Origin of the sequence: Streptomyces erythrochromogenes, assembly GCF_036170895.1 — a bacterium.
Classification (GTDB): domain Bacteria; phylum Actinomycetota; class Actinomycetes; order Streptomycetales; family Streptomycetaceae; genus Streptomyces; species Streptomyces erythrochromogenes.
This window is the reverse complement of record NZ_CP108036.1, coordinates 4,035,363-4,145,186: the sequence shown is the minus strand read 5'-3', so window position 1 is coordinate 4,145,186 and position 109,824 is coordinate 4,035,363. Positions and strand designations below refer to the sequence as shown.

Genomic DNA, 109,824 nt, shown 5'->3' with positions numbered 1-109,824 from the left:
ACAGCAGGGCGCGAGACGCCGTAGGCCGCCGCCCGCCCGGAGCGGCGCCGGGGAGGGGGTTTGCCGGAATGTGGACGAGGATCTCCGCCGCCGCCGTGCCGGCGGTGGAGCGGTTCGAGTGGTTCACCGACATCATCGCCAACTCCCTGATGCCGACGGCCCTCAGCAGCGAACGCTCCGCCGACTTCCAGGCGGCCGCGGCGGTACTGGACCTCGGCACCGCACAGGTCTCGTCCTTCGACTACTCCCGGGTGCGGTCCCGGCGCACGCCCGCGCTCATCCGGCGCGGCGACCCCGAGCAGTACCACCTGGCCCTGCTCACCCGCGGCCGCATGTGGATGTCCCAGTGCCGCAGCGACGCGGAGCTCTCCCCCGGCGACATGATCCTCTGGGACACCTCGCACCCCTTCGAGGCCGACTGCCGCCCCGGCGACGGCACCCTCAACGCGCTGGTCGTCCAGCTCCCGAGGACCGCGCTGCCGCTGCGGTCCGGCCGCGCCGACCGGCTGCTCGGCCGGCGCATCGCCGCCGACAGCGGCATGGCGGCCGTCCTGGCCGGGTTCCTCACCTCGCTCGGAGCACACGGCTCCGAATGCGGGCCGCAGGAGCTGCGCCGACTCGGCGGCGTGGTCGCCGACCTCGCCGCGGCCTGCCTCGCGCAACACGTCGACAGCTACGCGGAACTGCCCGCGGAGACCCGCGCCCGCGCACTGCGCGAGCGGATCGACGCCTTCATCGACCACAACCTCGCCGACCCGGCGCTCACCCCGGGCCTCGTCGCCGCCGCGCACGGCATCTCCGTACGCGGCCTGCACCTGCTCTTCCGCGACGAGCCCGAGAGCGTCGCCGCCACCGTCCGGCGGCGCCGCCTGGAGCGCTGCCGCACCGACCTGGCCCGCCCCGAACTCGCCGGCCGCCCGGTCCACGACATCGCCGGCCGCTGGGGCTTCGCCAACGCCCCCGCCTTCAGCCGTGCCTTCCGCGCCGCCTACGCGATCAGCCCGGCCGAATTCCGCCGCACGGCCGCCCGGGCCGTGCCGCTGCGCACCGCCTGAGCGGTCCGCCGCCCGGACAGGCCTACGGGGTCACGGAGAACTGCGTCAGGATGGCCTCCGCCAGCTGTGCGTCGCCCTCCACCTTCACCCGGTCGGCGACCGTGCGCGCCCGCACCCGGCCCGCCGCGAGCCGCACGTACGTCTCCCAGTCCAGGGTCAGCGTCACCGCCGGGCCGAGCGAGGGGGACTTGTCCACCGTGCCACGGCCGTCCGCGTCCACCCGTACCGTCCGCATGAACTCCAGCTGTCCGTGCACGTCGATCACCACCGCCGAGTTCGCCGGGGCCCCCGCCCGCTTCGCCACCACCTTCGGCAGCCCGGCCAGCAGGATGTCCCGCGCCACGTACGCCCCCGGCGAGTCCCAGTTCCCCGGCGCCCCCAGCGCCCACCGCAGGTCCTGCTCGTGGATCCACACGTCGAACGCCCGCAGCCGCAGGGCCTGTTCCAGGGTCACCTGGTCGCCCAGCGGACCGCGCACCATCGTGTCCGGGTCCCGCTTCTCGTTGCGCAGCTGCCGCGCGCGGCGGATGACGGTGTACTCCAGCTCCGAGGTCATCTCCGGCGCGGTGTGGTGGCGCCGTACGTCGACCTGCACCTCCATGTACCGGCTGAACTCGTCCACCACGTGCCGCAGGTCCCGCGCCACGGTGTGGATCGGCCGGGGGTCCCCGAGCTGCTCGCACTCGATGCCGATGATGTGGGAGACGACGTCACGGACCGACCAGCCCGGGCACGGCGTCGCCCGGTTCCACTCGCCCTCCGCCAGGGGGAGGACCAGCTCGGATATCGCCTCGATCGAGTGCGTCCACGCGTCGGCATAGGGCTGAAGACTGGGATGCGGATGGACGGTCAACGGGACCCCTCGCGGTGCTGTTCAGTGGCGTCGTTCAGTGGCGCGTTTCGGATGCAGTGGACTCAGTTTCCAAAACTACGCTGCCTGTGAGCACCCCGGCAGTGCTTTCGTGTGACGATTCGTAGGCCCGAGTTGACGGCTTGAACGCCAGGACGGTGGTAATGTGCGCGCCTCGCTGATCCAAATCGCAGTGAACGAGGGCGAGTCGGTGTCTTCCCGACGTGCCCGCGTGGCCGATCTCGTACGGGAACAGGACGAGTCCGATCTCGTCGTGCTGCCCGAGCTGTGGACGGTCGGCGCCTTCGCCTACGAGCAGTTCGAGACCGAGGCCGAGCCGCTGGACGGGCCGACCTACGAGGTCATGGCCAAGGCGGCACGCGACGCCGGGGTCTGGCTGCACGCGGGCTCGGTCGTGGAGCGCGCGGGCGACGGCTCCCTCTACAACACCGCGCTGGTCCTCTCCCCGGCCGGCGAGCTGGCCGCCACCTACCGCAAGATCCACCGCTTCGGCTTCGACCAGGGCGAGGCGGTCCTGATGTCCGCCGGCGATTCCCTGACCACGGTGGAGCTGCCGGAACAGACCCTCGGCATCGCCACCTGCTACGACCTGCGCTTCCCGGAACTGTTCCGCGGCCTGGTCGACGCCGGGGCCACCACGATGATCGTCGCCGCGGGCTGGCCCGCGCGCCGCCGCTCCCACTGGACCCTGCTGAGCCGGGCGCGCGCCGTGGAGGACCAGTCGTACGTCCTGGCGTGCGGGCTGGCCGGCACGCACGCGGGAGTGGAGCAGGCCGGGCACAGCCTGGTCGTGGACCCGTGGGGCGAGGTCCTGGCGGAGGCGGGCCCGGGCGAGGAGGTCCTCACGGTGGACCTGGACCCGGCCAAGGTCGCCGACACCCGCGCGCAGTTCCCGGCGCTCAAGGACCGCCGCCTGGGCCGCTGACGTTCAGCCGGTGAGCTGGTGAGCCTGTGACTCAGCCTGCGAGGAACCAGAGCCAGAGCGCGAGGGCGGTGGGAACGGGGCAGGCCACCGCGCCGAGGAGCAGCATCCGCGTGGACGCGGCCATCTCCCGGAGACGGGAAGTGCGGGCCAGGGCGGTGATCCCGGCGGCTCCCGCCGGCATCAGGAGGAGCAGCAGGAGCATGCCGCCGGCGGCGTCCCCGGCCGCGGCGGTCCAGAGCAGCGCGATGCAGGCGAGGCCGCCCACACAGGAGACCGAAAGGACGGTGACCGCCCACAGCAGGCCCGCGAGCACGACGACGGCGGGCCGCTCCTTGCGGACCGGCTTCGCGGGCTGCCACGGCCCGTAGAGGGCCGCGTAGGTGCTGGGGTTCACCCTGGTTCCTTCCGTGGTGCCGAGGGTCCCTCCGGGGACGTACCGATCCTCGCCGCCGGCCCGCCGCCACGGCATGGGCGCGGATGCTCAGCTTCCGGTGGGCCGGGTACTCAGTTCCGCTCAGTCCGGGAGGGCGTCCTCCCGCTCCTTCTCGGCCATCCGGATCACGCACACGGCGACCGCGACCAGCAGCGCGGCGTCCGCGTCCTCCCGGACCACGTCCACCGCGTACGTCTCCCGCACCCGGTACCACTGCCGGGAGACCAGAGCGAGCAGCTCCCCGTCGTACTCGACCTTGAACTCCCGGTCCAGGATCCGCCCGCTCACGTCGAGCTCCGTGCCCTCGACCAGGGTCACCCGGAAGTGGTTGCGCAGCAGCGAGAAGCGCTTCCTGCGGATCACCGCGAGCCGCTGCTCGTCCCGCTCCAGGGTCATCGCGTCGCGGAAACCGAAGAGCTTCTCCCGCAGGGTGATCAGGATCCGGCCGTCCGGATCCTTCAGCTCCAGGGTGTCCCGGAACCGCAGGGCCTTCCCGTCGACGAGGAAGGCGTGCCGCCCGTCCTCGTCCTCGATCCAGTAGTCGTCCCCGATGGCCAGCATTTTGTCCCGAACGAGGTATTTCATGCGCTGATCAGTGCCCGCGATAGGTTTCCCTCATGCCACTCCTCTACGTGACCGACCTGGCGTACCCCGCACGCGGCCGCCGCTACTGCGACGAGGACATATTCCTCACCTCGCGCCTGCGCGAGCACTTCGATCTGGCCCTGTGCCATCCCGCCGACGCCCGCGCCCTGATGCCCGGCTTCGACGCCGTGATCGTCCGCAACAGCGGCCCGGTCCTGCACTACCAGGAGGAGTACGACGCCTTCCGCGCCGCCGCCCTCGCCGCCGGCACGCCCGTCTACAACCCCCTCACCGGCCGCGCCGACATGGCCGGGAAGCAGTACCTCCTCGACCTCACCGCCGCCGGCTACCCGGTCATCCCGACCGTCGACGACCCGGCCCGGCTCGCGGAGCTGCCGCAGGTCCCCGAGTACGTGGTCAAGCCGAAGCAGGGCGCCGACTCCATCGGCCTCACCTTCACCGCGACACCGGCAGGCGAGGCCGGGGCCGTGCTGATCCAGCCGCGCATCGACTTCGCGTACGAGGTGTCCTTCTACTTCGTCGACGACGCCTTCCAGTACGCGCTCCACGCCCCGGATCCGGCCCGCCGCTGGGAGCTGAGCGTCTACGAACCGACCGGGGAGGACCTGGCCTTCGCCCGCGCCTTCGTCGAGTGGAACACCCTCTCCCACGGCATCCAGCGCGTGGACGCCTGCCGGGCGCCCTCCGGCGAACTGCTCCTCGTCGAGCTGGAGGACCTCAACCCGTACCTCTCCCTGGACCTGCTCCCGGCGGCGGTCCAGGACGCCTTCGTCACCTCGTTCACGGGATCTCTCCACTCCTTCCTCGGCTGATGTCAGTGCCGGGTGCCAGGCTCTTCCCATGGACAAGCAGACGTTCTGGCAGTTGATCGAGACGGCCCGCGCGGAGACGACGGCCGGCACGGACGACGTGGTGGCGCAGCGGGCCGCGGAGCTGCTCGCGGCCCGTCCGCAGGCGGAGATAGCCGCGGCCCAGCAGGTTCTGTGGGACCTGCTCGCGGAGTCCTACCGCAGCCCGCTCTGGGCCGCGGCCTACATGATCAACGGCGGCTGCTCGGACGACGGCTTCGACTACTTCCGCGGCTGGCTCCTCACCCAGGGCCGGGCCGTCTTCGACGCCGCCCTGGCCGACCCGGACTCCCTCGCGGAGCACCCCGCGGTCCGCGAGGCGGCGGCCGAGGGCCTGGAGCTGTGGGACGAGGAGGCCCTCTCGATCGCGTGGAGCGCGTACGAGAGCGCCACCGGCCGCGAGCTCCCGGCGGAATCCTTCACGATCAGCTACCCGCCCCTGGACCCCTCCTGGGACTTCGACTTCGACGACGCGGCCGAACTGGCGACCCGGCTGCCGCGCCTGAGCGCCTTGTTCGATGCCCAGGTGGGAGCGGGCGGCTAGGCCGTCTCTTCCGGATCTTGCCGGGGCGCCGCCCGCTCGACCGACAAGATCCGAAAGAGACGGCCTAGAGCCCGCTGGTGTCGAGGTCGATCCCGAACGGCTCCGGCAGCCGCACGGCAGTCCCGAACGGATGCGGCCCGTCGGCCTTGGTGTACCCCAGGCTCCCGGGTTCGGCGAACAGGGTGACGGACCGCTCCATCCGGTCGACCAAGAGATAGAGCGGCGCACCGTACTCGGCATATCGCCTGCGCTTCACGACCCGGTCGGTTTCGGCACTGGACTTGGAAGTGATCTCCCCGATCAGCAGGGTCTGATCGGGCAGCAGAGCACCCCCGCGGTGGGCGAGTTCCTCGCGCACTACGGCGATGTCCGGGACGAACCAGTTGGCCGATCCGGGCAGATCCGGGTTTCCAGAGCCTTCGACGCAGCCGAGATCGTCCACCCTCGCCTCGATCTGGCGACGTACGAGTTTGGCCGCTCGCTCGTGGTCCCAACTCGGCGTCACGTTGGTGATGACCCCTTCGACGATCTCAGTGCGGTCTCCGTCGTGCGCGGTGGTCATGCCGGAAGCCTCCTTCGCCGCCCGTCGCCAGGCTTCCACACACCCGTTCGTTGCGGCCGTGTGGCGGCGGGCGGTCACCCGTGGGGGTGGTGGGGAAGGAATGGCAAGCTTGAAGGATGAACGATGCTGCCCCGGCGCCCACCCCTGCGCCCGCACCCCGCAAGCGTGCCCGTGTCCGTGCTCCCGAGCTGATCGGCAAGGGGGGCTGGCTCAACACCGGTGGGAAGGATCTGACCCTCGCCGACCTGCGGGGACGTATCACGATCCTCGATTTTTGAAAATCGACAACGGGCCACCGAACTCTTCGTCACACTGAGTGTGTGCACCAAGACACGATCTGTGACCTGTACCTCCGGCTGTCCCTCGACAGGGACGGCAAAACCGCAATCGAACGGCAGGAAGCCGACTGCCGTGCCTGGGCCGAACACAACGGGCTGACCGTCCGCAAGGTCCACATAGACAGAGGGCGCTCCGGCTACAAGACCGTTGAGCGCAAGGGCTTCGACGCCGCGTTGGCAGCTGTCACGGCGGGCGTCGTCGGCACGCTGATCGTCTGGAAGCTGGACCGTCTGTCCCGCAAGGGGATCGGCCAGGTGGGCAAGGTGCTGGACGACATCGAGAAGGCCGGCGGCCGTCTAGTCTCGGTCGTGGACGGCCTCGACACCTCGAACGACTCGGCGCGCATGGTCGTCGCGATGCTTGCTGAACTCGCCCGGTCCGAGTCGAAGAATCTCGGCACGCGCGTCGGACACGCAAAGCGCTACCTCCGCAGCAAGGGTCAGTGGATCGGCGGACAGCCTCCGTACGGGCTGCTCATCGACCCGCAGACCAAGAAGCTCGTTCATGACCCGGAACACGCCGTCTACGCCCGTCTCATCGCGGATGAAGCGCTCGCCGGAATGTCGCTGGTCAGGATCGCCCGACTTCTCAACGAGTACGAGATTCTTTCACCCAGAGGCGGGCAGTGGAACGCGGCCAGCATCATGCAGCTCCTGCGCTCCCCGGCGTTCGCCGGCCTGATGCCGGAGACCGAGACCGTCGAGACGGACGACGGCGAGCGGAAGTACACGGGCAGGGTCTTCCCGTACCGCGATCCCGAGACTCTGGACACCGTCGAGATCGGCGAGGGGATCATCACGGTCGGAGAGCGTGAACAGATCTTCCACAGCCTGGAATCCAGGACGTTCGTACACGCAGGAAAGCGGCGGCCGAAGCCCGAGGGGACGGCGCTGCTCACGGGACTCGTCTACTGCGCGGTGCCCGGCTGCGGTCGCCGGATGCACCGCGTGGGAGGCAGCTACCAGTGCATGGCTCGCCGCGCGGGCAACCAGTGCATCGGAGCGTCGGCGCTGGCTGAAGCGGTTGACCAGTACGTGACGGAACAGTTCCTCACGAAGCTCCCAGCGCTCGAACCGGACGACCCGTTGCTTGTCGCGATCGCAGACCGCTGGGTGCACCGCGTGGACCCGGAGACCTTCGCGAAACGTGATGCGCTTACTGCTGAGATCCAGGATGAGGAAGCCCGCCTCGCCGATCTGGAGGACGCGCGATACGTGCGCGGTGAGTTCAGCGGCGCAGCAGCAGTGGAGCGTTATAACCGGCTTGCGGAGCGCCTGAGAGGACGCATCGAGGGGCTTAGCGCCGATCTCCGAAAGCTCCCCATGCCGTCCGTGGACGTGTCTCCGATGCTCGACGCCCTCACCCTGCGTGAAGCGTGGGCGGATGCGACTAGCGAAGACCGGCGTGGCCGGTTGTCGCTTGCCATTGACCGGGTTGAAGTGACGAAGGGGGTGCGCGGCCAGCGGATCATTCCAGAGCAGCGCATCCAGATCCAATGGGCGAAGCTGGGCGCCGACGCCGCCACCTGAGCACCGCGGTAAGCCCCCTGCTGTCGGCAGCGGACACGCGTGACGAAGTGACGAAATGACGCTCTCGCCCGGTTACCTCTTATAGAAGTGTTGTTGTTTCCATGAGTGGATCAGAAGTAATCGTCATTCCGTCACTTCGTCACCAGAGATGTCCAAAGTTCAGGCGCAGCCCTCACAGCGATCCCGGCCCCAGCTCGGAAAACACGTCCTGGGTACGGCTCCATTTTTGGGCTGCCGACCCTTGCAGCCACTGGCCAAGGTCTCCTCTTAGCCCCTGAGAACGACCCCGTTAACGAGTCGATAAGCCGTGCGAGGCATCGCTGAAGCCCCCGATGGCTGCCCGTACTGGGCGGCTGTAGGGGGCTTCGTCGTACCCGCACCCTGAACCAACAAGCTTGTCCTGACGCCCTCTTGCGCCGGTCAGCCACAGGAGTGAGGCTCGTGCACATTCGTGCAACCGACTCGACACCTGGAGTGATCGTGAACCTGAGGTTCCTCGGCATCATCCCGAACACGCCAACCGACGAGTCCCCCACCATTTGGCTTGATGAACAGACCGGTGACCTGCTGATCCAGTCGTACAAGGCGACGGCGGAAGAGGTGAAGGCCTGCCAGGAGATCGGCTCGATCCCCGGGCACTCCACGGATGTACCGGACCACGAAACGATCATCAGGCTCCCTGCGGTGATGCTGAAGTACATCCCGCGCCCGAACGAGAACGGAGAGGCTGGAAGTGCAGCCACCCGCGCGTAACGCACTGGCCCGCGCGCAGCACTCAGCCGTGCATCTTGAGTTGCGTGACAGCTACATGCTCGATGATCCGGAGTTCCTTGCCTGGCAGCAGGGCAAGCGGCTGGACCCGGCTGATCGGTCGTCATGGTGGGGCGGCTGGCACGATGCGGTGAGCGCTGCCACGGCGCGCGGGGTGGTGGTCCGCCGGGTCCGCATCGTGTCCGAGCCGATCAGTGACTACGTGCGCTACGAGTACGACTGCACGTTCACCAATCTCGCTGCGGGTGAGTTGGTCCGGTGGCTGCCCCGCCGGCGGACGACGGACTTGGCGTTGCCAGGTGCGGACTTCTGGGTCTTCGACGGCAACCAAGCCCTCTTCCACCACTTCACCGGAGAGGGTCAGTTGGACGAGGACGGGCGGGAGTACACCGACGATCGTGCACGGGTCCACCTGTGCGCCAAGGCGTTCGAGGCCGTCTGGCAACGAGCCATCCCGCACGAGGAGTACAAGCCGCGCTGATCGGTTACCACCATGGCTGTCTCTCCTTCTTCGAGTGCCCAGCATGCCCGGCAGGCTCTGGCGAACCGACTCGCTGAGCTCTGCCGGGACTCCGGGCTGAACGGGCGCGATCTCGCCCGGATCTGCGGATGGCACCCGTCCAAGTCATCCCGGATCATGAACGCCCGTACGCCCCCGTCCGCCGACGACATTCGGGCTTGGTGCCGCGCGTGCGGCGCCGAAGGGCAGACAGAGGATCTGATCGCCTCACTGCGGACCGTCGAAGACATGTGGATCGGCTGGCGACGCATGGAGCGCGCCGGGCTCAAGCAAGCACAGGAAGCCCGTCTGCCGCTCTTCGAGCGAACCCGCCGGTTCCGCTCCTACTCCTCGTGGTTCGTTCCGGGCCTGATCCAGACCTACGGCTACACGGAAGCCGTCTTGCGTGCCGTTCAACGCAGAAGGGTCGAGGTCGATGACGTGGCCGATGCCGTCGCCGTGCGCATGGAACGTCAGCGCGTCCTCTACGAGGGCGACCGCCGGTTCGCGTTCCTGGTTGAGGAGTCGGTCTTGCGTAACGGTCTCGGTGGGCCGGACGTGCAGGAGGAACAGCTCAGCCACCTCCTTATGGTCGGTTCCCTGCCCAGCGTCAGCCTGGGCGTGGTGCCTACACGGACCGATCGGTCCCGGATGCCGGTGGAAGGGTTCTGGATCTTCGACACGGCACAGGTCAACGTCGAGCTGGTCTCCGGCTACCTCACGCTGACCCAGCCGAGCGAGGTTGCCGCGTACGCGGACACCTTCACCGAACTGGCCGACATGGCCGTCTATGGAGTGAAGGCCCGCGCGCTGATCACGAGCGCCATTCAGTCGCTCAGGTGATGACTGTGCAACCTTGTGCAATCTTCTGGGAGTTGCAGCTCCGGCGTTCCTAGCGTGGTCGCTACGGACGACACGAGGAGCGGGGCCGTGAAGGCGATCACGTATGCGCAATCCCCGGTAGAGCTGCCGTTGCGAACAGACCCGGAGCCCGTACCGGTGGCCGGCTGCGGGGTCTGCGCCGCCCCGGCCGCACAGCGCCGGGAAGCCCGTCTCCGGGGCGACCACTCCACGGTCAGCGATTGCAACGTGGAGCTCCGGAACCACCCGCACCCCAAGGAAGAGGCATGACCGTGAGAGCCGTGCTCCGGTATGTCAGCTACGTCATGCACCGCCACCCTTCGGCGGAGACGACGGCCACAGCGCGGTGCCTGAACCCGGACTGCCGCTGGACTGCCGCGCCGACCGGGAACGCCGACGTGTGTACGGATATGTGCATCGAGCACACGGGCCGGACCGGTCATATGACCTTCCTGCGGGAGTTCTCGGAAATCGCCGTGGTTGAGCGCGCCCAGTGAGGGCGTCAGTCACCGACCTGGTGTTCCACGCGGTGGCGGATGTACTCGTCCGGATGGGACCGGGCTATCGCCACGGCCGCGTCCACCAGGTCGTGCAGTTCCGGCGGATAAGCCGACTTCCGGAGCGGCAGGCCCGGCAGGATGCAGCGCCGGACGTCCAGGTGCTCGTTGCTCACGAACTCGCGCAACGCGGTTTCGTACCACTCGGCCCTCACGGTTGCGGCGTCGTAGGGTTCCGCCGGACCGGTGGCTGCGGGGTGCTCCGCCCGTACGGTGGGCATGCGCAGGGGTAGAGCCGACCAGTACCAGGCATTCGCCGCGCCCGCCCGCTCGAGGTCCGTGCCGGCCCGCAGGTATCCAAGCAGCGAGGCCTGGACCCGCCTGTGCCCGAACGCGTTCAGCGCCGGCTCGAGGAAATGGCGGTTGAAGCTCGGGTCGGGGTCGTAGACGGCTGCCTTGATCAGCGTCTGGAAGGACTCCTCGGAAAGGATCAGCTCCCGGCGGCAGGCCTTGTACAGCGCCGTCCGAGCATGGTTCACCCAGGTTCGTGGATCGCCGGGCTGCGGCTCCCGAGCGACATCGAGCCCGAGGACCCGGACGACCTCCGCCACGCATCCATCGAACACCTCCCTACGGTCCTCCACCGGCCCCGGCAGCGCCAGGAACCCCTGGACCGTCCGCGCCGTCTCGCCGGCAGTCTTCTCGTCCTCGTCCGTAGCCAACCTTCGGCCCCCTGTCGTAGGTCCTGCCGTACGCGTGTGATCCGGCGTTCATACCCGGATGGCAAGCTTGAAGGATGAACGATGCTGCCCCGGCGCCCACCCCCGCGCCCGCACCCCGCAAGCGTGCCCGTGTCCGTGCCCCAGAGCTGATCGGCAAGGGCGGCTGGCTGAACACCGGAGGCAAGGGAATCACCCTTGCCGACCTGCGAGGTAAGTGTGTTGTTGTCGATTTCTGGACCTTCTGCTGCATCAACTGCCTGCACGTCCTCGACGAGCTGCGCGAGCTGGAGGAGAAGCACCGCGACACCGTCGTGATCATCGGCGTGCACTCGCCGAAGTTCGTGCACGAGGCCGATCACGCGGCCGTCGTGGACGCCGTCGAGCGCTACGAGGTGCACCACCCCGTCCTGGACGACCCCGAGCTCGCCACCTGGAAGCAGTACGCCGTGCGCGCGTGGCCCACGCTCGTCGTGATCGACCCCGAGGGGTACGTCGTCGCCCAGCACGCCGGCGAGGGGCACGCGCACGCCATCGCGAAGCTGGTCGAGGAGCTGGAGGCCGAGCACGAGGCCAAGGGCACGCTGCGGCGCGGGGACGGGCCGTACGTGGCGCCCGAGCCCGTCGCGAGCGACCTGCGCTTCCCCGGCAAGGCGCTGCTCCTGCCCAGCGGGAACTTCCTGGTCTCGGACTCGACGCGGCACCAGCTGGTGGAGCTGGCCGCCGACGGGGAGAGCGTCGTGCGCCGCATCGGCAGCGGCGTGCGCGGCTTCGCCGGGGACAGCTTCAGCGAGCCGCAGGGACTGGCCCTGCTGCCCGACGGCAGGGTGGTCGTCGCCGACACCGTCAACCACGCGCTGCGCGTCCTGGATCTGGAGACCGGGGCCGTGGAGACGGTCGCCGGCACCGGGCGCCAGTGGTGGCAGGGCTCACCGACCTCCGGCCCCGCCCTGGAGGTGGACCTGTCCTCGCCGTGGGACGTGGCCTGGTGGCAGGGCAAGGTGTGGATCGCCATGGCCGGTGTCCACCAGCTGTGGACCTGGGACCCGGCGGAGGGGACCGTCGAGGTCGCCGCCGGCACCACCAACGAGGGGCTGCACGACGGGCCGGCCGCCGAGGCCTGGTTCGCCCAGCCGTCCGGGCTCGCCGCCGCCGGGGACCGGCTGTGGATCGCCGACTCCGAGACCAGCGCCCTGCGGTACGTCCACGCCACCGACACCGGCTACGCGATCACGTCCGCCGTCGGCACCGGCCTGTTCGACTTCGGGCACCGGGACGGGGACGCCGCCGAGGCCCTGCTCCAGCACCCGCTCGGGGTGACGGCCCTGCCCGACGGCTCGGTCGCGGTGTGCGACACGTACAACCACGCGCTGCGCCGCTACGACCCCGCCACCGGGCAGGTCTCGACCCTGGCGACCGACCTGCGCGAGCCCAGCGACGCCGTGCTGGTCGGCGAGGACATCGTGGTCGTCGAGTCCGCCCGGCACCGCCTGACCCGGCTGCGGCTCCCGGAGGAGGCGGTACGGGTGGACGCGGTCGCCCACCGCACGCAGCGGGCCGCCACCGAGGTGGCGTCCGGCACGCTGCGCCTCGACGTGGTCTTCCGGGCCCCGAGCGGGCAGAAGCTCGACACCCGCTACGGGCCCTCCACGCGCCTGCTCGTCTCCTCGACCCCGCCGGAGCTGCTGGCGGCCGGCGAGGGCGCGGGGACCGACCTGTTCCGGGAGCTGGAACTGAACCCGGACGTCACCGAGGGCGTGCTGCACGTTTCGGCGATGGCCGCGTCCTGCGACGACGACCCGGCCAATGAGTACCCGGCCTGCCACGTCCACCAGCAGGACTGGGGCGTGCCCGTGAAGGTCACCGCCGACGGCGCCGCCCGGCTGCCCCTCGTCCTCGCCGGCATGGACGACGAGGGCTGAGACCGCTCCCCGCCTTCCTGGAGGAGCGGCCTGCGGGCCCAGCACCCGGGCTCAGCCCTCCAGGAAGGCCACCAGGGCGTTGGCGAGGAGGTACGGGTCGTCCGCGCCGCACAGCTCGCGCGCGCTGTGCATCGAGAGGATCGCGACACCGATGTCCACGGTCTGGATGCCGTGCCGGGCGGCCGTGATCGGGCCGATCGTCGTGCCGCACGGCATCGAGTTGTTGGAGACGAACGTCTGCCACGGGACGCCGGCCCGCTCGCACGCGGCGGCGAACACCGCGCGCCCGCTGCCGTCGGTGGCGTACCGCTGGTTGACGTTGACCTTCAGGATCGGGCCGGCGTTGGCGCGCGGGTGGTGCGTCGGGTCGTGCCGCTCACCGTAGTTGGGGTGCACGGCGTGACCGGTGTCGGAGGACAGGCAGATGGTGCCGGCGAAGGCCCGCGCACGGTCCTCGTACGAACCACCGCGGGCGAAGACTGAACGTTCCAGCACGTTCCCCAGCAGCGGGCCGTCGGCGCCCGTGTCCGACTGGGAGCCGTTCTCCTCGTGGTCGAAGGCGGCCAGCACCGGGATGTGGTCGAGCTTCCCGGCACCGGACACGGCGGCCAGCGCCGCGACCCCGGCGTGCACGGACAGCAGGTTGTCCATGCGGGGGCCCGCCACGAGCTCGCGGTCCCGGCCCAGGTAGGAGGGCGGCTCGATCGAGTGGACCATCAGGTCCCAGCCGGCCACCGAGCCCTGTTCCAGGCCTTCTTCCTCCTCCAGGAACGCGATGAGGTCGCCCTCGTGCGGATCGCCCAGACCCCAGATCGGCTGCATGTGGCGCTGCTTGTCGAGCTTGAGCCCGTCGCTGTTCACCGACCGGTCCAGGTGCACGGCCAGTTGGGGCACGCGCAGCAGCGCGCGGTCGATGTTCACGAGGCGCTCGGTGCCGTCGCGCAGGGTCAGCCGCCCGGCCAGGCCCAGGTCGCGGTCCAGCCAGGTGTTGAGCAGGGTGCCGCCGTAGATCTCGACGGCGATCTGCCGCCAGCCCTGTGAGCCCATGTCGGGGAGCGGCTTGACCCGCAGGTTCGGGGAGTCGGTGTGGGCGCCGACGATGCGGAACGGGGTGTGTGCCGCGGCGCCTTCGGGGACGTACCAGGCGATGAGCGCGCCGCCGCGGAGCACGAACTTGCCCCCGGTGCCCGAGTCCCAGGCGTCCGTCTCCGACAACTGCCTGAAGCCCGCCTTCTCCAGCCGCTCGGCCGCGTTGGCCACGGCGTGGTACGGCGACGGACTGGCCGTCAGGAAGGTCATCAGATCGTCGGTGTGGCCGCGGTCGAAGCGGGCGGGAGAGCTCATCGTATTTCCCTTGTGTGGAAGCCCCCGGCTTCAGCCGGGTGAGGAAACGCAGTTCCGGCTCGGAGCCTCGCTGCGGTGGTGTGCCGCGGCGTGAGGCTGTGACCTGTGCTGGTGTTCGGATCGTGACCGACCGTCGCGTCGGGGGTGTGGGTGTTCCTTCCGCGCAGCGGTCGTGCAAGTACCGTTTCTATCCGACGGACGCGCAGGCTGTGGAACCGTCGCGGACGTTCGGACGGCTGCGGTCGATGCGCTCGGTCCGCACAAGCGCTCCGGGCCGGTACGGGAACGCCGCGATCGGTCGTCCGGCCGCCGGGGCAGCGGCTGCTGCTGCCTGTGGAGCGGGTGCGGGACCTCATCGGGCGTCCTCCTCTCGGTCGGGGCGGTTCGTGGCGGAACAGGGATCCTCACGCGTGAGTTTGGGACTCGCCCCCGTCAGGGGAGGGAGGAAGCCGAGTGGTTCACCTTAACGAGGGTCGGGTGCGTGTTCGTCATGGCCGGACCTGGCGGGTCGCGGGCAGAACCCGTTCCGTGGCGGGCGGGTGATCCGCGGTCCCGTTCGTCCTCAGCCGGGCGGACGTTCGAATCTGCGCTGCAGTTGCCTGCGCTCGCCCCGGCGGATGCGCGGGAGCATCTCCGGGGTCTGTGGGGAGCGCTGCGCGCGTCTCCTGCGTCCGGCGCAGAAGATGCAGCCCTCGCCGGGAGGTGCGTCGGGGTCGATGGGGGCGCCCGGGTGCTCGGAGCAGCCCGAGGCGTTGCGCGGGCGGGACAGTTCGCGGGCCACGATGAAGGCGCGGTGGAGGTCGTCGGCGATGCGGACGAAGTCCTCGGCGGGTGAGGACAGGCCCAGGTGGAACCGCTGGTCCTCGACGGTGCGCAGGTGGGCGCGGAGGGCGTGGAGCGTGTAGGGGCCGTCCGGTACGGGGTAGCCCAGGCGCCGCTGCTCGCCGGCGGGGGCGGCGGCGGGGCCGCCGCGGTGGCGCTGTCCGAGGCGTCGGCGGTCGTTGCAGATGAGGCAGCGGCCCCAGCCGTCGGGGGCCTCGGGGTCGAGGGCGCCGTTGGGGTGTTCGGGGCAGCCGGTGTAGCTCTTGGCGGGGGCCAGTCCGGCGGCCGTCTGGAACGCCACGTACAGAGCGTCGGCGATGGTGTCGTACTCGGCGGGGTGGGCGCCGTCGTAGAGATCGCGCAGGTGGTCGCCGAGGCTGCCCAGGCTCGCCTGCAGCTCCTTGAGGGCGTACGGCCGCCCGGTGGGGACGGAGTACCCCCTGCTGCCGTGCTGATCCTGTGGACTCATGCGTACGAGCGTCCCATGAACGACTGACATCGGGGGAAAGCCGCAGTACAGGGCCCCGGTGACGGCGGCGCGGTGGTGGCGGCGACGACGGGCCGGTGCCCGGGCACGCGGCAGCGGCCGGGTCCCTGTGCGGGGGACCCGGCCGCTGTGCGGGTGCGGCGTAGCGGCGCTACGGGCGGGGCGGGGCGCCTTAGAAGGCGGCCTCGTCGAGCTCCATGAGGGAGTTGTCGACGGCCTCGGCCAGCTGGCGCTGGACCGAGACGCCCGGGAGGACCTCCGCGGCGAAGAACTTCGCGGCGGCGATCTTGCCGGTGTAGAACGGGACGTCCTTGGCGGAGGCCGTCGCGAGCTTCTCGGCGGCGACGGCGGCACCCTTGAGCAGGAGGTATCCGACGACCACGTCGCCGGAGGCCATCAGCAGGCGGGTGGTGTTCTGGCCGACCTTGTAGATGTTCTTGACGTCCTCGCCGGTGGCGGTGAGGTCGACGATCATCTGGCCGACGATGGCCTCCAGGTCCACGGCGGCCTTGGCGAGCGCGTCGCGGGCGCCGGCCAGCTCCTCGCCGCCGACGGCCTCGGCCAGGAACTTCTTGATCGTCTCGGAGACGATGTTCAGCGAGGCGCCCTGGTCGCGGACGATCTTCCGGAAGAAGAAGTCCTGGCCCTGGATGGCCGTGGTGCCCTCGTACAGGGTGTCGATCTTGGCGTCGCGGATGTACTGCTCGATCGGGTATTCCTGCAGGTAGCCGGAGCCGCCGAAGGTCTGCAGGGACTGCGCGAGCTGCTCGTAGGACTTCTCCGAGCCGTAGCCCTTCACGATCGGCAGGAGCAGGTCGTTCAGGCCGACGAGGGCGGAGGCGTCCTCGCCCGCGGCCTGCTTGACCTGGATCTCGTCCTGGACGGTCGCGGTGTAGAGGACGAGGGCGCGCATGCCCTCGGCGTACGCCTTCTGCGTCATCAGCGAGCGGCGCACGTCGGGGTGGTGCGTGATGGTGACCTTGGGCGCGGTCTTGTCCATGAAGTTCGCCAGGTCCGGGCCCTGCACGCGCTCCTTGGCGTACTCCAGCGCGTTGAGGTAGCCGGTGGAGAGGGTGGCGATGGCCTTCGTGCCGACCATCATGCGGGCGAACTCGATGATCATGAACATCTGGCGGATGCCGTCGTGCTTGTCGCCGATCAGCCAGCCCTTGGCGGGGTGCTGGTCGCCGAAGGTCATCTCGCACGTGTTGGAGGCCTTGAGGCCCATCTTGTGCTCGACGTTCGTGGCGTAGACGCCGTTGCGCTCGCCCAGCTCGCCGGTCTCCCAGTCGAAGTGGAACTTCGGGACGAGGAAGAGGGACAGGCCCTTGGTGCCGGGGCCGTGGCCCTCGGGGCGGGCGAGGACGTAGTGGAGGATGTTCTCCTCCATGTCGTGCTCACCGGAGGTGATGAAGCGCTTCACGCCCTCGATGTGCCAGGAGCCGTCCGCCTGCTGGATCGCCTTGGTGCGGCCGGCGCCCACGTCCGAGCCGGCGTCCGGCTCGGTGAGGACCATGGTGGAGCCCCAGCGCTTCTCGACGGCTATCTGCGCGATCTTCTTCTGGGCCTCGTTGCCCTCTTCGTGGAGGACGCCGGCGAAGGCCGGGCCGGAGGAGTACATCCACACGGCCGGGTTCGAGCCGAGCAGGAGCTCCGCGTAGGCCCAGACGAGGGAGCGCGGGGAGACGGTGCCGCCGATCTCCTCCGGGATGCCCAGACGCCAGTACTCGGAGTCCATGAAGGCCTTGTAGCTCTTCTTGAAGGAGGCCGGGACCGGGGCGGTGTTGGTCTCCGGGTCGAAGACCGGCGGGTTGCGGTCGGCGTCCGCGAAGGACTCGGCCAGCTCGTTCTCGGCGAGGCGGGCGATCTCGGACAGGACGCTCTTCGCGGTCTCGGTGTCCATCTCCTCGAACGGACCGGTGCCGTACTGCTGGTCGCGGCCGAGCACCTCGAAGAGGTTGAACTCGATGTCGCGGAGATTCGACTTGTAGTGCCCCATGGCGACGGCTCCGTTAAGGCTCGGGGAGACAGGTTCCTCGTACATACCAATCGGTAACAACATGATGCTACCCGCCGGTAATAACGGCAACCCTTCCGTCCGGACTGTGACCAGGGTCAAGCTCGCACCACACCGTCTTGGCGCCGTGCCCCTGCGTGACTCCCCAGCGCAGCGCGACCGCGTCGAGCAGGGCGAGCCCCCGCCCCGACTCGTCGCCCTCGCCCGCCGGCTGCGGTACGGGCCACGCGTGCGGGTCGGGGTCGGTGAGCTCGACCCGTGTCGGGTTGCCCTTCCGTTCCCGGTGACGCGCAGGGTGACGGGCGTGCCCTCGCCGAGGTGGCGGACGACGTTGGCCAGCAGCTCGGTCACGCACAGTTCGGCGTCGCCGGACCCTGCGCCGAGGTGCTCCCGCACGGCGTGCCGCAGCATCGGGGCCGCCCGGGCGGTGGCGGGCAGCCGGATCACGAGCTCGTTCACGGCTTCGCCAGAGCGGCGGCGATCCGCTGCGCGGTGGCCGGGTTGCAGTTGCCGAGACTGATCAGGGGCGGCGTGCCGCACCGGGCGGCGTAGGAGGGGAGGTGAAGGTCCAGCGAGGGCAGGGTGATCCCGTGCGCGGCGAGCGCGCCGCGCAGTGCGTCGAGGGCCGCCGTGGCCTCGCGGTCGTGGGGGTGGTCGCTCATGCGGTTGCCGTTCCTGAGCCAGATCGAGCGCGGCGAGCGGCGCATGCCGCTGGACCTGGCCCGGCACGTGGACGCGAAGCTGGGCACGGACGGCTTTTTCGAGCGCCGCTGTGAAGACGCGCGCCGCGCGAGGCAGTCGGGGCACGCGGAGTACTTCGCGGACGTCGCGGAGATGGAACCGTTCGCCGAGACCATCGAGGACTGGGCTCCGATGCTCGTGCCGGGGCTGCTCCAGCACCCCCGCGTACGCGCGGGCGATCAGCCGCGCCGCCATGCCGCGGGCGGCCGACGAGACGATCGAGACGCTGGTGGCGGCCCGGATGGGCCGGGCGAAGCTCTTCGACGGGGAGTGCCCGCCCGACTTCTGGGCGGTGCTCGACGAGTCGGTGCTCCGCCGCCCGGTGCTGCCCGCGCCGCAGATGGCGGAGCTGCTGGAGTACATCGCGGCCGTGGTCCGCCGGACCAGGTCCATTCTGCAGATCGTCCCGGAAACGACCGCTGCGCACGCGCTCATGATGGGCATGGCGAGGTTCATGACCTTCCCGGACGCGCCGCCCGTGGTCTACGTGGAGAGCCTGCACAGCGGCCAACTCATCGACTTTCCCGCCCTCGTGAAGGAGTACCGCAGGTCTTACGATCTGTTGAGGGCCGTCGCCTTGCCGCCGGAGGCGTCCCTGGCCCTCCTCGACGCTGCGGCAGAGGACTACCGAGATGGCAAGCAGCGGAATTGACCTGAGCGCCGCGACCTGGCGTAAGAGCAGCTACAGCAACGGCACGGGCGGGGAGTGCGTCGAGGTGGCCGAGGGCTTCCTCGGCGCTGCCCAGTGGCGCAGGAGCAGCTACAGCAACGGCACGGGCGGCGATTGCGTCGAGGTGGCTGACGGCCTCACCGGGGTGGTCCCCGTGCGGGATTCCAAGCGGCCCGACGGCGGGGTGGTCATGATCGGCGCCGCGGCCTGGGGGCCCTTCGTGGCCTCGCTCAAGGGCCGCTGACCGCACCCCGCAGGGGAGCCGCAGGGGATCGGTGGCCGGTACCGGCCGGTACGGGCGCAGGCGCTCGGTAGGCTTCGGCCCATGTACGGCTACGACCAGAACCCGGGTGCCCAGCAGCAGTATGCGCAGCAGCCCCCGCAGGGCTACGCGCAGCAGGCGCCGCTGTACCCGGAGCCGTCCCCGCCGTCCCTCGCGGACGCCGTGCGGGCCTTCACCACGGGGTCCCTCTCCGCCGAGGACTTCCAGCAGGTGTTCGCCACGTCGAAGGTGTACTGCCCGCGCGGCGACACCCCCGGCTTCCTGGCGCTGCACAACACGCAGCAGCCGGTCATTCCCATGTTCACCACGCTCAAGGAGCTCCGCCGGTACGCCGGCAAGGAGTCCAAGTACTTCGTCATCACCGGCGCCGAGGTGATCGACCTGCTGCCCACCGGCTACGGCTTCGTCCTCGACATGGAGGGCGACCACCGGATGGTCTTCGACGCGAAGGCGGTCGAGCAGATGGTCGACTTCGCCATGCGCCGCATGTACGGCTAGACGCCGGACCTGACGGGGGGCGGCATTGCTGAGGGTGCACTTCACGGCCGAGGACCTGTTCAACGTCACCTTCGCCGACGGGCCGCTCCCCATGGTGGAGCTGGCGATGGCCCTGGTGGCCTGGCAGCGCACCGACGAGGCGGCGGTTTTCGGCCGCTGGCGGGCGCGCGTCGGCCAGGAGCTCCCCTCCCGGGTGCAGCCCCTGCTGGAGCTGTTGCGCCCGGACGGTGACAACCCGCCGTTCGTCGAGCCGTACGCGCGCACCCTGGAGGAGGGCCTGGCCGCCGTAAGGGAGGCCGCGCCGCTGTTGACCGGCGAGGAGCTGGCCCGCGCCGCCGCCCGGGCGCCCGGACGCGACTCCTGGCTGCGGGCGCTGTGGGGCCAGGACCGCGAGGCGTGGGACCAGCTGGGCGGCGCGCTCACGGCGGCCCACGAGAGCCTGGTGGCCCCGCACTGGGCCCGGATCCGGCAGTCCTTCCAGGCGGACGTCGCCTGGCGCACGCGGCTGCTGGCCGCCCACGGCATCAGGGCGTGCCTCGCCAGTACGCACCCGGCGGCCGACTGGTCCGGGACCGTCTTCGAAGTGGCCCGGCCGCCGCACTACGAGGTCCACCTCGGCGGGCGCGGGCTGATCCTGATGCCCTCGCCGTTCTGGACGGGCCGGCCGCTGGTGGCCGAGCACCCGGACGGGCCGCACGTCCTGCTCTACCCGGCGATGACCCCGCTGCCGCTGACCTCCCCGGGCCCGGCCGAAGGCGCGCTGGACGCGCTGCTGGGACGGACCAGGGCGGCGGTGCTCCAGAGGCTGGTGCAGCGGCGCACGACCAGCGAGCTGGCCCGGGAACTCGACATCAGCCTCCCCTCGGTCTCGGAGCACACCCGCACCCTGCGCGCGGCCGGCCTGATCACCACCGAGCGGGACGGCAAGGCGGTCCTGCACGCGGTGACGGGCCTGGGCGCGGACCTCCTGCACAGCGGCGGCTGACCCTCCCTTCGGCCCTGCCCGAAAGGATCGCGGGCCGTGCACCCCTTGCCGGAGCATCGCTGCCACGGGGGCCCACGGGGGAGCCCCCGTCCGCCGGGGGGCCCGTTGGGCCCCCGGCGGCCATCACAGACGAGGGAGTCCGACGTGACAGAAGGTCGTACGGCGAGGCCGCGCGGGCCGTGGCGGATGGTTGTCGCAGCGTTCGGTGCCATGGCCATGGCCGTGGTCGGGGTGACGGGAGCCGACGCCGCTCCGGCGGCCGGGCCCTTCGCGGTCCAGGCCGAGCGGGCGGGGCTGAGCCCGGCGCAGGCGAAGGAGCTCCAGGCCCGGGTCGACGGGTACCTCCGCCGCACCGGAGGAGTTCAGACCGCGGCGAACCAGATCGGTTACGACGGTGCGAGGCTGACGCTGCCCCTGCCGGGCCAGGAGCGGGCGCAGGTCATCACGGCGGCCGGCCCCGCGCCGCTCAGCTGCGCGTCCACCTACTTCTGCGCCTACCAGGGACGGAACTTCACCGGCGCGATGCTGGACGTGTGGAGGTGCAGCGACAACCTGTTCATCCCGTGGCTGGAGACGGACGGGTCCTGGTACAACAACCAGACCCGTGGGACGCAGGCCCGGTTCCAGAACGGTGGGGGCGGCTCGTGGTACGTGGGCGGGGCCCTTTCGGAGCAGCGCACGGGAGTCAGATGGAACGACATCTACTACATAGACCCCTGCTGACCTGCGCGTGAGCACGAGGCGGACCCCCGGGAATGGTTCCCGGGGGTCCGCTGTTCTGTGGTGTGTGGCAGAAAGTTCGAGTTTCAACTAAACTCGGATCAGAAGGAGGTCCTGACCATGCCCGCAGTGACTGTTGAGAACCCGTTGACGCTTCCGCGCGTGGCCGAGCCGCAGGCCGTCGCCCCGCGCAAGGTGCTGGCCGTCGTCTCCGCTCCGAGTGGGTTCGAGGGTGAGGGATTCCCGGTGCGGCGCGCGTTCGCCGGGATCAACTACCAGTACCTCGACCCGTTCATCATGATGGATCAGATGGGCGAGGTGGAGTATGCGCCGGGCGAGCCGAAGGGCACGCCGTGGCACCCGCACCGAGGCTTCGAGACCGTCACGTACCTGATCGACGGAACCTTCGTCCACCAGGACAGCAACGGCGGCGGCGGAGTCATCAACGGCGGCGACACCCAGTGGATGACGGCAGGTTCCGGCCTGCTGCACATCGAGGCCCCGCCGGAGTCCCTCGTCGTCAGCGGCGGCCTCTTCCACGGCCTCCAGCTGTGGGTGAACCTGCCGGCCTCCGACAAGATGATGCCCCCGCGCTACCAGGACATCGGCGGCGGCAAGGTCACCCTGCTGTCCACCCCGGACGGCGGCTCCCTGCTCCGGGTGATCGCCGGTGAGCTCGACGGCCACGAGGGCCCGGGCATCACCCACACGCCCATCACGATGATCCACGCGACCGTCGCCCCGGGAGCCCAGATCACCCTGCCGTGGCGCGAGGACTTCAACGCCCTGGCGTACGTGATGGCCGGGCGCGGGTCGGTCGGCGAGGACCGCAGGCCCCTCCACACCGGACAGACGGCCGTGTTCGGCGAGGGTGGATCCCTCACGGTGCGGGCGGACGAGTCCCAGGACTCCAACGCCCCGGACCTGGAGATCGTCCTCCTCGGCGGGCGACCGATCCGGGAGCCGATGGCGCACTACGGGCCGTTCGTCATGAACAGCAAGCACGAGCTCCAGCAGGCCTTCGACGACTTCCAGGCGGGTCGGCTGGGCCGCATCCCCACCACCGCCCGCACCGGTCTCGGCCACCGCGGCGCGGGCCGGGCGGACGAGGAGTAGGGCCGGAAGGCCACGACGCACCACGGGCCGCGCCCCCTTCCCGGGGGCGCGGCCCGTGCCGTCGTACCGGCGTCCCGTCCGGCGGCTCCCGCAGGGTCGCGGGCACCGGTCGCGGCTGCGGCTGCGGCTGCGGATCCGCTCGGGCGTGGCGGGCGCGGAGCTCCGCGAGGACGCCCGGGAGCCGGCTCAGGCCGTGTCCGGCTGCTTCGACTGCTCGTACAGCTCGAACCAGATCGACTTGCCCTCGCCGCGCGGGTCCACGCCCCACGCGTCGGCCAGCATCTCCATCAGCAGCACCCCGCGGCCGCTGGAGGCCATCTCGCCCGGGTGCCGCTTGTGCGGGAGCTCGTCGCTGGAGTCGGCGACCTCCACGCGCAGCCGCCGCTCGCCCAGCTCGCCCACCGCCTCCGCCACCAGCAGGGCGTCGCCGTCCGTGTGCACCAGGACGTTGGTGACCATCTCGGAGACCATCAGCACCACCGAGTCCAGCTGCTCCTCGTCGGCCCAGTCGTGCAGCAGCTCCCGGACCTGCCGGCGGGCGCCCGCGATGCGTTCCGGCTCCGCCTGGGCCACGGTCAGCATCGTGCGGCGGACCGGGCGTACCGGGTGCGCCACCGGGGTGCCGCAGCCGCAGCCCGCGCCCTCGCGGCACAGCAGGACCACGGCTATGTCGTCCTCGCGGCGGTCGGCCAGCGGCCCGGTGGTGTGGTGCGAGGACGGTCCGTGCACGGCCTGGACCAGCAGGTCGGCCAGCGCTTCGAGGTGCCCGGCGGGGTGCCCTCCGCCGACCTCGTGGGTGTCGGCCTCCAGGACGGCGCGCAGTCGGGCCCAGCCGGTGTCCAGGTCGTGCCCGCCGGTCTCGATCAGCCCGTCGGTGCAGAGCATCATCGTCTCGCCGGGTTCCAGGGTGAACCGGGTGGTCGGGTAGTCGGTGTCGGGGACGATCCCGAGGGGGAGCCCGCCGGCGGTGGGCCGCATCAGGACGGTGCCGTCGGTCATCCGGACCGCGGGGTCGGGGTGGCCGGCGCGGGCCACCTCCAGCGTTCCGGTCTGCGGGTCGCACTCCACGTACAGGCAGGTCGCGAACCGCGGGCTCTGGGCGTCGGAGTCGTCCTCGGCGCCGGACTCCGCGGATGCGCACAGCCCGGCGAGGAAGCGGGAGGCGCGCGAGAGCACCGCGTCCGGCCGGTGCCCCTCGGAGGCGTAGGCCCGTACGGCGATCCGCAGCTGGCCCATCAGCCCGGCCGCCCGCACGTCGTGGCCCTGCACGTCGCCGATGACCAGCGCGAACCGGCCCGACGGCAGCGGGATCATGTCGTACCAGTCGCCGCCGACCTGGAGCCCGCCGCCCGTGGGGACGTAGCGTGCGGCGATCCGCATGCCCGGGATCTCCGGGCCGAGCTGCGGCATCATCGACCGTTGCAGGCCGGTGGTGAGTTCCCGCTCGGATTCGGCCACACCGGCCCGCTGGAGGGCCTGGGCGAGCATCCGGGCCACGGTCGTCAGGACGGACCGCTCGTCGGGCGAGAAGGACGCGGGCTGCTTGAAGGCGGCCATCCAGGCGCCCATGGTGCGCCCGGCCACGATCAGCGGCAGGAAGGCCCAGGACACCCGGTCGAAGCGCTGTGCCAGCGGCCAGGTGGCCGGGAAGCGCCGTTTGTAGTCGTCCGGGGTGGCAAGGTAGATCGCCCGGCCGGTGCGGACGACCTCCGCGGCCGGATAGTCCGTGTCCAGCAGCATGTCTGTGAAGGGGCCCTCGTCCCCGGCGTCGTGCCCGTGGTGCCCGATGACCGACAGCCGGTCCCCGGCCACGCCGAAGACGGCCAGCCCGTCGGGATTGAAGCCCGGCATGGACAGCGAGGCCGCGACCCGCAGCACCTCCGCCGTGGACCGGGCCTCCGCCAGCGCCCGCCCGGCGTCCAGCAGGAAGGCCTCGCGGGAGCGCCGCCAGTCGCCCGTGATGGGCGTGTGCGCGGCGGTGGTGCCCGGCTGCGGCTCGGCGATCTCCTGGATCGTGCCGATCAGCTCGTAGTCCAGGCTTCCGTCGGCCGACCACCGCTCCAGCGGTTTGGAGCGGCTGCGCACGGTCCGCATGACCCGCCCGTCCACGTCCATGATCCGCAGCCTGGCCTCGGCGAGGGTGCCCTCGGCGACGGCCAGGTTCACGATCCCGTTGATCTCGTTCCAGTCCACCGGGTGGAAGCGGGACCGCACGGCCACCTCCGGCAGGACCACCGGTTCGGCGGGCAGCCCGAGGAGCCGGGCGGCCTCCCCGTCGAGGGAGACCGTCCCGGAGGCGTTGTCCCATCGCCACAGACCCGTCGCGACTGCGGCCAGGACATCCTCGGTGCGCACCCGGTCATCTTTACAGGTCATATCCGATACGTGCCTGTTCGCCGCTGACCGGACGCATTTGCGCAGGCTGACGGCAGTGCCCGACCCGGCATCCTCCCGGACGGTAACCTTGGGACGGTTGAATCCACCCTGGTATCGCGAAGAACTGGATGACTGATGCATCGGTACAGGTCCCACACCTGCGGCGAGCTCCGCGCCTCTGACGTCGCCGCCGACGTCCGACTGAGCGGCTGGCTGCACAACCGTCGAGACCTGGGCGGCATCCTCTTCATCGATCTGCGTGACCACTACGGCATCACGCAGCTGGTCGCCCGCCCCGGCACCGCCGCGAACGAGGCCCTCAGCAGCGTCTCCAAGGAGACCGTCGTCCGCATCGACGGCAAGGTCGTCTCCCGCGGCGCGGACAACGTGAACCCGGACCTGCCGACCGGCGAGATCGAGATCGAGGTCTCCGAGGTCGAGGTGCTCGGCGCGGCCGCCCCGCTGCCCTTCACGATCAACACCGACGACGGTGTGAACGAGGAGCGCCGCCTGGAGTACCGCTTCCTCGACCTGCGCCGCGAGCGCATGCACCGCAACATCATGCTGCGCTCGGCGGTCATCGCCTCGATCCGCTCGAAGATGGTGGCCCTCGGCTTCAACGAGATGGCGACCCCGATCCTCACCGCGACCTCCCCCGAGGGCGCCCGTGACTTCGTGGTGCCGTCCCGCCTGAACCCGGGCAAGTTCTACGCCCTGCCGCAGGCTCCGCAGCAGTTCAAGCAGCTGCTGATGATCTCCGGCTTCGACCGGTACTTCCAGATCGCGCCCTGCTTCCGCGACGAGGACGCCCGCGCCGACCGCTCGCCGGGCGAGTTCTACCAGCTCGACGTGGAGATGTCCTTCGTCGAGCAGGAGGACGTCTTCCAGCCGATCGAGCGCCTGATGACCGAGCTCTTCACCGAGTTCGGCGGCGGCCGCGAGGTCACCTCGCCGTTCCCGCGGATCCCGTTCCGCGAGTCGATGCTGAAGTACGGCAACGACAAGCCCGACCTGCGCGCGAAGCTGGAGCTCGTCGACATCACCGACGTGTTCGAGGGCTCGGAGTTCAAGGCGTTCGCCGGCAAGCACGTGCGCGCCCTGGCCGTCCCGGACACCGCCGGCCAGCCGCGCAAGTTCTTCGACGGCCTCGGCGACTACGCGGTCTCGCTGGGCGCGAAGGGCCTGGCCTGGGTGCGCGTGGGCGAGGACGGTTCGCTGTCCGGCCCGATCGCCAAGTTCCTCACCGAGGAGAACGTCAAGGTCCTCACCGAGCGCCTGGGCCTGGTCCCCGGCCACGCCGTGTTCTTCGGCGCCGGCGAGTTCGACGAGGTCTCCAAGATCATGGGCCCGGTCCGTGTCGAGGCCGCCAAGCGCGCCGGCCACTTCGAGGACAACGTCTTCCGCTTCTGCTGGATCGTCGACTTCCCGATGTACGAGAAGGACGAGGAGACCGGCAAGATCGACTTCTCCCACAACCCGTTCTCCATGCCGCAGGGCGGCATGAAGGACCTGGAGGAGAAGGACCCGCTCGACATCCTGGCGTGGCAGTACGACATCGTCTGCAACGGCATCGAGCTGTCCTCCGGCGCCATCCGCAACCACGAGCCCGAGGTCATGCTGAAGGCCTTCGAGATCGCGGGCTACGAGGCCGAGACCGTCGAGCGCGAGTTCGCGGGCATGCTGCGCGCCTTCCGCCTCGGCGCCCCGCCGCACGGTGGCATCGCCCCGGGCGTGGACCGCATCGTGATGCTGCTGGCCGACGAGCCGAACATTCGCGAGACCATCGCCTTCCCGCTCAACGGCAACGCGCAGGACCTGATGATGGGCGCGCCGACGGTCCTCGAGGAGGCCCGTCTGCGCGAGCTGAACATCGCGCTGCGCAAGCCGGTCGAGACGAAGGCCGCCGACGCCAAGCCGGTCGCGGAGTCCGTGCACCCGGACGCTGCGCGCTGAGCGGTGGCCGGCTAGCCGTGTAGCCATGCGAAAGGGCCCGGGGTCGACGACCCCGGGCCCTTTCGTCGTGTCTAGAACTTCTCCAGGACGCCCTTGAGGAGGGCCGCGGAGGTCAGTTCGGCGGGGGCGGGGCCGGCGTGGAAGAAGCCGGCGTTCTCGGCGTCCAGCTTGCGCAGGAAGTCGAAGGCCTTGGAGTCGTGGTCACCGAAGGCGACGAACTGCCAGTGGATGCCCGGGGCCGCGGTGGCGGCCTCGGTCAGTGCCTGCCGGGCGGGCTGGCGGTTGTCGGGGGCGCCGTCCGTCTGGAAGACGACCAGGGCCGGGCCCTCGCCGCCGTCCTTGCGGTAGTGCTCGACGACGGCCTCGACGGCCACGTGGTAGCTGGTGCGGCCCATCCGGCCGAGCTCGGCGTGGCGGCCCTCGACCCAGGAGCCGTAGTGGGTGTCGAGGGTCAGGTCGGCCGTGCCGTCCACCTCCGTGGAGAAGAACACGGTGTGCACGGTCGCCTCGTCGTCGAGGTGCGCGGCGAGGGCGAGGGCGTGGTCGGCGAGGTACTGGGCGCTGCCGTCCTTGTAGAAGCCGCGCATCGACCCGGAGCGGTCGAGGACGAGGTAGACCTTGGCGCGGGCGCCGGCCTTCCCCTTGCCGCGGAGCACCTGGCCGGCGGCCTTGTACGCGGTGGCGACCTCGGGTGCGCGTCGCCGTACGGCTGCCGCCGCATGAGCGGGCCCGGCCTGAGCGCCGGCCTCCCCCTGCTCCTCCGCCTGCGGCGCGTCCGCTGCCGCCTGCTCGTCCTGGGCCTCGGCCTGCGGCGCTTCGCCTGCCGCCTGCTCGTCCGGGGCCTCCGGCTCGGTGGCTTCGGCCTCGGCTTGCGGCGCGGGCTCGCCCTCCGGCTCGGCCGCCTCGTCCTGCGCCTGCGGCGCGTCCGCTGCCGCCGCCTGAGGCTCCGCCTCGACGACTGCGTCGGCCCGTGCCTCGGGCTCCGCCGCAGCGGGGGCGGTGTCCGGCTCCGCCGGGGCCTCGCTCTGAGCCTGCGGCTCCGCCGCGACAGCGGCTTCGGCCTGCTCGGCGGGAGCGGTGGCGTCTGCCTCCGGCTCCGCGGCGGCGGCCGGGGCTTCGTCCTGCGCCTGCGGCGCGTCGGCTGCCTGCTCGGCGGTCTCCGCCTGCTCCGCAGTGGCGGCCGGGGTTTCCTCGTGTGCCTGCGGCTCCGCCGCCACAGCGGCTTCGGCCTGCTCCGCGGGAGCGGTGGCGTCTGCCTCCGGCTCCGCGGCGGCGGCCGGGGCCTCGTCCTGCGCCTGCGGCGCGTCGGCTGCCTGCTCGGCGGTCTCCGCCTGCTCCGCAGTGGCGGCCGGGGTTTCCTCGTGTGCCTGCGGCTCCGCCGCCACAGCGGCTTCGGCCTGCTCGGCGGGAGCGGCGGCCTCTGTCTCCGGCTCCGCAGTGGCGGCCGGGGTTTCCTCGTGTGCCTGCGGCTCCGCCGCCACAGCGGCCTCGGCCTGCTCCGCAGGAGCGGCGGCCTCTGCCTGCGGCTCTGCCGCGACCGCGGCGGCAGCCTCAGCGGGCTCCGCAGGAGCGGGGGCTTCGGCGGCAGCCGGTTCCGCAGGACCGGCGGGGGATTCCGGGTCGGGCTTCGCCGCAGGCGATCCCGCAGGCGAGTGGCGGCGGGCCTCCGGGACCGTGGGGTCGGCGGCCGGGGCAGGGGCCGTCAGCACCGTGCCGGGCTCGCGATCCCGCGAGGACTGCGGAGGAACCGTCGGATTGTCGAAGGACGCCGCCACGAGTTCGGCGGCGACATCCAGGGGGGTGCGTTCCGCCTGGTTCGGCACAGCCGCCGAAGTGGCGTCCGAATTTTCCGGAACCGGTTCCGCAGACCGTCCGAACACCTTGCGCAACAAGCTCCGAATACCCATGGGCCAGGCCTTTCGCATGAGTGCGTGCGTCATTTGTCCGTGCTGCGCGGTTGATCCCTGCCCAGAGTGGACACGTAAGGTTATCGGCCGCCCGGCTGGATCTTCGGCAGGGGCGCCTTTCGTGGCGCCCGGCTCCCAGAGGTGATCACGCGGCTCCCGAACTGCCGCCCCGACGTGCCGGGTTCACCCATCGTTCATCCCCGCGCCGCCGCTTCGGCGCAACCCGGGCCTACCGTCGCGGCTGGATTGTTCCGACACGTTGTCGGCGGCCACGCAGCTACTCGGAGGACACTCGTGCGCAAGCTTCTGCCGTTCATCGGCAACCCGCATGGGAGCGGCCGTTCCGCTCTCACCTGTCGTTACCGCTGTGGCGACGCCTGCTTCCACGAGGTGCCGAACACAAGCGACAACGAGTACGCGGGCGACGTCATAGCCCGTGCCTACTCCCGCCGCTCGATGCTGCGCTCCGCCGCCGTCGTGACGGTCGCCACCGCCGCCGGATCCGCCGTCGCGCTCAGCGCCCCGGGGCAGACCGCCAACGCGGCCCCCGCCGTCGACGCCGCGGCCGCCGGTGCGGGCAAGAGCGGCGAGGCCGCCCGCGGCCTGCGCTTCAAGGCCGTCGCGCCGAACACCGACGACAAGGTCACCATCCCCGAGGGCCACGAGCAGAACGTGGTCATCCGCTGGGGCGACCCGATCATCAAGGGCGCCCCGGGCTTCAACGCCGACAAGCAGACCGCCGCCGCGCAGGCCGGTCAGTTCGGCTACAACAACGACTTCCTGAGCCTCCTCCCGCTCGGCGGGGACTACGAGCGCCAGCAGCTGCTCGTGGCCAACCACGAGTACACGGACGAAGTCCTGATGTTCAAGGCGTACGACCCGGCCAATCCGACCCGCGAGCAGGTCGAGATCGCCTGGGCCGCGCACGGCCTGTCCGTGGTCGTCGTGCAGGAGGACCACCGCAGTGGCAAGCTGACCGCGGTCTCCCGCCACCAGCTCAACCGCCGCCTGACGGCCACCAGCGAGTTCCGGATGACCGGTCCGGCCGCGGGCGGAGCCCTGCTGAAGACCTCCGTCGACCCCACCGGCACCAAGGTGCTCGGCACCCTCAACAACTGCGCCGGCGGCACCACCCCGTGGGGCACCACCCTCCACGGCGAGGAGAACTTCAACCAGTACTTCGGCAACGCCGGCCAGGTCACCGACCCCACCGCCGCCGCCCGCCTGAAGCGCTACGGCGTGACCTCCGGTGCCACCGAGCGCAAGTGGGAGCGCTTCGACAAGCGCTTCGACGTGGCCCAGGAGCCCAACGAGTCGCACCGCTTCGGCTGGGTCGTCGAGCTGGACCCGTACGACCCGAACTCCGTCCCGCGCAAGCGCACCGCGCTGGGCCGCTTCAAGCACGAGGCCGCGCAGCCCCGTCTGACCGAGGACGGCCGCCCGGTCGTCTACATGGGCGACGACGAGCGCTTCGACTACTTCTACAAGTTCGTCTCCTCGAAGCAGATGAAGAAGGGCAATTCGCGCGCGGCGAAGGAGCACAACCTCACGCTGCTCGACGAGGGCACCCTCTACGTCGCCAAGCTCACCGGTGACACCCCGGCCGCCGAGCTCGACGGCTCCGGCAAGCTGCCCTCCGACGGCGAGTTCGACGGCTCCGGCGTCTGGATCAAGCTGGCCACCGGCAACGTCTCGCACGTCGAGGGCATGACCGCCGAGGAGGTGTACGTCTTCACGCGCCAGGCCGCCGACAAGGTGGGCGCCACCAAGATGGACCGCCCCGAGGACGTCGAGCCCTCCCCGCGCACCGGCCGCGTCTACGTCGCGCTGACCAACAACACCGACCGCGGCAAGGCCGGCAAGGAAGGCGCCACCGAGGCGAACCCGCGCAACCTGAACAAGCACGGCCAGATCCTGGAGCTCGCCGAGAACTTCGACGACCCGGCCGGCGACGGCTTCGCCTGGCGGCTCTTCCTGGTCGCCGGCGACCCGAACGACCCGGCGACCTACTTCGCGGGCTTCCCGAAGGACAAGGTCAGCCCGATCTCCTGCCCGGACAACGTGGCCTTCGACCCGCACGGCAACCTGTGGATCTCCACCGACGGCAACCAGCTCGGCTCCCACGACGGCCTGTTCGGCGTCGCGACCAGCGGTGAGCGCCGCGGCGAGCTGAAGCAGTTCCTGACCGTGCCGCGCGGCGCCGAGACCTGTGGCCCGCTGATCCAGGACAAGCGCGTCCTGGTGGCCGTCCAGCACCCGGGCGAGATCGACGGCGCGTCCGTCGAGAAGCCGCAGTCGGTGTGGCCCGACGGCCCCGGCAAGATCGTCCGCCCGGCCGTCGTCTCGGTCTGGCGCAAGGACGGCAAGAACATCGGCGTCTGATCCCGATCGTGATTCCGTGAGTCGGGGCGGTGTTTCACGTGAAACACCGCCCGGACGTGGTCAACTTCCCTCCGGCAGACGCCCGACGGGAAGCCTGAGCGTCGTCGACGCGCCCCCGTCCGGGGCGTTGGCGAAGCTCAGCGCGATCTCCAGGACCGCCGCCTGTCCCGCCACGATCGTCAGCCCCAGTCCGTGGCCTCGCCCGCGTCCGGGGTCTCCGGTGCGGAAGCGCTGCGGGCCCTGCTCGATCAGTTCCGGCGGGTAACCGGGCCCGTGGTCGCGGACCGTGACCACCGGGCCCTCCACGGTCACCTCGATCGGCGGCCGGCCGTGCTTGTGGGCGTTGACGAGCAGGTTGGTCAGGATCCGGTCGAGCCGGCGCCGGTCGGTGAGCACCGCCGCATCGCGGATCACCCGTACCGAGACGGCGGGTCCGGCTCCCGCCACGGCCCGCTCCACCGCCCGGCCGAGTTCCACCCGGGCGAGATCGGCCTGCTCCACGCCCGATTCGAGCCGGGAGATCTCCAGCAGGTCCTCGGTCAGCAGGTGCAGGGCCTTCAGCCGGCCGTTGATCATCTCCTTGGGGCGGCCCTCGGGCAGCAGGGCCGCCGCGGCGAGCGAGCCGGTGAGCGGGGTCCGCAGCTCGTGCGCCACGTCCGCCGTGAAGCGCTTCTCCGCCTCCAGCCGCTCCTGGAGCGACGCGGCCATCAGGTCCAGTGCCTGCGCCACGTCGCGTACCTCGTCCCGGTCCCGGGAGCGGCGGCCCCGCCGTCGATCGTCCGCGCGGGTGGGGAAACCGACCCGGGCGTCGAGGTCCCCGGCGCTGATCCGGCGGGCCACTGCGGCGGTCGTCGCGAGCCGTCGGCTGATCCGGTCGGCGAGGAAGAGGCCGGCCAGCGCCACCACGCCGGCGGCCAGCACGGCGGAAGCGAGGATCGCGGTGTCGATGTCCCGCAGCCGGTCGCGGGTGCCCTCGAACGGGATCCAGACGGCAAGGGCCTGCTTGTCGGCGGGGGCGGCTCCCCACATGACGGGCTTGCCGTCGTACGCGCCGACCATGCTGCCGGTGTCGCCGCGGGCGACCAGGTCGCGCAGCGGGCGGGGCAGCTGGGGCGGGTCGAGGACGATGTTCACGTCGCCGTGCGTGGTGCCGTACTCGTAGTGGCTGAGGGCGTGCTCCAGGGCCGCGCCCGCGTCCTTGCGGACCTCGCCGACGATCTGGGCGGCGACCACGTTGTGCACCAGGATCCCGAGCGCGGCGGCGACCATGCAGCACACCGCCGTGGTGGTCAGGGCGATCTTCCAGCGGAGGCTGCTCAGCGCGTGCATCGCTGCGCGTCCGGGCCGAGCGGCGCGCCGGTGGAGGACGCGCAGTCGTCGAGGGTGAGCTGGGTGAGGTTCATGATCCCGGCCTTCGGGTCCCACACGTAGTCGGAGACGGCGACGTGGTCGGGGTTCGACGTCGGCTCGCGGACCGCCAGGTGTTCGGCGGCCACCTGCACCCCCTCCAGCACCGCCCGCCGGGACAGGATCCGGGCGATCCTCCCGTCGTCCTGGACGGTGTAGACGCGCAGCTCGCTGAGCCGGCCGTCGAGGTCCAGGGCGGTGATCAGCTCCTCCCGGCCGTTGCCCGTCAGGTCGTGGAAGACCGGGGGCCGCACCGGGCAGTCGGGGCCGCCGTCCGCAGCCTGTGTGCAGAGCGCGAGCCGCTGGACGCCCCGGGGGTCGACGAGCCGGCCCGTGCCGCCGTCCTGTTCGGTGGCGGAGGTGACGTCGGCGCGTACGACGCTCACCGGGTTCACCGTGCGCATGCTGAGGCCCGCCACCTTGGGCAGGTCCGGCACCACGGAGGCCGTGCCCGGCTTCTGGGCCGGGTCGGGCGGGTCGGGGTGGATGTCCTTCCACAGGCTCTGCGGGGCGTGCACCGTGCCGAGGTCGCCCTCGCTCTGCAGCCCCTCCACGTCGGCGCACCCCGCCAGGGCCAGGGCGAGGACCAGGACGGCCGGGGCGCGGTACATGCTCCGATGCTCCCCCGTCCGGTCCCGCCCGGCCCGGTCAGCGCTCCGGCTGGGTGATGGCCCGGGCCGCCGCGAGCTCCTGGTGGACGGGTGCCAGAACGCCCGACTCGTCGCCCTCCGGTTCGCCCTCGACGCGTACCGGGGTGGTGCTGCTGCGCACCCGGCCGGCCAGTTCGCGCAGCTGTCGCGCGATGGCCGCCACCTCCTCGGCCGCCGGGGGCGGGGCGCCGTGGTTGACGCGGACCCGGGCGGCGGTGGACGCGTCCACGATCCGCTCGACGGCGACCACCAGCGGCCACCACGCGGCGGCCCGGGTGCCGGTCGGCGGCGGCTCGGTCAGCGCCCGCTGGAACTCGCTGCGTACGCCCGACAGGTCGCGGTAGAGCCGCCGCCGGGCCTGGAGGCGGGCGGTCCGGGCCGCCGCGAGCGCCGCGTCGTCCGCGGCCGGCGCGAAGGCCCGTTCCACGTAGCGGGCGGCGTCGTCCACGGTCTCGGCGAGGCGGTCCCCGATCCGGGTGTGCCAGCTCTCGGGCCACAGCAGGTATCCGGCGATCAGGGTGATGGCGCAGCCGATCAGGCTGTCCAGCAGCCGGGGGCGGATCAGGTCGAAGCCCTGGTGGTTGAGCAGGTCCGAGAGCAGCAGGATCACAGGGGTGATCGCGGCGGTCTGGAAGGCGTATCCCTTGGCGGAGAAGACCGGGATCAGCGCGCCGAGCACCACCATCACCGGCACGTCCCACCAGCCGCGCGGTACCTCGGCGAGCACGGCGGCGGCGACGACCAGCCCGATCGCGGTGCCGAGGGCGCGCAGCAGGGCCCGGGAGAACACCGAGCCGAAGTCCGGTTTGAGGACGAAGGTGACGGTCAGGGCGATCCAGTAGGACCGTTCGAGCTCGACGACCGACACGAGCGACTGGGCGAGGCCGATGCACAGGGCGAGCCGCAGCCCGTAGCGCCAGGAGGCCTCGGACATCATCATGTCGCGCACGGCCCGCCGGGCGCGCACCTTCAGTGCGGCGGGCCGGCCGAGGCGGTCGTCGACGTTGTACGGGTCCGCCTCGGCGAGGTGCACGATCGTCGCGGCGTGGCGCAGCGCCGCGTCGACGGCCCGTTCGGCGGGGGTGCGGGCTTCGGGCAGGTCGAGTACGGGCGCTGCGGTGCGGCCCTCCTCGACGGCGGTCGCGAGCTCCCGTACGGCGGCGGGGATCTCGGGGGGCAGCGGCCGGCCGCGCAGGTGGGCGGCGGGTGCGGCCTCCACCAGCGGGATCACCACGTTGAGCTGGGCGAGCATGCGGACGAGCGACTGGCTGCGGCCGTGCACGCGGGCCCGGCGGCCCAGGATCAGGTCGTAGGCCTGGTCGAGTTCCTTGGTGACCCGGCGGCGCCGCTCGTCGTAGAGGTCGCCGGGGCCGCCGGCGGCTTCCAGGGCGTCCGCCAGGGCCCGGTAGGTGGCGGCGACTGCCGCCCGTTCGGGTCGGCGGCCGCGCAGCGGCCAGCCCAGCAGGGTCAGCGCGAGGACGAAGAGCCCGCCCGCGCCCAGCAGCAGCGGGGCGATCCACCAGGGCTGCGGCATCGGGAGCCCGGCGCCGACCACGGCGTTGAGCAGGAGCAGCAGTCCGGACACGGAGGCGACCGTGCCGATGGAGGAGATCATCCCGGAGACCAGGGCGATGAGGGTGAGCACGCCGACGGCCACCCAGCCGTGCCCGAAGACCAGGGTGCCCAGGGCCACGCCGACGGCACCGAAGAACTGCGGGACGGCGATGTTCAGGACGCGCATCCGGTAGGCGTCGGCGGTGTCGCCGATGACCCCGGACAGGGCGCCCATGGAGGCGAGCGCGCCGTATTCGGGCTCGTTCAGGGCGAAGCCGACGGCGAGCGGGACGGACAGCGCGACGCCCGCTCGTGCCGCTGCGGCCCAGGGGACGGGCGCGGTGGTCGGCTTCAGCCCCTCGAGCAGCCAGGCGGGCGGAGCCAGCGGATGGTGCCGGGCTCGCCGCGACGATATGTGTTCGGTGCGTTCGGTGCTCATTCCCGCTTCCGTGCGGCCGCTCGCGAATCGGTTCTTCTGGGCTCTTCTGCGCCGTTCTGCGCGTGTTGTACCTTCCGAGCTTATGGGGTGCGGCGCAGTCGTCCCATCACCCATGCGGCGAGAGCCGCCGCGAGCCCGATCAGCAGCACGACCCAGGCGGTGGTCCGCAGGAACGCGGTGAGGGCGTCGTACACCGCGCCGGCCGCGGCGCGGTCGATGTCGGCGGGCAGATCGTCGAGGGTGAGGCGGCGGCACACCTCCACCGTGAGCCACAGCAGTCCGGCCCCGACCGCCAGTCCCAGCCCGGTGGCGATGACGGCGCGGCGCCGTCGGACGGCGACCGCCACGGCCGACACGGCCAGGAGCAGGGTCAGTACGGGCAGCCAGACGCCGGCGATCTGGAGCATGCGGAATCCCTTCCGGAGGGCGCCGAGGTTGTCGTACTCCATGACCTCCACGGACAGCCGCGTCACCGGGATGCGGTCCGCGAAGGGCACCTGGTCGGCGACGAGTTCGCTCTTGATCTGCTCGACGACGGGCGCGAGGTCGATGGTGACGGCGTTGCCGCGGCCGGTGGTGAGCGCGTGGAGGAAGGCGGCATGGGCGGCGCGGTTGGCCGCTTCCCAGGCCGTGCGGTAGGCGGGGGTGTCGGCGAAGGAGTGCAGGGCCTCGCCGAGCAGGGCGTCGACCCCGGCCTGGAAGGGGCCCGCGTCGATCTGCCCGGTGAGGGCGCGGGCGGTGTGGGTGACGACGACCTCCTGCACGGCGGGGTTCTCGGCGAGGGGGGACATGGCCGCGGTGTAGCGGTCCGCGTCGCCCAGGTCGCGGTCGGCCCAGTACGCGACGGCGCTCGCGGGCACGAGGAGGGCCACGAGCACGATGAGTACCGCCGACAGGATGGTGCGCACGTCACCAGGGAAAACGCGGACGGTCCCGGGCGCGAGCGGTGTTGCTGCGGGCGGGTGGTGGGCCGCCGGACGGCGTGGGATCCTTGCCTTCCTGATTCTGGACATTTAATATCCAGATTATGAAGATGAGCGAGGGCGTCGAGTGGGCGCTGCACAGCTGCGTCAACCTGGCCTGGAGCGGACCGGACCGTGCGGTCTCGGCGGCGCGGCTCGCCGCCTGGCACGACCTGCCCGCGGCCTACCTCAACAAGCAGCTGCAGGCCCTGGCCCGGGCGGGCATCCTCAGCTCCAGCCCCGGCCCACGCGGCGGCTTCCGGCTCGCCCGCCCGCTCGCCGCCGTCTCGCTCATGGACGTGGTCGCCGCCGTCGAGGGGCCCGAGGAGGCCTTCCGGTGCGCGGAGATCCGCAGGCAGGGGCCCGGCGCGGGCGAACCGGCGGCCGACGGCGCGGCCGCCGCCGACTGCGCCATCGCGCACGCCATGACCCGGGCCGAACTGGCCTGGCGCAAGGCCCTGGCGGCCCAGAACCTCGACGAGATCCGGCAGCAGGCCGAACGGCAGGCCCCCGAGGCCCCGCGGCGGCTCCGCGCCTGGCTCGCCGCGCAGTAGCAGCAGGCACCGCACGTACGGACACGGACACAGGAAGCTCGGCATGACGCGCAGCATCATCAACCCGGCAGGACTCCCCACCCCGACCGGCTACGGCTACAGCCACATCGTCTCCGCCCCCGGCGAACAGGTCTTCATAGCCGGCCAGTACGGCTCCGACGAGAGCGGCCACGTCGTCTCCGACGACTTCGCCGACCAGGTGGAACGGGCCTTCGCCAACCTCCGCACCGCCCTCGCCGCGGCCGGCCTCGGCCCCGCCGACGTGGTCCGCATCGGCACCTACGTCGTCGGCCACGACCAGCGGAAGCGGGAGGTGCTCCTGAAGCACCTGCACGCCACCTGGGGCACCGAGCTCCCCGCGCAGACCCTCATCGGCGTCGCCGCCCTGGCCCTGCCCGGCATGCTCTTCGAGATCGACGCGGTGGCGGTGCGCACGCCCTGACCGCTGATCCACTTGCCGGTCGGAGGCGGCGGGTGTGCCCTGGAGGATGGGAGAGAGGAGCCCGTCATGGCACATGCGGCACCCGCTGCCCCCAGGCAGCACCGGCAGATGGCGGACATGACCCACCTGAGCAAGGGCGCCTACGTGAGGCCGCTGCTCCTCGGACTGGTCTACGGGGTCTGGTGCGCGTTCATCGAACGCCAGGAGGGCCCGGTCACCGCGGCCAACGTCTTCTACGGCATCCTCTGCGGCGTGATCTTCGCGGGGATCATGTTCGGCCTGGCCAGGGTCGGCCCCCGGATGATGCGCGAGCTCCACGCCGCCGCCTACGGAGCCTTCGGCGGCATCGCGGTGGGCTACCTGCACAGCCTCACCGACGAGTCCATCCTGAAGTCCGTGGTGATAGGCCTGGCGGTCGCCGTGGGCGTCGGCGCCACCGCCTTCTACCGCTACTACACGCACGAGGACTGAGCAGGACCGCCCGCCCGGCTCTTCGCAGGGGCGCCGGCCTCTCCCGCCCGTGGTCGAGGGTGGGGAGCCGGCGCCCCTCCATGTCCGCGCGCGGCCGCTACGCGGCCGAGTCGCCGGCCGCCGCCCTCGCACTGACCGTCCGGGAGGCCACGGCCGTCTGTGCGGCCGTGGCCTGCTGCGGTTCACTCTCGTCCTCGACGGACGGGGCCGGGGTCTTCGGCGGGGCGATCGGCTCGGCCTGGCGGACGGGCGGCGCGAAGCGGGAGACCTCGGCGCGGAGCATGGCGTTCAGTGCGGCGTACGGGTCGATGGGCATGGCGGAACCTCACGGTGCTCAGGGGGGTGTGGGGGATGCGCTGGGGACTCGGTCCGCTCAGCAGCGCAGCACCATGCTCCGCACCGTCCGCAGGGACAGGGCCGGTTCGGCCGCTCCCGTGCGGGGCCCGCGCCCCGGGGCATCGCTCTGTTTCACGTGAAACATCGCGAGCGGGGTCCGCTGCACGCAGACCGGCCCGCGCGCGGCCGACCGTACGGCTGCGCGTGCCTCGGGATCGGCTGCGGGATCGGACTGGCCCTCCGTGGGTTCGGCGGGCTCGCCGGGGGCCATGGGCTCCACGGGGGCCGAGGAAGCCGGGCGGTACTCCGCCGCGGCCGCACCGGCCGGACCGGCACCGAACACGCACAGCAGCACGACGCAGGCCGCGGTGAGCGCCCTCGTCAGTGCCGTGCGTGCGTGTCGCCTCCAGGTCATGCGAGGGGTGTGCCCCGCCACGCCGGAAGACTCCCGGACGGACCTCGAGAAGCCCCCGACCGGGGGACGAAGACACTCCCCTCGGCTGACAGCCCGCCAGAGGTCAACTGCTGCTGCGGTGTCCTGTCAGCCGAGCCAGCACGGCGGTCTCCCCGTCGATCACCCGCAGTTGGGCGCGGCCGGGCGGCTCCTCCCACTCGGAGGCCCTGCCGGGCGAGACCCGTACGACGGTGAACACGGCCGTACGGCGGTCCGTGCGCAGGATCTCGACGGTCCGGCCTCGGCGCAACTCCCCCAGTCGCAGCGCGGTTCCGGTGACCACGGCGGTTCCGGCGGCACCCGGCGCCGGCCCCGCGGAGTCCCAGGACGCCTCCTCGTCCTGGCCGCCGAACGGCACGTCGACGTCCGTGCTCGGGATGCGCAACCGCAGCGGCCGGGCGGCCCGCAGGGGCCCGGAAACCGTCCTCAGCGGCCCGGCGGCGACCCTGCGCGGCCGGGTCGCCTCCCCGGGACGGTTCTCGCCGGACTGCTCCAGCTCCCGCACGAGACGGCGGTGGCCGGACAGGCCCAGCGCCCGCGAGGGCAGTGCGTCGTCGGTGGTCGAGGCTGCGGGCGCGGCACCCTCGGTCCGCTGCAACACCACGACGGTGGTGGACAGCAGAGCCACCGTCAAAGATGCGACGACCCACTTGGCGCGGGGCATGGGATTCCCTCCTGTCCGGCTCGTGCGGCCGGGTCATGTGAGCAGTGGACACTTCCTCTGCCCATCGGCACACCGTGAAACACGAGGGACTGACATGGAGTCACGGGCGTGTCTTCGCACGATCGGGGAGTCTTCGCAGCTCGCACCGGTTCGGCGCACCGGCGGCCGGGGCCGGCGCGGATACGCCCGAACGGGTGAGGGGTCGGTGGCGCCCGGTGACCCCGGCCGGCCCGGTCACAGGACGACGGCCGCCGTGCCCGCCCCCATGAGCGCGGCGGCCAGGTGCATGGCCGGATGGCCGTAGTCGCCGTACCAGAGGTGGCGGGCCAGGCCGCCGAGCGCGGCCAGGGCGGCGATGATGCCGATCTGGCCGAACAGCGTCACGGCGCAGCAGGGGGCCAGGAGCAGCAGGAAGGAATTCAGCCAGAAGGGTGCGGCACCCGTCCAGCCCCGCCATTCCCTGATCGCCGTCGCCATGGACTATCGGCCTTTCATCGTCAACTCGTCGGCTGCACAGCCTCCTTGGGTGCGGGGACGGGCACAAGGGCCCGTTCGGCTAGAAAACCGAAGGCCAGGCCGAAAGTCGTCCACAGCGTGGTCTGGATGGCCAGGGACGCGAGGCGGAAGTCCCAGATCAGAGCGGCCGGGAAGCCGGCCGGGACCTCGTTGATGCCGGGCAGGGCGGCGTATGAGATTCCGATGAGTACGACGAAGGCCGCACCGGCGGTGACCGACGCGTTCCAGTTGCCGAGTTTCGGCGCGAGCCGCCGCCCGAGGATCACCGCGCCGGCGGCCAGCAGCGAGCTCAGGACGATCATCAGGAGGTAGAGGGCGGTCCGCCGGGCCGCCGTGTCGGGGTCGCCGACGGCCGGCGGGTTGGCGGGGTACTTGAAGAAGGGCACCAGGGTCACGGTGACGAACAGGCCCGCGGTGACCAGCGCCGCCGTCGCCCGCGGGCCGAAGCGGCCGATGCGGCCGAGCGCGAAGCAGTGGACGAGCGCGGCGATGCCGCCGAGCGCGACGCCGTAGAGCACGACGCCGGTGCCGAGACCGGCCGTGGCCTGGAGGGCCCGGCTGACCGGGGCCTCCCCGCCGTGGTCGTGTCCGGCCCCGGCGGCGGCCTCTTCGATGGCGATGGCCGCGTCCACCTTGGACTCACCGAGGAGGTACGCGACGAGGAAGGCGGCCACGCCGGCCAGCAGGCCGGCGAGCATGCCCCGGACGAGCAGGGTGCGGGGGGATGCGGAGTTCATGGTCGGTTCCCTTGCTGAGACGGATCCCGTGCCGAGGGGTGGTCGGTGGCAGGGGAAGCGGATCAGTGGCAGGGGAACCCGAGCAGGTGGCGGCCGTCGTGCAGCCACTCGTGGATGGTCTCGCCCTCGAAGACGGCGGTGGCGCCCTGCTCGGCGCCGACGAAGTAGAGCAGGACCAGCATCAGGACGCCGACGAACACCGCCCAGGGGGCGAGTGCGGAGAGCGAGATGGGGGCGATGGCGGGGGCGTTCGTCGTGGGCACGGCGGAGTTGGCCATTGCAGAACCTCCAGAGGGAACACGCGTCCCGGTCAGTGGTGCGCTCGACGACGGTGGCGGGTCTGACTTGCCTCCCCCTCCGGGAGGATTCACAGTGGCGCGACCGTGCCGGATTCTCACCGGTGCTTCCGTCGTACCGTCGTCGTGGACTTGTCTCGTTCGTGACGGTACCGCGCTTACGCTCCCCTTATGAAGAGTCAGTCGGTGCGTGTTCACCTCGTGCGCCCCCCATTGGACGCAGCGGCCCGACAGGGCCGTTTCGGTCACGCACGACCCTGTCCCGGCTACGAGGGCCTGCGCGGTCAGAACACCGGGGAGTGGGCCGGACGCACCCTGGACGAGGTGGCGGCCCAGGCCCCGGAGGCCCTGCACGCCTGGCTGACGGACCCCGGGTACGCACCCCCGGGCGGGGAGTCCGTGGACGCGCTGATTGCCCGCGTCGGGGCGGAGCTGGCCGCACTGGCCCCGGGCACGCACCGGGCCCAGGTCGACCAGGCCGTCGTACGGGCGGCCGTGGTCCACGCCCTGGAACTCCCGGCGGCGGCCTTCTGGCGGCTCGACGTGCGGCCGGAGTGGGTCACCACCCTGACCGGACGGGCCGGGCGCTGGAACCTCCTCGTGGGCCGGCCGCAGGACGAACTGCCCGGGACGTAGCGGGGCCGGGCCCGGACCCCGCGACGCGGTCCGGGCCCGGCCCGCGACGGGCGCGGGCGGGCTACGCCACGATCCAGTCGGACGTCGCGATCACCGGCTGCACGCCGTCACGGTGGACGGTGCCCTCGATCAGGCCGTACATGCGGTCCGCCGCGAAGTAGACCTCGTTGTCGTTCTTGAGGCCGAAGGGCTCCAGGTCGACGAGGAAGTGGTGCTTGTTGGGGAGGTTGAGCCGCACCTCGTTGACCCTGGGGCAGTTGTCGAGCACCCGCTCGGCCATCTGGTTCAGGGTCTGCTGCAGCGAGTACGAGTACGTCTCCGCGAAGGCCTCCAGCATGTTCTTGCGGACCTTCTTGTACGACTGGTCCCAGTCGTGACCGGGGTCGTCGGCGGCCAGCGCCGAGTGCGCCCAGCGCGCGGTGACCTTGGTCGCCAGGATGCGGTCGTACGCCTCCTTGAGCGTCGTGTACTTGTCCTTGATGTAGCCGTGGAACTCGGAGTTCGTCGAGTTCATCACCGTCAGGTCCTTCAGGCCCGAGATGACCTGCAGGCCCGTCGTCTCGCTGTAGGTGATCTGCGCGGTGCGCACCTCCTGGCCCTTGAGGGCGAAGGAGTGCTGCTCCTTGCGCGTGGGGACCGGGATGCGCTCCCAGGCGAATTCCTCGATGCGGATCTGGGCCTCGCGGATCGGCGCCTGCGAGGAGACGAAGTGCTTGGCGAGCAGGATGCCGAAGGCCTCCGGCGACTCGATGCCGTGCTCCTTGCCGAAGGCGTACACCGTGTTCTTGGTGGTGTCGGTCGGCAGGCAGTTGGCGTTGTCGCCGGTGAGGTGGACGTCGCGGAACTCACCGCGGAGCGCGACCGAGACGTTGAGGTCGCGGATCTCGTGCCAGGAACCGTCGTTGCCCTTGCGGGTCACCTTCACGATGCGGTTCTCGGCCTTGCCGTACTGGTTCTGGGCCAGGACGTGCTTGCTCATGCTGTCTTCCTTCGGGTACTCGGGAACACGGAGTCCGTACTTCTGGATCCCGTACGCCCGGCGTCCAGCGGTCATCCCGCTCCCCGCCGTTCGGCCCCGAGGGGGCCGCCCCGGGACTGACGTGCATCCCGGTCCGTAGGTGCTTGGCCTGATTCGACGTAGGTGGCCTGCACGGATTGCAGCATGTGTACGGCGGCTTAACCACCGCACGGATCCTCCGAACACCGGCACCAGCGGATTGGGCGACCCCACAGATTCGCAGGTCAGACAGTGTGCGCGTCGGCCACCGTCAGGGCCTCGTCCAGGATCTGCAGCCCCTTCGCCACATCCTGCGGCGAGATGTTGCAGGCCGGCGCGACGTGGATCCGGTTGCCCGCGATCAGCGGCCAGAGCCCGCCCTTCTTGCACGCCGCCCCGAACTCCGCCATCGGCGCGTTGTCCGCCCCGGCCGCGTTGTACGGGACCAGCGGCTCGCGCGTCTCCTTGCTGCGGACGAGTTCGAGGGCCCAGAACGTGCCGAGGCCGCGTACCTCGCCGACCGAGGGGTGGCGCTCGGCGAGCGCGCGCAGGCCGGGGCCGAGGAGTTCGGAGCCGGTGCGCGCGGACTGCTCGACGACGCCCTCCTCCTCCATCACCCCGATCGTGGCGACGGCGGCCGCGCAGGCGAGCACGTGCCCGGAGTACGTCAGCCCGCCCGGGTAGGGCCGACGGGCGAAGGTCTCGGCGATGGCCGCCGAGATGGCTACCCCGCCCAGCGGTACGTAGCCGCTGGTCACGCCCTTGGCGAAGCAGATCAGGTCGGGGGTGACGTCCCAGTGCTCGGAGGCGAACCACCTGCCGGTGCGCCCGAAGCCGACCATGATCTCGTCGAGGATGAAGACGATGCCGTAGCGGTCGCAGAGCGCCCGCACCCCGGGCAGGTAGCCGTCGGGGTGCACGAGCACGCCGGGGGCGCCGCCGACGGTCTCCAGGATGATCGCGGCGATGGACTGCGGGCCCTCGAAGACGATGGTGTCCTCCAGGTGGCGCAGGGCCCGCTCGCACTCCTCGGCCTCCGTCGTCGAGTAGAAGGGCGAGCGGTAGGCGAAGGGCCCCCAGAAGTGCACGACGCCGGCGGTCGCGGAGTCGTTGCCGAAGCGGCGGGCGTCACCGGTCAGGTTGATCGCGGTGGAGGTGGCGCCGTGGTACGAGCGGTACGCGGACAGCACCTTCGGCCGCCCGGTGTGCAGCCGGGCCATGCGGACGGCGTTCTCCACGGCCTCGGCCCCGGCGTTGGTGAAGAAGATCTTGTCTAGGTCGCCCGGGGTGCGCTCGGCGATCAGCCGGGCCGCCTCGGAGCGCACGTCGACGGCGAAGCCGGGCGCGACGGTGCAGAGCTTGGCCGCCTGCTCCTGGACGGCCGCGGTGACCTTGGGGTGCTGGTAGCCGATGTTCGTGTAGACCAGGGCGCTCGAGAAGTCGAGGTAGCGGTTGCCCTGGTAGTCCCAGAAGTACGACCCCTCGGCGCCGGCGACGGCGAGCGGGTCGATGAGCTCCTGCGCCGACCAGGAGTGGAAGACGTGCTTCCGGTCAGCGTCTTTCACGGTCGTGAGGGCGTCGGCTTCTGCGTTCATGAAACGAGAGTAGTCGTCCAGGATGTGGACACGGTGTGGGCCGCCCCGCGCCTCCCGCGGCAGGCTCGGGCCCCGCGCCCATGTGCCGGAACCGGAGCCCGCGGCCGGGGGATCAGGCGACCAGGACGCCTCGCGCGAGCTCCCGGACGGCCTCCGGGGCTGACCCGGAGGGGTCCCCGTGCCCCGGGTGCTCCTCGTGCTCCGCGTATGCGTCGCCGAGGGCGGCGCGCGCCGCGCCCTCCACCCGGGCGGCGTCCGCCCGGGAGTGGTCGGGGCCGCCCCGCACGGCCAGGGCCGCCGCCAGCAGCCGCGCCGCCTTCCGGGGCCGGTCCAGCCGCAGCGCCTGGTCCGCGACGCCGACCAGCACCTGGGCGAGGGTGGGCGCGTGCCCGGCGGCCAGCGCCAGGTCGAGCGCCTCGGCCCGGTGTGCACGCGCGGCCGCCGGCCCGCCCTCTGCCGCGTCCAGGTACCCGAGCGAGTCGAGGACCACCGCCCGGAAGACCGGGTGCACGGCGACCTCGCGGATCGCCTCCCGGGCCCGTGCCAGTTCCGCCCGGGCCAGGTCCGGCTCGCCGTTCCAGCGCGCCAGGTCGGCCCTGCCGTGCGCCACCATGGCCAGCGCCTCCGGCCAGCCGGCCGCCGCCGCGGCCCGCTGCGCCCGCGCCATCGTCGCGGCGCCGCCCGCCGGGTCCCCGGCCAGCAGGCGCAGCTGGGCCTGCCGCACCCAGGCGTACAGCCGGTCCTCGACGACCCCGAGCTCGCCGAGGACCGCGACGGCCTCCTCGTAGTGGCCGATCGCCGCGGCGTGGTCGCCGCGCCGGGCCACCAGGTCGGCCAGCAGTGTCAGCGCGAAGGAGGTCCCCCAGCGTTCCCCGAGCCCGCGGAAGCCCGCCAGGGCGGCCGCGATCGCGGCTTCCGCCCGCTCGGGGCGGCCGCCGGTCCCGAGCAGGGTCTTGGCCCCCTCCAGCAGGCCCTGTGCCCGTACCCAGGGGTCCTCGTCGGCCTGGGCGCCCTCCCACGCGTCCGCCGGCGGGGCCTCGCCCGCGGCGGCACTGCGCAGGATCCGGTCCAGCGGGTCCAGGAAGCGGACCAGCGGATGCCGGCTCCCCGTCCGCCCGGCGAGCAGCACCCCCTCGCGCAGCAGCTCGGCGGTCTGCCGGTCGTCGCCCAGTCCGGCCGTCGCGAAGAGCACGGCCAGCGCGCACGCGACGGCGCGGGACTCCTCGTACCGGCCCTCCGCGCCCTCGGGGTCGGCAGTGTCGGAGCCGACGCGGCCGGGGTCCGCGGGGTCGGGGCCGTCCCCCGTCCGGTCCGGCAGTGCCAGCGCCTGCGCCGCCAGCTGGGCGCCGTCCGCCTTGTGCCCGCTCAGCCACCAGTACCACCCGGCCGCCGCCACCAGCCGTACGGCGGCCCGCGCCTCGCCCGCCGCGATGGCGCCGCGCAGCGCCGCGGACAGGTTGTCGTGCTCCGCGGTGAGCCGCGCGAGCCATTGCAGCTGCTCGGACCGGCGCAGGTACGGGTCCGCGGCCAGGGCCAGTTCGGTGAAGTACGCGGCGTGCGCGCGGCGGACGACCTCTTCCTCGCCGGCCTCCGCGAGCTTGTCCAGGCCGTACGCCCGGATCGTCTCCAGCATCCGGTAGCGCCCGTCGCCGTCGGTCACCAGCAGGGACTTGTCGGCCAGCGACGTGACGAGGTCGAGCACGTCGTACGCCTCGACGGGGCCGCCCGCGCACACCCCCTCGGCCGCCTCCACGGTGGCGCCGCCGGGGAAGGCGGCGAGCCGCCGCAGCAGCGCCCGCTCCGGCCCGGTCAGCAGCTCCCAGCTCCAGTCGACCACCGCCCGCAGCGTGCGGTGCTGGCGCGGAGCCGACCGGGCGCCGCTCGTCAGCAGCCGGAACCGGTCGTCGAGCCGGGCCGCGAGCTGCTCGGCGCTCATCGTGCGCAGCCGGGCCGCGGCCAGCTCGATGGCCAGCGGCATCCCGTCCAGGGCCCGGCAGATCCGGGTGACCGCCGCGGCCGTCTCCTCGGTGACGGCGAAGCCAGAACGCGCCGCGGCCGCTCGGTCGTTCAGCAGCCGGACCGCGGCGTAGGACATGGCCTGCGCCGCGTCGGCGTCGCGGGGCGGCAGGGCGAGCGGGTGGACCGGCCACAGCGCCTCGCCGGTCAGGCCGAGCGGCTCCCGGCTGGTGGCGAGGATCCGCAGTCCGGGGCACTCGCCGAGCAGCCGGTCGGCCAGGGACGCGGCGGCCTCGATCAGGTGCTCGCAGTTGTCCAGCACGAGCAGGGCCGTACGGGTGCGCAGCGCGGCGGCGAGCCGGTCCAGCGGGTCGCCCGCCGCCGCCCCGTGCTCGCGCAGGGCGAGCGCGTTCAGGACGGCCGGCGCCACGTCGGCCTCCGCGCCCAGCGGCGCGAGCTCGACCAGCCAGACGCCGTCGGGAAACCGGTCCAGGAGCGGGCGGGCGCTCTGCACGGCCAGCCGGGTCTTGCCGGCGCCGCCCGGGCCGGTGAGCGTCGTGAGCCGGAACGCGCCTATGAGGGAAGCGACGTGGGCGAGGTCGTCGTCGCGGCCGACGAAACTGGCCAGTCCGGAGCGCAGATTGGTGAGGGGGACCGGTGCCGCCTGCGCCGACTGCACCGCCGGCGAAGGGGATTCGGCTGCGGCTGCCGGCGCCGGTGCGGCGTCCGCGGGGACCTCTCCGCGCAGGACGGCCGTGTGCAGGGCGGACAGCTCCGGCGAGGGATCGGCGCCGAGCTCCTCGGCGAGGGCCTCGCGTGCGGCCGCGTACGCGGTGAGCGCCTCGGCGGGCCGCCCGGCCGCGACGAGCGCCCGCATCAGGGCGCCGACGAGCCGTTCGCGCAAGGGGTGTTCGGCGACGAGGGCGGTCAGCTCGGCGGTCAGCTCCCGGCCGCGCCCCACGCGCAGGTCCGCCTCGATGCGGTCCTCCAGGACCGCCGCCCGCAGTTCCGACAGCCGGGCCACCGGCGCCCGGAAGAAGTCGGAGCCCGCGACGTCGAGCAGGGCGGGGCCGCGCCACAGCTCCAGGGCCTCGCGCAGCACCCGGGCGGCGGCCTCCGGGTCCCGGGCCAGCGCCGCGCGGCCCTCGGAGGCGAGCCGCTCGAAGCGGACGACGTCCACCGCGTCGGGCTCGACGGCGAGGCGGTACCCGGCCGGATGGGACTCGACGACGGCACCGGGCAGGGCCCGGCGCAGCCGGGACACCAGCGCCTGCAGGGCGTTCGCGGCGCCCGCCGGCGGTTCCTCCGCCCAGATCCCGTCGACCAGCAGATCGGAGGCGACCACGCGCCCCGGTTCGAGCGCCAGCAGAATCAGCAGTGCCCGCAGTCGTGTTCCCCCGACTCCGACGCCGCTTCCGTCCTCGCCCCGTACGTCCAGGGCCCCCAGCATCGAGATCCGCATGCGGACATTGTGCGATGCGGGCGGTGGACGGGGCGGCGGCTATTTGTCGGAGTAGCTGAAGTCCCCGACGGTCCAGGCGCTGACGTCGCCCAGGGCGATCCGGTACATCCCGCCGGTCTCGGGGATGCCCACCGGACCCTGGAGGATGCGCGCCACGTGGAAGTGCAGGTGCGAGGGCGGGTCGGCGGGATGTCCGGCGGTGGTTCCGGCGGAGCTGAACACCTCGGCGAACGGGCCCAGCTGGTCGGAGTCCCGCAGGACCTCCGCCACCCGCTGGCGCCAGACGCGTTCGGGGGCGAGGCGGCCGGTGATGACGGCGCCGTTCACGACGACCGTCAGGGACATCTGATTGGTCTGCTCCGACTCGACCATGGCGGCGATGTCACGGAGCAGGTCGTCAGGGATCGACATGGGCAGGGACTCTAGCAAGCGGGCCCGCGGCCCGCACGCAGAGGTGCGGGCCGCGGGCCCGTTCGCTTTCGCGTCGACGCGGGCGCCGGCGTAGAGGCCGGCGCCGACGTCAGTCTCAGGCGGGAACGATGTTCTCGGCCTGCGGGCCCTTCTGGCCCTGCGTGACGTCGAAGGTGACCTTCTGGCCTTCCTGGAGCTCACGGAAGCCGGAAGTGGCGATGTTCGAGTAGTGGGCGAAGACGTCCGCGCCGCCACCCTCCTGCTCGATGAAACCGAAACCCTTTTCCGCGTTGAACCACTTCACGGTGCCGGATGCCATGCGCGTTCTCCTTTGGGGCAGTGCCCGGGCCGCACTGTGCGGACCCGGCGTCGCCGAGATGTTTGCCCCGACCGGAAATCGAACCGGAAATGAAAAGTGCGCCCACCGGAAAATCGGGTGAGAGCACTTGTAAGCTTTTTGGGGACCACAACCGCAACTGGCGTCACCGTAGCACAGTGATAACCGGCGAACCGGGAAGGCCTTTCCGGCCCGATAAAATTCCGGCGTCGTGTCATCCGATATCCGGTCCTGAAATCCCATGAACGGTAGTACGGTCATGCGGTCATATGGTCAGGCGCCGATGCGTAGCAGGGCGAGGGTGATGTTGTCGGGTCCTCCCGCGTCGATCGCGGCCTTCCACAGCTCGAAGGCCGCCCTGCCGTCGTCGTGCACCCGCAGCAGTTCCTCGATCGTGTCGTCCGGCACCGGGTCGGTCAGCCCGTCGCTGCACACCAGGTAGCGGTCGCCCTCCGCCAGGGGGAAGGTCTCGATGTGCGGGGTGATCGCACTGTGGGCGCGGCTGCCGCCGAGCACCTGCGTGACGGCGGACGTGGTGCGGTGCCCGGGCACCGGGGGCGGGCTGTCGTCCACGCTCACCTGGTGCAGGCCGTCGCGCGCCGCGTGGAACACCTTGCTGTCGCCGACGTTGAAGGCCAGCAGCGACTCGGCCAGTACGAGGGCGCCGGCGACCGTGGTCCCCATGGCGGTCAGGTCCGGCCTGCCGTCGGCGGCCGAGTACACCGCGTCGTTGCAGAGCTGCAGCGCGTCGCCGACGGCTTCCGTGCAGTCCAGGGAGGGGCCGAGCGAGGAGAGCTGGCGTACCACGAGCTCGCTGGCCACCTCCCCGGCCGGCTGCCCGCCGAGCCCGTCGGCGACCGCGACGACGAGCGGTCTGCCGAAGGGGAACACCAGTGTCTGGGGGTTCTGGGTCACGGTCCCGCACAGGGTCCACGGCCCGATGACGAGGCTGTCCTCGTTGTGCTCGCGGACCAGCCCGACATGGCTCAGGGCGGTCACAGCTATGTACGTCACCTCGTCGTCCCGCCTCTCCGCAAGGCCACCGGCAGACGCGTCCTCGCCACCATTGTCGCGCCGCTCCGGCATGCGGGGCGCGGTCTGCCGGAGCACGCTGGTCGTGGAGCTGCCTGTCCCCCCGACGGCGGCCGGGCCAGGAAGGACTGCCGCAGATGTTCGCGAGGCTCAGCACCTACCAGGGATCACCCGTCCCCGCGGAGGGGGACCTGGTGGCGCATTCGGAGGAGATCGTCCGGCAGGTGCAGGACGCACCCGGCTTCCGGGGCGTCTACTACCTGGTCGACCGGGCCACCGGGGAGGCCAAGTCGCTGACCCTGTGGGAGGACGAGCGGAGCATGCGGGACAGCGAGGAACTCGCCAACCGGATCCGCGAGGAGACCGCCCGGCGGGAGGGCCAGGAGGTGGTCGGGGTCCAGCACTTCGAGGTGGGCTTCAGCCATCTGGAGCCGTAGCGGCAGCACCCTGCGCACGCGTCTCGGCGCGGCGTGAGAGCGAGGTACGAGGACGAGGAGCGATGGTCATGGGCAAGCTCTCGATCGACCAGCTGCGAGAACGCGTACGCGGGGCGGTCGTCACCCCCGACGACGACGCCTACGAGGAGGCGCGCGCGGTCAACAACGCCATGATCGACCGGAGGCCGGCCGCCGTCGTGCGGTGTGCCAACGCCGGCGACGTCATGGCGGCGGTCGACTTCGCGCGGGAGAACGGGCTGGACCTCGCCGTCCGCGGCGGCGGCCACAGCGTGCCCGGCTTCGGCACCTGCGACGACGGCGTGGTCGCAGACCTGTCCGGGATGCGCGGGGTCCGCGTCGACGCCGCGCGCCGCACGGCGCGCGCGGAGGGCGGCGCGACCTGGGGCGACTTCAACGCGGCGACCTACGCCTACGGGCTGGCCACCACCGGCGGGATCATCTCCACCACCGGCATCGGCGGGCTCACCCTCGGCGGCGGCATCGGCTACCTGTGCCGCGGCCTGGGTCTGAGCTGCGACAACCTGATCTCGGCCGATGTGGTGACGGCGGACGGCCGGATCGTCGTGGCGAGCGAGGAGGAGAATCCCGACCTCTTCTGGGCGCTGCGCGGCGGCAGCGGGAACTTCGGCGCGGTGACCTCGTTCGAGTACCGGCTCAGCCCGGTCAAGGACATCTACGGCGGACCGATGCTCTTCGAGCTGGACGACGCCGCGACCGTGCTGCGGTCCTTCGCCGAGTACATCGCCGACGCCCCGGAGCAGCTCGGCGGCTTCCCGGCCTTCCAGCTCGCCCCGCCGCTGCCGTTCATCCCGGCGGACCGGCACGGCGATCCCTTCGCCCTGATCGTGGCGTGCTGGGCGGGGCCGCTCGACGAGGGGGAGCGGGCCCTCCGGGCCTTCCACGACTTCGCCCCGGTGGTGGCGGAGCACGTCGGCCCCATGCCGTACCCGGCGCTCAACAGCGCCTTCGACGCGCTCGTGCCGCCCGGCCTGCAGCACTACTGGAAGGCCAACTTCGTGACCGAGCTGACCGACGCCGCGATCGAGGCGCACCTGGTGCACGGCCCGAAGCTGCCGGCCGTGAACTCGACGGTCCACATCTATCCGGTCAACGGCGCCTGCCATCGCGTCGGAGCGCAGGAGACGGCATTCGCCTACCGCGATGCCAACTTCGCCACCGTCATCGCCGGGATGTGGCCGGACCCCGCGGACAACGACGCGAACATCGCCTGGGTCCGCGACTACTACGAGGCCACCGCCCCGCACTCGGAGGAGGGCGGCTACATCAACTTCATGGCCGAGGACGACCAGAGCCGGATCAGGGCCAACTACAAGGGGAACTACGACCGTCTGGCCGAGGTGAAGCGGACGTACGACCCGGGGAACCTCTTCCACCTGAACCAGAACATCCAGCCCGCCGCCTGAGACGGTGCGGATGCGGACCGTGACCGGTTGTGCATAGTTGGTCGTAGTACCGGAAGGTCCCGTACGCCAGGTTTGCCCTGATCGAGGAAGGCCCCCCATGAAGCGTTTCCCGGTGGTCGGTGTGCTCTGCCTGAGCGCGGTGTTCGGCCTCAGCGCGTGTTCCGACGACAGTTCCCCCGCCGAGGAGGCCACCGAGGCCGCGGCCGACCTGTGCACCGACCTGAACGCCCTCAAGGCCGACAACGCCAAGCTGAAGGCACTGAACCCCGCCGTCGCGACCAAGGACCAGATCAAGGACGCCGTCGACGCCGTCCAGGATGACTGGGAGGACGTGAAGGAGAACGCGAGCAAGCTCAAGGACGCGGAGCGCGAGGCGGTCCAGTCCGCCGCCGAGAACCTGAAGAAGGGCTACGAGGACCTGCCGGGCGACACGACCGGCAAGGACGCACTTACCCAGCTGCAGCCCCAGATCCAGTCGCTGGACCAGGCGACGACGGCCGCCGCCTCCGGTCTCAAGTGCTGACGACCGGGTGACCGCCCCCTCCCTCCGCGCAGAAGACCCCGTCCGGCTCCCGGGCGGGGTCTTCGTCTGCCTGCCGGTTCAGGTCTCGTCGTCGCCCGGGAACAGCGGCGGATGTTCCCGCCTGCGCATCCCGACCCTGACCGCGCCGAAGAGGGCCTTGGCCATCACGCCGACCACGATCAGGTCGGCGATCATCTGCACGGTGGTCAGCACGCGCCCGGTCCCGGTGGTGGGGGTGATGTCGCCGAAGCCCACGGTCGCGAACACCGTGACGGTGAAGTACATGGCGTCCGTGCGGTTCAGCGGCTCCGAGAAGGACGCCGGCACGCTTTCGGCGAGCAGGAAGTACGTGGCCGAGAAGATCACCAGGAACAACGGCACGGCGGTGGCCAGGGCTTCGAGGGCGCGCAGCCGCGGATACTCCGCATGGGTGATGGCGGCGGTCTGCCAGGCCGTCAGCAGGCCGAAGGCGACGAGCCCGAGCGCGAGCGTCACGACGGTCCGGACACCGAACCCGCCGTCCAGGGGCGCCGCGTAGTACAGCGCCGTCAGCAGGACCACCGAGGCCGTCGAGCGCAGGGCGGAGCCCAGGACGGCGCTTCGGCGGCGGCGGGCTGCGTTGCGTTCCATGCCTTCAGGAGAACGCCCCGGAACCCATCCGGCGACCGGAGCCCCGGTGGCCGCGGGGGCTCAGCTCGTGAGGTCGTAGAGGCTCCTGCCGACCAGCCACAGGCCGAGGGTGAGGCAGGCGAAGACGATGGCCGGGTCCTTGTGGTCCGACAGCCAGGACCGCAGGCCCGTCAGTACGAGCGCGGCCCGCTCGGGTGCGAACACCATGTACAGCTCCATCGCCAGCAGGGTGGAGGAGGCGAGCAGGCAGAAGCCGAACAGGGCCAGGAACGTGCTGCTCTGGGAGAGGTCCGCCTCCACGACGGTGGCGGCGGCCGCGCCGACCATGCCCCACGGCTGCAGGAGCACCGCGAGTCCGGCCGCCGACCATGCGGATGCCTGGTCCATGCGGGACGTGAGGGCGTGCGAGTCCCCCGAGGGAGCGGCCGTCCCGGGAGCCCGCCGGCGCCGGTACTCGGCGTAGGCGACCAGCCCGATGCCCAGGGCCAGACGGATCACCAGCCCGGCGGTGGCCGGGGGAGAGCGGGGCGGCGGGGGCTCCCCACCGGTCAGGAACATCACGATGGCGATCACGGCGACGAGGCAGCCGAACCAGGCCAGGATGAAGGCCAGTCCCTTCCACAGGCCGCGGGGCGCGGACACCACCAGCACGAACGCCATGACGGGCAGCGGATAGAGCGTGATGATCAGCCCGATGACGAGCAGGTCAAGCACCATCGGCTTTTTCCCGTCGGTGGATCGACCCTTCCTCGGGAACCGGGAAGGGAATGCTCATGCGTCCATGGTCGCGCCGTGCCGCGGACAGGTGCAAAAGATCCCCCATTCGCTCGGCATGCGGAGTAACGGACCCGCCTGTATCAATGAAGTACCACGTGCATGATCGGAGTCGGGCATGGACGACTATCCACTTCTCAACCTCTTCTGGACGATGCTGTGGTTCTTCCTCTGGATGATGTGGTTCTTCCTGCTCTTCAAAGTCATCACGGACATCTTCCGTGACCACAGCCTGCACGGCTGGGGCAAGGCGGGATGGCTCATTCTCGTGCTGCTGATCCCCTTCATCGGAGTGTTCATCTACGTCATCGCGCGCGGCCGCAGCATGCACGAGCGCGATGCGAAGCAGATCAGGGAGAACGAGGCGGCGTTCCGCTCGTACGTCCAGCAGACGGCCGGCAGCGGTGGCGGCGGCAGCGCGGACGAGCTGGGCAAACTCTCCGCGCTCAAGGACAAGGGCGACATCAGCCAGGAGGAGTTCGAGCGGGCCAAGGCCAGGATCCTGGCCTGAGCGGCACCGGTCCGGCGGCCCCGCCCCCGCCTGGGGCGGGGCCCGCCGGGCTCATTCGCGCTCCGGCCGGTCGCCCGCTCCGTCGGCGACGCGGCCGCCGGCCGCAAGCAGGGCCAGTACGGCGAGCACCACGAGCAGGATCAGCACCAGCAACAGCACCGTCAGCACGGTCGGGTGGTTCCACAGCGCGAACACGAGCGCGATGACGAGGAGCGCGCCGACGGTGAGCGCGTGGCGGTGGGCCTCCACCCATCGGCCGGCGCCGCCGGTGTGCACCCCGTGTCCGGCGCCCCAGAGCGCCGCGGAGTCGGCCGTACGGTCGGCCCTGCCGCGCACGCCGCGCGCCAGACGGCCGGCGCCGGACAGGTAGGCGCCGAGCGCCACGACGATCCCGAGGACGATCGCGGTCCGCAGACTGACCCGCAGGAAGCGCACCAGCGTGTCGAAGACGGCCGCCGCCGCCTCCGGGGACTGGACCTCCTCGGGAAGGTTGTCGAGGTAGTAACGGCGGCCCACCACCAGGGCGATGGCGACCAGCAGGCAGGCGAACGCGGCGCACAGCGCGGTGGTCACCAGGGCCCGGCGCCGGCGCCGGGCGAGCAGCACGCCGGCCGCGCCGAGGAGGACCGTGATGACGGGCAGCCAGTTGCCGAGGACGTCGAGCAGGTGCACCGCGCCCCTGATCTGCCCCAGCTTGTCGTTGTGGAAGAGCACCATCTGCTTGTTGACCTCGGGGATCTTCTCCGCCGGGGAGACCCCGGCGGCCACGAGCTCTTCCTTGACCTTGTCGACGGCCTCGCCGACGTCGAGGGTGACGGTGCCGCCGTCGACGCCGACCGCACCGCGGCCCTTGCCGGTGAGCGCGTGCACCACGGCGTTGTGGGCGGCGCGGTTGGCGACGGTCCACACGTTCTCGAACCGGTCGCTCTCCACGAACCGGGTCGCCACCTTGGAGACGACCTGGTCGGCGGCCGAGTCCAGCTGCGGGCCCAGCGCCTTGACCGCCGCGCCCACGCGCGGCGGCAGTCCCTGGGACTCCAGCCACTTCGCCAGGTCGGCCGTGACCTGGGAGCCGTCCACCTTGACGTCGGCCGCCGCCGTGATGCGGTGGACGGCCGCCTGCTCGATCGCCGGGTTCGAGGCGAGCGGCTTGACCGTGGAGACGTACCGGTCGGTGTCCAGCACGATGTCGTGCACCCACACCGTGAGCAGGGAGACCGGTACGAAGATGCACGTCAGCGTGATCAGTACCGCCGAGAGGGTGCTCTTCGCGATCCGCCCCCCACGGGATCCGCCGCCCGCGGCGGCGGTCGGTCGGGAGGGCGGCGCCGCGCCGGGCGGGTCGCCGGGTGACGGGGACGGCTCACTCATGGCACTCCCGGGGACGACTGGGCAACGGCGGGGCGCGGCGGAGGCCGCGCCCTGCCATTGGACCCAGACGGTCACGGGACCCGCCTGTTCAGCTGGGCCCTCCAGGTGACACCGCCCGGAACCCGGCCTAGCCCTCGGCGACCGCGCGCAGCGGGCTCAGTGCCGCTGCCCGGCGGGCGGGGACGACCGCCGCGGCCGCCCCGACGGCCAGGGACAGCAGGCACACCAGCAGCAGGGTCCCCCACGGGAGCACGAACGCGTACTGGGCCACCGCGCCGTTCGCCAGCGAGCCGACCGCCCAGGCGCTGAACACGCCGCCGGCCAGCCCCAGCAGCGTGCCGAACGCGGCGACGATCACGGCCTCCAGCCGAACCATCCTCCGGACGCCGGCCCGGTCCATGCCGATGGCGCGCAGCACGCCGATCTCCCGGGTCCGCTCCGATACCGACATGGCCAGGGTGTTCACGATCCCGAGCGCGCTGATCACGACGCCGATGGCGAGCAGCCCGTACATCAGGGTCAGCAGATCGCCGACACTGCCCGCGGCCTCGTGGACGAGGGCCGCCCGGTCCTGGACCTTCAGCAGCGGGTTGTCGCCCACCGCGGTGCGCAGCCGCTTCCCGACGGCGCCGGAGGCGGCGCCGTCGTCCGTGGTGACGAGGATCCGCTGGACGGAGCCGGGCAGGAAGCCGCTGCTGCGCACCTCGCCGAGGTCGCCGAGCGCGTCGCCGGCCACGGGGTTGTCCCGGTAGACGCCGACGACCGTGTACGGGCTCAGGTCCCGGCCGCGCCCGATGCCCGCGTCGAGCCGGTCGCCGACGGCGAGCCCCTGCTCGCGGGCGAGGGTGGCGGAGACGGCGATCCGGCCCGGCCCGAGCTCCTTGGCGGAGCCGTCGACGAAGTCCAGCCGCATGACCGCGTCCACGGCGGCCGGCTCCACGCCGGCGATCTGCCGGACCCCGCCGCCGACGAACAGCGACACGTCCGCGACGGCGGCCGCGGTCCGCACCCCGGCGGCGGCGGCCACCCGCTGGACGGCGGCCGGGTCGATGCCCTGGGTGGGGGTGCGGGTGCCGATCACGTAGTCGGCGCCGAGTCCCGCCGCGGCCTGCCGGTCCAACGCCTGCGCGGTGGAGTGCCCGACGACGGCGAGCCCGGCCACCAGCGCCGTGCTGATCATCAGGGTGGACGCGGTGGCCGCGGTGCGCCGCGGGTCGCGCAGCGCGTTCTCCCGGGCGAGGTGGCCGACGGCGCCGAACCGGCCGGTCAGCCGCCCCGCCAGCCGGATCACCGGTGCGGCGAGCAGCGGCGCGAGCACGATCAGGGCGACGACGAGGACACCGCAGGCGAGCATCGCGTCCTGGAGGTTCTGCACCGAGGCGTCCTTCACCCCGCTCAGCGACACCAGCAGCCCCGCGCCGAGGACGAGCAGGACCAGCCCCCCGGCGGCGCGGATCCGCGTACGCGTGGCGGAGGGAGGCTGCTGCGCCGAGCGCATCGCCTCGACGGGTGCGACCCTCGCCGCCCTGCGGGACGGCAGCCACGCGGCGAGCACCGTGACCCCCACGCCGACGCCGAGCGCGGCCACGACCGGCCGCGGGCCGATCACCAGCGGCCCGTCGGGCAGGGTGTCCTGCCCGGTGCCGAGCAGGCCGGGCAGTACGGCGGCGACCCCGATCCCGAGGAGGAAGCCGGCGGCGGAGGAGACGAGCCCGAGGAGGGCGGCCTCGGCGAGCACGGAGCCGGCCACCTGGCGGCGCGAGGCGCCGATGGCCCGGAGCAGTGCGATCTCGCGGGTGCGCCGCGTCACCAGCATCGTGAAGGTGTTGACGATGAGGAAGGAGCCGATGAACAGCGAGACCCCGGCGAAGACCAGCGGCAGCTTGGCGTGACCCCGGGTCAGGGTGTCGACGTGGGCGGCCTGTTGCGCCGCCTGGGCGGCTCCGGTGGTGGCCTCGGCCCGGCCGGCCGGGAGCACGGGGGCGACCCGGCGGGAGAGTTCGGCCTGGCCGGTGCCGGGCGTGGCGGTCAGGTCGATCCCGGTGTACCGGCCGGGGGAGGCGAACAACTGCTGGGCGGTGGTCCTGTCGAACAGGGCGAGGGTGCCGCCCGCGGTCACCCGGGTGTCCTTCGTGGCGACGATGCCCACGAGCCGCTTGGCCATGACCGGGCCGTCGGTCGCCAGCGTGATCGTGTCGCCGAGGCGGAACCGGCCGGCGGCGGCGGTGCCGCCGTCCACGGCGATCTCCTCGCCGCTGCGCGGGGCACGGCCCTCGACCAGCGGATACCGCCCGTCCTCGCCGTTCGCGCCGGGTACGTGGGCCGCGCCGAGGTTCGCCCAGGCCTTGCCGGCCCGGAGCGGGGTGCCGTCCGCGGCGGACAGGGTGGCCGAGCCGTCGGCGGTGGGCCGTACGGCGGCGACACCGGGCACGCCGGCCAGCTTCCGTACGAGCGCGTCGTCCAGGACGCTCGTGCGGTCTTCTCCGGGGGGCGCGTCCGGGGAGTCCTTCGGGGTCACGGTGACCGCGATGCCGGCGAAGTTCTTCGAGGCGGCGGCACGGTAGGCGGCCGCGGAGGAGTCGGCGAAGACGAGGGTGCCGGAGACGAAGGCGACACCGAGGCAGACCGCCAGGACGGTCATGGCCAGACGGGCCTTGTGCGCGAGGACGTTGCGCAGGGCTGTTCGCAGCATGGGGAGCTTTCGGGTGCGGGTGCGGGTGCGGGGAGGCGGGGGGCGGTAGGGAGGCGTCAGCGGGTGGGGCGTCCGGCACCTGGGCCCGCACCGGGGGCCGCGCCTTCTCGGTGACCCTCGCCCCCGGCCCCGCCCCCGGCCCCGCCCCCGGCCCCGCCCCCGCCCCCGCCCCCGCCCTTGGCCCCGCCCCCGCTCTCGAACCCGAGCATCCGGTCGAGTACGGCCGCGGAGGTCGGCTCGTGCAGCTCGTCGACGACGTGGCCGTCGGCGAGGAACAGGACCCGGTCCGCGTACGACGCGGCCGCCGGGTCATGGGTGACCATCACCACCGTCTGTCCCAACTCCCGTACGCAGTCCCGCAGGAAGCCGAGGATCTCGGCGCCGGAGCGCGAGTCGAGGTTCCCGGTCGGCTCGTCGGCGAAGACGATCTCGGGCCGGGAGATCAGCGCCCGCGCCACCGCGACCCGCTGCTGCTGCCCGCCGGAGAGCTCGGCCGGGCGGTGGCCCAGGCGGCCCGCCAGCCCGACGGTGGCGACGACGGCCTCCAGCCAGGCGGCGTCCGGCCGGCGTCCGGCGAGCCGCAGCGGCAGTGTGATGTTCTCCAGCGCGGTCAGGGTGGGCATCAGGTTGAAGCCCTGGAACACGAAACCCACCTTGTCCCGCCGCAGGGTGGTCAGCTGCTTCTCGCTCAGCGAGGACAGCTCGGTGCCGCCGATGCGCGCCGAACCGGAGGTCACCGTGTCCAGCCCGGCCAGGCAGTGCATCAGCGTGGACTTGCCGGAGCCGGAGGGGCCCATGACGGCGGTGAACCGGCCACGGGCGAAGTCGACCGTCACCGCGTCCAGGGCGGTCACCCGGGTGTCCCCCTTCCCGTACACCTTGGTCAGACCGGTGGCGCGGGCGGCGGGTTCGGGGGAAGGAGAGAACTGCGACATGTGGGGACTCCGCCTCGGGTGCGAGGAGCGACGGTCCGCACCCGACGGGGTGGGCGGACCGGGGGACGCATCCATGCTCACCGCCCTGACCTGCGCAAACATCCTGCTGGAGGCTGGAGTCGAGCTCTGTCCGAGGGAGGGTTGCGGGCCCTTCCCCTCTGTCTTCGGACACAGTCGCGGCGGCGCCGCCTCCGCCTTCGGGCAGAGCCGGGCGGGCGCGGGGCGCCGGGAGGCGCGGTGTCAGGAGGACAGGCCCGTCCGGTGGGCGAGGAGGGCCGCCTGTACCCGGCTCGCCGAGCCGGTCTTCTCCAGGATCGCGCCGACGTGCGTCTTCACCGTGCCGACCCCGATCCCGAGCCGCCCGGCGATGTCCTGGTTCGACAACCCCTCGCCCAGCATCGAGAGGACCTCCCGCTCCCGTACGGTGAGCCGCGCGATCCGCTCGTCCGTGAGCGCGGGGTCGCAGCCGTCCCGGTCGCCGCCGTGCAGCATCCGGGCGATCACCGACCCGGTCACGCCCGGGGAGAGCACGGAGTCGCCGGCGGCCGCCGCCCGCACCGCGGCGATGAGCTCCTGCGGGCCCTCGTCCTTCAGGAGGAAGCCCGCGGCGCCCTCGCGCAGGGCCCGCAGGACGTTGTCCTCGTCGCCGAAGGTCGTCAGCATCACCACGCGCGGCGCCGGATCGAGGGCGAGCAGCGGTGCGATCGCGGCCAGGCCGTCGCACACCGGCATCCGGATGTCCACCAGCGCCACGTCGGGCCGGTGGGCGGCCGCCAGCTCGACGGCCTGGCGTCCGTCGGCGGCCTCGGCGACGACGTCGATGTCGCCCGCGTGACGCAGGATCAGGCGGACGCCGTGCCGGATCATCGTCTCGTCGTCGGCGAGCAGGACACGGATGGGCCGGGCGGGCGGAGTGGGCAGGAAGGGCTCGGTCACGGGATCTCCCAGGGCGTGGCGTCCCGGACCGACGGTACGTCGAACCGGTCGATGGCGATCAGCCGCTGGGCGGCGTCGAAGCAGTAGCGGGCGATGAGCAGGCCGCCGGGGCGCCGCTCGGTGGCGCCGTTGAAGGGGTAGACGCAGCCGGCCGTACCGGCCGGGCGCGGCGGTTCGTGGCCGGTGGCGGCGGCCCGCACCGCGCCGTTGTCCTGTACGCCTAGGGCCGCCACTTCCCCGTACGTCATGCCGACGCGCGGCAGCGGGGCCGGTCCCGAGCGGCCGGACGGCTGGGCGGCGTACACGAAGGCGATCCCGACGACCATGAGCGCGGACAGCGCCGCCAGCCCGAAGCCGAGCGTCAGGGCCTCGGCGGTCCGGCGCCCGTCGGGCCCCGCGGCCGCGGCCGGGTAGGTGCCGGACGGCTGCGTGCCGGACGGGTCTGCGCCGGACGGTGGCCGATGGGTGTCCGGCCCGGCGGGGGTGCGTCCGGTGGCGGGGTCGCCGTCGGGCTGGGCCGGCACGGCCGCGTCCACCCGGAACCCGCCGGACGGCAGCGCGGCCGCCTCGAACGTGCCGCCGAGCAGTTCCACCCGCTCGCGCAGTCCGGTCAGGCCGCGCCCGGTGCCCGGTTCGTCCGCGGGGGCCGGCGGCCCGGGCCGCGTCCCGTTGCGCACGGTGACCCGTACCCGCGCGTCGTCGTGCACGACCGTCACGCCGACGTGCGCGTCCGGCGCGTACCGGTGCACGTTGGTCAGCGCCTCCCGTACGACGCGGTGCACCGCCCGGCGGACCGGGGCGGGGCGGGCGTCGAGGTCCGGTCCCGTCCAGTCGAGCCGCACCGCGATCCCGCCGTCGCGCGACTGCGCGACCAGCGCCTCGATGTCGGCGCGCGTGCCGGTCGCGTCGGTGAGCGCGTCGGGCCCGGTGTCGCGGCCGAGCGGCCCGAGTACGCCGAGGGCCTGGCGCAGCTCGCGCATGGCGTCGCGGGTGGTGCGCCGGACCAGGACGGCCTCCTCGCGCAGTTCCGGCGCGGCCCGCTCCAGGGCCAGCTCCAGGCCTCCGGCGTGCAGCGACACCAGGCTGAGCCGGTGGCCCACCAGATCGTGCATCTCGGCGGCGATGCGGGACCGCTCGTGGATCCGGGCCTCGCTGTCGGCCAGCCGGCGGGCCCGCTCCGCAGCGTCACCGCGCTCGCGCAGCGCCCGCAGCAGGCGGCCCTGCTGCCCCTGCGCCGTGCCGATCAGGCCGGGGACGATCACGGCGGTCGGCGCGAGGGCCAGGCCGAGGGCCAGCCCGTACGCCGCCGACCCGGGCCCGAGCCACGGCCCGGCCGCGGTCGCGCAGACGACGAGGAGGAGCCCGGCGCAGGCCAGCAGCCGGGCCCGCAGACGCGGTCGGGCCATCCGGCGGGCCACGGAGTAGGCGGCCGCCGCCGTGACGGGCCCGACGGCCGGTACGAGGCCGGTCAGCGCGGCGAGCACCAGGAGCGCCGCCCCGGGCAGGCGGCGGCGCAGCGCGAAGATCCCCGTACCCGCGGCGAGGGCGGCGAGCTGGAGGGCCGGGTACGGCAGGAACCCGAGGTGGCCGACGACCCCGTACACGCCCAGGCCGGCGAGGCCGGCGCCGGCCGTCTCCGCGACCGGGCGGACGCGGGCGGCGCGGGGCGAAAGGTTGAGGGGGACCACGCTGACCAGTATCGATGCCGGGATCCGCGTCGGCATGGACCTTGCGGCCGATCCGTGCCTCTGCCGAAAGACAGAGGGGGACAGGAGCGGGGATCGGCAGCGGGGATCAGAAGGGGACGGAGTCGTCCGGCCCCACGATCCCGAACAGCGCGCCCTCGGGGTCCCGCAGGGTGACCTCGTGGGAGCCGGGCCCGGAGTCCGCCACGGAGACGGTGCTGCCGCCCAGAGAGGTCGCGGCCTTCACCGCGGTCTCCAGGTCGGGAACCCGGAAGTGGACCTGCCAGCGCGGCCGCAGGTGCGGGTCGGGTGCCTGCGCGAGCGTGCCGCCGTGCAGGCGGGCCACCGTACGGCCCGCGTGGCGGAGCAGGATGCGGTTGTCCTCCTCCATGTAGGCGACCTCGCAGCACCCGGTGTGGGCACAGGCCCATTCCAGGACCTCGCCGTAGAAGATGGCGGCGTCGAAGGCGTTCCTGGTGCGCAGTTCGAGCCAGGCCGGCGCGGCCTCGCCGCCCATACCCCAGTCGGGGATGGCGTCGCCCTGCCAGATCCCGAAGACCGCGCCGTCGAGGTCGGAGGCGAGCGCCGCCCGCCCGGTACCGAAGGCGAGGGGGCCGACGGCGACGGTCCCGCTGCGTTCGAGGATGCGCGACGCGGTGACGTCGGCGTCGTCGACGGCGAAGTACGGGGTCCAGGCGACCGGGACCGTGACACCGGCGGGCATGGAACCGAGGCCGGCCACGGGGATCCCGTCGCTGAAGCCGACGGCGAAGCCCTCCCCGAGCCGGTCGTTGCCGAACCGCCAGCCGAGGACCGCACTGTAGAAGGCCTGTGCGGCGCCGACATCGCGCGCCATGAGGCTGACCCAGCAGGGTGCGCCGAAGGTTTCGTGACTCGATGTCGACACGCCTGTCATCCCCATCCGCCGGTGCGGCCCCGGATGCCCCTCCCACGGTACTCGCGGGAGCTCCCGGGAAACGTCGGCCAACATCCTCCTGGCGTCACCGCCCGCCCCCGCGCCGACACGGCGACCGGCACCCCACCCGGCGGAACACATCCCGCCCCGCCCCGCCGCCCCCGGCGGCCGCGGCCGGACAGGTCAGGCCCTGCGGGCCTCGGGGGCGGAGGTGTACAGGTCCTCGTCCAGGATGCCGCTCCTCGCGATGAGGTACGCGAGCTGGGCGCGGCTGCGGCTGCCCAGTTGTTCGGAGGCCTTGCGGACGTGGGTGGCCACGGTGCGGGCGCTCATGCCGAGGCGGCCGGCGATGGTCTCGTCGGTGTAGCCGTTCACCATCAGGTGCAGGACCGCCCGGCGGGTCTCGTCGGTGAGCAGGGGCGGGCGGTGTTCCGTCGGGGTGTGCCGCAGCGGGGCGGCACGTTCCCATGACTTGTCGAAGATGCCGACGAGGTAGCGGATCATCCCGGGGTGCTCGATGACCAGGGCGAGCTGCTGGCGTTCCTCGCCCGGGTCGGGGACGAAGGCGATCTTCCGGTCGCACACGATCAGCCGGTCGAACACCTCGTCCAGGGTGCGGACTTCGGCGCCCGCGACCGAGATCTGCTCGACGTAGGCGAGCGTCGGCCCGTGGGAGCGGACGGTGTGCTGGTAGATGGTGCGCTGGCGGATGCCGCGCTCCAGGGCCGCCACGTCGCTGGCGAGGGCCTTCTCCAGGAGCTCCGCCGGTCGGCCGCCGCCGGGCTGGGCGGTCAGCAGTTCCTCCTTGCAGGACTGCACGACGGAGGACAGCGTGGCGCTGATGGCGTCCGCGCCGCTGATCGCACGGATGCCGGTGCCGGTCCCGGTGCCGGTGTGTGCGCGGTAGATCTCCTCCGCCTGGTGCATGGCGACCCGGGCCGCCGCCAGGGCGCGCTGCTTCTCCTCGATGTCCGTCTCCAGCGGGCGCATGACGGCGTTGGCCGCGAGGCCCGGTGGCAGGGCCATCAGCCGGCCGTCGGGCAGTTCCTGCAGGAGGCCCAGGTCGAGCAGGCACTGCGGGCACTCCTGCTCCGGGAGGTCGCCGCGGACGGCGGCCTCGTAGGAGGCCAGCCCCTCAGTACAGAGCTCGACAGATGGAACACGTACCCCTCTGTCCGGTTTCACGCACATTTGCCCATCCTTCAAGTCTCTGCATTGCGTGATCATGCTCCCGGATATCCCTGTTTTCGGCGAGAAGGCCAGCACATGATTCCTGTCACGGGCCGGAGAAACCCGGCCGTGCAGCACTCATCAGGGGGAACCAATGTTCAAGACGACTTTCCAGCAGCTCTTCGGTGCACTCGCCGTGACGGTTCTCGCGACTCTCGGCGTGGTCGCGAGCGGCGAATCCGCACCGCAGGAAGACGTCGTCACCGTCGCCCTGAAGAGCGACTCGCAGTGGGGCTGACCGGGCGGGCCTGCACCCTGCCCCGTCCCTGGATCATTAATTTCTAGTTACAGGAGAGACATGTCCGCCCTTCCCGTATCCGCACGGCCCCTGTCCGTCTTCGACGGGCTGGAGGAGCGCTTGGAAGACCTGAGGAGCTCGGGTCTGTACCGAGAATTCACCCCCTGCTCGTACCTGGCCGAGCAGCCCGGTCACGCGATGCACCGGGGAGCGCGCGTCCAGGTCTGGTGCACCAACGACTACCTGGGTATGAGTCAGAACACGCAGGTCATGGACGCTCAGGTCGCCTCGACCCTGCGGCACGGCACCGGCAACGGCGGCTCCCGCAACATCGCGGGCACCAGCGAGGCGCACGTCGCGCTGGAGACCCGACTGGCGGCCTGGCACGGAAAGTCGCGCGCCCTGATATTCACCAGCGGATACGTGGCCAACTTCGAAACCCTGACCACGCTGCTCGCGGCCGTACCGGACATGGTGGTCTTCTCGGACTCTCTCAACCACCGGTCGTTGATCGAGGGAATCCGCGCCTCCAAGAACCGGAGGCACATATTCCCGCACAACGATATCGACGCGCTGGACGAAATGCTGGGCCAGTACCCGGCGGAACAGCCGAAGTTGATCGTCTTTGAATCCGTCTACTCGATGGACGGCGACATCGCGCCGATCGCCGAGATCTGCGACCTGGCCGAGCGCCACCACGCCATGACCTATCTCGACGAAACGCACGCGATCGGTGTGAACGGCCCTTCCGGGGCCGGGATCTGTGAGGAGATCGGAGAACACCGACCGACATTCGTCCAAGGTGTCTTCGGAAAAGCCATCGGTACGACGGGCGGCTACGTCGCCGGCCCCGACACCGCCCTCGACTACGTCCGATCACACGCGCCCGGTTTCATCTTCACGACCACGATTCCCCGTTCGAGCCTGGACGCCACCCAGCGGAGCCTCGACGTCATCCAGGGCCCGGCGGGAGCCGAACTCCGCCTGAAACTGCGGGAGAACGCGGCGCTGATGCGCAGCCTCCTGCGCGAGGCCCGCATCGACTTCATCGACGCCCCCACCCACCTGGTCCCGGTGCTGGTCCCGGGCGGTGAGCGGGTCAAGAGGATCTCGCGCCGCCTCCTGGACGAGTACGGCATCTACGTCCAGCCCATCAACTTCCCGTCCGTGGCGAAGGGGGGCGAGCGCTTCCGGGTCACGGTCGCGCCGTTCCGTACCCGCGCGGACATCGAGGGATTCGTCCGCGCCCTGCGCGCCTGCCTCGACGACCTTCGATAGCGCAGTCGACAACTCCGCCATCCCCTTTTCATCGCACTTCAGCGCATCAAGGAGATCCGCTCATGCAGATCAAGGAAATCACCCCGTTCATCGGCTCGGAGCTGACCGGCGTCGGCTACGAGGACCTCCAGGACCCCGAACTCTTCGCCCGGCTCGTCGACATCGTGCACCGGCGCGAACTGGTGGTCGTCCGTGGTCTCGACATCACCCCGGAGCAGCAGATCGAGCTGGCCTCCCGGATCGGCCGGCCCGTGCCGTTCCTCATGGCGAAGTACCGCCACCCCGACCACCCGGAGATCATGATCTCCTCCAACGCCATGAAGGCGAACCGCCCGGTCGGCGTCGCCCGCGTCGGCAACTTCTGGCACCAGGACTCCTCGTACATGAAGGACCCGGCGCCCTACACGATGCTGCACGGCGTCGACGTGCCCGGCACCAGCGGCCACACCCTGTACGCCAGCGCCCTCGACGTCTACGACCGCCTTCCCCAGGAGTGGAAGGAGAAGATCGCCGGCCGCACCGCCCTGCACACCGTGAGCAAGCGGCAGCGGATCTCGCCGGAGCACGTCGGCCTCTCCATCGCCGAGCTCAAGGCGCTGGTCGAGGCGGAGTACCCGCCGACCGAGCACCCGCTGGTCAAGCAGGACCCGGTCACCGGCCGCTCCTACCTCTACGGCGCCCCCGAGTACATGGACTCCGTCGTCGGCTTCGACGCCAACGAGAACGCCGAGTTCTTCGCCCTCATCGACCGGCTCATCCAGGACCCCGAGCACGTCTACACCCACCGCTGGACGACCAACGACCTGGTGGTGTGGAAGACGGCGACGACCTACCACGCGGCCACCACCGTCGAGCCCGGTGCCACGCGGACCGTGCACCGCGTGAGCATCGAAGAGGGCGAGAAGTGGGCGGCATAGCCGACTTCGACGTGTCCTTCCCGTCCGCGAGGGCCGATGTCCGCGTCATGTCCGCCTCCTCCGGCGTCCCCGCCGCGGACCTGGCCCGGATCACGCACTGCGAGACCTTCCCGGTGCTCGCGGACGGGGAGCAGGCCTGGGAACTCGCCCTGGCCGCCGCCCGGAAGGTCCTGGACCGGACGGGCGTGCCACCGGAGCGGATCCGGCAGGTCGTCTACGCCGGGTCCGGTGCGTGGGACCGCCCCTTCTGGTCGCCCGCGGCGAAGGTGGCCCACGCCCTCGGCATCGAAGGCGCCCACTGCTTCGAAGTGGCGAACTTCTGCAACGCGGGAATGACCGCCATCCGGCTCCTGTCCACCACGGGGGTCCTGGAGGAGAACACGTACGCGCTGGTCCTCGTCGGGGACCGGCTGAGCCGGATGGTTGACTACCGTGACCCGGATTCCAAGGCTCTGTTCAACTTCGGTGATGCGGCTGCGGCGGTGCTGCTGGGCGGCGGTCCGAGTCGTTTCCGTGTCGTGCACTCCGCCATGCGCACCGACGGCGGCTGGTCCGACTACTACGCGGGCGAGCTTGCCGAAGGCCGCGTTCTGATCCGGCGCGGCGAGCACCGCAAGGGCCTCGCGGACGCCTACGTACGGCACTTCACCGCCCTGGTGGACGAAACGCTGACCGCGCTCGGCATCACGCTGGACGACGTCTCCCACTTCCTCGTCAACCACGGCGACCGGGACATGCACCAGCGGCTGCTGGCCACCCTGGGCATCCCGGCCGCACGCAGCGTCTTCAACTACGACCGGCTGGCCCACATGGGCGGAGCGGACACCCTCATCGCCCTGAAGGACCTCGAACGCGGGGACCGGTTGCGCCACGGCGACCTGATCATGCTCGCCACCAGCGCCATGGGCTTCAGCTGGGGCATCACGACCTTGGAGTATCTCGGATGAAGATCCTCGTCATTCACCAGGTGCCGTACCGGAAGATCGGCTACGAGCGCGGCATCGACCACGACCGCCACCAGGTGACGTACATCGGCCACCCGCACCGGATGGCCGACCTCCCCGAGGCCCTGCCGGCCCGGCGGATCGTCCTCGACGCCGACGAGGACCTGGTCGCGGGCATCCGCGCCCGCACCTCGCCCGCCGACGGCTACGAGAAGGTGCTCGCGCTCTCCGAGTTCGGCATCATCGAGGCCTGCCACGTACGCGAGTACCTCGGCATCGCGGGTCCGGACCTCGCCGCCGTCGAGCGGGTCCGGGACAAGGTGCGGATGAAGGAGGCGCTGGCCGGCTCCGACCTGCGCCACCCCCGCTTCACCGCCGGGCCCGCGCCGGACGGCACGCTGCCGTGGACCGGCCGTACGGTCCTCAAGCCGCGCCAGGGCGCCTCCAGCGAGGACGTCACGATCCACGCGACGGCCCGCGAGGCGCTCGACGCCTACGAACAGCTCCCCCACGCCGATGAGTTCCAGCTGGAGGAGCACATCGACGGCGACATCCTGCACGCCGACGGGCTGGTGGAGGGCGGCCGCCTGGTCGATCTGGCGGTCAGCCGGTACGTCAACAAGCCCGTCGAGTACGCGCAGGGGTCACCGCTCGGCTCGCACCAGGAGCCGTGCACGCCCGCCCAGCGGGAACTGGCCGAGCGGGTCGTGGCGGTCCTCGGCATCGAGGAGGGCTGCGTCCACCTGGAGTTCTTCGAAACCCCCGGCGGCGAGCTGGTCTTCCTGGAGGTGGCCAACCGGGTCGGGGGCGCGGCAGTGGTGTCCACCCACGAGCTGCACACCGGCGTACACCTTCCCTCGCACGAGATCGCCGTCCGGCTCGGCCTGGAGCGGCCGGAGGCCGGCCCGCCCAGCGGCCGCCACCACGGCTGGATCGCCTTCCCCGGCCACCACCTGGCCGCCGACGGCGTACGGACGATCGACGTACCCGAGTGGATCAGGACCCATCCGTGCGTGGACGGACTGCACGTCCTCGCGCCGGAGCAGGAGACCCCGCGCCACATCACCTACCAGGAGTGGGAGGTGCCGGTGTTCATCGAGGCCTCCCACGCCGACGCGGGCGAACTGCGCCGTTTCCTCCAGGAGTGCGCCCGCGCGGTCTCCGTGCGCACCGCCCCGGCCGTTCGGGCGGCGGCATGAACGCGCCCGTCCGCACCACGCGGGTGATCACGCAGCGCCGCCGGCCTCGGGGCATGCCCGTGCCCGAGGACTTCGCCGAGGCCGAACTGCCCCTGGCCGCACCGGCCGCGGGACAGGCCGTGGTGGAGAACCTGTGGCTCTCCGTGGACCCGTACATGCGCGAGTGCATGGACGCGGAGTGGGAGCTCGGCGCCCCGCTGGAAGGCCGGTCCATCGGCCGGGTCGTGGAGTCGCGCAGCGCCGAACTGCCCGTCGGGGCCCTGGTGTTCCACCGGGAGGGATGGCGTACCCACGCCGTCGTGGCCGCGGCCGAGGTGCGGGTTCTGCCCCGCTACGAGGGCGTCGCCACGCAGTCCTTCCTCAGCCTGCTCGGCGGCACCGGCCTGACGGCCTACGTCGCCCTGACCCGCATCGCCCGGCTGCGGGCCGGCGAGACCGTGTACGTCTCCGCCGCCGCCGGCGGGGTCGGCACGGCCGCCGGCCGGCTGGCGCGGCTCCTGGGCGCCGACCGGGTCGTCGGCAGCGCCGGATCCCCGGCCAAGGTCCGGCTGCTCACCGAGGAACTCGGCTACGACGAGGCCTTCGACCACCGTGCCGGCCCCCCGCTGCCCGAGCAGCTGGCCCGGGTGGCCCCCGACGGCATCGACGTCTACGTCGACAACGTCGGCGGCGCGCACCTGGAGGCGGCGATCGGGGCGATGCGCGAGGACGGGCGGATCGCCTGGTGCGGAGCCATCGCGCAGTACAACGCGGGATCGGCCCCGGCGGCGCCCCGCAACCTCTTCGACCTCGTGGAGAAGAGCATCCGGCTGGAGGGCTTCCTCGTCTCCCGCCATCGCGACGCACAGGCGGAGCTGGAGGAGTTCCTCGTCCCGCACCTGCGCTCCGGCCGCGTCGCCGACCGGCTCCATGTCACCGAGGGCTTCGAGCGGACCGTCGAGGCCTTCCTCGGGATGCTGCGCGGCGAGAACACCGGCAAGGCAGTCGTACGGCTGGGCCACGACGACCCGGAGTCGTCCCCCGACCACACCCCCTGAGCGAGCGAGGGTTCCATGGCACACGTCCGTACCGGACTGCACATCAGCGTCGTGACGCTCGGCTCCGCCCACCGGATCTGCGCCATCTGGAGCGTACGGGGGACCGCGGCGGACGTGTGCGAGTTCCCCGGAGCCCTCCTGCTCCCGCGCCGGGGGGCGGAGCAGGACTGGGCCGTCGAGACGGCGCTGGCGGAGCTGGCGGCGCACGGGGCCGGTGACGGTCCCGTCTGCGTGGACCTCACCACGACGGCCGGCGGGATCGAACCGGCCGGCCTCCGCCCCGGACTGTGCGCCTCCGACCTGCTGGGTCTGGCGCGTACGGCGCTGGGCGAGGGCCAGCGCGAGTGGGCCGAACTGGCCCGCGCGGACCCGGCCGCCTTCCACGGCGCGGCCGCCCGGCCGTACGCGCTGCGCCGGCAGGCCGCGTGCCTGGTCACCCGGGACCCGGACGGTCCGCGCAGGGACGTGACGCTGCTGCACGCACGGCAGGACCGGGTCCTGCGCGACTACACGGTGGGGCTCCTGACGTCGGCCGGGACCACCGACGCCACCGCGGGCGACGAGACCCGCCCTTCCCATCCCAGGAGACAGTGATGCGCCCGACCATGGAACTGACAGCGGAACCGGCCGTACGAACGGTGCAGCCGCCCGCGCCGGACGGCGGGCCGGTGCCCTGGGAGCGGTACTTCTCCCGCGGCGCCCACGCCATGGTGCCCTCCGAGGTCCGCTCCCTCTTCAGCGTGGCGGCCCTGCCCGGCATCGTCTCGCTGGCCGGCGGCATGCCGGACGTCCGCGCCCTCCCGCAGGAGATCATGGCCGCGACGGTCGCCGACGTGGTGCGCGAACACGGCCCGACGGCGCTCCAGTACGGGGCGGCGCAGGGCGATCCGGGCCTGCGGGAAAGCATCTGCAACGTCATGGCGGTCGAGGGGATCACCGCCCGACCGGACGACGTCATGGTCACCGTGGGCTCCCAGCAGGCCCTGGACCTGCTGGTCCGGGTCCTGCTCGACCCCGGCGACACGGTCGTCGCCGAAGGCCCCACATACGTCACCGCACTCGGTACGTTCAAGGCCGCCGGCGCCCACGTGGTGCAGGTCGCCATGGACCGCGCCGGCGTGGTCCCGGACGAACTGGCCGCGACACTGCGCCGGCTGGCGGCCGAGGGGCGGCCCGCGAAGTTCTTCTACACCGTGCCCACCTTCCAGAACCCCACCGGCGCCACCCTCCCGGCGGGCCGCCGCGCGCGGATCCTGGAGGTCTGCCGCAGGGCCGGGGTCGTGGTGGTGGAGGACAACCCGTACGGCCTGCTGCACTACGACGGCGCGCCGTCGCGGGCCCTGTGCGCAGACGACCCCGAGCGGGTGGTCTACCTCGGTTCCTTCTCCAAGACGCTGGCGCCGGGCCTGCGGGTGGGCTGGGTCCACGCGCCCGCCGCCCTCACCCGCAAGCTGGTGCTCGCCGCCGAGAGCGCCATGCTCTCCCACTCGGCGCTCGCCCAGCTGACAGTGGACCGCTACCTGCGCACCCAGCCGTGGCAGGACCGGCTCGCCGGCTTCCGCGCGGGCTACCGCGCCCGGCGGGACGCCATGCTGCGCGCCCTCTCCGCCTCGATGCCCGCCGGGGTGTCGTGGACCGTGCCCGACGGCGGCTTCTTCATCTGGATGACGCTCCCCGAGGGCCTGGACTCCCGGGAACTGCTGCCCCACGCGCTGGCGGCGGGGGTCGCGTTCGTCCCCGGCACCGGCTTCTACGCGGACGGCCGGGGAGCCCGGCACCTGCGGCTCTCCTTCTCCTACCCGTCGGCGGAACAGATCGACGAGGGCGTCCGCCGGCTGGCCGCGGTGGTCACCGCGCGCCTCGAAGCACGGGGACGGCGATGAGACGTCCGGCAGCCACCCACACCTACGACGAGGACATGACCATGAGGCACTACCCCACCGACCTGCTGCTGGCCGTCGAACACGTCGAGCGCGCCCTCGCGTCCGGCGCCCTCGCCCCGCTCGACGCCCGGCTGCGGCAGGCCGGCGTCGCCGACCCGCTGCGCCGGTTTGACAGCGGGCGGCTCTTCGAAGGGCTGGACCGGCTGCTCGGCGGGGTCTGCCAGTACCCGTGGCAGCCGCTGACCGACAGCGACGACGTCCTTCAGCTGCACCCGGTGGGGACCGTCGTCCTCGACGACCGGCTGGCCGAGGCGACCCTGCGCGGCCTGCTGCTCGCGTGGGCCCTGGGCAACCGGGTGACGCTGCGCTCGGCGCGGCCGCAGCTGTGGGAGCAGGTCATGGCGGCGCTGCGGGAGGCCGGCGTTCCGCTGCCGGCGGGGCAGGTGACCGGACCCGGCGCCGCCGCGCCCGGGGATCCGCTGGCGGTTCCGGCGCTCCCGGCCGGCGCGGACCTCGCCGTGGACTGCCGGGCCGCCTGGACGCAGGGGCTGTTCCGGCTCCGGCACCTGCCGGGCACCTCCCTGGACCAGGCCCGCAGCGAGGACCATGACGAGCGCACGGGCCGGCTGGCGGCGCGCCTGCGCTACCTCGTCGCGCGCGCCCGGCGCACCCCGTACTACCGGGAGCTGCCCGACGTGGGCGCGGACGGCGACCTCACCCGGCTCCCCGTCCTGGAGAAGGCCGCGCTGGAGGCGCACTCGCTGCCCGCGAGCCGAGACCTGAGCAGCGGGGACCCCGCCACAGGAGAGGTGCTGCGCTCGGGCGCGACCAGCGGCGAGCCGCGCTACATCGTCTACTCGCGCACCGACTGGGAGAACATGGTCCGCGAGGCCGTCCCCATGCTGTACGCGTTGGGACTCGAACCCGGCGACCGCATCGTCAACACGCTGTTCGGCGGCGGCATGTACGGCGGGCTGACCACCACGTTCAGCGAGCTGTCCCGGATGCCCGTGGAGTCGTACGCGACCGCGCAGTTCGTGACCGTCGACGATCTGCTGATGCTCACCGGGCGCTTCGACGCCAACGTGATCCTCGGGATGCCCGCCCTCATCCTGCCGCTGCTGCGCGACGCCAAGAAGCGCCGCCCCGAGCTGCGCGTCGAGAAGGTGATCTACGGCGGCACCCCGATGACCGAGACCGACAAGACCTGGCTGCGCCAGGAGTTGGGCGCTCGCGTGGTCTCCAGCATCCTCGCCGCCAACGACGGTGCGCAGCTCGGCTACCAGTGCGGGTTCCTCGGCGGGACCGTGCACCACGTCAACGACGACTACAACCTCATCGAGGTCGTGGACGCGGCGGGCCGGCCGGTCCCGGAGGGGACCACGGGCGAGCTGCTGGTCACGGGCCTGCAGAAGTTCGAGGGCCCGCTGATCCGGTACCGCATCGGCGACATGGGCCGCACGTACGAGCACAGCTGCGCCTGCGGGGTGTCGGGGCGCGTGCTGGAGTACCTGGGCCGCTCCGACGGACTGGTCCGCTTCAAGGGCGAAACGGTGCTCTACGGCGAGGTCTTCGACGCCCTCGCCCCCTTCGGCGTCTCGCAGCTCCAGATCGAGGTGGCCACCGAGGGCAGCCGGGAGATCCTGACGCTGCGCACCGAGGCCCCCTGCCCGCCGGAACCCGAAGCCGTACGGGAGCTGCTGGTCAAGGAGTTCGCGGTGCTGGGCGGCTACCAGGACTTCGACGCCGCGCTGGACGCGTACGAGCTCAGGATCGACTGCCTCGCGGAGGGCGGGCTGCCGCGCAACGCAGTCAGCGGCAAGGTCAAGAACGTCATCGACCGCCGACTGGACGGGGTGCGGTGATGCTCAGGAACGACCGGGTCGCGCGCACCATGCTGGGCGTGATCACCCTCTCCAGCGTCGGTGTCGGCATCCACACGCTCGCCATGGGGCAGCTGCTGTACGGCCGTACCGGCAGCCCGGCCGCCTTCGCGTTCGTGCTGACCCTCCAGGGCGTGGCGGCCCTGTGCGTCCTGCCGGTGTGCGGTCCGCTGGTCGACGCCCTCGACTCCAAGCGGGTGTACGCGCTCTGCGGGCTGGGCCGGGCAGGTACCGTCGCGCTGATCGTGGGCGTCGCGGCCCTGATGCCGGGCAACGACGCGGTGCCCTGGATCGTGGCGGCGTCGGCGCTGCTGGCCGTCTTCGACAACGTCGAGCGGTCGGCGCTGTTCAAGCTGACCGCGCACCACGTGGCCCAGGACCACGCCACCCGCTTCAACAGCATGATCGGTGTGGCCTTCCAGGCCGGGGCGCTGAGCGGGATGGCCCTCCTCGGCCTGATCCTGACCTGGGGCACCGCCGAGCAGGCCCTGGCGATCGACGTCCTGATGTCGCTGTGCTGCGCCCTCATGGTGAGCCGGATGCGTCTGACGGCCGACGAGGGCAATCCGCCCGTCTCCGCGCGCCGGCTGGCCCGGGCCGTGGCGGGCACCGTGGGCGAGTGGCGGCGGATGCTGGTCCGCCACCGGGACGACCGGACCGTCTTCCTCATGATCGTGCTGTGCGGCGGGGACTTCCTCTTCGCCCAGGGCCTGAGCACCCTGGTCATCCCCCTGACCGCCGAGTTCCACGGGGGCCGGGGATGGTACGTGGCGGCGCTGGAGGCCACCTTCGCGGCCGGAATGATCAGCGCCTCGTTCCTGACCCGGTACCTCGTCTCGCAGCGCCTGCTGCCGGTGTGGCTGCTCGGCCAGGCCGCGGCGGCCGCCATGCTGGCGCTGAGCGGGACGGGCGCGGTCCACTTCGCCGCCTTCTTCCTGGCGGGATTCGCCAACCTCAACAGCCTCACCTGGCTGTTGACCTCGCTCCAGCAGTACGCGGCCGAGGGCGACAAGGCCAAGATGGCGTCACTGCGGCTGCTCGCCATCGGCCTGGGCACGGCGGCCCTCATGCCGGTCGTGGGCCACTTCGCCGCCGGCTCGCTCGGCGCCGGGTTCTGGAGCGTGGCGGCGACCATGACGCTCTTCGCGCTGGGCGGCCTCGTGGTGGCCCGCCACCACCGGCCGCGGACGACCACCGCAACGGAGGCGGGACCCGTACGGGGGGAGGCCCGGCCCTCGGCTGCGGTCGCGGTGGGCTGACCCGCCCGCCGCGCCGGCAGGCCCAGGTCACCGACCTGGGCCTGCCGTGTTCGTCGACCGCGTGCGCCCCGGCGGACGGAGGCCGCGGCCGCCGCCGCGCGCGCCCCGGCTCGCGTCGGCCGATGATGGGAGTACGGCCGAACACGCGGAGCTGACCATGACGGGGTGGCGTGTCAGGGACTACACCCAGGACGATCTCGAAGCGGTGCTCCGAGTCGACGCCGAGAGCGGCACGGCCGAAGAGTCACCGCTCTTTCCGCTCTCGGACACCGTGGCGGCCCTCCAGGCCCTCCACCCGGCGGTGGTGGCCACCGCGGACGAGGAGGTCGTCGGCGCTGCCGTGAGCAGGGTGGAGGGTGACCGGGCGTGGATCCTGCGCATCAGCATGGCGCCGGCCTGGCGGCACCGGGGGCTGGGCAGCGACCTGATCACGGCCCTCGAAGACCGGCTGTTCGCCGGTGGTGTCCGCACGGTCCACGCTGTCCTGCCCGACGGTGAGACCGGTGCCACCGCCCTGCACAACTGCGGCTTCGGCGCCCGGCCCGGCCTGGTCTTCTTCGAGAAGCGCGGGCGGGTGACCCCGCAGGCGGTCGGCATGCTCGCTTCGCTGGGCGCCGAGCTGCCGCCCGGGGGACTGTGGCGGAAGGTCGCGGGCATGCAGAAGGAGAAGGAGCTCATCGAGCGGCGCCTGGTCCTGCCACTGGCCCACCCCGAAATGGCCGCCCAGCACGGGGTGGAACTGCCGCGGGCGGTGATGCTGTTCGGCCCGCCCGGAACGGGCAAGAGCACGTTCGCGCACGCGATCGCCAGCCGTCTGGGATGGCCCTTCCTCGAACTGTTCCCCGCCCGGCTGGCCGCCGAGTACGGCCTGGCGAGCGGACTGAACCGGCGCTTCGACGAGATCGCCCGCCTCGATCACGTCCTGGTCTTCATCGACGAGGTGGAGGAGATCGCGGGGACCCGGAGCGGCGCGGACGCGACCGCCGTCGGCGTCGTCAACGAACTGCTCAAGGCGATCGTCCGGTTCCGGGGCCAGGACGGACGGCTGCTCGTCTGCGCCACGAACGACGTGACCACGCTCGACTCCGCGTTCCTGCGGCACGGCCGTTTCGACTACGTGCTGCCGATCGGCCCGCCCGACGACCGCGCGCGGACCGCGTTGTGGGAGAGCTATCTGACCCGGGCGGGCGCGGAGGCCGACAGCCAGGCGCTGGCGTCCGCCAGCGAGGGGTTCACTCCTGCCGACATCGCCCATGTCGCGCGCACCGTCTCCCAGGTCCAGTTCGAGCGCACCTTCGACACCGGAGCCCGGGCCCGCCCCACCACGGAGGACTACCTGCGCACGATCGGCGGCACCAGGCCCACGGTCAGCGCGGCCATGGCCCAGGAGTTCGCCCACCAGACCGAGAAGTTCGCCCGCATCTAGCGGTCGTCCCGTCGGTCACGCAGGTCCCGTCGATCCCGTCGATCCCGTCGATCCCGTCGATCATGCCGATCGCGCCGGGCCGTCGGCGCCCGGCACCGCCTGCGGGGTCCCTTCCTCCTCGGCCTCCATGTGCCGGATTCCCTCGTGGGTGAGAGTGACCATCGCGGGGGTGTTGCCGGGTTCCCAGTCGACGGTGATCAGTCCCTCGCCGGCCAGGTAGGTGCAGGCGGCGGCCAAGTCCTGTTCCGGCACGTGGAGGTCGCGCCGCAACTGCGATCCCGTGATGCCGAGGAGGCGGTTGCCTTCGACGGCTTCGTACAGGACCCGGAGCACCTGGTCGCGGTAGGTCTTGCGTTCGCGCAGCGTGGCCATGACCGCGTCCTTTCGTGTGGGTGTGGAGTGTGCGGCGGGCTCCGGGGCCGGTCTCCGCTGCTCAGATCTCGTCGGAGTGTGCGCCGATGCCGGCGGGGGTCCCGATGGCGGACTGCCGTGAGCCGGCAGGGCCGGCGGGGGTCGCCGTGTCCACGGTGAGGTGGAGGCGGGTGGCGCCGTCGAGGCCGGGATAGCTGCGCTGTTCCGCTCCGGCGAAGCAGCCGCGGAGGGCTTCCGCGACGGCTCGGGCGGCTTCGGGGGTGTGCGCGATGATCCGTACCTCGGCGTGCCCGAGCGACGGCAGTGTTTCGGTCCCGGTCCGGGTCTCGATGGACTTCACGTGGGCGTGGTTCCCTTCGCAGTGGGCTCAAGGCCGCTGATCGGAGGAGGAGTTCCTCAACGGTCGGCATCCGTGTGTCGGCCCCGACGACCGGTGTTGCCGGGCAGGCCGGGAGGTCTCGGCATGGGTTCGCTGAAGCGGTAGGCCGAGATCCGCGCGTCGTGCTGGGCGTTGAGCAGGTGGATCCAGCGCATGCCGACGGCGATCGCGAGGACGATCACGGCGATGAGGACGAGGGTCTCCACGGAGCTCACCTCCAGCCGTTCGCGGACAGCGGGAGGGCGCTTCGTCCGAACGGCTCCCCGAAGGTGGTCATGCAGGCCCCGCCCTCGTCCTCCCAGGCGGCTTCCCGGCGGCGTGCGTCGCGGGCGCCGCGTCCGATGACGGCTTCGTTGGCCATCAGGACGCCCGCGGTGAGGACGCTGCCCGGGATCGCCGCGGCGGTCATCAGGCGGGCCGCAGCCGCGGGTGCGGTCTCGGGCGGGACGACGAGGAGGTCCCAGCGGCCGATGGTGTAGGAGAGCAGGATCAGCTTGTCGGGGTCCTGTTCGGTGAACCAGCCCACGTGCAGCACGCGCCCGCACGCGGCGACCGTGTGCGGTACGACGGGCCAGCGGGCGGGATTCACGGTGACGCGGGTGACGCGGCCCCAGGGTGCCTCCAGGGCGGCGGCGAGCGCCGGGAGCTCGGCTTCGAGGTCGCGGGAGTAGGGCCACCAGGCCCCGTCGAGCTGGCCGGCGAGCGTGGTTCTGGGGGTGAGGGACAAGCGGACCGGGGGCTCTGCGGCGAGGTCGCGGGGCTCGGTCCGGTCAAGGGTGGTGGTCATGGTGTGGACCTGCCCCCGGACTGCCCGTCGGCAGCCCGGTTTTTAGGCGATCGCCGGAAATGACACCCGCGTGAAAGCCGGTGTGCGAAGTACTCCCGGTGCTTTCACTGTACGCCTGTTCAGCTCGGTTCGGGCCTTCTGACCAGGTATTTTCCGACGGGCGGTGGTGGGGGCGGCGGGAGTACCGTGAAAGGACCACCGGTCTGCGGACGTCGTCCGAACGGCACCGGTGCCGACCTGCGACGCAGTACGGCCGCAGCCCCTGGACGGGTGAACCCACATGGCTGACTCCGAGACCCCCCACACGCCCCCACTGCTCCTGCCGGACGCGATCCACCATGCGATCCGGCCGGGCGCGGCCGTGCTGCGGCTGGAGACCACGCATTCCCGGGAGGGGCTCCTCGACGGCGCCTGGTGGCCGCGGACCCGCGACATCGAAACCGAGTTGCCTGCGCTGATCAGTGTCCTGACCGGGCACCTCGGCCCGATCACCCGGGTGGGCGTGGACGCGTCCGCCTGGAACGGCCTCCCGGCCCGCCTGGTCGTCGACGGCCGGGTCGTGCACCTCGACCCGGATCCGGTCGGCGACGACACCGTGCTCATCACGCGCGGCCACAACGACCACTTCGCCCTGCTGGTGGTTCCGCCGGACACCGCCACCGACGCCGCCCGCGAAGCGATGGCCAGCGCCGTCCGCGCCGACAACATCACGCAGGCCGCTCAGATACTCGTCGCCACCACGCCCGAACCCGGGGACGACGTCGCCGCCGACGGCTGACCCCGATCCACGGCGACCGGTGCTCCGGGCGTGCGGCGCCCCTGGTCAGAGCCCCTCGTCGTGCAGGTCCTCCTCACGCAGCAGGTCGTCCTCGCGGCGCCGCGGACTCTCCTTCTGCCCGGACTTCCGCCCCTGTTCACGGGCTTGCCTGCCCGGTCGGGGCTGCGCGGGGTCACCTGCTCGATGGTGTTCCTGCGCCTGGCTGCCCCGGCTCTTGTCCGGCTCCTGACGCTTGTCCTGCGTACCGTCCATGACGGCGCTCCTCTTGTGCGCGGGGGTACGGGATTCCTCTCGGATCACGCTGCCACGCCCCGCGGAGGTCCGCATCACGTCGACTGCGCGTCGTGGCGCTGCGCGTCGATCGCAGCAGGGTCGAGGGAGTCGACGTCCTCCATGAAGGACAGCAAGAGGAGCCGTCCTGGTCCGAAAGTTCCGCCATGGTCGGTAACCGATGCCCACCGGGCCGCTCGGGCTCAGCGGTCGCGGCTCGCGTGCTTGTGGCCAGAAGGGCATAGGACTCTGGGAATGTTGACGTGGGCCGGCGCAAGACCGCGACCGTGTCCCGCGTACCGCCTTCGTTGACCGGGAGACAAGCATGACCATCAAGGACATCGGGCCGGAACCTCAAAGCTTCGACCTGGAGAAGGCGACGCTCGAGAACACGGACTATCGCGCGGTCGCCTGGTCCGGGAAGTACCTCCAGTTGACCCTCATGTCGATCCCGGTGGGTGAGGACATCGGCTTGGAGGCCCACCCGGAGACTGACCAGTTCCTACGACTCGACGCAGGCCGGGGCCGCGTCCAGATGGGCCGCACGAAGGATCGACTCGACTTCGACCGGGAGGTCGAGGATGGCTGGGCCATCTTCGTGCCCGCCGGCACGTGGCACAACGTCACCAACATCGGTGACGAGACCCTGCAGCTCTACGCCGTATACGCGCCGGTCCACCACGCGTCGGGCAAGATCCATGCGACCGCCGCCGACGCGGAGCGCGACGAGGACTCGGGCAACGACGAGCCGCCGAGCTGGTCGGTCCAGCCCGCCCAGCAGCCATCGGACGAGCACGCCTGACCGGCTGGGGCTTATCGCGACGGGCACCAGCGCGACCGCCACCGTCCACAGGAGCGTTCCCCGGCTCGCTGCTCCGGCCGGAGCGACCCGGCGGAGGGGACGAACAGGGGTGGTGAGGGAGGCCGTCAGTGACCACTCGGCGTCCAATCCGACGCCCCGTTGCGGAACTTAAGGCACGCGAAGGGAACGCGGGCTCGGAGAGGTCCGGACGACAAACCAGCCCCAGGTCGTTGACCTGGGGCTTCGTCGTGGAGCGGGTGGCGGGAATCGAACCCGCGCTACGAGTTTGGGAATCACCCCGTACCTGAGCCTGGAAATGGGCTCTGGCCTGTGGAAACCGTCGGCATCGGGTGTGGCCTGACCGTCTCGTCGGCCCCCTTGGTGACCTCTGCGTACCGTCCCGGCCGGCGCGTTGCGGCACGACCCTCATGCGGGACTGGAACCTGCCCCTCGAAGTCCGTAGTAGCAGTTGCTCTCCGCGAGGTCCGCTGTCGGTGTCGGCCGGCGTGGGGAGCCGTCGTCTTACGGGCTGTCCGCCTCGTGTTCCCTGATCGCCGCCTCTACCAGGGCGCGCGCCGCCCAGGTGATGGCCTCCTCCTCGGCCTCCGGGCCGAGACCGCGGACGTCGCGCAGGGCGATCTGCGCCTCCCAGCCGACCACGATGGTCAGGGCAGAGATCAGCCGCTGGTACGACTCCTGGCTCAGGGTGTCGCGGAGCGGTTCGCAGGCCTGCTCCAGCCACTGGATCCGGCGGGGGCCGCGGCGCGGCCCGGTCGGCTCCGGAGTCTCGCCTGCCGGTTGGTCGACGGTCAGGCGGATCAGTCGGCGGCCGAGGGGGAGCGACTGCGGTGAGTACTTCAACAGCGTCCTTATGAGGGCGTCCACCCGGCCCGCGGGGTCGCCGGCCAGTGCGGGGTCGTTCAGCGCCTCCTCGACCGGGGGCTCGTTGAGCGCGCCGGCGGTCGCGTCGATCAGCAGGTGGTCGAGGCTCGGGAAGTACGCGTAGACCGTGCGCCGCGACACGTCGGCGGCGGCCGCGATCTCGTCGATCGACGGCGTCGCTCCGCCGGCGCTCAGCCGGACCGCCGCGTCGACGATCGCCTTGCGGGTGCGGCGGCGCTGCGCTTCACGCCCGCCGCGGCGGACCGGATCGTCACTGGTCATCGTGGCCTCTCGCTCCCGGATCGGGTCGGTGGGGTCTTGACGCCCCCTCAGGGGATAAGTATATCTTCATGCAGTCGCTGCACAGCAGTGCAGGGAGCGCACAGTCGTGAACGTGATGGCGGGGCAGGCCAGTTCAGCCGTACCTGTCACAGGAACCGGGGCGTCGGTGTCTTGAGGCCGACCCCTTGAAGTGGAGGACGCACCATGAACGAGAACACCGATGTGGTCGTGGTCGGCGGAGGGTACGCGGGCGTCATGGCGGCCAACCGTCTGACGCAGCGCGGTGACGTGACGGTGACGCTGGTCAATCCGCGCCCGGACTTCGTCCACCGCATCCGCCTCCACCAGCTGGTGGGCGGGACCGACACGGCGGTCGTCGGCTACCGGGAGGTCCTGGCCGAGGGCGTACGGCTGGTGGTCGACAGCGTGACCCGGATCGACTCGGCCGGGCGTGCCGTGGAGCTGGCGGGCGGCGGCACGGTCGGCTACGACTACCTGGTCTACGCGGTGGGCAGTGGCAGCGCCGACCCGAGCGTGCCCGGGGCGGCCGAGTTCGCCTATCCCATCGGCACCTTCGAGGAGGCCGGGCGGCTGCGGCCGGTCCTCGACGCCGCGTCCGCGACGGCCGCGGTGACGGTGGTAGGAGCCGGTCCGACCGGCATCGAGACCGCCGCCGAGCTTTCGGGGGCGGGCCGCGCCGTGACGCTGGTGTGCGGCGGGGAGCTCGGCCCGTACCTGCACCCCCGGGGCCGGCGCTCGGTCGCCCGGCGGCTGGCCAGACTCGGGGTGACCGTCCTCGACGGCCCCGGCACGAAGGTTACGGCCGTGACCCGCGACGCCGTACGGCTCGCCGACGGCCGCACGCTGTCGAGCGAGGTGACCATCTGGACCGTCGGCTTCGGCGTACCGGACCTGGCAGTGCGCAGTGGGCTGAGCACCGACGCCCTGGGCAGGCTGCTCACGGACGAGACGCTGACCAGCGTGGACGACGTACGTATCATCGCCGCCGGGGACTCGGCGGCGCCGTCGGGCCTGCCGCTGCGGATGAGTTGCCAGGCCGCGATGCCGATGGGCGCGCGCGCCGCCGACACGGTGCTGGCCCGGATCGCGGGTGAGCGGCCCGAGACCCTCAACCAGTCCTTCGCCGCCCAGTGCATCAGCCTGGGCCGGGCAGACGGCATCTTCCAGTTCGCCAACCGGGCCGACGTCGCGGTGTGGTTCAACATCGACGGCCGCCTGGGCGCGAAGCTCAAGGAGACGGTGTGCACGGGCGTCGTCAAGCACCTGGCCGACGAGGCGGGCAAGCCCGGCGCGTACCGCCTGCACCGCCTCTCGGGAGGCGCCACGCGACAGCGACTGCTCCAGGCCGCGCAAGCCGGGCAGGCCGAAGCGCCGGTGGCGGTGGCCGCGCCGTGAGCATCGGGGCGCAAGGCGACGACAGGATGGCGTTCGGCCGTTTCCACGATGCCGTGAACAGCGGCGATCCGGAGGTCATCTCGAAGACGATCGACGGGGTCGTCGAGTCGGACGTGGTGTTCCACGCGCCGATACCGACAGGTGTGCCGGGGGCGCAGGCACCCAAGTACCGGTCGTACGGGTGGGCGCCGCCGTGGCCGGGCTCGGCTCGCTCCTCGCCCTGATCCTCGGGGTCTCCCGCACGACCTGGCCATGGCCCGCGACCGGTACCTGCCGCACGCCCTGCCGCCATCCACCCGAAGTTCCAGGTGCCGCACCGCGCCGAACTCGTGGTCGGGGCCGTAGTGGCCGTGCTCGCCGCGAGTGCAGACGTACGCGGGGCGATCGGTTTCTCCTCCTTCGGCGTGCCCGCCCGCTACGCCGTCGCCAACGCCTCCGCCTGGACCCTCGCCCCGGACGAGGGCCGACCGGCGCGGATCATCCCGGTCGTCGGGCTGGTCGGCCTCCTCGTCCTCGCCTTCGCCCTCCCGGCCCCCTCGGTGATGTCCGGCGCCGCGGTGCTGGCCGCCGGCGCCGCTGCCTACGGGGTACGGCGTGTGGTGGCCGCCCGCAGCGCGTGACCGTCGCGAGCACGTATCCGGGGTGGTCAACGGGCGCGGCGGGAGCGGGTCAGAGCCCGCCCGCCCAGGGCAGTGCCGGCCAGCCCGAGCAGCAGAGCCACGTAGGCGCCGCCAAGCCCGTTGCCGGTGCCGAGTCCACCGTCAGCGGTGGCCGCGACCAACCCGCCGAGAGCCATGGCGATCAGCCCTGCCACTATCGCCGCCGTGGCCCCGAGCGACCCGTTGGCAATGCCGAGACGACCGGCGGGCCGGGTCGTCGCCAGCACGGCGATGACCACGGCAGCCAGCCCCAGCAGCCCGCCGGTGGTGGCTCCGAGCCTCCCGAGGCTGAAGTCGGTGACGCCAGCGGCGACGGGCTGGACCGAGGCGTGCGCTGCCGCAGGTGTGGCAAGGGCAATGCCGAGCCCGCCGAGCAGGGCGGCCGGGGCGGCGGCGAACAGGCGACGAGCGGACATCAGGGTGCTCCTTCTCTTCCCACGACTGGATGCGCTTCGAGCATGTCGGCCGGGCCCCTGGCCGGTCGTCCGGCAGGCGCAGGCACTTCGCGCTACCACGGACGCGGCACGTGCTGCGGAGCTACTGCGTGCGTGGTACCGGGTGCTCGTCCGCGAGCGGGATTCGACTGCGGCGTCCCCGGGCTACGGTGCGCCCATGAGCAAAGGACCGTTCCGCGTTCGGGCCGGTGTCAGAGACTGGCTGATGGCCATGGGCGTGGCGGCAGCGCTGCTGTTCACCGGGCTGTCCGGGCAGCACTCCGCCACAGGACTCGACCTGCTCGGATACGTGTTGCTGGCGGTGGGCGGCCTGGCTCTCGCCGCCGGACGGCGGGCTCCGGTTCCCGTCCTCGCCGTCACCGGGCTGTGTGCGGTGGGGTATCAAGCGGCGGGGTTCGACGTGGCGGCCGTCGCGTTCCTCTTCGCGGTGTACGCGGCCATGCGGGCGGGGCACCGCCTCGTCACGGTGGTGACCAGCGTGGCCGTGCTGGCCTCTCTCCCCCTCGCGGCCCTGATATCGGGCCTGCACGACAAGGGCGAGGCGTTCGCGCAGGCCCGGGGCGCCCTCCAAATCGCCTGGCTCATCGCCGCCGGCGCCGCCGGTGAAGCCCTCCGGCAGGCCGAGCAGCGAGCCGACGAAGCCGAACGCACCCGCGAGGAGACCGCGCGACGACGTGCCGACGAGGAAAGGCTGCACATCGCGCGAGAGCTGCACGATTCGCTCACCCATCAGATCTCGGTCATCAAGGTGCAGTCCGAAGTCGCCGTCCACGTGGCCCGCAAGCGCGGCGAACCGGTCCCGGAAACCCTGCTGGCGATACGGGAAGCCGGCAGGGAAGCGTCCCGGGAACTCCGCGCCACACTGGAGGCGCTCCGCGACGACGACACCAGCCCACCGCACGGTCTCGACCACATCCCCGAACTGGTGGCACGGCACGGCAAGACCGGTCTGCAGGCGACCCTGACGACCCAGGGCCAGCCGCATGACGTGCCGGCCGCGGTGGGTCGGACCGTCTACCGGATCGTCCAGGAGTCGCTCACCAACATCGCCCGTCACGCGGACGCGACCACGGCGTCGGTCCGCATCGACTACCGTCCGGACGGTGTCGCCCTCCAGGTCGACGACAACGGCAAGGCCACGCCGGACACCGCCCCCGTGCCCGGCATCGGACTGCTCGGGATGCGCGAGCGGGTCACCGCCCTCGGCGGTCGCCTCCGGGCGGCGCCGCGCGACGAGGGCGGCTTCACCGTCCGGGCCGAACTCCCCGTGGAACGAGCATCGTGATCCGTGTCCTGCTGGTCGACGACCAGCCGCTCATCCGCAGCGGATTCCGCGCGCTCCTCGCCCTCGAAGACGACATCGAGGTCGTGGCCGAGGCCGCCAACGGCCAGGAGGGCCTGGCGCTGGCCAGAGAGCACCTGCCCGACATCGCACTCGTCGATATCCAGATGCCGGTCCTCGACGGCATCGAGACGACCCGGCGCATCGCAGCCGATCCGGCACTGGCCTGCGTCCACGTCGTCATCCTCACCAACTACGGCCTGGACGAATACGTCTTCAACGCCCTGTCCGCCGGCGCCGCCGGATTCCTCGTCAAAGACATCGTGCCGGAGGACTTCCTGCACGCTGTCCGCGTGGCCGCGCGCGGCGACGCCCTCCTTGCCCCCTCGATCACCCGCAAACTGATCAACCGGTACGTCACCCAGCCGCTCCCCACCAACACGGGGCCGGGGCTGGAAGAACTGACCGGCCGAGAACGGGAGGCCGTCGTTCTGGTTGCGCACGGCCTGTCCAATGACGAGATCGCGGCTCGCATGGTGATCAGCCCGCTGACCGCGAAGACCCACGTCAACCGCGCCATGACCAAGCTCTACGCCCGCGACCGCGCCCAGCTCGTGATCCTCGCCTACGAAGCCGGCCTGGTAACCCCGCGCAGCTCGCCACCCCACCTCGGGTAGATGCGTTGCAAGGCTCGTCGCGTGCTGTGATGTGCGATCAGAGGCTCGGACGGATCTCAGATCCCGTCTCTGTACGGCCTCTTGGGGCAGTCAGACTGCCCATGTGACGGACACCGGGCATCCGGCTGGACAGGCCGCGGGCGGCGAAGAGCAGGGGGGGGAAGATGCCCCAGGCGAGGGCGTCGTTGAGGTTGTTGACGAGGCCGGCCTGGCTCGCGGCCGAGAGGGCTTTGTCGCGGAGGCTGGTCAGGCGGGCGATTTGCCCGGTGGTGAGTTCCCCGTCGTGGCCGCCGCCCGTGGGGTTGGTGTGGCGGACGGCCCTCGTCCCCGGCGGAGCCACCGGCATCGGCGCCGAGATCGGACGGGCCCTCGCGGCCGCCGGCTCCACCGTCGCCGTCAACCACCTCGGCCAGGACTCCGAACCCCACGTCCTCCTCGCCGCCTTCGAGCGCGACGGAAGCCCAGGCATCGCCGTGAACGCCGACCTGACCGACCCCATCGCCGTGCAGACCACGGCCGACCTCGTCCGCGCCGAGATCGGCCCCGTCGACATCCTCGTCAACAACGCCGGCTCCTACCCCGGCGTGCCCTGGCAGGAGACCGACGAAGCCGCCTGGAACTACTTCCTCGACGTGACCTCACCGCCCATTACCGCACCTGCCACGCCCTGACCCCGGGCATGATCGAACGCTGCTGGGGCCGGATCGTGAGCATCGGCAGCGTCAACGCCCGCGCTGGCCGCACCAACCTCGTCGCGTACAGCACGGCGCAGGCGGGCCCCTCCGCGTCGTTCATCACTGGGCAATCCGTCCACGACCACGGCGGCTGGCTGCTGCACTGAGACCGCCAACAAGCAAAGGAGACAAAGCCGAATGATCGAACGAGTCCGAGCCGTCCTCGTCACCGCGGACGACACGATGCTGGTCATCCGCCGCACCAAGCCGGACGTCCCCGAGTACTGGGTGCTCCCCGGGGGTGGCGTCGAAGCCAGCGACGAGTCCCGTGAGGCGGCCCTCCACCGCGAGATCCACGAGGAGATCGCGGGGAAAGCCGACATCATCCGCCTCTTCCACACCATGGAATCCGACAAGGAGCGTCAGCTCTTCTACCTCGCCCGCATCACGACGTGGTCCTTCGAAGACCGCACCGGCCCTGAGTTCAGCGCCGAGGGCCGCGGCGAATACGCGCTGGAGGAGATTCCGCTGAGCGTGGAGGGGCTCGACGGCATCGACCTCAAGCCAGAGGAGATCGCTTACGTCCTGCGGGGTGCCATCGGTGCCGGCACGCTCGGAGCTGGGGCCGTGTTCTGGTCGTAGGGCCATGCGGACATGCCACCGGGGCCAACGCTGAAATGCGTTGGCCCCGGTGGCATTGGTCAGAAGGCGTACGGAGTAAAGGAACGAGCGGGCTCGATCATGAGGCCGAGCAGCCGATCGAGTTCGGCCTTCTCGTTCGCGGAGAAGGAGCCCGACGGGCTGCTGTTCGTGGTGTGTGTGGGGAGAGAGAAGGGAGCGCCGTTCCGGCGCACGTCCTTCGGCCGCAATTGGGCCAAGGCCCGATCGAAGGTCGGCCTGCCGAAGGACTTCCGCTTCTACGACCTGCGCCACACCACGGTGCGCGCCGCCCGCCAGAAGGCGTCGCCGAAGCCGAAGCTTGCGCGGGAAGCGCTCCGTGCGCCCACGCAGCCCCTCGGCATGCAACCCAGTCGAGGGGCTGCGTGGCCCGTGATCGGGGACCATTCGGCCCCTGCCAGTAGTGGGGCGGCCCTGGATGATGTGAGTGAAGGCTGTCGTGCCCCTCGGGGAGGTGCATGGTCATGATGTTCTGGTACGACCACGACATCAGCGGCTGGGGCTGGTTCGCGATGTCTGCCAGCATGATTCTCTTCTGGACGCTGATCATCACTGTTGCGGTGCTGCTCTTCCGGGCCCTTGCCCGCCCCCAGGAGCACACTCACGAGCCTGCGACGCCGCCTCCCGAGCAGATCCTGGCCGCCAGGCTCGCTCGTGGCGAGATCGACGAGGACGACTACCGACGCCGCCTCGGCACCCTGCGCCAGGCCGGGCCCGACCCGAAACCATGAAGGTGCGCGGGCGCAGGCCCCGGACGGAAGTGACTGCTCCCGCGCTACAGCGGGCCGGGCGTGGCGGGCACGTTCAGACCCGCATCACTGTCACGGAGGCCGCCGAATTTACCGGGGGCCGCGCTGCCGTTGCGGGGCCGCCGCGCTGGCCACAGGCTGCCGGAAGGGAATGCTCTGACCGAACGGGCCACCGACGTACCGGGGAGGTGAACGGTCATGCGACACCCGCGGGATTCCGAGCCGAGCGATGTGGGCAAAGAGCGCAGGACGGCAGTGCTGGACGTGCGGGGCATGGTCCGCGCCACCCAGCAGAACACCGTCGCTGCTGTGCTGGGCCGTCGGCCGGGTGTGATGGACGTAGAGGTGAACCCGGTGGCGCAGTCGGCCACCGTGGTCTTCGACCCGCGGCGGACCTCGCTGGCGGAGCTGCGCGGATGGGTGACCGAGTGCGGCTACCACTGCGCCGGCCAGTCGGTGCCGGCCCACATCTGCGACCCGATGGACGAGCCGGATCCGCCCGGTCCCGCGAGGGCAGCCGAAGTCGTGCGCCCCGCGCCCGCGGGGCACGAACCGGAGGGCGTGCCGTCACCCGATGAGGCGATGGGCCATGGCGGTCATGCGGGGATGTCGATGGCGGCCATGGTGGCCGACATGCGCAACCGCTTCCTCGTCGCGGTGATCTTCTCCATTCCGATCGTGGTCTGGTCCCCGATCGGCGAGGAGGTCTTCGGCTGGCACGCGCCCGTGCCGTTCGGGCTCCGTCAGGACGTGTGGGCGCTCCTGCTGAGCCTGCCGGTGATCTTCTACTCGTGTTCGATCTTCTTCGTCGGTGCCGTACGTGCCCTGCGCGCCGGAACGCTGGACATGATGGTGCTGGTGGCGGTCGCCGTCGGCGCGGGCTGGCTGTACTCGCTGATCGTCACCCTCACCGGCGGCGGCGAGGTCTTCTACGAGGCCGCCACCGTCCTGGCGTCCTTCGTCCTGCTCGGCCACTGGTTCGAGATGCGCGCCCGCGGTGGCGCCAACGACGCCATCCGCGCGCTGCTGGACCTCGCCCCGCCCAAGGCCGTCGTCCTGCGGGACGGCGAACCCGTCGAGATCGCCACCGCCGAGGTGGCCGTCGGTGACCTGCTGCTCGTACGCCCCGGCGCGAAGATCGCCGCGGACGGGCTCGTGGAGGAGGGCGAGAGTGAGGTCGACGAGTCGACCGTGACGGGGGAGAGCCTGCCGGTGCACAAGGCGCCGGGCTCAGCCGTGGTCGGTGCCACCCTCAACGCCAACGGCACCCTGCGGGTACGGGCGACCAGGGTGGGCGCGGACACCGCACTGGCCCAGATCGTCAAGCTGGTCCAGGAGGCCCAGAACTCCAAGGCCCCGGGCCAGCGGCTCGCCGACCGCGCCGCGTTCTGGCTGATCTTCGTGGCCCTGGTCGGCGGCGGACTCACCCTCGCTGTCTGGCTTCTGGCGTCCGATCGGCCCTTCAGCAGCGCGATGCTGTTCGCGATCACCGTGGTCGTCATCACCTGCCCGGACGCGCTGGGCCTGGCCACTCCCACCGCGATCATGGTCGGCACCGGCCTGGGGGCCAAGCGGGGTGTCCTGTTCAAGAACGCGATGGCCCTGGAAGCGTCTGCCGGGATCCAGACCGTGGTCATGGACAAGACCGGCACCCTCACCAAGGGCGAACCCGAGGTCACCGAGGTGATCACCGCACCCGGCCGCGACGAGGACGAGATCGTCCGGCTGGTCGCGGCGGTCGAGCGGGAATCCGAGCACCCGCTGGCGGAGGCGGTCGTACGCCACGCCGAGTCGCGCAGCGTGGGTCCGGCACAGGCCCGGCATTTCGAGAACGTGCCCGGCCACGGGGCGACCGCCGTGGTCGACGGCCACCGGATCGCCGTGGGCAACCGCCGACTGGCCGAACGCGAAGGCGTGGACCTCGGCCCGCTGGCCGCCCGGCGGGACGAGCTCGCAGCCACCGGCCGCACCGTCGTCATCGCCACGATCGACGGCCTGGCCGCCGCCCTCATCGGCATCGCCGACGCACCACGGGAGACCTCTTCGGCCGCCGTGACCGAGCTGCACGCCCTGGGCGTCGAGGTCGTCATGCTCACCGGCGACAACCACGCCACCGCCGAACGGATCGCGCAGCGCCTGGGCATCGACACCGTCATCGCAGAGGTCCTTCCCGGCGACAAGGCCGCCACCATCGCCGAGCTCCAGCGCGGCGGACGCAAGGTCGCCATGGTCGGCGACGGCGTCAACGACGCCCCCGCCCTCGCCCAGGCCGACCTCGGCATCGCCATCGGCGCCGGCACCGACGTCGCCATCGAGACCGCCGACCTCGTCCTGATGCGCTCCGACCCACTGGACGTCCCCACCGCCCTGCGCCTCGGCCGCGGCACCCTGCGCAAGATGCGCCAGAACCTCGGCTGGGCCATCGGCTACAACGCCATCGCCCTGCCCATCGCCGCAGGCATCTTCGAACCCGCCACCGGCCTGGTCCTCCGCCCCGAGATCGCCGCCCTGTCCATGTCCGGATCCAGCATCATCGTCGCCGTCAACGCCCTCGCCCTCAAACGCCTCCGCCTGCCCCGCCCGGTTCCTGCGAACCCGGCAGATGGAGGCGATGACCATGGCCCGTGACCGGGCCGAGGCCGCGCTGCGCCGGGTACGAGTGCGTCCTACAGCAAACGTAGGAGAGCGGAGAGGCCCGTTCGGGGGACCCTGATCGTTCCCATGGCTCGCCGACTTGCACGGCTTCCACGGCCCCAGTTGGCGGCATGCTCCCAGGACCGGAACCACGGGGCGGCTGAACAGGCCACGGCCGGCGGTGCCGGCCCGGTGGTCCGAGGCAGGCCTCGGACCATGCTGCTGCGGGGGCTCCCAGCATGAGCACATGGTTGCCAGTGACGCCCAGCAGTCCGAGGCAGGAAGGGAAGCAGTGTCCCGCGACGACATCGAAACCGGCGGTGTGTCTTCCGCACCGACGGTCGGAGGGAACGAGGCAAGTGGCCCTCTCTCCGGATCGCACCGTGAGAAGGCCTCCGAGGACTCCCACCCGGTTGCCGACCTGGTCGAGCGGGCGGCCGAGCTGGTCGAACCGATCAAGCCGAAGCTACGGGGCTGGTTTCACGCCGGCATGGTCCCCGCATCGCTGGGCGCGGGCATCGTCCTCATCTGCCTGGCAGGGACACCGCAGGCAGTCTTGGCCTGCACCGTGTACTCCGTCACCGCCTGGCTGCTGTTCGGGACGAGCGCCGTCTACCACCTCGGCACCTGGGGACCACTCGGTGAGGCTGTTCTGCGCCGCCTCGACCACGCGAACATCTTCCTGATCATCGCCGGCACCTGCACCCCGCTCGCCGTACTCCTTCTCCCCCTGACCAGCGGTCCGTCCTGCTGTGGATCGTGTGGGCGGGCGCTCTGGCCGGCATCGCCTTCCGTGTCCCGCTCACAACTCCGTCTCCTCATCCTCGGCTCGAAGGTGGCGGCCACAGCCACACCGCTGACTTGATTCGTCCATCCCCATGCCCCGGTGTGGACCGCGCAACCGAGTCCTCAGAGGATTCCGGAGGTGCGCACGACGCCGGCAGCCGTGCGGCGGTTAGCGAAGTCGAGAGTCGAGGCACGCTGCCCGGTGGCGTCTCACCAGCGCATACACACCGATTCCGCCGACATCCCCTGTGTGGGGCCGGTGCGCTGTTCGGGTGAACCAGGCAGGCAGTACGGCCTGCACCGGCAGCAGCAGACACCCGGCGTGCGGGTGCTCGGGCAGGGTTGAGAACCGGTCGGCCCAGCGGGTCCCTCGGATGCACGGAGCAGCCTTCGACGAGGCAGCAGTGGACGACCGCAAGGCCTCGGGCGCTCCGGGAACAGGGTCAGGGCGCAGTTCTCGTGGCGAGACCGGATCCCACGACGTCGGAGGAGGAGAGGAGCGGCCATGCCACCAACTGAGGTTGGGGACACAGACGACCGTCGGGGGCGCGTCGACTGCGAGCGGCAGACGGAGATGGACCTGGCCGGCGCGCTCGCGGCGGCGGAAGCCGCCTCCCCGGTCGAATCACTGGACGTTGTGGCGCGGATGCTCCGGGACCGTCTGAACGCTGCAGCGGTCTCGTTCCTGATCGTCGACTTCACCGGGTCGTCGGTGGTGCGGCTCGGCGCGTCTGACAGCGTCGAGTCCGACGAGCCCCCTGAGCGCATCGCTCTGCCCGGCACCCTCTACGGGGACGTGCTACGCACACAACGGCCTGCCCTGCAGCGACAGAGCGGCGGTGGCCCCGTCAGGGTCGTGGCGCCGGTCACCAACCGCGGCGACGCCATCGGCATGCTCGAGCTTTTCCTGCCGGATCATCCCGACGAGGACGCGATGCGGCAGATTGGCGCGACCGCGCACGCCCTGGCTTACATCGTCATCGCCAACCGGTCCTTCACCGACGTCTACCAATGGGGCCGCCGCACTCGGCCCCTGAACCTGGCTGCAGAAATCCAGCACCGGCTCCTCCCCGCCTCACTGGCATGTGAGGCGGCCCAGTTCACGGTCGCCGGAGCACTGGAACCGGCGACGCACGTCGGCGGTGACACCTTCGACTACGTCGTCGACCGCGACGCCATGCAGCTCTCCGTCACCGACGCCATGGGCCACGACGTGGAGGCCGCCCTCCTCGCCACCCTGGCCGTGGGCGCCCTCCGCAGAGCCAGACGCGCCGGCGCCGAGCTCGAAGAGCAGGCTCACGAGGCCAACCAGGCAGTCATCGACAACGGCAGGCAGGGCTTCGTCACCGGGCAGCTGCTCCACGTCAGCCTGCTCGACGGGACCACCCAGTTCATCAACGCGGGGCACCCCTGGCCGCTGCGCCTGCGACACGGGACGGTTGACGTGATGATTCCCGAGGTGGACCTACCCTTCGGTGTCCAGCCCCGTACCGCCTACCGTGTGCAGCGGCTGGACCTGCAACCGGGGGACCGGCTCGTGATGCTCACCGACGGCATGCTCGAGCGCCGCGCTGTGCATGCCGACCTGCCCTCCCTGATCGTACGCACAGCCGACCTCCACCCCCGCGAGGCCTCCCGGGCCCTGGTCGCAGCGGTGCTGCACGCCCACGGTGGCCGGCTCCAGGACGACGCCACGGTCATGTGCTTGGACTGGCACGGCACCCATCAGGCCACGCGCAGCGCTGACGCCGGGGCGGATCTCACAGAAGCGTCAGCGCCTGAATAGCACTCCGTCCCCAACCCAGCTTGCAGCCACGGTCCGACGATGACGGACCGAAGCGGGGTGGTTGCGCGAACGTCGCCCGCTGAGCGCGGCGGCATGCCGATGCCTGCGGGCACCCTCGCCTCAGGCCGAGGGCGGCTGTGCGGATGATTCGGCGGCGCGGCGGTATTCGGCGTTGATGCGCTGGGCTTCCTCGAGCTGGTCTTCGAGGATGATGATGCGGCAGGCGGCATCGATCGGGGTGCCCTGGTCGACGAGTTCGCGGGCGCGGGCGGCGATGCGGAGCTGGTAGCGGGAGTAACGGCGGTGGCCGCCCTCGGAGCGGAGCGGGGTGATGAGGCGGGCTTCGCCGATGGCGCGGAGGAAGCCCTGGGTGGTGCCGAGCATGGCGGCGGCCCGGCCCATGGTGTAGGCGGGGTAGTCGTCGTCGTCGAGACGGCCGAACGAGTCGTCTGCTGTCATTGAACCTCTCTCATGGAACGCGTGGAGGGGCCCTGGTGCCGTACGGCACCAGGGCCCCGAAGGAACTACTACACCATCTGTCGGCCCTGATACTGCGCCGACCCTGTGTTTCCGCCGACCCGGCCGACACGCTGCCGGGAATGCGGGGATCGCGGTTGCTTGACCGGAGACCACCTCACTATCGATGTCCTGCGGTACCCGGGCTCAGACTTCCGCCCGGGCGATCCTGATGGTGCTCGGCTCCTCCGTTCTTCCCTCGGTGATCAACTGATTACTGCGGTACTGCTGGTGGCCTGACCCAGCGCCACTCTCCGGCAGCCAGCCCCGTCGCCCATCGTGCGTCTGCTCTGGCTTAGAACCCCACTGCCGAACTTCCCGGTGCGCGCGCCCGCAGCCGACGCCTTCACCGAGGTGCTGCTCACTTACTTCACTGCTGGGTACTGCGAACTGCACTTACTTCGGGTACTGCCACTGCGTTAACTGCGGTACTTCTCTCGGCGGCCCCTGATCACTGCGGGCCCCCCGGTCCGGTCGTCAGTCCCGTCGCCGTCCTGCAACAACCCTGGCTTCGGAACTCCACCACCGCACCGTCCTGCGCACTGCAACTGCGGTTACTGCTGCCCGGCAGTTCGTCTCTGCCGGGCCCTACTGTCTCTCTGGGCTACGAAAGAAACCATAGCCAGGCCACCGCCCAATGTCTACTTCAGCCGCCATAGATTTTTACATGGCGAGCGAGGAGGTAATCGAACTCGAACGCACGGCCGATGGGGGGTCTGCAGATGCGCAGCACAAGGAGCGGCTGGGGGAGGCAGTGCTGCCCCGGGCGGAGGGCGCAGCCGCAGAGCGGTTGGCTGCCTTCCGGTACACGCGCGCCGAAGGCCTTCCCGTAGCCCGGCACGCGCCCGTGACCAGATCCCCGGAGAAGCCGCGAACCAGGGCGCACTCCTCTACACGCAGCTCGTTGAGGAACGGGCTGTCCGCGGCGCCACCGTCCCCGCCGCTCCGACCCGCTGTGGCAGCGTCTGGCCTCTGCCCAACCCCTCGGGTGCAAGACGGAAAGCACCTGGCGCCAGCTCCCCCAGGCGGGGGAGCGCCGCCCTGTGGAAGGCACAGCCGAGTCGGTTCATCCGGAGGCTCTCACGTGATCCACGCTTCTCTGGTGTGCCGGGGCTGCTTCGGCACCCTCTACGCCGTCACTACCATCTGCGCCCCGGCCGCACGGTTGCCCACCTGGGAAGTCGACCACGACCACACCCCGACCTCATGTCCCCTGCGCCCTCTCCTGCCGCTGCAAGGGGTGGCCGCTCACGTCTACGAGCTCCCCGAGGCCACCCGCGTCCTGTCCGAGCCGGCCTGACACGATCCCGGCTCGTCACCACCGCCCTCCGCCACGCTGGCACGCCTCCGTGAGCTCCGCGCAAACCGCCTCGACATCCAGGTCATCGTCGAAGACCCCCGTCGCTTCGGGTCGGGCCGTGGTGCCCCGTCTGTTTAGGAGGGAGCCCACCGGTCATACGGGGTTCTGTAAGAACCTTCCATCGAGCAGGGAGTGATCAGCTGTGTCTGGTGAGCAGAAGGCCGAGGCAAAGGGCGAGCAGGCCAAGGGCAAGCTCAAGGAGACCGCTGGCCGCCTGACGGAAAACGAGCGGCTGACCGCCGAGGGTCGCGCGGAGCAGGCCAAGGGCGATGCCCGCGAGGCCAAGGAGAAGGTCAAGGACACCTTCAAGCACTGACCCTCGCGTGCACGGGCCGGGACCGGAGTATCGGTCCCGGCCCCATTGCGTGTCCGCGTGCAGCCGGCTCCGGTCAGGCGGCGGCGCGCTCAGGCCGGCGCAGTTGCGCCTGTCCGAAGAGGAGCGCGTAGTCGTCGGGAAGTCGCTGGAGGATGCGGGCGAGGAGGTCGGGTCCGGCGAGCGCGGTGACGGTGGCGAGTACGGCGCCGGTATCCCAGCGGGCGACAGCGGGGCTCACGCCGGTCCGTGCGGCCAGGTCCTTGACGAAGCCCCAGCCGGTGAGCTGCTCGGTATCGGGGATCTGGGCGGTCAGGACGAGGGCGGCTTCGACGGGCAGGCACTGCGCGAGGTCGACGCGCTCGTCACCCGTGACCTGCCGGCCGAGCCCGGCAAGAACGGTACGGACGGCGTCTTCCGCGCGTTCGCGGGTGGGGTAGGCGCCCTCGTAGCGGACGCGTTCCAGCATCTGGTCGAACGTCATGGCGGTGGTGGGCCGGTCCGGTCGAGGCTGGTCGTACATGGTGCTGCGATTGCCTTTCTCTTCGAAGGTTCAGGTTCGGGCCGTCGAGGCCGGTCAGGTGGGCTGGGGGTGGCCGAAGAGGAGGTCGTATCCGGGCGGGAGCTGGAGGAGGACGTCGCGCATGAGGACGTCTCCTGCCGCGGCGGCCGCGGTGGACAGGACCGCTCCGGTGTCCCACAGTGCCGTGTTCTCGGTGGCGCCTTCGATCCAGGGCGCGGCCGCGCGGACGAAGCGTTCGGGTGATAGCGGTTCGGCGGCCTGCAGGGGATTCAGGAGGGTCAAGGCGTACGCCTCGGGGAGCCGGGCGGCGAGCTCGGCTCGCACGGTGCCGACGAGGTGCGCGCTCAGCAGGGCCAGGACGACGCGGGCCGCCCGTTCGGCTTCCGACAGGGTCTGTACTCGCCGCGTTCCTGGACGTGGGCCAGGAATGCTTCCCTGCGGATCGACATCGCGTCACTCCGGGGAGGGGTGAAGGGGGCGAGGGGCGCGGAGGACGGGGTGCCGGAGGGGATCGGTTCCCCGTCCTCCGCCGCTGCGGGGCTGGTCAGCCGGAGATCTGCTTGCGGCCGGACTCGCCGCCGATGCTGATCTTGCGGGGCTTGGCGCGCTCGGCGATCGGGATCCGCAGGGTCAGGACACCCGCGTCGTAGTCGGCCTCGATGTGCTCGGTGTCGAGGGTGTCGGCCAGCATGACCTGGCGGGAGAAGACGCCCAGGGGTCGCTCGGAGAGCTCCATCTGTACGCTGTCGGACTTCCCCGTGGGTCGGCGCTCGGCCTTCACCGTGAGCATGTTCCGCTCGACGTCGATGTCGATCGCCTCGGTGTTCACGCCGGGGAGGTCGAAGGCGATCACGTACGCGTCGCCCTGCCGGTAGGCATCCATCGGCATTACGGAGGGCTTCGACCACGTGCCCGACGCACCCGACAGCTGCTGAACGATCCGGTCCATCTCGCGGAACGGGTCAGTGCGCATCAACATCGCGAAACACCTCCAGTTGGTTCAGGCAGAAACTGCCAATGCGCTTCAACGTGCCTCCGTTGTAACATGTCATCGAAACGATGACAAGCAATCAGTCATCGGGAGGACGACAATCGGCGGAGAGTGCCATGAACGAAGCCAGCCAGCCGGCCACACCGGTCCCTTTCCCCGCTGCGGCGACGGCCTTGCGAGCCATCGACCAGGCCGTGAGGCACGCGCAGCGCTCCTCTGCGAAAACGCCCCCGGCCGAGCTGGCAGGCGCTGGCCCGCACCCGGCGCTGGCCGCGCTGTTGATGCTGCGCGAGGTCCGTGAACAGCTCGCCGGCTGGGAGAGCGGCCTGATCGAAACCGCCCGGGGCCAGGGCGCGAGCTGGGCCGACCTCGCCGGCCCCCTCGGGGTCGCCAGCCGCCAGGCGGCCGAACGCCGCTATCTGCGTCTGCGCCCCGGCACGGCCGGAAGCACCGGCGAGGAACGCGTCCAGGCCACCCGCGACACGCGTGCCGCAGACCGGGTCGTCACGGCCTGGGCCCGTGACAACGCGGCCGACCTGCGCCGGCTCGCCGGCCAGATCACAGCCCTCACCGGCCTCCCCGCCGCCGCCGCGACTGCTGTCGGCGAACTTAACCGGGCCCTGGCCGACAACGACGCAGCCCGCCTCATCCGGCCCCTGACCGACACCCGGCCACACCTGCGCCCCGAGGACTCGGCTCTCGTCGATCACCTCGACGCCATGACCCGACACACCGACCACCTCCGCCAGGACAGCCGCGACCGGCGCAGCACCTGACCGCGCATACGAACCGCAGCCCGGACCCCGACAAGATCAGGGCCGCGCAGCAGCAGCTGCGCGGCCCTGATTCGGTACGCCTCGGATCCTGCCGACATCGCAGGGGTCCGTTGTTCGGGTCGAGCGGTACGAGCTGCAGGGGGCAGCCTTACGTGCCGGTCTCGGTGCCCGCGGGTGGTGAAGGTCAGGCCGGGGTGATGTTCTCGGCCTGGGGGCCCTTCTGGCCCTGGGTGACGTCGAATGTCACGACCTGGCCCTCCTGGAGCTCACGGAAGCCCGAGGAGTTGATGGCGGAGTAGTGGGCGAAGACGTCCGGGCCGCCGCCGTCCTGGGCGATGAAGCCGAAGCCCTTCTCCGCGTTGAACCACTTCACAGTTCCCGTAGCCATGTCTCTTGCCTTCCAGTCGATGAACGCCTCCCGCTCCATGCGGGAGGCGGAGGTGATCGCCCTGGTTCCTGCGGCACAGCACAGCAAAACGCCCACGCCGAACGCGTGGGCAAAGGGGAACTTCCGAACCACGACAGCTGACGCAGACGCTACACGTCCGCGACGGGCTGTCACCAGAGGGCGCGAGCACGCGTCACGACCCCGACGTGCACGGGCGGTCGTGCCCGCCGAGACCGGCGGGCACGACCGCCTCAAGCCACAGTCAGTGGACTGATCTCGACCGCTGCGCGGCGGTACTCGGTGTTGACGCGCTGGGCTTCCTCGAGCTGGTCTTCGAGGGTAACGATCCGGCAGGCCGCCTCCACGGGGGTGCCGTGGTCGACGAGTTCGCGGGCGCGGGCGGCGATGCGGAGCTGGTGGCGGGAGTAGCGGCGGTGGCCGCCGGCGGAGCGGAGCGGGGTGATGAGGCGGGCTTCGCCGATGGCGCGGAGGAAGCCCTGGGTGGTGCCGAGCATGGCGGCGGCTCGGCCCATGGTGTAGGCGGGGTAGTCGTCGTCGTCGAGACGGCCGAACGAGTCGTCTGCTGTCATCGCACCTCACTGCGAAACAGGTAGAGGAAAAGGGATCGGAATACGGGGAGGGGCCCTGGTGCGTACAGCACCAGGGCCCCGAAGGAACTGCTACACCATCTGCCGGCCCTAGTCCTGCGCCGGCCTACTGTTTCCGCCGACCCGGCCGACACGCTGCCGGGAGTGCGGGGATCGCGGTTGCTTGACCGGAGACCACCTCACTATCGATGTCCTGCGGTACCCGGGCTCAGACTTCCGCCCGGGCGATCCTGATGGCGCCTCAACTCCTCCGTTCTTCCCTCGGTGATCAACTGCCTACCAGCGGGAGAGACTGCAACTGCGGGTTACTGCGTTACTGCTGATACTGCGGTACTGCTGGTGGCCTGACCCAGCGCCACTCTCCGGCAGCCAGCCCCGTCGCCCATCGTGCGTCTGCTCTGGCTTAGAACCCCACTGCCGAACTTCCCGGTGCGCGCGCCCGCAGCCGACGCCTTCACCGAGGTGCTGCTCACTTACTTCACTGCTGGGTACTGCGAACTGCACTTACTTCGGGTACTGCCACTGCGTTAACTGCGGTACTTCTCTCGGCGGCCCCTGATCACTGCGGGCCCCCCGGTCCGGTCGTCAGTCCCGTCGCCGTCCTGCAACAACCCTGGCTTCGGAACTCCACCACCGCACCGTCCTGCGCACTGCAACTGCGGTTACTGCTGCCCGGCAGTTCGTCTCTGCCGGGCCCTACTGTCTCTCTGGGCTACGAAAGAAACCATAGCCAGGCCACCGCCCAATGTCTACTTCAGCCGCCATAGATTTTCGTGCTCGCTGAGAAGAGTTAGACCTTCACCGCCGCCCCAGGATGCGCAGAGCGGACTGCACAGCAGGTCAGGGGCTCTGGAGGGCGCAGCCGAGCGCGTGGGGTCCCCGCGTCTCGTCGATGCCCATGGTCAACCGTCTCGGCCGGGTGACCGCGGTCACCCGTCGGGCCTCCGGCGGGAAGACGGTCAGTGCTCTCTTCGACCGGTAGTGCTACCGGTCGAAAAGACGGGACGACCGGTGCATAAAATCGACTCTCATGTCGAAGCCTGACGAGCTGCTCGTTGACGTTGCCACCTTGGTGGAGTCCGGGCAGAGCAATCAGATGTCCCTGACCGTGGTCACCGGTGGTGCTGTCATCACCGGTCGGCTGGCTCCCGAAGCCGTGTGGAGGCAGCGGGTGTCGGAGGTCCTCACGGACTCGGCCCGCCTGGGAGAGTTCGCCGCCGTCTTCACCGCCACGACACCCCGGGAGGGGCCGCCCACCCACCTGCACTTCCATGTGGCCCGCATCCTGCAGGGCACGGTGGGGATCCCGGAGACGGGTGGGATGTACCGCGTCTCGATCGCCGACGTCAGCGCCTGGACCATGGGCGACTTCAGCTACTCCGACCACTGACCCGGCGTCGCGTGAGAAACCCCTGGGTACGCGGGAGGGCCCGACCGGCGCACGCTGGTCGGGCCCTCCTCGCTGTTCGGGTGTCGGCTCACGCCGGCCCTGTCCGTCAGACGGTCACCGGGATGCCGAGCATCGCGGAAGCCTGCTGGAGCGGGCTGAGGGCGCGCGTGGGTACGGCAGCCCGGGGGAGGCCGCGGCAGGTGAACCCGAGCTGGGTCATGGCCCGGAGGACTTCACCGGCGCTGAAGTCACGGCGGTCCTGGCGGGTGATGACCTGACCGACCTGCTTGACGGGGTAGGTACGGCGCCCGATGATCACAGACTCGCCGACGACCTGCTCGGGCTTGACCCCCTTCATCGACTCCAGGACACCGCTCTTGGTCAGGTCGAACGGGAAACGGGCGATGACACAGCGCATGTTGCCTCACAGGAAGAAGAAAGGGGGACGGTCGCTCCGCGGTGAGGCGGTTCAGCGGGCAAGGGCGAGGACGCCCAGAGCGCTGCCCTGGTCATCGACGACCGGCAGGGCATCGAGCCGGCGGTAGCGCATCGCGTGCTCGGCTTCGGCCATCGTGGTCAAGGGCGAGGTGACCGGCCCGCGGTCTCCCAGAAGGTCGCGGAGACGGACCTGGTCCGTGTACGCAGCGCTGTCGCGGACGGTGGCGAGACTGGCCTGGGTGACCAGCCCGGTGCACAGGCCGTCCTGGTCGCAGACGAGCAGGTGACCCGCGCGGGCACTGGCCATGACAGCCAGGGCCACCTCGACCGTCATGTCTTCACAGACCTGTGGACCGGCCGCCTCCATCGCGTCGCCCACTGTCCGGTGTACAGGGTTGGCGTTCACCGAGCGGGGCTGCATCTGGACCAGCGTCACGACGTGCCTCCTGCAGAGATGGGTCAGTTTCCTGATCACGTGGTTCTCAGGCCGCCGCATCGAAGGCGGACTGCCGCACGCTCACGCGCCGGACCGTCGAAGCGGGCCGTCGCCTGCCGCGGGAGGCCGTGCTGCGCTTGGCACGTTCGACGACCGGTGCGGCAATGACGACGGGGATTCCGGAGGGGGCCTGGGCACCGGTGATCCGGTTCAGGGCCTCTTCGCCCGAGCGGACCTGGGTGGTCTGCGGGGTGATGCCCGCGGCCTGCATGAGGCGGGTCATGTCGCGGCGCTGGTTGGGGGTGACCAGGGTGACGACGCTGCCGGACTCGCCCGCGCGGGCGGTGCGACCGCCCCGGTGCAGGTAGTCCTTGGGGTCGGTCGGCGGGTCCACGTTCACGACGAGGTCGAGGTTGTCGACGTGGATCCCGCGCGCCGCCACGTTCGTCGCGACCAGCACGGTCACGTGGCCCGTCTTGAACTGGGCGAGGGTGCGGGTGCGCTGCGGCTGCGACTTCCCGCCGTGCAGCGCGGCGGCCCGGACACCACTGTTCAACAGGTCCTGGGTCAGCCGGTCCACGGCGTGCTTGGTGTCCAGGAACATCATCACCCGGCCCTCGCGCGCCGCGATCTCCGTCGTCGTGCGGTGCTTGTCGGCGCCGTGGACGTGCAGTACGTGGTGTTCCATGGTGGTCACCGCACCGGCCGAGGGATCCACCGAGTGCACGACCGGGTCGGTCAGGTAGCGACGGACCAGCAGGTCGACGTTGCGGTCCAGGGTGGCGGAGAACAGCATCCGCTGGCCCTTGGGGCGCACCTGGTCGAGCAGCGCGGTGACCTGCGGCATGAAGCCCATGTCGGCCATCTGGTCGGCCTCGTCCAGCACGGTGATCGCGACCTGGTTCAGCCGGCAGTCACCGCGGTCGGTGAGGTCCTTCAACCGGCCGGGCGTGGCTACGACGACCTCCGCACCTCCGCGCAGCGCTCCGGCCTGCTTGCCGATCGACATGCCGCCGACGACCGTGGTCAGGCGCAGCTTCACGGCGCGGGCGTACGGCGCGAGGGCGTCGGTCACCTGCTGGGCCAGCTCGCGGGTGGGGACGAGGACCAGTGCGAGCGGCTGGCGGGGCTCGGCGCGCTGTCCGGCGGTGCGGGCCAGCAGGGCGAGACCGAACGCGAGGGTCTTGCCGGAGCCGGTGCGTCCGCGGCCGAGCACGTCACGGCCCGCAAGGGTGTTGGGCAGGGTGGCGCCCTGGATCGGGAAGGGCACGGTCACGCCCTGCGCGGCGAGGGCGGCCAACAGCTCGGCCGGCATGTCGAGATCGGCGAAGGCCTCGACGGCGGGCAGCGCGGGAGTGATGGCCTTCGGCAGGGCGAACTCGCCCTGGACCGCGGCGGGCCGGCGCCCGTAGCCGCCCGAGCGGCTCGGACCTCCGGAACGGCTCGGGGTCGACGAGCCGAAGCGGCTGCCCCGCTCCGAACCGGCGGCAGCGCCGAAAGCAGGGCCGCCGGTGCGGCTGCGGGTGCGAGAGGAACGGTCATTCGTACGTGTGCGGTTCATTCAGAACCTTCCTTGATGCCAGCACGTATCAAGGAATTCCCGCAGGGGAATAAGTGCGGGGAATCACAGGAACGGGCCGAACGGAATTCGAAAGCGGCGCTGACCTACAGGGATTCTGTATGGGCGCAGGCGCTGAGAGGGGGCGTCGTGTGGACGCGAAATCCAGAAAAATCGATTGGGGTGAAGATCCGAGGAGGCTGTAACCCGGATGCCTCGTCCCGCAGGCGACACCACTGCGGGAAATGTCTGCAGCTGGGGCCCGCACCCCGAGGGATGCGGGCCCCAGCTACGAAATGCGCGTCAGCGTCAGGCGGGAACGATGTTCTCGGCCGTCGGGCCCTTCTGGCCCTGCGCGATGTCGAAGTTGACCTTCTGGCCTTCCAGCAGCTCGCGGAAGCCCTGGGCGGCGATGTTCGAGAAGTGGGCGAAGACGTCGTCGCCGCCACCGTCCTGCTCGATGAAGCCGAAGCCCTTTGCCGCGTTGAACCACTTCACGGTGCCAGATGCCATGTCATATCTCCTTTGGGGCAGTACACCAGCGTCCGCACTGTACGGACACCGTGTCGCCGCGATGATGCCCCGCCGGAAAACTGCCCGGAAATATGAAGTGCTCGAATTGTGGCGCGAAGGCCGACTGGAGCACTTGAAGTTTTTTGGGTACCAAAACTGCAACCGAGATCGACAGTAGCACGCCGCAACGGTTTGTGTGCGTGAAATATCTCCATCGTGTGCGGCGCGGAAAAACTCTCCCTGCGGGGTCCATTAAACTCTCTGACCGCGGGGACAGATATTGATTCCCCCCGAGTGCAGCGTTGGGAACAAGGGTGTCCGCCAGTTGCGACGTGCAGTCCATCGGGACGCGAGCCTGCGGGCTGGATGCGCAGCGCCCTCTCGAAGGGATCAGCGGCTCGCAGGTGCTCCATGGCGGTCGCTGGGCAGCCACGGCAGTGGGGCGCGACCAGCCCCGCACTTGCTACACGGCTGTTCATAACAGGTGGCGCAGGTGATGGCTGAGCTGGAGTTCGAAACCGTCGTGTGCCCGCACTGCGCGGCCTGCCCGGCCACGGGGCAGGCCCGTACCGTCGCCGCCGACCGGCGTCGGGTGACGGTGACGTGGCGTCTCCCTTCCTGCCCGCACTATGCCGCCGATCGCGTGTTGGTGGGGAAAGAGGACTGGATAGTCCCGTCGCGGGTCTGCCCCCGGACCCTTCCGGCCAATCGCCTCTTTGGGAAGGCGAATTCGCGCGGCAGCGGCAGTCGTGTGACGCAGGTCGTCGAGAACGCGTCTCGCGATCCGAGATCGGCGGAGCTCGTGTGGTGCAAGTGGTGCGCGAAAGGCCCTCCGAGCAGGGCATTCCCGCCAGTTGGGGCACGTGGAGGGCACGGGAGGGTCTGACGGGTCTAGACAATGAAGAAGGCCCAGGTCGTTGACCTGGGCCTTCTTTAAAGAGCGGATGACGGGAATCGAACCCGCGCTATAAGCTTGGGAAGCTCATGTTCTACCATTAAACTACATCCGCGCAGTGGGCCAGTTGCCTGGATCCCTACCGTTGCACACTCTACCTCATGATCGACCCCCGGTGAATCTGCCGCGGGGTCGTCGTTGTTTGCGGTGTGCACGGGGGCGTGTGGGGGCGGGAGTTGGGGCGTAACGTGTGGTGCGGAGCGGCGGCTGGAGCGGGTGCCGATCATCCCCTAATGTGGCGATTCGTCGCAGTACGGCTCGTTGGGGAAAGGGACTCGATGGAGCACACCGTCGTCCGTTGTGCCGAAGGGCACGTTTTCAGTACCGCCTCCTTCCCGCTGCAGCACCTCGGTGCCGGCCGGATCGGGCCCGGGCGGCTGCTGCGGTGTCCGCGGTGCGCGCGCCTGCGGCAGGCCGTACCCGTCAGCGGTGCGCCCAAGCGCTGAGCGCTGAGCACTGAGCGCAATACGCACGGCCGGGCGCGCGGGCGGTCCCTCTCGATTGGGGGTGGCCCGCGCGCTCTGCGTATCCTCGGGACGTGCTTCTCTCTGACAAAGACATCCGGGCCGAGATCGACAGCGGACGGGTTCGCATCGACCCGTTCGACGAGGCGATGGTGCAGCCCTCCAGCATCGATGTGCGTCTCGACCGGTACTTCCGGGTGTTCGAGAATCACCGCTACGCCCACATCGATCCCGCGGTCGAGCAGCCGGACCTGACCCGGATGGTCGAGCCCGAAGGGGACGAGGCGTTCATCCTGCACCCCGGTGAGTTCGTCCTCGCGTCGACGTACGAGGTCATCTCGCTGCCCGACGACATCGCCTCCAGGCTGGAGGGGAAGTCCAGCCTGGGCCGCCTCGGCCTCGTGACGCACTCGACCGCCGGGTTCATCGACCCCGGCTTCTCGGGCCACGTGACCCTTGAGCTGTCGAACCTGGCCACGCTGCCGATCAAGCTCTGGCCGGGCATGAAGATCGGCCAGCTGTGCATGTTCCGGCTCAGCTCGCCCGCGGAGTTCCCGTACGGCAGCGAACGCTACGGCTCCCGGTACCAGGGGCAGCGCGGGCCGACCGCCTCGCGCTCCTTCCAGAACTTCCACCGCACCCAGGTGAGGCACGAGGCATGAGCAACGCAGTACGCGAGAACCTGACCTACGAAGGCTTCGGCGCGGCCGTGCGCGAGCTGGCGCAGACCATCGCCGACGACGGCTACGAGCCCGACATCATCCTGAGCATCGCCCGCGGCGGCGTGTTCGTCGCCGGCGGTCTGGCGTACGCCCTGGACTGCAAGAACATCCACCTGGTGAACGTGGAGTTCTACACCGGCGTCGGCACCACGCTGGAGATGCCGGTCATGCTGGCGCCCGTGCCCGAGGCGATCGACTTCACCGACAAGAAGGTCCTCATCGCCGACGACGTCGCCGACACCGGCAAGACGCTGAAGCTGGTGCACGACTTCTGCCTGGGCCACGTCGCCGAGGTGCGCTCCGCCGTCATCTACGAGAAGTCCCACTCCCTCGTGAAGTGCGAGTACGTGTGGAAGAAGACCGACGAGTGGATCAACTTCCCCTGGTCGGTCGAGCCGCCGGTCGTCAAGCGCGAGGGCCAGGTCCTCGACGCCTGATCGCGTCTCGTCGGACATGCGCGAGGGGCCCCCGGCCGTTGCCGGGGGCCCCTCGCGTACGTGCGCGCCTATGCGCGTGTGCTCCGTGCGCTAGATGGTGCCCAGCTTGATGATCGACAGCAGGGCGATCAGCTGGATCGCGGAGGCGCCCAGCGCCTTCGGCCACGGCAGGTCGTGCGACTTGCTGACCAGCGAGGTGAAGAGCGCGCCCGCGGCGACCCAGGTGGCCCAGCCCAGCACCTGGACGATCATGTTGTCGCCGCCGAGGAACACCGCGAAGAGCAGGCGCGGGGCGTCCGTGATGGACATGACCAGCATCGACAGGCCCACGGTGGGCTGCCAGCTGCCGTCGCCGCCCATCTGGCGGGCCAGGGTGTGCGTGACCGCGCCCAGGAGCAGACCGCAGATGACGAAGGCCACGCCGGCGGACAGCACGATCGGGACGGCCTGCGACAGCGTCGCGTTGATCACGTCCTTGCGGGCGTCGTCGAGGCCGAAGACCGCGAGGAGGCCGTAGAGGAAGGTCACGATCAGCGCCGGACCCCAGACGGGGTAGTCGCGCATCTGGAGGAAGGTCTGGCCGGGCCGCGTCACGATGCCGCGGAGCAGTTCCTTCCACGGCAGCCGCGGCCCGGAGGGCGCCGCCGCGGCAGCGCCCGCCTGGTAGGTCGCGCCCTGGTTGTACGGGTCCTCGCCGACGGCGAAGACCTGCGTGTGCCCGGGGTTGTCGTTCGTGTAGTTGCCGCCGCCGCCTCCGTGGCCGTACGGGGGCTGCTGTGCGTGCGGGTGCTGCTGCCCGTACGGGTCGAAGTACTCCGGCTCGCCGTGGCCCCCGGCGTTCGGCTGCGGCCACTGCTGCTGCGGTGGCGGGCCGCCGACGGGAGGGTAGGGCGGCTGGCCGTACGGCGGCGGTTGCTGCTGACCGTACGACTGCTGCTGCTGCGGGGGTTGTTGCGGACGGCGGTTGTCGTTACGGCCGCGTCCGATCCTGAATCCAGCCACGTGATCGAACGTACCTGGTCCGGCGGGCGTCGGTGGCCGGGCAGCCGGAACAAGCACCCTTTGCGGCTGACCTGTGACATCCCCTAGGGGTTCCCCGGGGGGTTGTCCCCACCTCTGGATCACCGTCGCGGCCTGTCCGGTTTACATGCTTGCGTAGCGTTCTGCGGCTCTTCGTTACGTTCTCTATGGGATACCCACATATCGGGCCCGTAGCTTCGTGTCCGTCGCCTCCACGCAGGACGAACGAGAACGAACGAGCACGAGGAAGAGTCCCATCATGCGCAGCACCCGCCGCACCACCTTCCGTACCGCCGCCGTCGTCGCAGGCGCGGCCACCGTCCTGGCCCTCCCGGTCGGGTCCGCCTTCGCGGACTCCTCCCCGGCCGTGCCCGAGCCGGAGGTGCTGCCCGGCATCGAGCAGCCGGCGGTCAAGCCCTGGGTGGACGCGAAGCACGGGCCGGCGCCTCATGTCCGTGCCTTCGTCACCGCCGTGAAGCTGGCGGACGGTTCCGTCGCCAAGGTCTACAAGATCGGCAAGAGCCACTTCGAGGCCGACGTCCTCGCGGGCTCCACCAAGCTGGACACCCTGGTCAGCCGGGGCGGGGCCGCGTCGTACGGGCAGAGCAACGGCCTGCACGTCGTGCTCCAGCCGAACGGCACCGTGACGTCGTGGCTCGACGGGGCGCCGAAGCCCAAGCCGACGCCTGAGGTGAAGAAGCACGTCACGGTGGAGAGCTCGGTGCGGGTCGCCGTGCCGGACGGGCGGATCGCCAAGCTGGTGGACGGTCCGCGCGGCAAGTACGTCGTGATCTCCATGCCGAACGGCCACGTCCTCGGCACCGTCGACCTGGAGCGTCCGAGTGCGCAGACCGACGGCTGGACCTACAAGCTCGTGCGGGACGGCAAGCGCGTGAAGTTCGTCGTCATCGAGGGCAAGGGCGGCGGGAACAGCTGGGTGTACGACTTCGACGGCAGGCTGATCGAGAGGTTCACGGTCGACGTGCCGAAGTCGAAGGAGGACCACGTCCGGGTCGTCCCGAGCAGCGGCGGCACGGCCGCGTCGGGTCCGGCCGGGCTGGGCTTCGCCGTGGTGCCGGCCCAGGGCTGACCGGAAACGCCGGAACGGCCGGCCCCCGCTCGGGGACCGGCCGTTCCGGCGTGTTTCCTGACTGGCTGACTGCCCAGGCGCCTACTTGGCGTCCTCGGCCTTCGGCTCGGCCGCGCCCTCGGTCTCGTCCTTGGCGTCGGCTTCCTTCTCCGGCTCCGGCTCCGGCTCGGCGTCCGCTTCCGCTTCCGCTTCCGCTTCCGCGGCTTCGGCCTCCTCGGCCTTCGCTCCGGTCCCATCGGCCTTGGCCTCGACCTCGACCCCGGCCTCGGCGGCGTCCGCCTCCGCAGCCTCCGCCTCCGCCTCCGCCTTGGCCGCGGCTTCTGCTTCCGCCTTGGCCTTCGCCTCGGCTTCCGCCTTGGCCTTGGCCTCCGCTTCCGCCTCGGCCTTCGCCTTGGCCTCCTCGGCAGCCTTCGCCTTGGCCGCCGCTTCCGCCTCCGCCGCAGCGGCTGCCGCGGCGGCCTCCGCCTCGGCCTCCGCCGCCAGGGCGGCCAGTTCCTCCTCGGTCGGCCCCGGGGCCTTGACCGACTCCAGCAGCAGCTGGGCCACGTCCACGACCTGGACGGACTCCTTCGCCTTGCCCTCGTTCTTCTTGCCGTTGACCGAGTCGGTCAGCATGACCAGGCAGAACGGGCAGGCTGTGGAGACGATGTCGGGGTTCAGGGACAGGGCCTCGTCGACGCGCTCGTTGTTGATGCGCTTGCCGATCCGCTCCTCCATCCACATCCGCGCGCCACCGGCGCCGCAGCAGAAGCCCCGCTCCTTGTGGCGGTGCATCTCCTGCTGGCGCAGGCCCGGAACGGCCGACATGATCTCGCGCGGCGGCGTGTAGACCTTGTTGTGCCGGCCCAGGTAGCACGGGTCGTGGTACGTGATCAGACCGTCGACCGGCGTCACCGGCGTCAGCCGGCCCTCGTCGATCAGGTGCTGGAGCAGCTGCGTGTGGTGGATGACCTCGTACTCGCCGCCCAGCTGCGGGTACTCGTTCGCGATGGTGTTGAAGCAGTGCGGGCAGGTGGAGACGATCCGCTTCGCCGACTTCGGCTTCTTCGTCGACGGGTCGTCGTCGTCCTCGCCGAACGCCATGTTCAGCATGGCCACGTTCTCCTGGCCCAGCTGCTGGAACAGCGGCTCGTTGCCCAGGCGGCGCGGCGAGTCACCGGTGCACTTCTCGTCGCCGCCCATGATCGCGAACTTGACGCCCGCGATGTTCAGCAGCTCCGCGAAGGCCTTCGTGGTCTTCTTGGCCCGGTCCTCCAGGGCGCCGGCGCAGCCGACCCAGTAGAGGTAGTCGAACTCGGAGAGGTCCTCCGCGTCCTTGCCGATGATCGGGACCTCGAAGTCCACCTCCTTGGTCCACTCGACGCGCTGCTTCTTCGCCAGGCCCCAGGGGTTGCCCTTCTTCTCCAGGTTCTTGAGCATCGTGCCCGCCTCGGACGGGAACGCGGACTCGATCATCACCTGGTAGCGGCGCATGTCGACGATGTGGTCGATGTGCTCGATGTCGACCGGGCACTGCTCCACGCACGCACCGCAGGTCGTGCAGGACCACAGCACGTCCGGGTCGATGACGCCGTTCTCCTCGGCGGTGCCGATCAGCGGGCGCTCGGCCTCGGCGAGCGCGGTCGCCGGCACACCGGCCAGCTGCTCGGCCGACGCCTTCTCCTCGCCCTCCATCGTCTTGCCGCCGCCGGCCAGCAGGTACGGGGCCTTGGCGTGCGCGTGGTCGCGCAGCGACATGATCAGCAGCTTCGGGGACAGCGGCTTGCCCGTGTTCCAGGCGGGGCACTGCGACTGGCAGCGGCCGCACTCGGTGCACGTGGAGAAGTCGAGGATGCCCTTCCAGGAGAACTGCTCCACCTGCGAGACGCCGAAGACGTCGTCCTCACCCGGGTCCTCGAAGTCGATCTGCTTGCCGCCGCTGGTCATCGGCTGGAGCGCGCCCAGCGCGGTCGCGCCGTCGGCGTTCCGCTTGAACCAGATGTTCGGGAAGCCGAGGAAGCGGTGCCACGCGACACCCATGTTGGTGTTCAGGGAGACCACGATCATCCAGATCAGCGAGGTGCCGATCTTGATCATCGCGGTGAAGTAGATGGCGTTCTGCAGCGCGCTCGGCGACAGCCCCTCGAAGGCCATGACCAGCGGGTACGAGATGAAGTACGCCGGCTCCCAGCCGTCCACGTGGTGGATGGCGCCCTCGAGGCCGCGCAGGCACAGGATCGCGAGGCCGATGGTCAGGATGATGTACTCGACGAAGTACGCCTGCCAGGCCTTCGAGCCGGCGAAGCGCGACTTGCGGCCGGCCCGCGAGGGCAGGCTGAGCAGGCGGATCGCGATCAGCACCAGGATGCCGAGGACGGTCATCAGGCCGATGAACTCGATGTACAGCTCGAACGGCAGGAAGCCGCCCAGGACCGGAAGCGTCCAGTCGGCCTGGAAGAGCTGGCCGTAGGCCTGCGCCAGGGTCGGCGGGAGCGTCAGGAAGCCGATCGCGACGAACCAGTGCGCGAAGCCGACGATGCCCCAGCGGTTCATCCGGCTGTGGCCGAGGAACTCCCGGACGAGGGTCAGCGTTCGGGCCTTCGGGTCGTCCGTGCGGCTGCCGGCCGGTACGGGCTGACCGATCTTCACGAAGCGGTAGATCTGCGCCACGGCTCGTGCGAGCAGCGCGACGCCGACCACCGTCAGGACCAGCGACACGATGATCGCGGCGAGTTGCATGGGAGGGCTCCTCGGGCGGCACTTACTAAGCGGTAACTTATGAAGTCAAGGCTTGAGGTTACCCATTCCCGACGCCGCAATGTAGCTGAGCGTGCGGTGATCTGTGTCGCTCAGGCGAGCCTTTGTCGGTAGGCCGCCCGCGGGGTCTGGGCGAGGATCGCCAGGTCCATCCCGAGCCAGTGGTTCTCCACATAATGCCGGTCGAGCAGCGCCATCTCCTCCCAGGGTAGGTCGGAGCGTGCGCTCACCTGCCACAACCCGGTCATTCCGGGACGTACGAGCAGCCGGTCCGGGAGGTCGGTACGGGCCTCCGGGCGCGGGCCGACCAGCGACATCTCGCCGCGGACCACGTTCAGCAGCTGGGGGAGCCCGTCGAGCGCGCAGCGCTCCAGGAGTGCGCCCGTCCGCCCCGGGCCGGCCGTGTCGAAGCGCCAGGTCCGGAAGGGCCGCCCGCCCAGGCCGGCCGCGGGCTGCCGTGCGAAGGGCCGCCCGCCCCGGATCGCGTACAGCAGCGCGGTGACGGCCGCGAGCGGCAGGCCGAGCGCGGCGAGCAGGATCACCGCCCCGACGAGGTCGAGCACCCGCTTGGCCGGCGGGGCTGCGGGTACCCGCAGCCGGGGGGCGGTGAGTGTGAGGGGCATGCCAGCACGCTGCCGCACGGCCCCGTCCGCGGTGCGGTGGCGCGCGGCCGGGGTGCCCCGTTCGGCCGCCCCGCCGCAAGGTTGCGCGTAAGCGGCAGCTAAAGGTTGAGCCGACCCGACTCAGTTCTGTTGACGCATGCGCGGCGATGCGGCATGGTTGAGTCTGTTCCACTCAAGTCAGCTGGAGGAATCGAAATGGCACGTGCGGTCGGCATCGACCTGGGCACCACTAACTCCGTCGTCAGCGTTCTGGAAGGCGGCGAGCCCACCGTCATCACCA

Annotated in this window: 114 protein-coding genes, 1 tRNA gene and 5 pseudogenes (2 of these 120 running past the window's edge); 63 read left to right on the top strand and 57 right to left on the bottom strand. The window is 71.3% G+C overall.

Features of this window, described 5'->3' with window-relative positions; all coding sequences use genetic code 11:
- Positions 1-24 carry the final stretch of an MFS transporter gene (locus tag OHA91_RS18770; protein ID WP_328741148.1) on the top strand. Its footprint begins 1,374 nt before the window's first position, so only the last 24 of its 1,398 coding nucleotides appear in the window; its start codon lies beyond the left edge, outside the window; it ends in the stop codon at positions 22-24.
- A gap of 44 nt (positions 25-68) precedes the next feature.
- Positions 69-1,055 carry an AraC-like ligand-binding domain-containing protein gene (locus OHA91_RS18765; protein WP_031155850.1) on the top strand — a complete coding sequence of 329 codons (987 nt, stop codon included), beginning with the start codon at positions 69-71 and terminating at the stop codon, positions 1,053-1,055.
- Between the two features lie 22 nt (positions 1,056-1,077).
- Here the strand turns inward: OHA91_RS18765 and OHA91_RS18760 are convergent, their stop codons facing one another.
- On the bottom strand, positions 1,078-1,908 hold the full coding sequence (locus OHA91_RS18760) for a maleylpyruvate isomerase family mycothiol-dependent enzyme (RefSeq protein WP_031155848.1): 831 nt from the start codon (positions 1,906-1,908) through the stop codon (positions 1,078-1,080).
- 163 nt (positions 1,909-2,071) lie between these two features.
- Between OHA91_RS18760 and OHA91_RS18755 the strand changes: the two genes are divergently transcribed.
- Positions 2,072-2,851: a carbon-nitrogen family hydrolase gene (locus OHA91_RS18755; protein WP_031155846.1), complete on the top strand. Its 780-nt coding sequence runs from the start codon at positions 2,072-2,074 to the stop codon at positions 2,849-2,851.
- A gap of 31 nt (positions 2,852-2,882) precedes the next feature.
- On the opposite strand, the gene OHA91_RS18750 is transcribed toward OHA91_RS18755, so the two are convergent.
- Complete coding sequence (locus OHA91_RS18750; RefSeq protein WP_031155844.1) at positions 2,883-3,245, bottom strand: hypothetical protein; 363 nt, start codon at positions 3,243-3,245, stop codon at positions 2,883-2,885.
- A 120-nt stretch (positions 3,246-3,365) separates the two neighbouring features.
- Complete coding sequence (locus OHA91_RS18745; RefSeq protein WP_136230220.1) at positions 3,366-3,869, bottom strand: LURP-one-related/scramblase family protein; 504 nt, start codon at positions 3,867-3,869, stop codon at positions 3,366-3,368.
- Between the two features lie 32 nt (positions 3,870-3,901).
- Here OHA91_RS18745 and OHA91_RS18740 point away from each other — a divergent pair, with 32 nt between their 5' ends.
- Complete coding sequence (locus tag OHA91_RS18740; RefSeq protein WP_031155841.1) at positions 3,902-4,702, top strand: ATP-grasp domain-containing protein; 801 nt, start codon at positions 3,902-3,904, stop codon at positions 4,700-4,702.
- A 28-nt stretch (positions 4,703-4,730) separates the two neighbouring features.
- Entirely contained in the window at positions 4,731-5,282 is a 552-nt protein-coding gene (locus OHA91_RS18735; RefSeq protein ID WP_266499297.1) for a DUF4240 domain-containing protein, read from the top strand.
- 64 nt (positions 5,283-5,346) lie between these two features.
- Here OHA91_RS18735 and OHA91_RS18730 read toward each other — a convergent pair whose 3' ends face one another.
- The gene (locus OHA91_RS18730) at positions 5,347-5,844 is read right to left on the bottom strand and encodes a Uma2 family endonuclease (protein WP_051893545.1); all 498 of its coding nucleotides are present in this window, start codon (positions 5,842-5,844) and stop codon (positions 5,347-5,349) included.
- 116 nt (positions 5,845-5,960) lie between these two features.
- On the opposite strand from OHA91_RS18730, the gene OHA91_RS18725 reads away from it, so the two are divergent.
- The 6 genes from OHA91_RS18725 (at position 5,961) to OHA91_RS18700 (ending at position 10,340) form a co-directional block, all read left to right on the top strand.
- A complete protein-coding gene (locus tag OHA91_RS18725) occupies positions 5,961-6,122 on the top strand; it encodes a thioredoxin domain-containing protein (protein ID WP_158714873.1) in 162 nt (53 codons plus the stop codon).
- Between the two features lie 42 nt (positions 6,123-6,164).
- On the top strand, positions 6,165-7,712 hold the full coding sequence (locus OHA91_RS18720) for a recombinase family protein (RefSeq protein WP_328739649.1): 1,548 nt from the start codon (positions 6,165-6,167) through the stop codon (positions 7,710-7,712).
- A 480-nt stretch (positions 7,713-8,192) separates the two neighbouring features.
- A complete protein-coding gene (locus OHA91_RS18715) occupies positions 8,193-8,465 on the top strand; it encodes a hypothetical protein (RefSeq protein WP_031155832.1) in 273 nt (90 codons plus the stop codon).
- Between the two features lie 28 nt (positions 8,466-8,493).
- Positions 8,494-8,964 (top strand): DUF6879 family protein, encoded by a 471-nt coding sequence (locus OHA91_RS18710; RefSeq protein WP_209441545.1) that lies wholly within the window; start codon positions 8,494-8,496, stop codon positions 8,962-8,964.
- Positions 8,965-8,976: 12 nt separating this feature from the next.
- Entirely contained in the window at positions 8,977-9,825 is an 849-nt protein-coding gene (locus OHA91_RS18705; protein WP_031155827.1) for a helix-turn-helix domain-containing protein, read from the top strand.
- A 284-nt stretch (positions 9,826-10,109) separates the two neighbouring features.
- The gene (locus OHA91_RS18700) at positions 10,110-10,340 is read left to right on the top strand and encodes a DUF7848 domain-containing protein (protein WP_031155825.1); all 231 of its coding nucleotides are present in this window, start codon (positions 10,110-10,112) and stop codon (positions 10,338-10,340) included.
- 5 nt (positions 10,341-10,345) lie between these two features.
- On the opposite strand, the gene OHA91_RS18695 is transcribed toward OHA91_RS18700, so the two are convergent.
- On the bottom strand, positions 10,346-10,951 hold the full coding sequence (locus tag OHA91_RS18695) for a hypothetical protein (RefSeq protein ID WP_328739648.1): 606 nt from the start codon (positions 10,949-10,951) through the stop codon (positions 10,346-10,348).
- Positions 10,952-11,136: 185 nt separating this feature from the next.
- Here OHA91_RS18695 and OHA91_RS18690 point away from each other — a divergent pair, with 185 nt between their 5' ends.
- Complete coding sequence (locus tag OHA91_RS18690) at positions 11,137-12,981, top strand: NHL domain-containing thioredoxin family protein (protein WP_031155821.1); 1,845 nt, start codon at positions 11,137-11,139, stop codon at positions 12,979-12,981.
- 51 nt (positions 12,982-13,032) lie between these two features.
- Here OHA91_RS18690 and OHA91_RS18685 read toward each other — a convergent pair whose 3' ends face one another.
- The 4 genes from OHA91_RS18685 to OHA91_RS18670 form a co-directional block, all read right to left on the bottom strand.
- Positions 13,033-14,325, bottom strand: a complete 1,293-nt coding sequence (locus OHA91_RS18685) for a M18 family aminopeptidase (RefSeq protein ID WP_031155818.1) — start codon at positions 14,323-14,325, stop codon at positions 13,033-13,035.
- 562 nt (positions 14,326-14,887) lie between these two features.
- Positions 14,888-15,616, bottom strand: a complete 729-nt coding sequence (locus tag OHA91_RS18680; protein ID WP_031155815.1) for a hypothetical protein — start codon at positions 15,614-15,616, stop codon at positions 14,888-14,890.
- A gap of 190 nt (positions 15,617-15,806) precedes the next feature.
- The gene (locus OHA91_RS18675; RefSeq protein ID WP_031155813.1) at positions 15,807-17,633 is read right to left on the bottom strand and encodes an acyl-CoA dehydrogenase; all 1,827 of its coding nucleotides are present in this window, start codon (positions 17,631-17,633) and stop codon (positions 15,807-15,809) included.
- A gap of 473 nt (positions 17,634-18,106) precedes the next feature.
- Positions 18,107-18,313: a hypothetical protein gene (locus OHA91_RS18670; RefSeq protein ID WP_031155808.1), complete on the bottom strand. Its 207-nt coding sequence runs from the start codon at positions 18,311-18,313 to the stop codon at positions 18,107-18,109.
- 272 nt (positions 18,314-18,585) lie between these two features.
- On the opposite strand from OHA91_RS18670, the gene OHA91_RS18665 reads away from it, so the two are divergent.
- The 6 genes from OHA91_RS18665 (at position 18,586) to OHA91_RS18640 (ending at position 22,664) form a co-directional block, all read left to right on the top strand.
- Positions 18,586-19,044 (top strand): DUF5753 domain-containing protein, encoded by a 459-nt coding sequence (locus OHA91_RS18665; RefSeq protein ID WP_308289015.1) that lies wholly within the window; start codon positions 18,586-18,588, stop codon positions 19,042-19,044.
- Positions 19,025-19,306, top strand: coding sequence for a DUF397 domain-containing protein (locus OHA91_RS18660; RefSeq protein WP_266499290.1), 282 nt, complete (start codon positions 19,025-19,027; stop codon positions 19,304-19,306). Before OHA91_RS18665 ends, OHA91_RS18660 begins: the two co-directional genes overlap by 20 nt.
- A gap of 81 nt (positions 19,307-19,387) precedes the next feature.
- Entirely contained in the window at positions 19,388-19,843 is a 456-nt protein-coding gene (locus tag OHA91_RS18655) for an SseB family protein (protein ID WP_030956623.1), read from the top strand.
- A 34-nt stretch (positions 19,844-19,877) separates the two neighbouring features.
- The gene (locus OHA91_RS18650) at positions 19,878-20,828 is read left to right on the top strand and encodes an ArsR/SmtB family transcription factor (protein WP_078959524.1); all 951 of its coding nucleotides are present in this window, start codon (positions 19,878-19,880) and stop codon (positions 20,826-20,828) included.
- Positions 20,829-20,972: 144 nt separating this feature from the next.
- Positions 20,973-21,551 carry a peptidase inhibitor family I36 protein gene (locus OHA91_RS18645; protein WP_328739647.1) on the top strand — a complete coding sequence of 193 codons (579 nt, stop codon included), beginning with the start codon at positions 20,973-20,975 and terminating at the stop codon, positions 21,549-21,551.
- A gap of 117 nt (positions 21,552-21,668) precedes the next feature.
- The gene (locus tag OHA91_RS18640) at positions 21,669-22,664 is read left to right on the top strand and encodes a pirin family protein (RefSeq protein WP_031155801.1); all 996 of its coding nucleotides are present in this window, start codon (positions 21,669-21,671) and stop codon (positions 22,662-22,664) included.
- 186 nt (positions 22,665-22,850) lie between these two features.
- Here OHA91_RS18640 and OHA91_RS18635 read toward each other — a convergent pair whose 3' ends face one another.
- Positions 22,851-25,019 carry an ATP-binding SpoIIE family protein phosphatase gene (locus tag OHA91_RS18635; protein WP_031155798.1) on the bottom strand — a complete coding sequence of 723 codons (2,169 nt, stop codon included), beginning with the start codon at positions 25,017-25,019 and terminating at the stop codon, positions 22,851-22,853.
- A 156-nt stretch (positions 25,020-25,175) separates the two neighbouring features.
- Here OHA91_RS18635 and aspS point away from each other — a divergent pair, with 156 nt between their 5' ends.
- The gene (aspS, locus tag OHA91_RS18630) at positions 25,176-26,993 is read left to right on the top strand and encodes an aspartate--tRNA ligase (RefSeq protein ID WP_031155796.1); all 1,818 of its coding nucleotides are present in this window, start codon (positions 25,176-25,178) and stop codon (positions 26,991-26,993) included.
- Between the two features lie 71 nt (positions 26,994-27,064).
- Here aspS and OHA91_RS18625 read toward each other — a convergent pair whose 3' ends face one another.
- Complete coding sequence (locus tag OHA91_RS18625) at positions 27,065-28,816, bottom strand: VWA domain-containing protein (protein WP_328739646.1); 1,752 nt, start codon at positions 28,814-28,816, stop codon at positions 27,065-27,067.
- A 378-nt stretch (positions 28,817-29,194) separates the two neighbouring features.
- Between OHA91_RS18625 and OHA91_RS18620 the strand changes: the two genes are divergently transcribed.
- Complete coding sequence (locus OHA91_RS18620; RefSeq protein WP_031155791.1) at positions 29,195-31,282, top strand: PhoX family protein; 2,088 nt, start codon at positions 29,195-29,197, stop codon at positions 31,280-31,282.
- A 60-nt stretch (positions 31,283-31,342) separates the two neighbouring features.
- Here OHA91_RS18620 and OHA91_RS18615 read toward each other — a convergent pair whose 3' ends face one another.
- The 4 genes from OHA91_RS18615 to OHA91_RS18600 form a co-directional block, all read right to left on the bottom strand.
- Positions 31,343-32,611, bottom strand: a complete 1,269-nt coding sequence (locus OHA91_RS18615; protein WP_031155788.1) for a sensor histidine kinase — start codon at positions 32,609-32,611, stop codon at positions 31,343-31,345.
- On the bottom strand, positions 32,599-33,300 hold the full coding sequence (locus tag OHA91_RS18610; RefSeq protein ID WP_328739645.1) for a hypothetical protein: 702 nt from the start codon (positions 33,298-33,300) through the stop codon (positions 32,599-32,601). Before OHA91_RS18610 ends, OHA91_RS18615 begins: the two co-directional genes overlap by 13 nt.
- Before the next feature lie 37 nt (positions 33,301-33,337).
- Entirely contained in the window at positions 33,338-35,332 is a 1,995-nt protein-coding gene (locus tag OHA91_RS18605; protein ID WP_078959523.1) for an FUSC family protein, read from the bottom strand.
- 80 nt (positions 35,333-35,412) lie between these two features.
- The gene (locus tag OHA91_RS18600) at positions 35,413-36,240 is read right to left on the bottom strand and encodes a hypothetical protein (RefSeq protein ID WP_031155781.1); all 828 of its coding nucleotides are present in this window, start codon (positions 36,238-36,240) and stop codon (positions 35,413-35,415) included.
- A 125-nt stretch (positions 36,241-36,365) separates the two neighbouring features.
- On the opposite strand from OHA91_RS18600, the gene OHA91_RS18595 reads away from it, so the two are divergent.
- The 3 genes from OHA91_RS18595 to OHA91_RS18585 all read left to right on the top strand — a co-directional run bounded on the left by OHA91_RS18595 (position 36,366) and on the right by OHA91_RS18585 (position 37,761).
- Positions 36,366-36,848, top strand: a complete 483-nt coding sequence (locus tag OHA91_RS18595; RefSeq protein ID WP_328741147.1) for an RrF2 family transcriptional regulator — start codon at positions 36,366-36,368, stop codon at positions 36,846-36,848.
- Between the two features lie 43 nt (positions 36,849-36,891).
- Complete coding sequence (locus tag OHA91_RS18590; RefSeq protein WP_328739644.1) at positions 36,892-37,290, top strand: RidA family protein; 399 nt, start codon at positions 36,892-36,894, stop codon at positions 37,288-37,290.
- Positions 37,291-37,356: 66 nt separating this feature from the next.
- Positions 37,357-37,761 carry a hypothetical protein gene (locus tag OHA91_RS18585; RefSeq protein WP_031155774.1) on the top strand — a complete coding sequence of 135 codons (405 nt, stop codon included), beginning with the start codon at positions 37,357-37,359 and terminating at the stop codon, positions 37,759-37,761.
- A gap of 97 nt (positions 37,762-37,858) precedes the next feature.
- On the opposite strand, the gene OHA91_RS18580 is transcribed toward OHA91_RS18585, so the two are convergent.
- The 6 genes from OHA91_RS18580 to OHA91_RS18555 all read right to left on the bottom strand — a co-directional run bounded on the left by OHA91_RS18580 (position 37,859) and on the right by OHA91_RS18555 (position 40,746).
- Complete coding sequence (locus OHA91_RS18580; protein ID WP_031155772.1) at positions 37,859-38,077, bottom strand: hypothetical protein; 219 nt, start codon at positions 38,075-38,077, stop codon at positions 37,859-37,861.
- A 57-nt stretch (positions 38,078-38,134) separates the two neighbouring features.
- The gene (locus OHA91_RS18575) at positions 38,135-38,512 is read right to left on the bottom strand and encodes a hypothetical protein (protein WP_031155770.1); all 378 of its coding nucleotides are present in this window, start codon (positions 38,510-38,512) and stop codon (positions 38,135-38,137) included.
- Between the two features lie 103 nt (positions 38,513-38,615).
- Positions 38,616-39,215, bottom strand: a complete 600-nt coding sequence (locus tag OHA91_RS18570) for a class F sortase (RefSeq protein WP_328739643.1) — start codon at positions 39,213-39,215, stop codon at positions 38,616-38,618.
- 234 nt (positions 39,216-39,449) lie between these two features.
- Positions 39,450-39,692 (bottom strand): hypothetical protein, encoded by a 243-nt coding sequence (locus tag OHA91_RS18565; RefSeq protein WP_030838987.1) that lies wholly within the window; start codon positions 39,690-39,692, stop codon positions 39,450-39,452.
- 20 nt (positions 39,693-39,712) lie between these two features.
- On the bottom strand, positions 39,713-40,468 hold the full coding sequence (locus OHA91_RS18560; RefSeq protein ID WP_328739642.1) for a CbtA family protein: 756 nt from the start codon (positions 40,466-40,468) through the stop codon (positions 39,713-39,715).
- Positions 40,469-40,530: 62 nt separating this feature from the next.
- Complete coding sequence (locus OHA91_RS18555; RefSeq protein WP_031156410.1) at positions 40,531-40,746, bottom strand: CbtB domain-containing protein; 216 nt, start codon at positions 40,744-40,746, stop codon at positions 40,531-40,533.
- Positions 40,747-40,935: 189 nt separating this feature from the next.
- On the opposite strand from OHA91_RS18555, the gene OHA91_RS18550 reads away from it, so the two are divergent.
- On the top strand, positions 40,936-41,400 hold the full coding sequence (locus tag OHA91_RS18550) for a histidine phosphatase family protein (protein ID WP_328739641.1): 465 nt from the start codon (positions 40,936-40,938) through the stop codon (positions 41,398-41,400).
- 61 nt (positions 41,401-41,461) lie between these two features.
- On the opposite strand, the gene pucL is transcribed toward OHA91_RS18550, so the two are convergent.
- The 6 genes from pucL to OHA91_RS18520 all read right to left on the bottom strand — a co-directional run bounded on the left by pucL (position 41,462) and on the right by OHA91_RS18520 (position 49,172).
- Positions 41,462-42,379, bottom strand: a complete 918-nt coding sequence (gene pucL / locus OHA91_RS18545) for a factor-independent urate hydroxylase (protein WP_031155760.1) — start codon at positions 42,377-42,379, stop codon at positions 41,462-41,464.
- 263 nt (positions 42,380-42,642) lie between these two features.
- Complete coding sequence (locus OHA91_RS18540; protein ID WP_328739640.1) at positions 42,643-43,992, bottom strand: aspartate aminotransferase family protein; 1,350 nt, start codon at positions 43,990-43,992, stop codon at positions 42,643-42,645.
- Positions 43,993-44,104: 112 nt separating this feature from the next.
- Positions 44,105-47,410, bottom strand: coding sequence for a BTAD domain-containing putative transcriptional regulator (locus tag OHA91_RS18535; RefSeq protein ID WP_328739639.1), 3,306 nt, complete (start codon positions 47,408-47,410; stop codon positions 44,105-44,107).
- A gap of 39 nt (positions 47,411-47,449) precedes the next feature.
- Positions 47,450-47,821, bottom strand: a complete 372-nt coding sequence (locus OHA91_RS18530; RefSeq protein ID WP_031155755.1) for a hypothetical protein — start codon at positions 47,819-47,821, stop codon at positions 47,450-47,452.
- Between the two features lie 115 nt (positions 47,822-47,936).
- Positions 47,937-48,140 carry a cold-shock protein gene (locus OHA91_RS18525; RefSeq protein WP_030030412.1) on the bottom strand — a complete coding sequence of 68 codons (204 nt, stop codon included), beginning with the start codon at positions 48,138-48,140 and terminating at the stop codon, positions 47,937-47,939.
- A 291-nt stretch (positions 48,141-48,431) separates the two neighbouring features.
- Entirely contained in the window at positions 48,432-49,172 is a 741-nt protein-coding gene (locus OHA91_RS18520; protein ID WP_031155752.1) for a PP2C family protein-serine/threonine phosphatase, read from the bottom strand.
- Between the two features lie 155 nt (positions 49,173-49,327).
- Between OHA91_RS18520 and OHA91_RS18515 the strand changes: the two genes are divergently transcribed.
- From OHA91_RS18515 to OHA91_RS18505, 3 genes are all read left to right on the top strand, one after another.
- Positions 49,328-49,627: a hypothetical protein gene (locus tag OHA91_RS18515; RefSeq protein WP_031155750.1), complete on the top strand. Its 300-nt coding sequence runs from the start codon at positions 49,328-49,330 to the stop codon at positions 49,625-49,627.
- 68 nt (positions 49,628-49,695) lie between these two features.
- Positions 49,696-51,072: an FAD-binding oxidoreductase gene (locus OHA91_RS18510; protein ID WP_031155748.1), complete on the top strand. Its 1,377-nt coding sequence runs from the start codon at positions 49,696-49,698 to the stop codon at positions 51,070-51,072.
- Between the two features lie 97 nt (positions 51,073-51,169).
- Positions 51,170-51,595: a hypothetical protein gene (locus OHA91_RS18505; RefSeq protein ID WP_051893534.1), complete on the top strand. Its 426-nt coding sequence runs from the start codon at positions 51,170-51,172 to the stop codon at positions 51,593-51,595.
- A gap of 78 nt (positions 51,596-51,673) precedes the next feature.
- On the opposite strand, the gene OHA91_RS18500 is transcribed toward OHA91_RS18505, so the two are convergent.
- Together OHA91_RS18500 and OHA91_RS18495 are read right to left on the bottom strand one after the other, a co-directional pair.
- Positions 51,674-52,225 (bottom strand): potassium channel family protein, encoded by a 552-nt coding sequence (locus OHA91_RS18500; RefSeq protein WP_051893532.1) that lies wholly within the window; start codon positions 52,223-52,225, stop codon positions 51,674-51,676.
- Between the two features lie 60 nt (positions 52,226-52,285).
- Positions 52,286-52,942 carry a GAP family protein gene (locus tag OHA91_RS18495; protein WP_031155741.1) on the bottom strand — a complete coding sequence of 219 codons (657 nt, stop codon included), beginning with the start codon at positions 52,940-52,942 and terminating at the stop codon, positions 52,286-52,288.
- A 175-nt stretch (positions 52,943-53,117) separates the two neighbouring features.
- Here OHA91_RS18495 and OHA91_RS18490 point away from each other — a divergent pair, with 175 nt between their 5' ends.
- Positions 53,118-53,510: an SHOCT domain-containing protein gene (locus OHA91_RS18490; protein WP_328739638.1), complete on the top strand. Its 393-nt coding sequence runs from the start codon at positions 53,118-53,120 to the stop codon at positions 53,508-53,510.
- Between the two features lie 51 nt (positions 53,511-53,561).
- Here the strand turns inward: OHA91_RS18490 and OHA91_RS18485 are convergent, their stop codons facing one another.
- The 7 genes from OHA91_RS18485 to OHA91_RS18455 all read right to left on the bottom strand — a co-directional run bounded on the left by OHA91_RS18485 (position 53,562) and on the right by OHA91_RS18455 (position 63,236).
- Positions 53,562-54,881, bottom strand: a complete 1,320-nt coding sequence (locus OHA91_RS18485) for a hypothetical protein (RefSeq protein WP_245240237.1) — start codon at positions 54,879-54,881, stop codon at positions 53,562-53,564.
- A 127-nt stretch (positions 54,882-55,008) separates the two neighbouring features.
- Positions 55,009-57,573 (bottom strand): ABC transporter permease, encoded by a 2,565-nt coding sequence (locus OHA91_RS18480; RefSeq protein ID WP_328739637.1) that lies wholly within the window; start codon positions 57,571-57,573, stop codon positions 55,009-55,011.
- Between the two features lie 56 nt (positions 57,574-57,629).
- A complete protein-coding gene (locus OHA91_RS18475; protein ID WP_328739636.1) occupies positions 57,630-58,508 on the bottom strand; it encodes an ABC transporter ATP-binding protein in 879 nt (292 codons plus the stop codon).
- Positions 58,509-58,748: 240 nt separating this feature from the next.
- On the bottom strand, positions 58,749-59,375 hold the full coding sequence (locus OHA91_RS18470; protein ID WP_408059241.1) for a response regulator: 627 nt from the start codon (positions 59,373-59,375) through the stop codon (positions 58,749-58,751).
- Between the two features lie 65 nt (positions 59,376-59,440).
- On the bottom strand, positions 59,441-60,850 hold the full coding sequence (locus OHA91_RS18465; protein WP_408059240.1) for a sensor histidine kinase: 1,410 nt from the start codon (positions 60,848-60,850) through the stop codon (positions 59,441-59,443).
- 388 nt (positions 60,851-61,238) lie between these two features.
- A complete protein-coding gene (locus OHA91_RS18460) occupies positions 61,239-62,045 on the bottom strand; it encodes a VOC family protein (protein WP_328739634.1) in 807 nt (268 codons plus the stop codon).
- Positions 62,046-62,228: 183 nt separating this feature from the next.
- A complete protein-coding gene (locus tag OHA91_RS18455) occupies positions 62,229-63,236 on the bottom strand; it encodes a LuxR C-terminal-related transcriptional regulator (protein WP_328739633.1) in 1,008 nt (335 codons plus the stop codon).
- 133 nt (positions 63,237-63,369) lie between these two features.
- Between OHA91_RS18455 and OHA91_RS18450 the strand changes: the two genes are divergently transcribed.
- The 11 genes from OHA91_RS18450 to OHA91_RS18400 all read left to right on the top strand — a co-directional run bounded on the left by OHA91_RS18450 (position 63,370) and on the right by OHA91_RS18400 (position 75,339).
- Entirely contained in the window at positions 63,370-63,513 is a 144-nt protein-coding gene (locus OHA91_RS18450) for a hypothetical protein (RefSeq protein ID WP_158714849.1), read from the top strand.
- 60 nt (positions 63,514-63,573) lie between these two features.
- On the top strand, positions 63,574-64,791 hold the full coding sequence (gene hemA, locus OHA91_RS18445; protein WP_031154779.1) for a 5-aminolevulinate synthase: 1,218 nt from the start codon (positions 63,574-63,576) through the stop codon (positions 64,789-64,791).
- Between the two features lie 62 nt (positions 64,792-64,853).
- Positions 64,854-65,708, top strand: coding sequence for a TauD/TfdA dioxygenase family protein (locus OHA91_RS18440; RefSeq protein WP_031154781.1), 855 nt, complete (start codon positions 64,854-64,856; stop codon positions 65,706-65,708).
- Positions 65,696-66,655: a 3-oxoacyl-ACP synthase III family protein gene (locus tag OHA91_RS18435; protein ID WP_031154783.1), complete on the top strand. Its 960-nt coding sequence runs from the start codon at positions 65,696-65,698 to the stop codon at positions 66,653-66,655. Before OHA91_RS18440 ends, OHA91_RS18435 begins: the two co-directional genes overlap by 13 nt.
- Positions 66,652-67,851, top strand: coding sequence for an ATP-grasp domain-containing protein (locus tag OHA91_RS18430; RefSeq protein ID WP_328739632.1), 1,200 nt, complete (start codon positions 66,652-66,654; stop codon positions 67,849-67,851). The genes OHA91_RS18435 and OHA91_RS18430 overlap by 4 nt, the downstream gene beginning before the upstream one ends.
- Entirely contained in the window at positions 67,848-68,888 is a 1,041-nt protein-coding gene (locus OHA91_RS18425; protein ID WP_037633283.1) for an NADP-dependent oxidoreductase, read from the top strand. Before OHA91_RS18430 ends, OHA91_RS18425 begins: the two co-directional genes overlap by 4 nt.
- A 15-nt stretch (positions 68,889-68,903) precedes the next feature.
- Positions 68,904-69,482, top strand: a complete 579-nt coding sequence (locus OHA91_RS18420) for a hypothetical protein (protein ID WP_051893424.1) — start codon at positions 68,904-68,906, stop codon at positions 69,480-69,482.
- The gene (locus tag OHA91_RS18415; protein ID WP_328739631.1) at positions 69,482-70,771 is read left to right on the top strand and encodes an aminotransferase-like domain-containing protein; all 1,290 of its coding nucleotides are present in this window, start codon (positions 69,482-69,484) and stop codon (positions 70,769-70,771) included. The genes OHA91_RS18420 and OHA91_RS18415 overlap by 1 nt, the downstream gene beginning before the upstream one ends.
- Positions 70,768-72,636 carry a phenylacetate--CoA ligase family protein gene (locus OHA91_RS18410; protein WP_245240209.1) on the top strand — a complete coding sequence of 623 codons (1,869 nt, stop codon included), beginning with the start codon at positions 70,768-70,770 and terminating at the stop codon, positions 72,634-72,636. The genes OHA91_RS18415 and OHA91_RS18410 overlap by 4 nt, the downstream gene beginning before the upstream one ends.
- On the top strand, positions 72,636-73,913 hold the full coding sequence (locus OHA91_RS18405; protein WP_031154796.1) for an MFS transporter: 1,278 nt from the start codon (positions 72,636-72,638) through the stop codon (positions 73,911-73,913). Before OHA91_RS18410 ends, OHA91_RS18405 begins: the two co-directional genes overlap by 1 nt.
- 157 nt (positions 73,914-74,070) lie before the next feature.
- The gene (locus tag OHA91_RS18400; protein WP_328739630.1) at positions 74,071-75,339 is read left to right on the top strand and encodes an ATP-binding protein; all 1,269 of its coding nucleotides are present in this window, start codon (positions 74,071-74,073) and stop codon (positions 75,337-75,339) included.
- A gap of 60 nt (positions 75,340-75,399) precedes the next feature.
- Here OHA91_RS18400 and OHA91_RS18395 read toward each other — a convergent pair whose 3' ends face one another.
- From OHA91_RS18395 to OHA91_RS18380, 4 genes are all read right to left on the bottom strand, one after another.
- Positions 75,400-75,711, bottom strand: a complete 312-nt coding sequence (locus tag OHA91_RS18395) for a hypothetical protein (protein WP_051893425.1) — start codon at positions 75,709-75,711, stop codon at positions 75,400-75,402.
- Between the two features lie 61 nt (positions 75,712-75,772).
- Positions 75,773-76,051 carry a hypothetical protein gene (locus tag OHA91_RS18390; RefSeq protein ID WP_051893426.1) on the bottom strand — a complete coding sequence of 93 codons (279 nt, stop codon included), beginning with the start codon at positions 76,049-76,051 and terminating at the stop codon, positions 75,773-75,775.
- A gap of 56 nt (positions 76,052-76,107) precedes the next feature.
- Entirely contained in the window at positions 76,108-76,296 is a 189-nt protein-coding gene (locus tag OHA91_RS18385) for a hypothetical protein (RefSeq protein ID WP_328739629.1), read from the bottom strand.
- Positions 76,297-76,301: 5 nt separating this feature from the next.
- Positions 76,302-76,877 carry a DUF5994 family protein gene (locus OHA91_RS18380; protein WP_031154807.1) on the bottom strand — a complete coding sequence of 192 codons (576 nt, stop codon included), beginning with the start codon at positions 76,875-76,877 and terminating at the stop codon, positions 76,302-76,304.
- 280 nt (positions 76,878-77,157) lie between these two features.
- Between OHA91_RS18380 and OHA91_RS18375 the strand changes: the two genes are divergently transcribed.
- Positions 77,158-77,655: a DUF5994 family protein gene (locus OHA91_RS18375; protein WP_328739628.1), complete on the top strand. Its 498-nt coding sequence runs from the start codon at positions 77,158-77,160 to the stop codon at positions 77,653-77,655.
- 45 nt (positions 77,656-77,700) lie between these two features.
- On the opposite strand, the gene OHA91_RS18370 is transcribed toward OHA91_RS18375, so the two are convergent.
- Positions 77,701-77,907 (bottom strand): hypothetical protein, encoded by a 207-nt coding sequence (locus OHA91_RS18370; protein WP_078959477.1) that lies wholly within the window; start codon positions 77,905-77,907, stop codon positions 77,701-77,703.
- A gap of 343 nt (positions 77,908-78,250) precedes the next feature.
- Here OHA91_RS18370 and OHA91_RS18365 point away from each other — a divergent pair, with 343 nt between their 5' ends.
- Positions 78,251-78,727, top strand: a complete 477-nt coding sequence (locus OHA91_RS18365; protein WP_266499217.1) for a cupin domain-containing protein — start codon at positions 78,251-78,253, stop codon at positions 78,725-78,727.
- A gap of 522 nt (positions 78,728-79,249) precedes the next feature.
- Here OHA91_RS18365 and OHA91_RS18360 read toward each other — a convergent pair.
- The gene (locus OHA91_RS18360) at positions 79,250-79,891 is read right to left on the bottom strand and encodes a TetR/AcrR family transcriptional regulator (protein WP_031154819.1); all 642 of its coding nucleotides are present in this window, start codon (positions 79,889-79,891) and stop codon (positions 79,250-79,252) included.
- A gap of 204 nt (positions 79,892-80,095) precedes the next feature.
- On the opposite strand from OHA91_RS18360, the gene OHA91_RS18355 reads away from it, so the two are divergent.
- The 3 genes and pseudogenes from OHA91_RS18355 to OHA91_RS18345 all read left to right on the top strand — a co-directional run.
- Positions 80,096-81,307: an NAD(P)/FAD-dependent oxidoreductase gene (locus OHA91_RS18355; protein WP_031154820.1), complete on the top strand. Its 1,212-nt coding sequence runs from the start codon at positions 80,096-80,098 to the stop codon at positions 81,305-81,307.
- Positions 81,308-81,333: 26 nt separating this feature from the next.
- Positions 81,334-81,531 (top strand): hypothetical protein, encoded by a 198-nt coding sequence (locus tag OHA91_RS18350; protein WP_328739627.1) that lies wholly within the window; start codon positions 81,334-81,336, stop codon positions 81,529-81,531.
- Positions 81,453-81,927: pseudogene (locus tag OHA91_RS18345) on the top strand (amino acid permease); the annotation flags it as partial. The gene OHA91_RS18350 and the pseudogene OHA91_RS18345, both read left to right, overlap by 79 nt.
- 26 nt (positions 81,928-81,953) lie before the next feature.
- Here OHA91_RS18345 and OHA91_RS18340 read toward each other — a convergent pair.
- Positions 81,954-82,382: a DUF6223 family protein gene (locus OHA91_RS18340; protein ID WP_328739626.1), complete on the bottom strand. Its 429-nt coding sequence runs from the start codon at positions 82,380-82,382 to the stop codon at positions 81,954-81,956.
- A 196-nt stretch (positions 82,383-82,578) separates the two neighbouring features.
- Between OHA91_RS18340 and OHA91_RS18335 the strand changes: the two genes are divergently transcribed.
- The 10 genes and pseudogenes from OHA91_RS18335 to OHA91_RS18290 all read left to right on the top strand — a co-directional run bounded on the left by OHA91_RS18335 (position 82,579) and on the right by OHA91_RS18290 (position 91,687).
- Positions 82,579-83,706, top strand: a complete 1,128-nt coding sequence (locus OHA91_RS18335; protein ID WP_328739625.1) for a sensor histidine kinase — start codon at positions 82,579-82,581, stop codon at positions 83,704-83,706.
- Entirely contained in the window at positions 83,703-84,380 is a 678-nt protein-coding gene (locus tag OHA91_RS18330; RefSeq protein WP_266499197.1) for a response regulator, read from the top strand. Before OHA91_RS18335 ends, OHA91_RS18330 begins: the two co-directional genes overlap by 4 nt.
- A gap of 266 nt (positions 84,381-84,646) precedes the next feature.
- Positions 84,647-85,051: an SDR family NAD(P)-dependent oxidoreductase gene (locus tag OHA91_RS18325; RefSeq protein WP_328739624.1), complete on the top strand. Its 405-nt coding sequence runs from the start codon at positions 84,647-84,649 to the stop codon at positions 85,049-85,051.
- A gap of 8 nt (positions 85,052-85,059) precedes the next feature.
- Positions 85,060-85,221: a hypothetical protein gene (locus OHA91_RS18320; RefSeq protein WP_328739623.1), complete on the top strand. Its 162-nt coding sequence runs from the start codon at positions 85,060-85,062 to the stop codon at positions 85,219-85,221.
- A 31-nt stretch (positions 85,222-85,252) separates the two neighbouring features.
- Complete coding sequence (locus OHA91_RS18315; protein WP_031154831.1) at positions 85,253-85,696, top strand: NUDIX hydrolase; 444 nt, start codon at positions 85,253-85,255, stop codon at positions 85,694-85,696.
- 135 nt (positions 85,697-85,831) lie between these two features.
- A pseudogene (locus tag OHA91_RS40045) lies at positions 85,832-86,200 on the top strand (hypothetical protein); the annotation flags it as partial.
- Positions 86,197-86,463, top strand: coding sequence for an SHOCT domain-containing protein (locus OHA91_RS18305; RefSeq protein WP_209441537.1), 267 nt, complete (start codon positions 86,197-86,199; stop codon positions 86,461-86,463). The pseudogene OHA91_RS40045 and the gene OHA91_RS18305, both read left to right, overlap by 4 nt.
- Positions 86,464-86,679: 216 nt before the next feature.
- The gene (locus tag OHA91_RS18300; protein WP_328739622.1) at positions 86,680-89,109 is read left to right on the top strand and encodes a heavy metal translocating P-type ATPase; all 2,430 of its coding nucleotides are present in this window, start codon (positions 86,680-86,682) and stop codon (positions 89,107-89,109) included.
- A 298-nt stretch (positions 89,110-89,407) separates the two neighbouring features.
- Positions 89,408-89,913: pseudogene (locus OHA91_RS18295) on the top strand (hemolysin III family protein); the annotation flags it as partial.
- Between the two features lie 562 nt (positions 89,914-90,475).
- Positions 90,476-91,687: a PP2C family protein-serine/threonine phosphatase gene (locus tag OHA91_RS18290; RefSeq protein ID WP_266499182.1), complete on the top strand. Its 1,212-nt coding sequence runs from the start codon at positions 90,476-90,478 to the stop codon at positions 91,685-91,687.
- A 120-nt stretch (positions 91,688-91,807) separates the two neighbouring features.
- Here the strand turns inward: OHA91_RS18290 and OHA91_RS18285 are convergent, their stop codons facing one another.
- Entirely contained in the window at positions 91,808-92,146 is a 339-nt protein-coding gene (locus OHA91_RS18285; protein ID WP_031154847.1) for a MerR family transcriptional regulator, read from the bottom strand.
- Between the two features lie 1,141 nt (positions 92,147-93,287).
- Between OHA91_RS18285 and OHA91_RS18280 the strand changes: the two genes are divergently transcribed.
- Entirely contained in the window at positions 93,288-93,503 is a 216-nt protein-coding gene (locus OHA91_RS18280) for a hypothetical protein (protein WP_328739621.1), read from the top strand.
- 202 nt (positions 93,504-93,705) lie between these two features.
- Entirely contained in the window at positions 93,706-93,879 is a 174-nt protein-coding gene (locus OHA91_RS18275; RefSeq protein WP_266499177.1) for a CsbD family protein, read from the top strand.
- Between the two features lie 73 nt (positions 93,880-93,952).
- Here the strand turns inward: OHA91_RS18275 and OHA91_RS18270 are convergent, their stop codons facing one another.
- The 3 genes and pseudogenes from OHA91_RS18270 to OHA91_RS18260 all read right to left on the bottom strand — a co-directional run bounded on the left by OHA91_RS18270 (position 93,953) and on the right by OHA91_RS18260 (position 95,378).
- Positions 93,953-94,399, bottom strand: coding sequence for a DUF2267 domain-containing protein (locus tag OHA91_RS18270; RefSeq protein ID WP_266499176.1), 447 nt, complete (start codon positions 94,397-94,399; stop codon positions 93,953-93,955).
- Positions 94,400-94,453: 54 nt separating this feature from the next.
- Positions 94,454-94,848, bottom strand: a pseudogene (locus OHA91_RS18265) (DUF2267 domain-containing protein).
- Positions 94,849-94,943: 95 nt separating this feature from the next.
- Positions 94,944-95,378 (bottom strand): Hsp20/alpha crystallin family protein, encoded by a 435-nt coding sequence (locus tag OHA91_RS18260; protein ID WP_266499175.1) that lies wholly within the window; start codon positions 95,376-95,378, stop codon positions 94,944-94,946.
- 128 nt (positions 95,379-95,506) lie between these two features.
- Between OHA91_RS18260 and OHA91_RS18255 the strand changes: the two genes are divergently transcribed.
- Positions 95,507-96,166 (top strand): HSP18 transcriptional regulator, encoded by a 660-nt coding sequence (locus tag OHA91_RS18255; protein WP_266499173.1) that lies wholly within the window; start codon positions 95,507-95,509, stop codon positions 96,164-96,166.
- Between the two features lie 184 nt (positions 96,167-96,350).
- Here OHA91_RS18255 and OHA91_RS18250 read toward each other — a convergent pair whose 3' ends face one another.
- Entirely contained in the window at positions 96,351-96,554 is a 204-nt protein-coding gene (locus tag OHA91_RS18250) for a cold-shock protein (protein WP_030303412.1), read from the bottom strand.
- A gap of 251 nt (positions 96,555-96,805) precedes the next feature.
- Positions 96,806-97,144, bottom strand: coding sequence for a helix-turn-helix domain-containing protein (locus tag OHA91_RS18245; RefSeq protein WP_031155540.1), 339 nt, complete (start codon positions 97,142-97,144; stop codon positions 96,806-96,808).
- A 1,048-nt stretch (positions 97,145-98,192) separates the two neighbouring features.
- Between OHA91_RS18245 and OHA91_RS18240 the strand changes: the two genes are divergently transcribed.
- On the top strand, positions 98,193-98,552 hold the full coding sequence (locus OHA91_RS18240) for a hypothetical protein (RefSeq protein ID WP_031155101.1): 360 nt from the start codon (positions 98,193-98,195) through the stop codon (positions 98,550-98,552).
- Positions 98,553-98,658: 106 nt separating this feature from the next.
- Here the strand turns inward: OHA91_RS18240 and OHA91_RS18235 are convergent, their stop codons facing one another.
- The 5 genes from OHA91_RS18235 to OHA91_RS18215 all read right to left on the bottom strand — a co-directional run bounded on the left by OHA91_RS18235 (position 98,659) and on the right by OHA91_RS18215 (position 102,507).
- Complete coding sequence (locus tag OHA91_RS18235) at positions 98,659-98,970, bottom strand: SCO5918 family protein (protein ID WP_031155103.1); 312 nt, start codon at positions 98,968-98,970, stop codon at positions 98,659-98,661.
- A gap of 51 nt (positions 98,971-99,021) precedes the next feature.
- The gene (locus tag OHA91_RS18230) at positions 99,022-99,426 is read right to left on the bottom strand and encodes a CBS domain-containing protein (protein ID WP_328739620.1); all 405 of its coding nucleotides are present in this window, start codon (positions 99,424-99,426) and stop codon (positions 99,022-99,024) included.
- 46 nt (positions 99,427-99,472) lie between these two features.
- Complete coding sequence (locus OHA91_RS18225; RefSeq protein ID WP_031155108.1) at positions 99,473-100,987, bottom strand: DEAD/DEAH box helicase; 1,515 nt, start codon at positions 100,985-100,987, stop codon at positions 99,473-99,475.
- A gap of 306 nt (positions 100,988-101,293) precedes the next feature.
- On the bottom strand, positions 101,294-101,497 hold the full coding sequence (locus OHA91_RS18220) for a cold-shock protein (protein WP_031143202.1): 204 nt from the start codon (positions 101,495-101,497) through the stop codon (positions 101,294-101,296).
- A 939-nt stretch (positions 101,498-102,436) separates the two neighbouring features.
- Positions 102,437-102,507 (bottom strand) — tRNA-Gly (locus tag OHA91_RS18215).
- Positions 102,508-102,685: 178 nt separating this feature from the next.
- Here OHA91_RS18215 and OHA91_RS18210 point away from each other — a divergent pair.
- The 3 genes from OHA91_RS18210 to OHA91_RS18200 all read left to right on the top strand — a co-directional run bounded on the left by OHA91_RS18210 (position 102,686) and on the right by OHA91_RS18200 (position 104,075).
- Positions 102,686-102,898 (top strand): hypothetical protein, encoded by a 213-nt coding sequence (locus OHA91_RS18210; RefSeq protein WP_078959502.1) that lies wholly within the window; start codon positions 102,686-102,688, stop codon positions 102,896-102,898.
- Between the two features lie 92 nt (positions 102,899-102,990).
- Positions 102,991-103,578 (top strand): dCTP deaminase, encoded by a 588-nt coding sequence (dcd, locus tag OHA91_RS18205; RefSeq protein WP_030036065.1) that lies wholly within the window; start codon positions 102,991-102,993, stop codon positions 103,576-103,578.
- Positions 103,575-104,075, top strand: a complete 501-nt coding sequence (locus tag OHA91_RS18200) for a phosphoribosyltransferase (RefSeq protein ID WP_031155112.1) — start codon at positions 103,575-103,577, stop codon at positions 104,073-104,075. Before dcd ends, OHA91_RS18200 begins: the two co-directional genes overlap by 4 nt.
- A gap of 90 nt (positions 104,076-104,165) precedes the next feature.
- On the opposite strand, the gene OHA91_RS18195 is transcribed toward OHA91_RS18200, so the two are convergent.
- Positions 104,166-105,077, bottom strand: a complete 912-nt coding sequence (locus tag OHA91_RS18195) for a Yip1 family protein (RefSeq protein WP_328739619.1) — start codon at positions 105,075-105,077, stop codon at positions 104,166-104,168.
- Between the two features lie 277 nt (positions 105,078-105,354).
- On the opposite strand from OHA91_RS18195, the gene OHA91_RS18190 reads away from it, so the two are divergent.
- Positions 105,355-106,185 (top strand): hypothetical protein, encoded by an 831-nt coding sequence (locus OHA91_RS18190; RefSeq protein WP_031155115.1) that lies wholly within the window; start codon positions 105,355-105,357, stop codon positions 106,183-106,185.
- 495 nt (positions 106,186-106,680) lie between these two features.
- On the opposite strand, the pseudogene OHA91_RS18185 reads toward OHA91_RS18190, so the two are convergent.
- A pseudogene (locus tag OHA91_RS18185) lies at positions 106,681-108,903 on the bottom strand ((Fe-S)-binding protein); the annotation flags it as partial.
- 110 nt (positions 108,904-109,013) lie between these two features.
- Positions 109,014-109,544 carry a sugar transferase gene (locus tag OHA91_RS18180; protein WP_031155119.1) on the bottom strand — a complete coding sequence of 177 codons (531 nt, stop codon included), beginning with the start codon at positions 109,542-109,544 and terminating at the stop codon, positions 109,014-109,016.
- Between the two features lie 195 nt (positions 109,545-109,739).
- Here OHA91_RS18180 and dnaK point away from each other — a divergent pair, with 195 nt between their 5' ends.
- Positions 109,740-109,824, top strand: the beginning of a protein-coding gene (gene dnaK / locus OHA91_RS18175; protein WP_031155121.1) for a molecular chaperone DnaK. The gene runs 1,760 nt beyond the window's last position; the window shows 85 of its 1,845 coding nt (coding positions 1-85); its start codon is at positions 109,740-109,742; the stop codon falls past the right edge of the window.

Excerpts from the sequence above, each read along its gene's own strand:
- OHA91_RS18765 (WP_031155850.1), top strand. The coding sequence starts at position 69 with ATGTGGACGAGGATCTCCGCCGCCGCCGTGCCGGCGGTGGAGCGGTTC.
- OHA91_RS18745 (WP_136230220.1), bottom strand. The coding sequence starts at position 3,869 with ATGAAATACCTCGTTCGGGACAAAATGCTGGCCATCGGGGACGACTAC.
- OHA91_RS18740 (WP_031155841.1), top strand. The coding sequence starts at position 3,902 with ATGCCACTCCTCTACGTGACCGACCTGGCGTACCCCGCACGCGGCCGC.
- OHA91_RS18735 (WP_266499297.1), top strand. The coding sequence starts at position 4,731 with ATGGACAAGCAGACGTTCTGGCAGTTGATCGAGACGGCCCGCGCGGAG.
- OHA91_RS18730 (WP_051893545.1), bottom strand. The coding sequence starts at position 5,844 with ATGACCACCGCGCACGACGGAGACCGCACTGAGATCGTCGAAGGGGTC.
- OHA91_RS18725 (WP_158714873.1), top strand. The coding sequence starts at position 5,961 with ATGAACGATGCTGCCCCGGCGCCCACCCCTGCGCCCGCACCCCGCAAG.
- OHA91_RS18705 (WP_031155827.1), top strand. The coding sequence starts at position 8,977 with ATGGCTGTCTCTCCTTCTTCGAGTGCCCAGCATGCCCGGCAGGCTCTG.
- OHA91_RS18700 (WP_031155825.1), top strand. The coding sequence starts at position 10,110 with ATGACCGTGAGAGCCGTGCTCCGGTATGTCAGCTACGTCATGCACCGC.
- OHA91_RS18690 (WP_031155821.1), top strand. The coding sequence starts at position 11,137 with ATGAACGATGCTGCCCCGGCGCCCACCCCCGCGCCCGCACCCCGCAAG.
- OHA91_RS18685 (WP_031155818.1), bottom strand. The coding sequence starts at position 14,325 with ATGAGCTCTCCCGCCCGCTTCGACCGCGGCCACACCGACGATCTGATG.
- OHA91_RS18680 (WP_031155815.1), bottom strand. The coding sequence starts at position 15,616 with ATGAGTCCACAGGATCAGCACGGCAGCAGGGGGTACTCCGTCCCCACC.
- OHA91_RS18675 (WP_031155813.1), bottom strand. The coding sequence starts at position 17,633 with ATGGGGCACTACAAGTCGAATCTCCGCGACATCGAGTTCAACCTCTTC.
- OHA91_RS18670 (WP_031155808.1), bottom strand. The coding sequence starts at position 18,313 with ATGAGCGACCACCCCCACGACCGCGAGGCCACGGCGGCCCTCGACGCA.
- OHA91_RS18665 (WP_308289015.1), top strand. The coding sequence starts at position 18,586 with ATGCCGCGGGCGGCCGACGAGACGATCGAGACGCTGGTGGCGGCCCGG.
- OHA91_RS18660 (WP_266499290.1), top strand. The coding sequence starts at position 19,025 with ATGGCAAGCAGCGGAATTGACCTGAGCGCCGCGACCTGGCGTAAGAGC.
- OHA91_RS18655 (WP_030956623.1), top strand. The coding sequence starts at position 19,388 with ATGTACGGCTACGACCAGAACCCGGGTGCCCAGCAGCAGTATGCGCAG.
- OHA91_RS18640 (WP_031155801.1), top strand. The coding sequence starts at position 21,669 with ATGCCCGCAGTGACTGTTGAGAACCCGTTGACGCTTCCGCGCGTGGCC.
- aspS (WP_031155796.1), top strand. The coding sequence starts at position 25,176 with ATGCATCGGTACAGGTCCCACACCTGCGGCGAGCTCCGCGCCTCTGAC.
- OHA91_RS18615 (WP_031155788.1), bottom strand. The coding sequence starts at position 32,611 with ATGCACGCGCTGAGCAGCCTCCGCTGGAAGATCGCCCTGACCACCACG.
- OHA91_RS18610 (WP_328739645.1), bottom strand. The coding sequence starts at position 33,300 with ATGTACCGCGCCCCGGCCGTCCTGGTCCTCGCCCTGGCCCTGGCGGGG.
- OHA91_RS18605 (WP_078959523.1), bottom strand. The coding sequence starts at position 35,332 with ATGAGCACCGAACGCACCGAACACATATCGTCGCGGCGAGCCCGGCAC.
- OHA91_RS18595 (WP_328741147.1), top strand. The coding sequence starts at position 36,366 with ATGAGCGAGGGCGTCGAGTGGGCGCTGCACAGCTGCGTCAACCTGGCC.
- OHA91_RS18590 (WP_328739644.1), top strand. The coding sequence starts at position 36,892 with ATGACGCGCAGCATCATCAACCCGGCAGGACTCCCCACCCCGACCGGC.
- OHA91_RS18585 (WP_031155774.1), top strand. The coding sequence starts at position 37,357 with ATGGCACATGCGGCACCCGCTGCCCCCAGGCAGCACCGGCAGATGGCG.
- OHA91_RS18580 (WP_031155772.1), bottom strand. The coding sequence starts at position 38,077 with ATGCCCATCGACCCGTACGCCGCACTGAACGCCATGCTCCGCGCCGAG.
- OHA91_RS18575 (WP_031155770.1), bottom strand. The coding sequence starts at position 38,512 with ATGACCTGGAGGCGACACGCACGCACGGCACTGACGAGGGCGCTCACC.
- OHA91_RS18570 (WP_328739643.1), bottom strand. The coding sequence starts at position 39,215 with ATGCCCCGCGCCAAGTGGGTCGTCGCATCTTTGACGGTGGCTCTGCTG.
- OHA91_RS18565 (WP_030838987.1), bottom strand. The coding sequence starts at position 39,692 with ATGGCGACGGCGATCAGGGAATGGCGGGGCTGGACGGGTGCCGCACCC.
- OHA91_RS18560 (WP_328739642.1), bottom strand. The coding sequence starts at position 40,468 with ATGAACTCCGCATCCCCCCGCACCCTGCTCGTCCGGGGCATGCTCGCC.
- OHA91_RS18555 (WP_031156410.1), bottom strand. The coding sequence starts at position 40,746 with ATGGCCAACTCCGCCGTGCCCACGACGAACGCCCCCGCCATCGCCCCC.
- OHA91_RS18550 (WP_328739641.1), top strand. The coding sequence starts at position 40,936 with ATGAAGAGTCAGTCGGTGCGTGTTCACCTCGTGCGCCCCCCATTGGAC.
- pucL (WP_031155760.1), bottom strand. The coding sequence starts at position 42,379 with ATGAGCAAGCACGTCCTGGCCCAGAACCAGTACGGCAAGGCCGAGAAC.
- OHA91_RS18540 (WP_328739640.1), bottom strand. The coding sequence starts at position 43,992 with ATGAACGCAGAAGCCGACGCCCTCACGACCGTGAAAGACGCTGACCGG.
- OHA91_RS18535 (WP_328739639.1), bottom strand. The coding sequence starts at position 47,410 with ATGCGGATCTCGATGCTGGGGGCCCTGGACGTACGGGGCGAGGACGGA.
- OHA91_RS18530 (WP_031155755.1), bottom strand. The coding sequence starts at position 47,821 with ATGTCGATCCCTGACGACCTGCTCCGTGACATCGCCGCCATGGTCGAG.
- OHA91_RS18525 (WP_030030412.1), bottom strand. The coding sequence starts at position 48,140 with ATGGCATCCGGCACCGTGAAGTGGTTCAACGCGGAAAAGGGTTTCGGT.
- OHA91_RS18515 (WP_031155750.1), top strand. The coding sequence starts at position 49,328 with ATGTTCGCGAGGCTCAGCACCTACCAGGGATCACCCGTCCCCGCGGAG.
- OHA91_RS18510 (WP_031155748.1), top strand. The coding sequence starts at position 49,696 with ATGGGCAAGCTCTCGATCGACCAGCTGCGAGAACGCGTACGCGGGGCG.
- OHA91_RS18505 (WP_051893534.1), top strand. The coding sequence starts at position 51,170 with ATGAAGCGTTTCCCGGTGGTCGGTGTGCTCTGCCTGAGCGCGGTGTTC.
- OHA91_RS18500 (WP_051893532.1), bottom strand. The coding sequence starts at position 52,225 with ATGGAACGCAACGCAGCCCGCCGCCGCCGAAGCGCCGTCCTGGGCTCC.
- OHA91_RS18495 (WP_031155741.1), bottom strand. The coding sequence starts at position 52,942 with ATGGTGCTTGACCTGCTCGTCATCGGGCTGATCATCACGCTCTATCCG.
- OHA91_RS18490 (WP_328739638.1), top strand. The coding sequence starts at position 53,118 with ATGGACGACTATCCACTTCTCAACCTCTTCTGGACGATGCTGTGGTTC.
- OHA91_RS18485 (WP_245240237.1), bottom strand. The coding sequence starts at position 54,881 with ATGAGTGAGCCGTCCCCGTCACCCGGCGACCCGCCCGGCGCGGCGCCG.
- OHA91_RS18480 (WP_328739637.1), bottom strand. The coding sequence starts at position 57,573 with ATGCTGCGAACAGCCCTGCGCAACGTCCTCGCGCACAAGGCCCGTCTG.
- OHA91_RS18475 (WP_328739636.1), bottom strand. The coding sequence starts at position 58,508 with ATGTCGCAGTTCTCTCCTTCCCCCGAACCCGCCGCCCGCGCCACCGGT.
- OHA91_RS18470 (WP_408059241.1), bottom strand. The coding sequence starts at position 59,375 with ATGATCCGGCACGGCGTCCGCCTGATCCTGCGTCACGCGGGCGACATC.
- OHA91_RS18465 (WP_408059240.1), bottom strand. The coding sequence starts at position 60,850 with ATGGCCCGACCGCGTCTGCGGGCCCGGCTGCTGGCCTGCGCCGGGCTC.
- OHA91_RS18460 (WP_328739634.1), bottom strand. The coding sequence starts at position 62,045 with ATGACAGGCGTGTCGACATCGAGTCACGAAACCTTCGGCGCACCCTGC.
- OHA91_RS18455 (WP_328739633.1), bottom strand. The coding sequence starts at position 63,236 with ATGTGCGTGAAACCGGACAGAGGGGTACGTGTTCCATCTGTCGAGCTC.
- OHA91_RS18450 (WP_158714849.1), top strand. The coding sequence starts at position 63,370 with ATGTTCAAGACGACTTTCCAGCAGCTCTTCGGTGCACTCGCCGTGACG.
- hemA (WP_031154779.1), top strand. The coding sequence starts at position 63,574 with ATGTCCGCCCTTCCCGTATCCGCACGGCCCCTGTCCGTCTTCGACGGG.
- OHA91_RS18440 (WP_031154781.1), top strand. The coding sequence starts at position 64,854 with ATGCAGATCAAGGAAATCACCCCGTTCATCGGCTCGGAGCTGACCGGC.
- OHA91_RS18430 (WP_328739632.1), top strand. The coding sequence starts at position 66,652 with ATGAAGATCCTCGTCATTCACCAGGTGCCGTACCGGAAGATCGGCTAC.
- OHA91_RS18425 (WP_037633283.1), top strand. The coding sequence starts at position 67,848 with ATGAACGCGCCCGTCCGCACCACGCGGGTGATCACGCAGCGCCGCCGG.
- OHA91_RS18420 (WP_051893424.1), top strand. The coding sequence starts at position 68,904 with ATGGCACACGTCCGTACCGGACTGCACATCAGCGTCGTGACGCTCGGC.
- OHA91_RS18415 (WP_328739631.1), top strand. The coding sequence starts at position 69,482 with ATGCGCCCGACCATGGAACTGACAGCGGAACCGGCCGTACGAACGGTG.
- OHA91_RS18410 (WP_245240209.1), top strand. The coding sequence starts at position 70,768 with ATGAGACGTCCGGCAGCCACCCACACCTACGACGAGGACATGACCATG.
- OHA91_RS18405 (WP_031154796.1), top strand. The coding sequence starts at position 72,636 with ATGCTCAGGAACGACCGGGTCGCGCGCACCATGCTGGGCGTGATCACC.
- OHA91_RS18400 (WP_328739630.1), top strand. The coding sequence starts at position 74,071 with ATGACGGGGTGGCGTGTCAGGGACTACACCCAGGACGATCTCGAAGCG.
- OHA91_RS18395 (WP_051893425.1), bottom strand. The coding sequence starts at position 75,711 with ATGGCCACGCTGCGCGAACGCAAGACCTACCGCGACCAGGTGCTCCGG.
- OHA91_RS18380 (WP_031154807.1), bottom strand. The coding sequence starts at position 76,877 with ATGACCACCACCCTTGACCGGACCGAGCCCCGCGACCTCGCCGCAGAG.
- OHA91_RS18375 (WP_328739628.1), top strand. The coding sequence starts at position 77,158 with ATGGCTGACTCCGAGACCCCCCACACGCCCCCACTGCTCCTGCCGGAC.
- OHA91_RS18370 (WP_078959477.1), bottom strand. The coding sequence starts at position 77,907 with ATGGACGGTACGCAGGACAAGCGTCAGGAGCCGGACAAGAGCCGGGGC.
- OHA91_RS18365 (WP_266499217.1), top strand. The coding sequence starts at position 78,251 with ATGACCATCAAGGACATCGGGCCGGAACCTCAAAGCTTCGACCTGGAG.
- OHA91_RS18360 (WP_031154819.1), bottom strand. The coding sequence starts at position 79,891 with ATGACCAGTGACGATCCGGTCCGCCGCGGCGGGCGTGAAGCGCAGCGC.
- OHA91_RS18355 (WP_031154820.1), top strand. The coding sequence starts at position 80,096 with ATGAACGAGAACACCGATGTGGTCGTGGTCGGCGGAGGGTACGCGGGC.
- OHA91_RS18350 (WP_328739627.1), top strand. The coding sequence starts at position 81,334 with ATGGCGTTCGGCCGTTTCCACGATGCCGTGAACAGCGGCGATCCGGAG.
- OHA91_RS18340 (WP_328739626.1), bottom strand. The coding sequence starts at position 82,382 with ATGTCCGCTCGTCGCCTGTTCGCCGCCGCCCCGGCCGCCCTGCTCGGC.
- OHA91_RS18335 (WP_328739625.1), top strand. The coding sequence starts at position 82,579 with ATGAGCAAAGGACCGTTCCGCGTTCGGGCCGGTGTCAGAGACTGGCTG.
- OHA91_RS18320 (WP_328739623.1), top strand. The coding sequence starts at position 85,060 with ATGATCGAACGCTGCTGGGGCCGGATCGTGAGCATCGGCAGCGTCAAC.
- OHA91_RS18315 (WP_031154831.1), top strand. The coding sequence starts at position 85,253 with ATGATCGAACGAGTCCGAGCCGTCCTCGTCACCGCGGACGACACGATG.
- OHA91_RS18305 (WP_209441537.1), top strand. The coding sequence starts at position 86,197 with ATGATGTTCTGGTACGACCACGACATCAGCGGCTGGGGCTGGTTCGCG.
- OHA91_RS18300 (WP_328739622.1), top strand. The coding sequence starts at position 86,680 with ATGCGACACCCGCGGGATTCCGAGCCGAGCGATGTGGGCAAAGAGCGC.
- OHA91_RS18290 (WP_266499182.1), top strand. The coding sequence starts at position 90,476 with ATGGACCTGGCCGGCGCGCTCGCGGCGGCGGAAGCCGCCTCCCCGGTC.
- OHA91_RS18285 (WP_031154847.1), bottom strand. The coding sequence starts at position 92,146 with ATGACAGCAGACGACTCGTTCGGCCGTCTCGACGACGACGACTACCCC.
- OHA91_RS18270 (WP_266499176.1), bottom strand. The coding sequence starts at position 94,399 with ATGTACGACCAGCCTCGACCGGACCGGCCCACCACCGCCATGACGTTC.
- OHA91_RS18260 (WP_266499175.1), bottom strand. The coding sequence starts at position 95,378 with ATGTTGATGCGCACTGACCCGTTCCGCGAGATGGACCGGATCGTTCAG.
- OHA91_RS18255 (WP_266499173.1), top strand. The coding sequence starts at position 95,507 with ATGAACGAAGCCAGCCAGCCGGCCACACCGGTCCCTTTCCCCGCTGCG.
- OHA91_RS18250 (WP_030303412.1), bottom strand. The coding sequence starts at position 96,554 with ATGGCTACGGGAACTGTGAAGTGGTTCAACGCGGAGAAGGGCTTCGGC.
- OHA91_RS18245 (WP_031155540.1), bottom strand. The coding sequence starts at position 97,144 with ATGACAGCAGACGACTCGTTCGGCCGTCTCGACGACGACGACTACCCC.
- OHA91_RS18240 (WP_031155101.1), top strand. The coding sequence starts at position 98,193 with ATGTCGAAGCCTGACGAGCTGCTCGTTGACGTTGCCACCTTGGTGGAG.
- OHA91_RS18235 (WP_031155103.1), bottom strand. The coding sequence starts at position 98,970 with ATGCGCTGTGTCATCGCCCGTTTCCCGTTCGACCTGACCAAGAGCGGT.
- OHA91_RS18225 (WP_031155108.1), bottom strand. The coding sequence starts at position 100,987 with ATGAACCGCACACGTACGAATGACCGTTCCTCTCGCACCCGCAGCCGC.
- OHA91_RS18220 (WP_031143202.1), bottom strand. The coding sequence starts at position 101,497 with ATGGCATCTGGCACCGTGAAGTGGTTCAACGCGGCAAAGGGCTTCGGC.
- OHA91_RS18210 (WP_078959502.1), top strand. The coding sequence starts at position 102,686 with ATGTGGCGATTCGTCGCAGTACGGCTCGTTGGGGAAAGGGACTCGATG.
- OHA91_RS18200 (WP_031155112.1), top strand. The coding sequence starts at position 103,575 with ATGAGCAACGCAGTACGCGAGAACCTGACCTACGAAGGCTTCGGCGCG.
- OHA91_RS18190 (WP_031155115.1), top strand. The coding sequence starts at position 105,355 with ATGCGCAGCACCCGCCGCACCACCTTCCGTACCGCCGCCGTCGTCGCA.
- OHA91_RS18180 (WP_031155119.1), bottom strand. The coding sequence starts at position 109,544 with ATGCCCCTCACACTCACCGCCCCCCGGCTGCGGGTACCCGCAGCCCCG.